This window comes from Cytobacillus sp. FSL K6-0129, from assembly GCF_038007625.1.
GTDB classification, from domain to species: domain Bacteria; phylum Bacillota; class Bacilli; order Bacillales; family Cytobacillaceae; genus Cytobacillus; species Cytobacillus kochii.
Genome location: NZ_JBBOXM010000001.1, coordinates 3747186 through 3862528 on the forward strand (window position 1 = coordinate 3747186; position 115343 = coordinate 3862528).

The 115343-nt window shown below is 36.6% G+C and carries 126 protein-coding genes and 2 pseudogenes (2 of these 128 cut by a window edge); 88 read left to right on the forward strand and 40 right to left on the reverse strand.

What is annotated here, in order from left to right:
- Both MHI57_RS19015 and MHI57_RS19020 read right to left on the reverse strand, forming a co-directional pair.
- Window positions 1-396, reverse strand: the 5' end (the start) of a protein-coding gene (locus MHI57_RS19015; RefSeq protein WP_340977780.1) for an MFS transporter. It extends 816 nt beyond the left edge of the window; 396 of the gene's 1212 nt are visible here — the first part of the coding sequence; it begins with the start codon at window positions 394-396; the stop codon falls past the left edge of the window.
- A 295-nt stretch (window positions 397-691) separates the two neighbouring features.
- A complete protein-coding gene (locus MHI57_RS19020) occupies window positions 692-1924 on the reverse strand; it encodes a helix-turn-helix domain-containing protein (protein ID WP_340977782.1) in 1233 nt (410 codons plus the stop codon).
- Between the two features lie 209 nt (window positions 1925-2133).
- On the opposite strand from MHI57_RS19020, the gene MHI57_RS19025 reads away from it, so the two are divergent.
- Complete coding sequence (locus tag MHI57_RS19025) at window positions 2134-4152, forward strand: HelD family protein (protein WP_340978662.1); 2019 nt, start codon at window positions 2134-2136, stop codon at window positions 4150-4152.
- Here the strand turns inward: MHI57_RS19025 and MHI57_RS19030 are convergent.
- Together MHI57_RS19030 and MHI57_RS19035 are read right to left on the reverse strand one after the other, a co-directional pair.
- Window positions 4144-4866 carry a MerR family transcriptional regulator gene (locus tag MHI57_RS19030; protein ID WP_340977784.1) on the reverse strand — a complete coding sequence of 241 codons (723 nt, stop codon included), beginning with the start codon at window positions 4864-4866 and terminating at the stop codon, window positions 4144-4146. The two genes, MHI57_RS19025 and MHI57_RS19030, sit on opposite strands and share 9 nt — an antisense overlap.
- A 543-nt stretch (window positions 4867-5409) precedes the next feature.
- Entirely contained in the window at window positions 5410-7134 is a 1725-nt protein-coding gene (locus MHI57_RS19035) for a M4 family metallopeptidase (RefSeq protein WP_340977785.1), read from the reverse strand.
- A 254-nt stretch (window positions 7135-7388) separates the two neighbouring features.
- Here MHI57_RS19035 and sipW point away from each other — a divergent pair, with 254 nt between their 5' ends.
- Window positions 7389-7928 carry a signal peptidase I SipW gene (gene sipW / locus MHI57_RS19040; RefSeq protein ID WP_340977787.1) on the forward strand — a complete coding sequence of 180 codons (540 nt, stop codon included), beginning with the start codon at window positions 7389-7391 and terminating at the stop codon, window positions 7926-7928.
- A gap of 51 nt (window positions 7929-7979) precedes the next feature.
- On the forward strand, window positions 7980-8582 hold the full coding sequence (locus MHI57_RS19045) for a TasA family protein (RefSeq protein ID WP_340977788.1): 603 nt from the start codon (window positions 7980-7982) through the stop codon (window positions 8580-8582).
- A gap of 280 nt (window positions 8583-8862) precedes the next feature.
- On the opposite strand, the gene MHI57_RS19050 is transcribed toward MHI57_RS19045, so the two are convergent.
- The gene (locus tag MHI57_RS19050) at window positions 8863-9111 is read right to left on the reverse strand and encodes a hypothetical protein (protein ID WP_095370629.1); all 249 of its coding nucleotides are present in this window, start codon (window positions 9109-9111) and stop codon (window positions 8863-8865) included.
- 165 nt (window positions 9112-9276) lie between these two features.
- Between MHI57_RS19050 and MHI57_RS19055 the strand changes: the two genes are divergently transcribed.
- Genes MHI57_RS19055 through MHI57_RS19075 form a run of 5 tightly spaced genes read left to right on the forward strand, consistent with a single transcriptional unit; the run spans window position 9277 to window position 13602 of the window.
- Window positions 9277-9936, forward strand: coding sequence for a Yip1 family protein (locus MHI57_RS19055; RefSeq protein ID WP_307315176.1), 660 nt, complete (start codon window positions 9277-9279; stop codon window positions 9934-9936).
- A gap of 7 nt (window positions 9937-9943) precedes the next feature.
- Window positions 9944-11065 carry an efflux RND transporter periplasmic adaptor subunit gene (locus MHI57_RS19060; RefSeq protein WP_307315174.1) on the forward strand — a complete coding sequence of 374 codons (1122 nt, stop codon included), beginning with the start codon at window positions 9944-9946 and terminating at the stop codon, window positions 11063-11065.
- The gene (locus MHI57_RS19065) at window positions 11062-11748 is read left to right on the forward strand and encodes an ABC transporter ATP-binding protein (protein WP_095370626.1); all 687 of its coding nucleotides are present in this window, start codon (window positions 11062-11064) and stop codon (window positions 11746-11748) included. The genes MHI57_RS19060 and MHI57_RS19065 overlap by 4 nt, the downstream gene beginning before the upstream one ends.
- A 2-nt stretch (window positions 11749-11750) precedes the next feature.
- A complete protein-coding gene (locus MHI57_RS19070) occupies window positions 11751-12944 on the forward strand; it encodes an ABC transporter permease (RefSeq protein WP_095370625.1) in 1194 nt (397 codons plus the stop codon).
- Between the two features lie 55 nt (window positions 12945-12999).
- Complete coding sequence (locus MHI57_RS19075; RefSeq protein WP_095370624.1) at window positions 13000-13602, forward strand: YIP1 family protein; 603 nt, start codon at window positions 13000-13002, stop codon at window positions 13600-13602.
- Window positions 13603-13755: 153 nt separating this feature from the next.
- On the opposite strand, the gene MHI57_RS19080 is transcribed toward MHI57_RS19075, so the two are convergent.
- Window positions 13756-14706: a lytic polysaccharide monooxygenase gene (locus tag MHI57_RS19080; RefSeq protein WP_340977789.1), complete on the reverse strand. Its 951-nt coding sequence runs from the start codon at window positions 14704-14706 to the stop codon at window positions 13756-13758.
- Between the two features lie 294 nt (window positions 14707-15000).
- Here MHI57_RS19080 and MHI57_RS19085 point away from each other — a divergent pair, with 294 nt between their 5' ends.
- The 7 genes and pseudogenes from MHI57_RS19085 to MHI57_RS25090 all read left to right on the forward strand — a co-directional run.
- On the forward strand, window positions 15001-15327 hold the full coding sequence (locus tag MHI57_RS19085) for a PadR family transcriptional regulator (RefSeq protein WP_095370623.1): 327 nt from the start codon (window positions 15001-15003) through the stop codon (window positions 15325-15327).
- Between the two features lie 14 nt (window positions 15328-15341).
- The gene (locus MHI57_RS19090) at window positions 15342-16106 is read left to right on the forward strand and encodes an HAAS domain-containing protein (RefSeq protein WP_322910169.1); all 765 of its coding nucleotides are present in this window, start codon (window positions 15342-15344) and stop codon (window positions 16104-16106) included.
- A 227-nt stretch (window positions 16107-16333) separates the two neighbouring features.
- The gene (locus MHI57_RS19095) at window positions 16334-16603 is read left to right on the forward strand and encodes a CPCC family cysteine-rich protein (protein WP_340977792.1); all 270 of its coding nucleotides are present in this window, start codon (window positions 16334-16336) and stop codon (window positions 16601-16603) included.
- 99 nt (window positions 16604-16702) lie between these two features.
- Complete coding sequence (locus tag MHI57_RS19100) at window positions 16703-17581, forward strand: alpha/beta fold hydrolase (RefSeq protein WP_340977793.1); 879 nt, start codon at window positions 16703-16705, stop codon at window positions 17579-17581.
- A 133-nt stretch (window positions 17582-17714) separates the two neighbouring features.
- The gene (locus tag MHI57_RS19105; protein WP_281202745.1) at window positions 17715-18206 is read left to right on the forward strand and encodes a hypothetical protein; all 492 of its coding nucleotides are present in this window, start codon (window positions 17715-17717) and stop codon (window positions 18204-18206) included.
- Between the two features lie 175 nt (window positions 18207-18381).
- Window positions 18382-19038: a Type 1 glutamine amidotransferase-like domain-containing protein gene (locus MHI57_RS19110; RefSeq protein WP_340977795.1), complete on the forward strand. Its 657-nt coding sequence runs from the start codon at window positions 18382-18384 to the stop codon at window positions 19036-19038.
- Between the two features lie 361 nt (window positions 19039-19399).
- Window positions 19400-19567 (forward strand): annotated as a pseudogene (locus MHI57_RS25090) (HIT family protein); the annotation flags it as partial.
- A 450-nt stretch (window positions 19568-20017) separates the two neighbouring features.
- Here the strand turns inward: MHI57_RS25090 and MHI57_RS19120 are convergent.
- From MHI57_RS19120 to MHI57_RS19130, 3 genes are all read right to left on the reverse strand, one after another.
- On the reverse strand, window positions 20018-20296 hold the full coding sequence (locus tag MHI57_RS19120) for a hypothetical protein (protein ID WP_340977797.1): 279 nt from the start codon (window positions 20294-20296) through the stop codon (window positions 20018-20020).
- Window positions 20293-20961: a hypothetical protein gene (locus MHI57_RS19125; protein WP_340977798.1), complete on the reverse strand. Its 669-nt coding sequence runs from the start codon at window positions 20959-20961 to the stop codon at window positions 20293-20295. The genes MHI57_RS19120 and MHI57_RS19125 overlap by 4 nt, the downstream gene beginning before the upstream one ends.
- Before the next feature lie 157 nt (window positions 20962-21118).
- A complete protein-coding gene (locus MHI57_RS19130; RefSeq protein WP_340977800.1) occupies window positions 21119-21532 on the reverse strand; it encodes a MarR family winged helix-turn-helix transcriptional regulator in 414 nt (137 codons plus the stop codon).
- 407 nt (window positions 21533-21939) lie between these two features.
- Here MHI57_RS19130 and MHI57_RS19135 point away from each other — a divergent pair, with 407 nt between their 5' ends.
- Both MHI57_RS19135 and MHI57_RS19140 read left to right on the forward strand, forming a co-directional pair.
- Window positions 21940-22257, forward strand: a complete 318-nt coding sequence (locus MHI57_RS19135; RefSeq protein ID WP_340977802.1) for a hypothetical protein — start codon at window positions 21940-21942, stop codon at window positions 22255-22257.
- A gap of 137 nt (window positions 22258-22394) precedes the next feature.
- Entirely contained in the window at window positions 22395-23402 is a 1008-nt protein-coding gene (locus tag MHI57_RS19140; protein ID WP_322909862.1) for an IS1595 family transposase, read from the forward strand.
- Here MHI57_RS19140 and MHI57_RS19145 read toward each other — a convergent pair whose 3' ends face one another.
- A complete protein-coding gene (locus MHI57_RS19145) occupies window positions 23403-23972 on the reverse strand; it encodes a DUF6434 domain-containing protein (protein WP_224939361.1) in 570 nt (189 codons plus the stop codon). It abuts the gene before it with no gap.
- A 268-nt stretch (window positions 23973-24240) separates the two neighbouring features.
- Window positions 24241-24822 (reverse strand): LOG family protein, encoded by a 582-nt coding sequence (locus tag MHI57_RS19150; protein WP_307315137.1) that lies wholly within the window; start codon window positions 24820-24822, stop codon window positions 24241-24243.
- Window positions 24823-24912: 90 nt separating this feature from the next.
- Between MHI57_RS19150 and MHI57_RS19155 the strand changes: the two genes are divergently transcribed.
- The 8 genes from MHI57_RS19155 (at window position 24913) to MHI57_RS19190 (ending at window position 30880) form a co-directional block, all read left to right on the forward strand.
- Window positions 24913-25233 (forward strand): MazG-like family protein, encoded by a 321-nt coding sequence (locus MHI57_RS19155; protein WP_340977806.1) that lies wholly within the window; start codon window positions 24913-24915, stop codon window positions 25231-25233.
- 237 nt (window positions 25234-25470) lie between these two features.
- On the forward strand, window positions 25471-25950 hold the full coding sequence (locus MHI57_RS19160; protein ID WP_340977808.1) for a GNAT family N-acetyltransferase: 480 nt from the start codon (window positions 25471-25473) through the stop codon (window positions 25948-25950).
- A gap of 246 nt (window positions 25951-26196) precedes the next feature.
- Window positions 26197-26973 (forward strand): class I SAM-dependent methyltransferase, encoded by a 777-nt coding sequence (locus MHI57_RS19165; RefSeq protein ID WP_340977809.1) that lies wholly within the window; start codon window positions 26197-26199, stop codon window positions 26971-26973.
- A 123-nt stretch (window positions 26974-27096) separates the two neighbouring features.
- Entirely contained in the window at window positions 27097-27588 is a 492-nt protein-coding gene (locus MHI57_RS19170; RefSeq protein ID WP_095370607.1) for a DUF3291 domain-containing protein, read from the forward strand.
- Between the two features lie 158 nt (window positions 27589-27746).
- On the forward strand, window positions 27747-28235 hold the full coding sequence (locus MHI57_RS19175; protein WP_340977812.1) for a GNAT family N-acetyltransferase: 489 nt from the start codon (window positions 27747-27749) through the stop codon (window positions 28233-28235).
- Window positions 28236-28653: 418 nt separating this feature from the next.
- Window positions 28654-29199, forward strand: coding sequence for a sigma-70 family RNA polymerase sigma factor (locus tag MHI57_RS19180; protein WP_340977815.1), 546 nt, complete (start codon window positions 28654-28656; stop codon window positions 29197-29199).
- Between the two features lie 2 nt (window positions 29200-29201).
- Entirely contained in the window at window positions 29202-29633 is a 432-nt protein-coding gene (locus MHI57_RS19185) for a PadR family transcriptional regulator (protein ID WP_340977817.1), read from the forward strand.
- The gene (locus MHI57_RS19190) at window positions 29630-30880 is read left to right on the forward strand and encodes an FtsW/RodA/SpoVE family cell cycle protein (RefSeq protein ID WP_340977818.1); all 1251 of its coding nucleotides are present in this window, start codon (window positions 29630-29632) and stop codon (window positions 30878-30880) included. The genes MHI57_RS19185 and MHI57_RS19190 overlap by 4 nt, the downstream gene beginning before the upstream one ends.
- 280 nt (window positions 30881-31160) lie before the next feature.
- On the opposite strand, the gene MHI57_RS19195 is transcribed toward MHI57_RS19190, so the two are convergent.
- The 3 genes from MHI57_RS19195 to MHI57_RS19205 all read right to left on the reverse strand — a co-directional run bounded on the left by MHI57_RS19195 (window position 31161) and on the right by MHI57_RS19205 (window position 35299).
- Window positions 31161-32402, reverse strand: a complete 1242-nt coding sequence (locus MHI57_RS19195; RefSeq protein ID WP_095370602.1) for an amidohydrolase — start codon at window positions 32400-32402, stop codon at window positions 31161-31163.
- A gap of 17 nt (window positions 32403-32419) precedes the next feature.
- Window positions 32420-33652, reverse strand: a complete 1233-nt coding sequence (locus tag MHI57_RS19200; protein WP_095370601.1) for an amidohydrolase family protein — start codon at window positions 33650-33652, stop codon at window positions 32420-32422.
- Between the two features lie 75 nt (window positions 33653-33727).
- Window positions 33728-35299: a glutathione ABC transporter substrate-binding protein gene (locus tag MHI57_RS19205; protein ID WP_095370600.1), complete on the reverse strand. Its 1572-nt coding sequence runs from the start codon at window positions 35297-35299 to the stop codon at window positions 33728-33730.
- 257 nt (window positions 35300-35556) lie between these two features.
- On the opposite strand from MHI57_RS19205, the gene MHI57_RS19210 reads away from it, so the two are divergent.
- From MHI57_RS19210 to MHI57_RS19245, 8 genes and pseudogenes are all read left to right on the forward strand, one after another.
- Entirely contained in the window at window positions 35557-36459 is a 903-nt protein-coding gene (locus MHI57_RS19210; protein ID WP_224939257.1) for an ABC transporter permease, read from the forward strand.
- An 18-nt stretch (window positions 36460-36477) separates the two neighbouring features.
- On the forward strand, window positions 36478-37398 hold the full coding sequence (nikB, locus tag MHI57_RS19215) for a nickel ABC transporter permease (RefSeq protein ID WP_095370599.1): 921 nt from the start codon (window positions 36478-36480) through the stop codon (window positions 37396-37398).
- A gap of 17 nt (window positions 37399-37415) precedes the next feature.
- Window positions 37416-38450, forward strand: coding sequence for an ABC transporter ATP-binding protein (locus MHI57_RS19220; RefSeq protein ID WP_340977826.1), 1035 nt, complete (start codon window positions 37416-37418; stop codon window positions 38448-38450).
- Window positions 38434-39423, forward strand: a complete 990-nt coding sequence (locus MHI57_RS19225; protein WP_340977828.1) for an ABC transporter ATP-binding protein — start codon at window positions 38434-38436, stop codon at window positions 39421-39423. The genes MHI57_RS19220 and MHI57_RS19225 overlap by 17 nt, the downstream gene beginning before the upstream one ends.
- Before the next feature lie 284 nt (window positions 39424-39707).
- Window positions 39708-40451: a sensor histidine kinase gene (locus tag MHI57_RS19230; protein ID WP_095370596.1), complete on the forward strand. Its 744-nt coding sequence runs from the start codon at window positions 39708-39710 to the stop codon at window positions 40449-40451.
- Between the two features lie 24 nt (window positions 40452-40475).
- A complete protein-coding gene (locus MHI57_RS19235) occupies window positions 40476-41168 on the forward strand; it encodes a response regulator transcription factor (RefSeq protein WP_340977829.1) in 693 nt (230 codons plus the stop codon).
- Complete coding sequence (locus MHI57_RS19240; protein WP_340977831.1) at window positions 41165-42472, forward strand: hypothetical protein; 1308 nt, start codon at window positions 41165-41167, stop codon at window positions 42470-42472. Before MHI57_RS19235 ends, MHI57_RS19240 begins: the two co-directional genes overlap by 4 nt.
- A gap of 125 nt (window positions 42473-42597) precedes the next feature.
- Window positions 42598-43949, forward strand: a pseudogene (locus tag MHI57_RS19245) (cytosine permease).
- Between the two features lie 271 nt (window positions 43950-44220).
- On the opposite strand, the gene MHI57_RS19250 reads toward MHI57_RS19245, so the two are convergent.
- Window positions 44221-45468, reverse strand: coding sequence for an amidohydrolase (locus MHI57_RS19250; RefSeq protein WP_340977833.1), 1248 nt, complete (start codon window positions 45466-45468; stop codon window positions 44221-44223).
- An 18-nt stretch (window positions 45469-45486) separates the two neighbouring features.
- Window positions 45487-47097 carry a glutathione ABC transporter substrate-binding protein gene (locus tag MHI57_RS19255; RefSeq protein WP_445293132.1) on the reverse strand — a complete coding sequence of 537 codons (1611 nt, stop codon included), beginning with the start codon at window positions 47095-47097 and terminating at the stop codon, window positions 45487-45489.
- A 614-nt stretch (window positions 47098-47711) separates the two neighbouring features.
- Between MHI57_RS19255 and MHI57_RS19260 the strand changes: the two genes are divergently transcribed.
- The 4 genes from MHI57_RS19260 (at window position 47712) to MHI57_RS19275 (ending at window position 48843) form a co-directional block, all read left to right on the forward strand.
- Window positions 47712-47855, forward strand: a complete 144-nt coding sequence (locus MHI57_RS19260) for a hypothetical protein (protein WP_157733799.1) — start codon at window positions 47712-47714, stop codon at window positions 47853-47855.
- A 78-nt stretch (window positions 47856-47933) separates the two neighbouring features.
- Window positions 47934-48059 carry a hypothetical protein gene (locus MHI57_RS19265; RefSeq protein ID WP_267892258.1) on the forward strand — a complete coding sequence of 42 codons (126 nt, stop codon included), beginning with the start codon at window positions 47934-47936 and terminating at the stop codon, window positions 48057-48059.
- 24 nt (window positions 48060-48083) lie between these two features.
- The gene (locus tag MHI57_RS19270) at window positions 48084-48545 is read left to right on the forward strand and encodes an ASCH domain-containing protein (RefSeq protein WP_340977839.1); all 462 of its coding nucleotides are present in this window, start codon (window positions 48084-48086) and stop codon (window positions 48543-48545) included.
- Between the two features lie 7 nt (window positions 48546-48552).
- Window positions 48553-48843 carry a hypothetical protein gene (locus MHI57_RS19275; protein WP_307315112.1) on the forward strand — a complete coding sequence of 97 codons (291 nt, stop codon included), beginning with the start codon at window positions 48553-48555 and terminating at the stop codon, window positions 48841-48843.
- A 79-nt stretch (window positions 48844-48922) separates the two neighbouring features.
- On the opposite strand, the gene MHI57_RS19280 is transcribed toward MHI57_RS19275, so the two are convergent.
- Together MHI57_RS19280 and MHI57_RS19285 are read right to left on the reverse strand one after the other, a co-directional pair.
- Window positions 48923-49180, reverse strand: coding sequence for a DUF3006 domain-containing protein (locus MHI57_RS19280; protein ID WP_307315110.1), 258 nt, complete (start codon window positions 49178-49180; stop codon window positions 48923-48925).
- Between the two features lie 15 nt (window positions 49181-49195).
- Window positions 49196-50296 (reverse strand): MBL fold metallo-hydrolase, encoded by a 1101-nt coding sequence (locus MHI57_RS19285; protein WP_340977844.1) that lies wholly within the window; start codon window positions 50294-50296, stop codon window positions 49196-49198.
- A gap of 290 nt (window positions 50297-50586) precedes the next feature.
- Between MHI57_RS19285 and MHI57_RS19290 the strand changes: the two genes are divergently transcribed.
- The 3 genes from MHI57_RS19290 (at window position 50587) to rlmD (ending at window position 53783) form a co-directional block, all read left to right on the forward strand.
- Window positions 50587-51510, forward strand: coding sequence for a diacylglycerol kinase (locus MHI57_RS19290; RefSeq protein ID WP_095370585.1), 924 nt, complete (start codon window positions 50587-50589; stop codon window positions 51508-51510).
- Between the two features lie 73 nt (window positions 51511-51583).
- Window positions 51584-52294 carry an alpha/beta hydrolase gene (locus tag MHI57_RS19295; protein WP_307315105.1) on the forward strand — a complete coding sequence of 237 codons (711 nt, stop codon included), beginning with the start codon at window positions 51584-51586 and terminating at the stop codon, window positions 52292-52294.
- A gap of 115 nt (window positions 52295-52409) precedes the next feature.
- Window positions 52410-53783 carry a 23S rRNA (uracil(1939)-C(5))-methyltransferase RlmD gene (rlmD, locus tag MHI57_RS19300; protein WP_340977849.1) on the forward strand — a complete coding sequence of 458 codons (1374 nt, stop codon included), beginning with the start codon at window positions 52410-52412 and terminating at the stop codon, window positions 53781-53783.
- A gap of 343 nt (window positions 53784-54126) precedes the next feature.
- On the opposite strand, the gene MHI57_RS19305 is transcribed toward rlmD, so the two are convergent.
- The 3 genes from MHI57_RS19305 to MHI57_RS19315 form a co-directional block, all read right to left on the reverse strand.
- On the reverse strand, window positions 54127-54387 hold the full coding sequence (locus MHI57_RS19305) for a hypothetical protein (protein ID WP_281203141.1): 261 nt from the start codon (window positions 54385-54387) through the stop codon (window positions 54127-54129).
- A 155-nt stretch (window positions 54388-54542) separates the two neighbouring features.
- Window positions 54543-54680 (reverse strand): DUF3885 domain-containing protein, encoded by a 138-nt coding sequence (locus MHI57_RS19310; RefSeq protein WP_307315100.1) that lies wholly within the window; start codon window positions 54678-54680, stop codon window positions 54543-54545.
- A 53-nt stretch (window positions 54681-54733) separates the two neighbouring features.
- Window positions 54734-54973: a DUF3885 domain-containing protein gene (locus MHI57_RS19315; protein ID WP_340977853.1), complete on the reverse strand. Its 240-nt coding sequence runs from the start codon at window positions 54971-54973 to the stop codon at window positions 54734-54736.
- 69 nt (window positions 54974-55042) lie between these two features.
- Between MHI57_RS19315 and MHI57_RS19320 the strand changes: the two genes are divergently transcribed.
- The 4 genes from MHI57_RS19320 to MHI57_RS19335 all read left to right on the forward strand — a co-directional run bounded on the left by MHI57_RS19320 (window position 55043) and on the right by MHI57_RS19335 (window position 57290).
- Complete coding sequence (locus MHI57_RS19320; RefSeq protein ID WP_340977855.1) at window positions 55043-55261, forward strand: hypothetical protein; 219 nt, start codon at window positions 55043-55045, stop codon at window positions 55259-55261.
- Window positions 55262-55398: 137 nt separating this feature from the next.
- Window positions 55399-56223: an SMI1/KNR4 family protein gene (locus MHI57_RS19325; RefSeq protein ID WP_340977856.1), complete on the forward strand. Its 825-nt coding sequence runs from the start codon at window positions 55399-55401 to the stop codon at window positions 56221-56223.
- Window positions 56224-56300: 77 nt separating this feature from the next.
- Window positions 56301-56741, forward strand: a complete 441-nt coding sequence (locus MHI57_RS19330) for a DUF4275 family protein (protein ID WP_281203155.1) — start codon at window positions 56301-56303, stop codon at window positions 56739-56741.
- 354 nt (window positions 56742-57095) lie between these two features.
- The gene (locus MHI57_RS19335; protein WP_281203135.1) at window positions 57096-57290 is read left to right on the forward strand and encodes a hypothetical protein; all 195 of its coding nucleotides are present in this window, start codon (window positions 57096-57098) and stop codon (window positions 57288-57290) included.
- A 51-nt stretch (window positions 57291-57341) separates the two neighbouring features.
- Here the strand turns inward: MHI57_RS19335 and MHI57_RS19340 are convergent, their stop codons facing one another.
- A complete protein-coding gene (locus MHI57_RS19340) occupies window positions 57342-57797 on the reverse strand; it encodes a hypothetical protein (RefSeq protein WP_340977857.1) in 456 nt (151 codons plus the stop codon).
- A gap of 5 nt (window positions 57798-57802) precedes the next feature.
- Complete coding sequence (locus MHI57_RS19345; protein ID WP_340977859.1) at window positions 57803-58825, reverse strand: DUF3231 family protein; 1023 nt, start codon at window positions 58823-58825, stop codon at window positions 57803-57805.
- Window positions 58826-59777: 952 nt separating this feature from the next.
- Here MHI57_RS19345 and MHI57_RS19350 point away from each other — a divergent pair.
- The 3 genes from MHI57_RS19350 to MHI57_RS19360 all read left to right on the forward strand — a co-directional run bounded on the left by MHI57_RS19350 (window position 59778) and on the right by MHI57_RS19360 (window position 61707).
- Window positions 59778-60155 carry an iron chaperone gene (locus tag MHI57_RS19350; RefSeq protein ID WP_307315090.1) on the forward strand — a complete coding sequence of 126 codons (378 nt, stop codon included), beginning with the start codon at window positions 59778-59780 and terminating at the stop codon, window positions 60153-60155.
- Window positions 60156-60291: 136 nt separating this feature from the next.
- Window positions 60292-60999 carry a DNA alkylation repair protein gene (locus MHI57_RS19355; RefSeq protein WP_340977863.1) on the forward strand — a complete coding sequence of 236 codons (708 nt, stop codon included), beginning with the start codon at window positions 60292-60294 and terminating at the stop codon, window positions 60997-60999.
- 255 nt (window positions 61000-61254) lie between these two features.
- Complete coding sequence (locus MHI57_RS19360) at window positions 61255-61707, forward strand: SgcJ/EcaC family oxidoreductase (protein ID WP_340977865.1); 453 nt, start codon at window positions 61255-61257, stop codon at window positions 61705-61707.
- Window positions 61708-62165: 458 nt separating this feature from the next.
- Here MHI57_RS19360 and MHI57_RS19365 read toward each other — a convergent pair whose 3' ends face one another.
- The gene (locus MHI57_RS19365; RefSeq protein WP_307315068.1) at window positions 62166-62543 is read right to left on the reverse strand and encodes a VOC family protein; all 378 of its coding nucleotides are present in this window, start codon (window positions 62541-62543) and stop codon (window positions 62166-62168) included.
- 230 nt (window positions 62544-62773) lie between these two features.
- Between MHI57_RS19365 and MHI57_RS19370 the strand changes: the two genes are divergently transcribed.
- Window positions 62774-63145, forward strand: a complete 372-nt coding sequence (locus MHI57_RS19370) for a VOC family protein (RefSeq protein ID WP_224934413.1) — start codon at window positions 62774-62776, stop codon at window positions 63143-63145.
- Window positions 63146-63229: 84 nt separating this feature from the next.
- On the opposite strand, the gene MHI57_RS19375 is transcribed toward MHI57_RS19370, so the two are convergent.
- Window positions 63230-63625 (reverse strand): VOC family protein, encoded by a 396-nt coding sequence (locus MHI57_RS19375; protein WP_340977869.1) that lies wholly within the window; start codon window positions 63623-63625, stop codon window positions 63230-63232.
- An 882-nt stretch (window positions 63626-64507) separates the two neighbouring features.
- Window positions 64508-64828, reverse strand: a complete 321-nt coding sequence (locus MHI57_RS19380) for a hypothetical protein (protein ID WP_340977870.1) — start codon at window positions 64826-64828, stop codon at window positions 64508-64510.
- A gap of 130 nt (window positions 64829-64958) precedes the next feature.
- Between MHI57_RS19380 and MHI57_RS19385 the strand changes: the two genes are divergently transcribed.
- Window positions 64959-65288, forward strand: coding sequence for a hypothetical protein (locus tag MHI57_RS19385; protein WP_340977872.1), 330 nt, complete (start codon window positions 64959-64961; stop codon window positions 65286-65288).
- A gap of 270 nt (window positions 65289-65558) precedes the next feature.
- On the opposite strand, the gene MHI57_RS19390 is transcribed toward MHI57_RS19385, so the two are convergent.
- Window positions 65559-66089, reverse strand: a complete 531-nt coding sequence (locus tag MHI57_RS19390; RefSeq protein WP_340977874.1) for a hypothetical protein — start codon at window positions 66087-66089, stop codon at window positions 65559-65561.
- Between the two features lie 113 nt (window positions 66090-66202).
- On the opposite strand from MHI57_RS19390, the gene MHI57_RS19395 reads away from it, so the two are divergent.
- The 8 genes from MHI57_RS19395 to ahpF all read left to right on the forward strand — a co-directional run bounded on the left by MHI57_RS19395 (window position 66203) and on the right by ahpF (window position 72608).
- Window positions 66203-66757, forward strand: a complete 555-nt coding sequence (locus tag MHI57_RS19395; protein ID WP_340977875.1) for a GNAT family N-acetyltransferase — start codon at window positions 66203-66205, stop codon at window positions 66755-66757.
- Between the two features lie 168 nt (window positions 66758-66925).
- Window positions 66926-67390 carry an NUDIX domain-containing protein gene (locus tag MHI57_RS19400; protein WP_340977876.1) on the forward strand — a complete coding sequence of 155 codons (465 nt, stop codon included), beginning with the start codon at window positions 66926-66928 and terminating at the stop codon, window positions 67388-67390.
- 81 nt (window positions 67391-67471) lie between these two features.
- Complete coding sequence (locus tag MHI57_RS19405) at window positions 67472-67951, forward strand: hypothetical protein (RefSeq protein WP_340977878.1); 480 nt, start codon at window positions 67472-67474, stop codon at window positions 67949-67951.
- Window positions 67952-67978: 27 nt separating this feature from the next.
- Entirely contained in the window at window positions 67979-68464 is a 486-nt protein-coding gene (locus tag MHI57_RS19410) for a GNAT family N-acetyltransferase (RefSeq protein WP_340977880.1), read from the forward strand.
- 251 nt (window positions 68465-68715) lie between these two features.
- A complete protein-coding gene (locus tag MHI57_RS19415; protein WP_340977882.1) occupies window positions 68716-69054 on the forward strand; it encodes an ArsR/SmtB family transcription factor in 339 nt (112 codons plus the stop codon).
- Between the two features lie 22 nt (window positions 69055-69076).
- Window positions 69077-70075, forward strand: a complete 999-nt coding sequence (locus MHI57_RS19420; protein WP_340977884.1) for an NADP-dependent oxidoreductase — start codon at window positions 69077-69079, stop codon at window positions 70073-70075.
- Between the two features lie 426 nt (window positions 70076-70501).
- Complete coding sequence (gene ahpC / locus MHI57_RS19425) at window positions 70502-71065, forward strand: alkyl hydroperoxide reductase subunit C (protein WP_095370569.1); 564 nt, start codon at window positions 70502-70504, stop codon at window positions 71063-71065.
- Between the two features lie 13 nt (window positions 71066-71078).
- Window positions 71079-72608, forward strand: coding sequence for an alkyl hydroperoxide reductase subunit F (gene ahpF / locus MHI57_RS19430; protein ID WP_307315039.1), 1530 nt, complete (start codon window positions 71079-71081; stop codon window positions 72606-72608).
- Window positions 72609-73240: 632 nt separating this feature from the next.
- Here the strand turns inward: ahpF and qacH are convergent.
- Together qacH and MHI57_RS19440 are read right to left on the reverse strand one after the other, a co-directional pair.
- On the reverse strand, window positions 73241-73618 hold the full coding sequence (qacH, locus tag MHI57_RS19435) for a quaternary ammonium compound efflux SMR transporter QacH (RefSeq protein WP_340977887.1): 378 nt from the start codon (window positions 73616-73618) through the stop codon (window positions 73241-73243).
- Complete coding sequence (locus tag MHI57_RS19440) at window positions 73618-74169, reverse strand: TetR/AcrR family transcriptional regulator (RefSeq protein WP_340977889.1); 552 nt, start codon at window positions 74167-74169, stop codon at window positions 73618-73620. The genes qacH and MHI57_RS19440 overlap by 1 nt, the downstream gene beginning before the upstream one ends.
- 276 nt (window positions 74170-74445) lie before the next feature.
- Between MHI57_RS19440 and MHI57_RS19445 the strand changes: the two genes are divergently transcribed.
- From MHI57_RS19445 to MHI57_RS19480, 8 genes are all read left to right on the forward strand, one after another.
- A complete protein-coding gene (locus tag MHI57_RS19445; RefSeq protein WP_340977890.1) occupies window positions 74446-74679 on the forward strand; it encodes a hypothetical protein in 234 nt (77 codons plus the stop codon).
- Between the two features lie 293 nt (window positions 74680-74972).
- A complete protein-coding gene (locus tag MHI57_RS19450; RefSeq protein WP_340977892.1) occupies window positions 74973-75653 on the forward strand; it encodes an SMI1/KNR4 family protein in 681 nt (226 codons plus the stop codon).
- 222 nt (window positions 75654-75875) lie between these two features.
- Window positions 75876-76064: a hypothetical protein gene (locus MHI57_RS19455; protein WP_095370561.1), complete on the forward strand. Its 189-nt coding sequence runs from the start codon at window positions 75876-75878 to the stop codon at window positions 76062-76064.
- 155 nt (window positions 76065-76219) lie between these two features.
- Window positions 76220-76717: a YehS family protein gene (locus MHI57_RS19460; protein WP_322910148.1), complete on the forward strand. Its 498-nt coding sequence runs from the start codon at window positions 76220-76222 to the stop codon at window positions 76715-76717.
- A 152-nt stretch (window positions 76718-76869) separates the two neighbouring features.
- The gene (locus MHI57_RS19465) at window positions 76870-77235 is read left to right on the forward strand and encodes a DUF2089 domain-containing protein (RefSeq protein ID WP_322910147.1); all 366 of its coding nucleotides are present in this window, start codon (window positions 76870-76872) and stop codon (window positions 77233-77235) included.
- A 14-nt stretch (window positions 77236-77249) separates the two neighbouring features.
- Window positions 77250-77639, forward strand: a complete 390-nt coding sequence (locus tag MHI57_RS19470; protein WP_322910146.1) for an SHOCT-like domain-containing protein — start codon at window positions 77250-77252, stop codon at window positions 77637-77639.
- A gap of 9 nt (window positions 77640-77648) precedes the next feature.
- Entirely contained in the window at window positions 77649-77930 is a 282-nt protein-coding gene (locus tag MHI57_RS19475; protein ID WP_322910145.1) for a hypothetical protein, read from the forward strand.
- A 232-nt stretch (window positions 77931-78162) separates the two neighbouring features.
- Window positions 78163-78300 carry a hypothetical protein gene (locus MHI57_RS19480; RefSeq protein WP_340977896.1) on the forward strand — a complete coding sequence of 46 codons (138 nt, stop codon included), beginning with the start codon at window positions 78163-78165 and terminating at the stop codon, window positions 78298-78300.
- Window positions 78301-78328: 28 nt separating this feature from the next.
- On the opposite strand, the gene MHI57_RS19485 is transcribed toward MHI57_RS19480, so the two are convergent.
- Window positions 78329-78964: a DUF998 domain-containing protein gene (locus tag MHI57_RS19485; protein ID WP_322910143.1), complete on the reverse strand. Its 636-nt coding sequence runs from the start codon at window positions 78962-78964 to the stop codon at window positions 78329-78331.
- A 117-nt stretch (window positions 78965-79081) separates the two neighbouring features.
- Complete coding sequence (locus MHI57_RS19490; RefSeq protein WP_322910142.1) at window positions 79082-79303, reverse strand: cyclase; 222 nt, start codon at window positions 79301-79303, stop codon at window positions 79082-79084.
- Between the two features lie 209 nt (window positions 79304-79512).
- Here MHI57_RS19490 and MHI57_RS19495 point away from each other — a divergent pair, with 209 nt between their 5' ends.
- The 13 genes from MHI57_RS19495 (at window position 79513) to MHI57_RS19555 (ending at window position 94993) form a co-directional block, all read left to right on the forward strand.
- Window positions 79513-80481 (forward strand): tRNA dihydrouridine synthase, encoded by a 969-nt coding sequence (locus MHI57_RS19495; protein ID WP_322910221.1) that lies wholly within the window; start codon window positions 79513-79515, stop codon window positions 80479-80481.
- 385 nt (window positions 80482-80866) lie between these two features.
- Window positions 80867-82762, forward strand: a complete 1896-nt coding sequence (locus MHI57_RS19500) for an endonuclease MutS2 (RefSeq protein ID WP_340977899.1) — start codon at window positions 80867-80869, stop codon at window positions 82760-82762.
- A gap of 397 nt (window positions 82763-83159) precedes the next feature.
- Window positions 83160-83738, forward strand: coding sequence for a hypothetical protein (locus tag MHI57_RS19505; RefSeq protein ID WP_340977900.1), 579 nt, complete (start codon window positions 83160-83162; stop codon window positions 83736-83738).
- Between the two features lie 125 nt (window positions 83739-83863).
- Window positions 83864-84514 (forward strand): GntR family transcriptional regulator, encoded by a 651-nt coding sequence (locus tag MHI57_RS19510; RefSeq protein WP_340977902.1) that lies wholly within the window; start codon window positions 83864-83866, stop codon window positions 84512-84514.
- A 27-nt stretch (window positions 84515-84541) separates the two neighbouring features.
- Entirely contained in the window at window positions 84542-85717 is a 1176-nt protein-coding gene (locus MHI57_RS19515) for an amidase (protein WP_340977904.1), read from the forward strand.
- Complete coding sequence (gene ggt / locus MHI57_RS19520) at window positions 85714-87366, forward strand: gamma-glutamyltransferase (protein WP_340977905.1); 1653 nt, start codon at window positions 85714-85716, stop codon at window positions 87364-87366. Before MHI57_RS19515 ends, ggt begins: the two co-directional genes overlap by 4 nt.
- 365 nt (window positions 87367-87731) lie before the next feature.
- A complete protein-coding gene (locus tag MHI57_RS19525; protein WP_340977908.1) occupies window positions 87732-88268 on the forward strand; it encodes a hypothetical protein in 537 nt (178 codons plus the stop codon).
- Window positions 88269-88343: 75 nt separating this feature from the next.
- Window positions 88344-88868, forward strand: a complete 525-nt coding sequence (locus MHI57_RS19530; protein ID WP_340977909.1) for a hypothetical protein — start codon at window positions 88344-88346, stop codon at window positions 88866-88868.
- 459 nt (window positions 88869-89327) lie between these two features.
- Window positions 89328-90107 carry an ABC transporter ATP-binding protein gene (locus tag MHI57_RS19535; protein WP_328199784.1) on the forward strand — a complete coding sequence of 260 codons (780 nt, stop codon included), beginning with the start codon at window positions 89328-89330 and terminating at the stop codon, window positions 90105-90107.
- Between the two features lie 3 nt (window positions 90108-90110).
- Window positions 90111-90962, forward strand: coding sequence for an ABC transporter permease (locus MHI57_RS19540; RefSeq protein ID WP_340977911.1), 852 nt, complete (start codon window positions 90111-90113; stop codon window positions 90960-90962).
- Window positions 90963-91008: 46 nt separating this feature from the next.
- Window positions 91009-92010 (forward strand): ABC transporter substrate-binding protein, encoded by a 1002-nt coding sequence (locus MHI57_RS19545; protein WP_340977913.1) that lies wholly within the window; start codon window positions 91009-91011, stop codon window positions 92008-92010.
- A gap of 282 nt (window positions 92011-92292) precedes the next feature.
- Window positions 92293-93684, forward strand: a complete 1392-nt coding sequence (locus MHI57_RS19550; protein WP_307315005.1) for a sodium/glutamate symporter — start codon at window positions 92293-92295, stop codon at window positions 93682-93684.
- Between the two features lie 166 nt (window positions 93685-93850).
- Complete coding sequence (locus MHI57_RS19555; protein WP_340977916.1) at window positions 93851-94993, forward strand: MFS transporter; 1143 nt, start codon at window positions 93851-93853, stop codon at window positions 94991-94993.
- A gap of 69 nt (window positions 94994-95062) precedes the next feature.
- Here the strand turns inward: MHI57_RS19555 and MHI57_RS19560 are convergent, their stop codons facing one another.
- Window positions 95063-96202, reverse strand: coding sequence for an endonuclease (locus MHI57_RS19560; protein WP_340977918.1), 1140 nt, complete (start codon window positions 96200-96202; stop codon window positions 95063-95065).
- 188 nt (window positions 96203-96390) lie between these two features.
- On the opposite strand from MHI57_RS19560, the gene MHI57_RS19565 reads away from it, so the two are divergent.
- Together MHI57_RS19565 and MHI57_RS19570 are read left to right on the forward strand one after the other, a co-directional pair.
- Window positions 96391-96744, forward strand: coding sequence for a DUF3221 domain-containing protein (locus MHI57_RS19565; protein WP_340977921.1), 354 nt, complete (start codon window positions 96391-96393; stop codon window positions 96742-96744).
- A gap of 15 nt (window positions 96745-96759) precedes the next feature.
- Window positions 96760-97119 (forward strand): n-acetylglutamate synthase, encoded by a 360-nt coding sequence (locus MHI57_RS19570; protein ID WP_180317008.1) that lies wholly within the window; start codon window positions 96760-96762, stop codon window positions 97117-97119.
- A gap of 62 nt (window positions 97120-97181) precedes the next feature.
- On the opposite strand, the gene MHI57_RS19575 is transcribed toward MHI57_RS19570, so the two are convergent.
- From MHI57_RS19575 to MHI57_RS19605, 7 genes are all read right to left on the reverse strand, one after another.
- Window positions 97182-97964, reverse strand: coding sequence for a cytochrome c oxidase assembly protein (locus MHI57_RS19575; RefSeq protein ID WP_307315001.1), 783 nt, complete (start codon window positions 97962-97964; stop codon window positions 97182-97184).
- Between the two features lie 19 nt (window positions 97965-97983).
- The gene (locus MHI57_RS19580) at window positions 97984-98460 is read right to left on the reverse strand and encodes a DUF2243 domain-containing protein (RefSeq protein ID WP_095370541.1); all 477 of its coding nucleotides are present in this window, start codon (window positions 98458-98460) and stop codon (window positions 97984-97986) included.
- A 223-nt stretch (window positions 98461-98683) separates the two neighbouring features.
- Entirely contained in the window at window positions 98684-99043 is a 360-nt protein-coding gene (uraH, locus tag MHI57_RS19585; RefSeq protein WP_095370540.1) for a hydroxyisourate hydrolase, read from the reverse strand.
- 48 nt (window positions 99044-99091) lie between these two features.
- The gene (locus MHI57_RS19590; protein WP_095370539.1) at window positions 99092-100552 is read right to left on the reverse strand and encodes an NAD(P)-binding domain-containing protein; all 1461 of its coding nucleotides are present in this window, start codon (window positions 100550-100552) and stop codon (window positions 99092-99094) included.
- A 15-nt stretch (window positions 100553-100567) separates the two neighbouring features.
- Window positions 100568-101083, reverse strand: a complete 516-nt coding sequence (uraD, locus tag MHI57_RS19595) for a 2-oxo-4-hydroxy-4-carboxy-5-ureidoimidazoline decarboxylase (protein WP_322910131.1) — start codon at window positions 101081-101083, stop codon at window positions 100568-100570.
- Window positions 101084-101099: 16 nt separating this feature from the next.
- Window positions 101100-102425: a nucleobase:cation symporter-2 family protein gene (locus MHI57_RS19600; RefSeq protein WP_340977928.1), complete on the reverse strand. Its 1326-nt coding sequence runs from the start codon at window positions 102423-102425 to the stop codon at window positions 101100-101102.
- 146 nt (window positions 102426-102571) lie between these two features.
- Window positions 102572-104176, reverse strand: coding sequence for a PucR family transcriptional regulator (locus MHI57_RS19605; protein WP_095370536.1), 1605 nt, complete (start codon window positions 104174-104176; stop codon window positions 102572-102574).
- A gap of 178 nt (window positions 104177-104354) precedes the next feature.
- Here MHI57_RS19605 and allC point away from each other — a divergent pair, with 178 nt between their 5' ends.
- From allC to MHI57_RS19645, 8 genes are all read left to right on the forward strand, one after another.
- Window positions 104355-105608: an allantoate deiminase gene (gene allC, locus MHI57_RS19610; RefSeq protein ID WP_340977931.1), complete on the forward strand. Its 1254-nt coding sequence runs from the start codon at window positions 104355-104357 to the stop codon at window positions 105606-105608.
- Between the two features lie 15 nt (window positions 105609-105623).
- Window positions 105624-106874: a pyridoxal-phosphate-dependent aminotransferase family protein gene (locus MHI57_RS19615; RefSeq protein WP_340977933.1), complete on the forward strand. Its 1251-nt coding sequence runs from the start codon at window positions 105624-105626 to the stop codon at window positions 106872-106874.
- Window positions 106875-106895: 21 nt separating this feature from the next.
- Window positions 106896-108275: an allantoinase AllB gene (allB, locus tag MHI57_RS19620; RefSeq protein WP_095370533.1), complete on the forward strand. Its 1380-nt coding sequence runs from the start codon at window positions 106896-106898 to the stop codon at window positions 108273-108275.
- 124 nt (window positions 108276-108399) lie between these two features.
- The gene (locus MHI57_RS19625) at window positions 108400-109437 is read left to right on the forward strand and encodes an XdhC family protein (protein ID WP_340977936.1); all 1038 of its coding nucleotides are present in this window, start codon (window positions 108400-108402) and stop codon (window positions 109435-109437) included.
- Between the two features lie 35 nt (window positions 109438-109472).
- Window positions 109473-110333 (forward strand): FAD binding domain-containing protein, encoded by an 861-nt coding sequence (locus MHI57_RS19630; RefSeq protein ID WP_340977938.1) that lies wholly within the window; start codon window positions 109473-109475, stop codon window positions 110331-110333.
- Window positions 110314-112554, forward strand: a complete 2241-nt coding sequence (gene pucD / locus MHI57_RS19635) for a xanthine dehydrogenase subunit D (RefSeq protein ID WP_340977940.1) — start codon at window positions 110314-110316, stop codon at window positions 112552-112554. The genes MHI57_RS19630 and pucD overlap by 20 nt, the downstream gene beginning before the upstream one ends.
- Window positions 112554-113039, forward strand: coding sequence for a (2Fe-2S)-binding protein (locus MHI57_RS19640; protein ID WP_095373530.1), 486 nt, complete (start codon window positions 112554-112556; stop codon window positions 113037-113039). Before pucD ends, MHI57_RS19640 begins: the two co-directional genes overlap by 1 nt.
- Window positions 113040-113769: 730 nt before the next feature.
- Window positions 113770-114234, forward strand: coding sequence for an SRPBCC family protein (locus MHI57_RS19645; protein ID WP_095370529.1), 465 nt, complete (start codon window positions 113770-113772; stop codon window positions 114232-114234).
- A 243-nt stretch (window positions 114235-114477) separates the two neighbouring features.
- Here MHI57_RS19645 and MHI57_RS19650 read toward each other — a convergent pair whose 3' ends face one another.
- A protein-coding gene (locus MHI57_RS19650; protein ID WP_340977944.1) for a serine hydrolase domain-containing protein crosses the window boundary here: on the reverse strand, window positions 114478-115343 show its 3' portion. 160 nt of this gene lie beyond the right edge of the window; only the last 866 of its 1026 coding nucleotides appear in the window; its start codon lies off the right edge, out of view — the gene reads right to left on this strand; its stop codon occupies window positions 114478-114480.

The following is a 115343-nucleotide window of genomic DNA, read 5'->3' on the forward strand; positions in this document are numbered from 1 at the left end:
TTGTTCACTATTAACATAATGAGGAATCAATGTTTGGCTGATCGGATTCGCACAGCCATCGAGCAACCCGATGCCAGCAATGAGTAAAAAGACAATGATAAAAGGTACAGCAACCATTTCAGTTACAAGTAGGGTGAGTAGGATAATAATGATCGTTTTCCCAACTTGTGAAAAGGTGAGTAGCCATTTTAAGTTCCAACGATTCATCGCAAGCGGTGAAAGTAAACTTGATAGAAACATAGCTGATGTTATCGTAAAAGGGACAAATGCTGTATAAAAGCTTGACCCTGTCCATTGATATATCATACTAATGATTGATGTAATATAAAGAATATCCCCCATATTCGCAAGAGACTGCCCGGATACTAATAAAGCAAAATTTTTGTTTCGAAACATGATTATTTCCCCCAAGTTTTGTTCGTCTATAGTTGGATTTTTAGGGGTAAATCAAATTGGATTATTCAAGAATGCTTCAAACTCCTTTCGAACAATAGAAAGATAATGGGGGTCTCACTTTCTACAAATTTATCTATATGGAATAGAAGTGTTGTATATTTTTATCTTTTTAGGTATTCGTTTAAAATACTTCATTTTCCTTTGTTTATTAAAACTTTCAATCTCTTGTTTGTCGCGCAGCTTGATAAGAATACCAGGGGATGAAACTTTTTACAGTTATAGTGCCAGTTGTAAATTATATAAGCTGAACAGCTTCTTCTAATAATTCACTTGTTAACTGAGGGGAAGAATTCATTTGATTCATCTCGACTAGTTCCTTCAAAGATGATTTCATTAAGGCAAAGTGTTGATGTTCTTTGAAATATGGGAATGCCTTTTCTGCTAAGTATAGTTGGTATTTGTCTTGTTCATCTTCTAATTTATACTCCAATAATTTAAAAAGGTGTATAAAGACTTCTTCTTCTAGTTCTAGTGCTATTCTTTGTCCTTCGATAATATTTTTTCTTAAGGTTTTTTTACTACTTAAATGGCCTTCAACTGCAACGAGAATATAATTGAAAAGTCGATGAATGTAGACTTTACCTTTTTTATTACATAGGCGTATAGACTCCTTCAGGTATTGATAAGCTTCATTATATTCTTTTCTTTTGAGAAGCGTGTTTCCAAGATTGTTCAGTAACATCCCTTTTTTGTCATTATCATTAATTAATTCGCACGCATAAATTAATCGGTTATACATAGGTTTCACATCGACATAAGGATCTTCAGATATGTGTAATAACAACAAGGACTCCGCCTTAATTGCATCAGCGTAATTATTGATTTCTTTAAAGTATTTTAATGCCTTTTCTGCATACATGTATGCCATTACTTGTCTGCCTACATATTGATAACCAAGTGCTAAATGATAATAGAATTCCTCATTTGGGTAATAGGCAATCTGGATTTTATTGAAAATAGCGATGGCTTCATAATGATCATCTTTTTTAGAAGAATAGCGGATGAGATGCCATCCTTTCATATGAAGTAAAAAGTTTTTTTCATAAGGATTCATCCATGCTTCTACCTTGTCTAAAGAACCTAAGAGGGCATCGATCTCCTTCTTCTCCTCCTTTACGAACCAATATCGTAGCATTACCAGTTGATAAAAATAGGCATACTTAGTAGATAGTAAGTACGGTATATTATTTAAAATTCTTCGGTAAGACTCTACCTGTTTAATCTTATTCAAAATCAAAGCTTCATTGAAAGAATGCAATGTTTTTTCGATTTCCTCGAACTTTTCACTTTCTTTTTGTAAATCAATTTGTAACTTTTGCGAAAACAATTGAATAATTTCTAATGAATAATCTGTTTTACCATTCTCAATTTTACTCACATGTGTTGCGGTACAAATACCGTCACCTAATTGTGATTGAGTCATACCTTCTTTTTCTCTATAAAATTTAATAATATGGCCTACTGACAATGGTACTTACCCCCTAGATCTATTTAATTATTAATGTATACAATTGTAATATAGATTTATTGAATTGGTATATTATTTTTAATACTCTGTAATTATTTCTCTCGCTATTCTTCTTAAGACCGAAATAAAAATACAACCCTCCACTTAAACACCAGCGAGAATCTATTTGTTATAGTTGGTGATACACTTGAAAAGGAGGGAATTTTGTGATGGAGACAAGCGAATTTATTTATCTTGAAAAAACTATAAATGAATTAACAAAGGCCTATAAAAAGCTTTCATCAAACATTATTGATCAAGACCACAATTTTAAGGAATTACAAAAATATATGGTTGAATATAAAAATGAACTCGATAAATTCCAGGTGTATGACTACCAGCAAACTTTAAGTATGATAGACAAACATGGTTTCGCACGAGTGGTGGAACGTGAGCAGGTAAGAAAGCTTATAGAATCCCCATACTTCGGACGATTTGATTTTTTATATCATGGTGACCATCCTAGTGAGGCAGAGACGTTTTATATTGGGCGCTTCGGTTTTGCCGATGAAGAAGGCACACAAATTATCTATGATTGGCGCGCCCCTATTTGTAATATGTACTATGAATTTGAAGTCGGTGAGGCCTATTATATTGCGATGGATCAGCAGTTTGACGGAGAACTTATTAAGAAACGTCAGATTAAAATAGAAAATTCTAAACTCCAATATGTGCTTGATAGCTCATTAACAATACAAGATCAAGTTCTACAGCAAACATTAAATCAGCATACAAATGATAAGATGAGAACAATCGTCACTTCGATTCAACGAGAACAAAATAAAATAGTAAGGAATGAATCAGCGTATAATGTCATCATTCAAGGAGTTGCTGGTTCTGGAAAAACAGCTGTTGCTTTGCACCGCATAGCTTATTATTTATATAAATTCCGTGATACGTTACGAGCAGAACGTATTTTTATTTTGTCGCCGAACAAAGTATTCGGTGACTATATCTCTACCGTCTTACCCGAGCTAGGTGAAGAGCCAATTCGCTCCTTTACATTGGACGAGCTTACGGAAAACTTATTACCAGCTGGTGTAACTTTTAGATCATTTGAGGGAGAAACAAAAGAGATTCTATCGAATCCAAATGGGGAGCTGGCTTTACGTGCAAAAATGAAAGGGAATTATTCATTTGTTCAAAAGCTTCAATCCTTTTTATTTAACTTAGACTCAAGGCTTCTTAAAAACGAAAATATCTCCATTGCTGGTGTAGTGCTACAAGCTGATTATTTACAAGGGCGCTTCCTTCAATATCGAAGTGAGCCGATTGTTACACGTTTAGAACTTATGGCAGATGATATCATTCAAGCGCTTAAATCTAAGTGGGATAGAGAAGGGAAAATACCGAATAAAAGTGAAATCATAAAGCGTCTGAAAAAACGACTCTTGTTTTCTTCACCGTTAGAGATTTATCGTTCTTTTATCGAAACACAGGGGCAAAACTCTTTTAAGTTTTCGAAAAAACATTTTGAATTTAATGATGTATACCCTTATCTATTTGTACAGTTTTATTTTAAAGGTATCAAGCAGTATGAGCTCGTACAGCATTTTGTACTAGATGAAATGCAAGATTATACACCAATCCAATATGCTGTACTTTCTAAAGTGTTTACGTGTAAGCGAACAATCATTGGTGATTTTAGTCAGGCTATCTTACCATATGAAACGATATCAAAAGAGGCATTTGAAGCCATGTTTAATAATCTAGAATATGTAGAATTAACAACCAGCTATCGGTCATCATATGAAATTGCATTGTATGCAAAAAAATTCATGCATAATGGGGAAATTCATCCAATTGCAAGACACGGGGAAGAACCAAAAGAATGTATGTATTTAACATTTGAACAGATGCTGAAACAGATTCATGAAATTGCGATGAATGATTATCGAACTACGGCCATTATCTGTAAGGGGGAGAAAGACTTACAGATCTTGCAGGAACGTTTAAACATACCATTTACAGTACTGGATGGCCAAACGGGAAAGTTTGAAACAGGTCTAGTTTTAACGACGATTCAGTATGCGAAAGGTCTTGAATTTGATGTTGTTATCGTACCTTTTGTGAATGAAACCAATTATAGAACCGAATTTGATCGTGGGCTAATGTATATAGCCTCAACAAGAGCAATGCATGAATTAACCGTATTGGTAGATAAAGAAGCACCATCACCATTATTGTAGTTCTGTTAAGATAGCGATGATTGTTTTCAGATCATCCATCGCTATCTTTAATTGATTCATTAAATCGTCTGTTACATGGAAAAAATCCGAAGAAAAGGTGGGCGTTTGTAAAATTTGCAGGATATCTGTGTTTTTTTTCGATTGTTCCATTTCTTGAAATAAATGTGCAATGCTAGTAATCGAGAAATGTGCGCTGCGTAACGCGCGTATTACGAGTAATTTTTGAATATCACGATCTGTATAAATTCTTCGATTTTGCGTATTTCTTTTAATAGTATACAAATGATTCCGTTCCCAATTCCGTAATGTTTCTTCCGTTAACTGAAGCATAGAAGCAACGGACTTGTGGGAGTAAGTTTCACCTGTAATCGATTTGTTTTGTAATAAATTTTTCACCGTCTCAATTGCTTTTAAAGCAAACTCATATTCTGTTTGCAAATAGGTTAAATAGGATTCTGCTGCTCGTAAGCTATCTTTGAACTGTTCGCGGCCACTAAGTCTAACAATTTCTGTTGCCTTTTTGCGAAGGTTATTCTGTATAAATTCTTGTCTAAAAGCAAGTCTAGAGATTTCCATTTGCTTAAGATGAAGTTCAGAATAAACTCTGTAACCATTTGGTTTTCTTGGTACAGGCGAAATAAACTGCCATTCTTCATAAAGTCGTACTGTATTTGGATGGACCTTAGATAATTTAGCAATTTCACTAGTGTTCATAAAAAAAGCCACCTTACTAACTGAAGATAGAATGTAATGAAAAAAAGCCCACGAATAATTAAGGTTTATCATATCAACATGGTTAAAGCAAATGATAAAAATAGCTAGATATCCGAAAAAGGTTTCTATCTCTAGCCTTTCAATGTCATACTCTAATTGGTACAACTTGATTTTCTCCTAATTATTCTATAATAAATGATGAGGATTCTTGTAGCGAACTGTTTGCAAGAGACGTATACGCAGAAAAGACAGAAAAAAGACTGGTCACTTAGAGGAAAAAACCGAAATGAAAGCCGAGCAAAAGCGTTTTGCACGTCATTTGAATTTCTGAATATGGAAATGAAATCCAGACAAAGAGGTTGTGTGAGCTGTTCGTAGGTTTAGTCCATAAATCAGAAAAACCCAAAAATATGAGTGGGAACCTAAAAAGGCCCTAAGGCATAACGGATTGAACGCTAGCCATTTTCATAAAAAAACGAACAAAGACTATTATTCATAGTGTTTGTTCGTTATGATTACCACTCAGCTTACAAGATTCAATAATTATTCTAGTACTCCAATTGAATCGTAAGCAGCCATTACAGCAGCTGTTTCAGCGGAAGGTTCTCCATTTCTATCAGGATATAAATCACGTGCAGATTGCACCATAGCTTCTCTCATCTCGGAAAAATTAGATGATGGCACTAAATAGACTGTTAATGCTTTATAAAGAATTTTGCCTAATTTATCTGATCCTATTCCATTAACTGTCGTACCGTAATGATCTCCACCCTCTGCAATAAGGTAGGCTGCTTTATTGTTAATGCTACTATTAATATGGACGCCACCTTTATCTAACTCTCCTAAATAGCGATCATCATAATGGTCAGGATATGCATTATCTTTCATCCCATAGTTCGGGTGAAGGGAATTGTCTTTCGGGTTCTCTAGGGAGCGAAGCCCTCCATCGCCTGGGATATTAGGAGTGTATACATCTTCACCTATTACCCAATTTTTATCTTCTTCGGCTTTGGAATGATTCTCAGCTAACACACCGAAAATATCAGCAATGGATTCATTTAGTGCGCCTGATTCACCTTCATACGTTAAATTAGCTGTATTTGTTATCACGCCATGTGTCATTTCATGTCCTGCAACATCAAGTGCCCCTGCTAGTGAACTGAAGTATGAACCATCACCGTCTCCATAAAGCATTTGTTTCCCGTTCCACGCTGCGTTATTCCACTTTTCACCAATGTGCACGGTGCTAATAATCTTCATACCATCGTTATCTAAGCTATTACGATCATGTACGTTTTGATAGTATTTGTTTACCTTTATCGAGTTTTGTTGGGCAGAAATAGCTGCTGGATCGTAGAAGAAGTTAGACGCTGTCTCTACTTCAAATCCTGTAAATCCTAGTAAGGCAGATAAAAGGATAAAAGGCGTTTCACCCATTCTTTGTGCATCATACGTATGAATAGGTACTGAACGATTTTTGACAGTTTCTAATGAATATAAATGGGTTTTACCCGTTTCAATATTCTTTGTCGCATTGAAATTTTGCATTTTTCCTAATAAGTCTAATCCACGAGCACTGAGAGTTTCTGTTTCCGGCTCCGCAGAATGAAGAGCATTAAAGTGATGTTGTACTTCACCCGTATGCGCATCAATAAAATAATGGAAGTAACCAGGCTCAGGAATAGAAGTAGAGGCTTTTACTAAATAGGTCAGATGGTATTCATCATTCTTTGGAAATACCATCAGATCTGTTTCAATGCCATCATAATCTTTTATCGCACCAATTTCATTTTCTATCGCAGCTTTCGCCTGAGACTCAGCCTCTTCTTCAGTAATAGTAGGTGTTGTATTTATATTTACCTTGACTAACTCGTTATTTACTTCTCCGATAGAAGCATAAACATTTAAGTCCTCATCTAGTGAAATTGTTTGGCCTGAGCCGTAAACTGGGACCCCGTTAATTTGTTCAACGGTTTTCATATGAGTCGTTCCTATTTGTTTATCAACCTGTTCATCAATGATTTTAAATTGATTCACATTCTTTTTACTTGAACGTGCTTTAGGTTGGGGCTGATCTTTTAATTGGTCCTGTAAATAAGCTTGTACAACCTCCTCTTTATTTAATCCTTTCGGTGCTTGCCAGATGACTTCATTGGTCTCTGTTTGAATCGCTGCATATGTGGACAATGGAGAAAACCCCGTGAATGTGACGGACAAGGCTAATGCAGTGGGTAAAATCACTTTCTTAGTAAAATTTTTCTTCTTCAAAACAATCACCTCATATTCATTTTCTGTAAACAATTACAATTATTCTGAAAACTTAATGCTGCGTCAATATGTAAGCGATTGGGTTAATAAAACGCGACTTTGGACTCTCAACTCTATCATTTTCTATAGGAATCGCACGCTTTGTTAGGTCTAATTACAGATAAAAATAACCCAATTTATTTTTCAGATATTTCAGTTATATTATTGGTAGCAGAGAAAAACGATGAAGTTTTATGAAAGGAGAGTCATTCATATTGTTAAGTCTAGCAAAATTGACACTGCGCTTAATTGGTAATCTACTATTTCTGCTTATCTGTGTTTTATTATTTATCATGCTTTTTGCTCGATTCACTGGTAATGAACCCAATCTCTTTGGATACCAGGTTAAAACAGTGCTTTCTGGATCAATGGAGCCATTATTTAAAACAGGTTCAGTGATAGCGATTAACAGAACAGAAGAAAATCAAACCTATCAAAAAGGAGATATTATTACTTTCAAACTTGATGAGATCCTTATCACACATAGAATAGTAGAAACATCTTTAAAAGGTGGGGCAATTACGTATAAGACTAAAGGAGATAATAATGACGCTGTTGATAGATGGGAAGTCCCAGCACATCATGTGGTTGGGAAATATGCAGGTGTGACTATCCCCTATCTGGGCTATGTTCTGCATACCGCACAAACAAAAGCAGGAGCCGCATTATTAATGATTATTCCAGGCATCATTTTACTCTTCTCTGCCTTTGTGCAACCAGGGGAGAGAAAACCAAAAGAGGTATATACGCAGTAATTCTCTTCTCTACCAAGGGGAAGTGAAACATATATTAGGAGGAATGTTTACATGGGATTAAATTTTAAGTTAACAAAAAAGAATCTGATGACAGCTGCACTTGGATTATCATTAATTACCGGAGGCACTTATGCTTATTTTAGTGATAGTTTTGCCACTGAAAATACTTTTGCAGCAGGAACACTAGATTTAGCTGTAAATCCGAATTTTGTTGTGAATATTGATAATATCAAGCCAGGTGATGAAATCTATCGAGAATTCACTTTAGAGAATAATGGTACATTAGATATTCATAAAGTTCTGCTACAAACAGATTACTCTGTAGTGGATGCAAATGGGGATAATGTAGAAGATTTCGCTGACCATATCAAAGTAACGATTATGTATAATACAAGCAGCGCAACAGTCCCTGTTGTCGAAACTACATTGGCAGAATTATCGAATACAGAGCCAGACTTAACGGCTATCGATACATTCGTTGGCGGTGGACAAATACCCGATGGTATCCTAGCAGGGGAGAAAGAAAAAATGTTTGTGTTATTCGAATTTGTTGATAATGGACAAGATCAAAATCAATTTCAAGGTGATCAACTTCGCGTAAATTGGACATTTAATGCTGAGCAAACTGCCGGGGAATACTATGATGAGCAATAATGAGGTTAAATGTCTTTATATAAAAATGTGAAACATTGCTCTTGAACGAGGGATCCGCTTTAAGAGTGTCGCATGGAAGTGAATTGCGGTCTCTCAAATCAGAATGGCACATTGAGGCCATCGTAAAACTAGATACGGCGGTCTCAAATTAGGCATGTAAAATAAGAGCGCCACAAAAAACTCATGTACTCGAATCAAGCTATTCTATATTAGTAAGCTTCACCTTTAAATAGAGTGCCTGATGAAACATGTCATCAGGCACCCTAAAAAGGGCGTTTCCCTACTGCTGTTTTGGATGCTCCTTACTCAACCTTTCATTTCCTCGTTTAAAGTTACCAGTGAGTTTTGCCAACAATAATTGAATGTTTCCCTCTTCGTTCTCGATCTTATTTATGAACTTCGCCGCTTCTTTTCCATTGATTGTTTTTATGACTTTATGGTTGTAGGAAATCACAACTGATTGATTTTTCATTATTTGAAAACTAAATGGCTCTTCTTTTAAGTGTTCTCTTTTATCTTCCACTCCCATTTCAATCTCCTTCTATTAAATTTTATTTCTTTGCTAATGATATGAGCGAAACATCGGATAGTATTCAGCGTCTTTAATAAAATTATTTACCAAAAAAATGAAACTTTACAATTACCACCACGTATACATTATTGTAGCAAGTTTATAAAAAGGGGAGATTTTTTTATGGAAGCTGAATTAAAGCATGAGGTGGAGGAGCCAAAGAAACCACGTTTGTTTGGGATGATTGCCAATCCATCAGAGCAATTTGAGCGGATTAAGCAACAACCGAAGATCTGGGTACCACTATTATTAGTGACATTATTATTCACAGTGGGTATGATTATTACCGCTTCATCGATGGACCCAGCTTATCTTGGAATTGATGAGTTATCTCAAGCTGAACAAGATATGGTATACATGATTTCACTAATTATGTTTGTGATTATTGGTATCATTTCACCCATTTTTACGGTATTAATTTCTTCAGCTATTTATCTATTAATTTGTAAAATTGCCAGTTCTGATGTGTCATTTAAGCAGCTTTTCTCAATGAATACATACATTCTGGTTATCAGTGTCATTGGACTAATCTTGAATGGTGTCATTCGTATGATAATTGGTGGCAACCCAGAGTTAAATGTGACGAGTTTAGCATCTGTATTAAATGCAGAAGCTACGAGTGTTTGGGCGAGTATTGAAGTTTTCTCCATCTGGCAAACAATCCTTGTCGGTTTAGGTTTGCATAAAGTGGCGGGATTAAGTAAAGGTGTTGCATACGGTGTGGCCATTGCCTTCTTTATTATTAGTATGATTTTCGCATTAGTTACTTCTACGGCGGTCTAAGATAAATATGAAGAAAAAAACTTGGATCATTGTTGGAGTGGTAAGTGTAGTTTTGGTGATGATAGGCGCTAGCGTCTATCATCAAGCTTTTGCGAAAGGACCTTCTGTAACGACTGCAAATGCTGAGAATGAAGTAATTACAGATACGTTAATTGTGCCAGGTACATTATCTTTGAAAAATGAACAGAAAGTGTATCCTGGTATAGATGGCGAAGAAATTGCTGAAATCCTTGTAAAGGAAGGCGATGCTGTTGAAAAAGGTACAGCTGTCGCCAAGTATGATGATACACGAGTGGCGATGGAGCTTGAAAGGTTGAGTTTACAGATTGAATCTGGTTATTTACGAATCAATCAAGTGGACAAACAATTAGATCGACTCTCAGACCAAGAAAATGAATTGCGTGATCAAGTCGGCAAAAAAGAAGCCGCTAAGCAAATAGCACCGGAAAGAGATCAGCTGCAATTAGATTTAAGAATGGCAAATTTAGATGTTCGTCAGTTACTTCTAGAAAAGAAAGAAATTGAAGCACAACAAAAAGATTTAGAGATAAAAAGTAAATTAGACGGAACAATTTTACAAGTGAATGAAGACCAACCAACGGATCCAATGGCTCAGCAGCCAGTCATCCATATTGGTAATACGGATGAAATGGTAGCCCGAGGTGTTTTATCAGAATTTGAGTCTTTAAAGGTCGAGAAAGAGATGAAAGCGACAATTCGCACAGATGTATTACCTGATAAAGAATGGAAGGGGAAGGTTAATTTCATCGGTTTAATGCCAGATGAAAACAGCCAGTCTGTCGCTGGTGAAGCGACCCCAGCGCAATATGGAATGACAGTTGAAATTGAAGATGATATAACTGAATTGCGCACAGGATTCCAATTAATTATTGAAGTGGAGACAAGTAGTAAGAAGGCACTTACTGTCCCATCTGAGTCTGTGTTATCTGCGGATGGTGAATCTTATGTATATCTTTTAAGAGATGGAAAAGCTCATCGTCAAGACGTGAGTGTAGGCGTTGCCACTGGTGAAAAGATAGAGATATTAGATGGTTTAACAGCTGAAGATGATGTGATTACTAATCCTTCTGATGAATTGAGTGATGGCTTGGAAGTGGAAGTCGAATGATTCATTTACGAGAAATCACAAAATCTTACCAGATAGGCGATGAAATGGTCGATATTTTACAAAGCATTGACTTAACGATTGAAAATGGAGAGTCACTCGCAATTATGGGACCGTCTGGTTCTGGAAAATCGACATTAATGAATATTATTGGTTGTCTAGACCGACCGACGAATGGAACCTATCAACTAGACGGTGAAGATATATCGCAATATTCTGAAGTGGAACTAGCGAAAATTAGAAATCGGTCCATTGGTTTTGTCTTTCAACAATTTCACTTACTACCAAGGCTGACGGCTTTAAAAAATGTTGAACTTCCGATGATCTATAGTGGTCTGAATAAGAAGGAAAGAATGGCTAAAGCTGAGCGGGCGCTCATTAAGGTGGGTTTAGAAGACCGGATGGAACAGCTTCCGAGTTTGTTATCAGGCGGACAGAAGCAACGGGTAGCCATCGCCCGTGCACTTGTGAACGAACCGAAGTTAATCTTGGCTGATGAACCGACTGGCGCGCTCGATACAAAAACGAGTGAAAATATTATGGAGCTTTTTACCCAACTAAATAAAGAAGGTACTACGATTGTAACGGTAACACATGAACCGGAAATCGCCGCTTATGCGAGTCGTAGAATTCTCGTCCGCGATGGTATCATTGTCGAAAATGAGCGCCAAGTAGGGAGGCGATGACTTTGAGCCTTCTTGAAAGTATAAAAATGGCACTTAGTTCGTTAATGGCACATAAGCTGCGTTCCATTCTTACAATGATAGGGATCATTATCGGTGTTGGCTCTGTTATTATTGTTGTTGCTATTGGCCAGGGCGGGGAAGCCATGTTGAAATCGCAACTCACAGGCCCGGGAAATACGGTTGATTTATTTTATCAACCGTCAGATGAAGAGATAATGGCCAATCCTAATGCATTGTATGCCTCGGCTTTTTCACAAGAGGATATTCGCGCTTTAGAGGAAATTGATGAAGTGAAAAGGGTCGTTGCGTCAAGCTTAGAATTCGGCCCTGTCCAGTTTCGAGATCAGCAGATAGAAGCAACTTTAATGGGGATTAACGAATCTTATTTTCAATTGAACCCGTTAAATCTATCAGATGGAAGAGGTTTTACAACAGCAGATTTCTTAAGTGGAAAACGGGCTGTTATTGTTAGTCAATCACTTCAGGAAGAGCTATTTGAAGGAGAAGCAGCAGTGGGTGAGGTGATTCGCCTTGGTGCTCAACCGGTTGAAATTATTGGTGTGCTAGAAAAACCAACAGGGATTTTCTCCTTCGGTAGTATGGAAGTATACTTGCCTAGTTCGACTTGGTTAACGATTTATGGCAGTAGTGATATATCGCAAGTGACATTACAGACTGATTCGGCAGATGATCTACAGCAGGCAGGAGAGAAAGCAGTCTCTCTAATGAACAGTCGCTATAACACGGAAGAAGCATACCAAGTGTTAAATATGGAAGAAATCGCTGAAGGACTCGGTCAGGTCACAACAATTATGACGATGATTATTGGTAGTATTGCCGGGATCTCATTATTTGTCGGTGGAATTGGCGTCATGAATATCATGCTTGTCTCTGTCACAGAGCGTACGCGTGAAATTGGCATAAGAAAAGCGTTAGGCGCAACGAGACAGCAAGTATTAACTCAATTCCTCATAGAGTCAATTACACTTACTTTCATTGGTGGTGTAGTCGGTATTCTGCTTGGTTGGGGTGTGACAACATTAATTAGTCTATTTGCGGGTTGGCCGTCTCTCATGAGTTGGCAAGTCATTGCTGGAGGCATGCTATTCTCTATGCTAATCGGTGTCATCTTTGGGATATTACCTGCAAGTAAAGCATCAAAGCTCGACCCTATTGAATCATTGCGTTATGAATAATTAGAAGAAGTGTAGTAGATAAGCTGCACTTCTTTTTGTTAGAGGAGGAACCGTGATGTGGAACGATTTAAAAGCACTAGTATCAGAGCCGTCTATGCTCTTTAAACAGTTAAAGCAAACACCAAAGGTGAAAAGTGCCTTATTTATCGTCTTTATTTTATCCTTTATCCATATGTTTTTCGGTGCATTTTACGTAGAATCCAGTATATTTTCTGAAGTCGGTTTGGGTGAAATGGGAGGTATGTGGCTAAGTATCGTACCAATCTCTATTGCCAGTTTATTTGGTCCCATATTTTTTATAACAGTTGTGAGCTTAATAATTTGGGTCGTAACAAAAGTGGTCAAAACAGGTGCAACCTTTACACAATTATTTTCCATGTATACATATATTGTCATTGTAACGACTTTTGGTAATGTCTTGAATGTCATTATTCAAGCCCTAGTTGGTAGTGATGGCTTAATTAAGATAACAAGTATTGGTTATTTGTTTAACAGTGACGTGTCAAGTCCGCTACATATACTCGAAGTATTCTTTATATGGGAACTTATACTCGTAGGTATAGGTCTTCAATATACAGCTGGAATTAGGAGAATGTGGGCGTGGATAATGGTTAGTCTTTATGTTCTTTTCATTTTCATTATAACGATCCTCCCATAATGAAGGAAGAGAGACGGTGGTAAGCTGATAGATAAGAGGAATGAGATGTCTACCTAGGCGGTTTCGCCAAATGAAAAAAGAAGTGTGGGCAAATGAGAAATGCCCACACAACTTCTCTTGTCTAATTAGGAGAGCAATAAGTTATTCACCTACTTAAATTTCTTCCCAGACACTAGATTCACCTGGCACGTCCCCTTTTGACCACCATTTAGCCTTATAAAGTTGCCCATTAAACAGTACTTGGTCACCACCATAGTAAATGACTTCGCTATTCCATTCACGGTTTTCCGCTTCGCTGATGAGTTGCCACACACTCGATATACCAGGTTGATCCCCTTTTGTCCACCACTGTGCCTCATATGTTAAACCGTTATAAATTACACGATCCCCTTCTACATAAATAGTGTCTGTCTGCCAAGTATCGCTTTCAATAGGCGTTTCGGGTTCTGGGTCTGTGCTTGGTTCTTCCGGTTCAGGTATTGGCTCAGGATCAGGTTCGGGTGTAGGTATATTACTTTCACCAGAGAATTCGGCATCAATCACATGATAAAAGGCATTGCTTGTATTCGCCACATCCCATACAGCTAAGATCACATGATAGCCTTCACGCGCAGGTACGGTTACTTCATGTGAAACGGTTGAGCCTGGGACTGCCCCATGATCATTTTCTTCAAAGAAAGGGGTTAATTCAAATTGATCTCGTGTTAAGGGTGCATTAGGGTCCCAATCTTCTTTTGTTATGTAATAATGCCATTTGGCTGTTGAGTGAGCAGCAGTCAAATGCCATGTAAATGTTTGCTCCCCTGCATCCATATCGACTTTTGCCCATCGCGTTTCGGATTGTTCGTCCAATTCAGGAAATATCCCATTGGCAGAAGCAAATTGGCCATCTTCTAAACCTGCTTCAGGAAAACCATTTGTTGTTTCGGTTGATTGTGGTTCATACTGAACTCCGCCACAATTTTCATTGACACCTTGTGCACATAAAAGGGCACGAGAAGGTTGTTGCTCGACATAACCATGTCCGAATGCTGCACCTGGAGCCATAAGCATGGCAGTCATAAGTATCGCCCCACTGAGGTACCGTTTTTTCTTTCCATTCATATCCTTCATCTCCTTTAATAATTGAACGTACTAAAAGTGTATCGTTCTATTGGTTATGAATAAATGTCAGAAGGACCTAATTTTTCATTTAGATACGATAGCCCAAGTTTTGTAATATAATATCCAATTGATATCTGTATAGATAGAGGGAACAAGGGTAATGGTTTAACAAACGTTTGAGTTAGAGACGCTTTTATTGAAAAATAAATACTATAACCCTTGTTTTACAAGATAGTATCTTTTATACTGTTCCTATACCTTGTAAAACAAGATAGTGAAATGGGTGGAAAAGAAATGTCGCAAACACAAATGATGAAGGGAATTATCGATGGCTGTCTGTTAGCGATTATTGATGGTAAAGAGTGCTATGGCTATGAAATGGCTGAACGGCTAGGTGATTATGGCTTTGATGCGGTGAGTGAAGGGACGATCTATCCGCTACTCATGCGCATGCAAAGAGAAGGATTAGTCACTTCTGTTCGCAGAGCATCGACAGCTGGACCGCAGCGAAAATATTATTCTCTTACAAAAGAAGGCAAGCAGGCATTAGCAGAATTTATCCTGAGGTGGCAACAGCTAGAGAAAAGCGTCAATGCCGTCCTAAAAAAAGAAATGGAATAGTGGAGGTGGAAAAAATGGCATTAACACAGAAGAGTAGAAAATTTCTTGAGGACTTGCATATCTATTTACTATCAAGTGGAAAAAACCTCAACGAAATTAAGGAGATTACTACAGAACTCGAAGATCATCTAATAGAAGCAGAAGCAAATGGTAAATCGATTGACCAAATTGTAGGAGACTCCCCAAGTGCCTATATGGAGAGTATTTCAGGTGAAATGAAATCAGATCTTGCATCATGGGCAAAGTACTTTCCACTTGTCTTGCTGGGACCGATTGCTTTTACCATATTCGGAGATTTACTTGATAATGGAGTACTCGCTTATAGTCTATTTAATATCATTGGAATCATTGTTTATACCATCCTATTTATTATGGGTGTTTCCATTGTATTCAAATATACATCAAGAAAACAGACATCCGTCACAAAGGAAATAATCATCTTATCGTTACCAATCATCGTTAGCATGCTGTTTTATCTATTAGTCCTATTTTTGGATACAATGATAGACACACCGATCGTCAACTTTGGAGAAATCGGCAGTATTGTGTTGGGGAGCGTTGTATTCATACTCATCATCGCCTTCTCCATATGGAGCAAAACGATCATTATTCCAGTTGTTTTACTCGCACTTTTCTTACCAGATATTTTACTTAAGCAAACGGCGCTATCTGAATCAAGTAAGCTAATTATTGGCATGTTCATTACTTATAGCCTCATTGGGCTGTACTTGTTTTATATTTTTGCAAAGGAAAAGAAGAAGCAGCAAGGAAGTGAATGAGGTGCTAATAATAATTTATTTTGTTAGGCATACTCACTCTTTCTATACGCAACAGGGCTTAGAAACAGGCAAGAAAGTTTAACATTAAGGCAACCCAGGAGTATAGCGAAAAGATTAGATTTACTCAATTTGGAGAATTAAAGTCTAGAGCAAAATTATAACAAAAGGGGCTTAGTGTTAAGTCTAAAAACATTGAAGCTATTATACTTAAGTATTGGGGTGATTGTATGAAATATACTTGTCCTTGTTGTGGTTATAAAACATTAGATGAAGAACCGCCTGGAACTTATGATATTTGTAGTATCTGTTTTTGGGAAGATGATGGAGTTCAGTATAGTGACTCCGATTATGAGGGCGGTGCAAATATCCCTTCTTTAAGGCAAGCACAAAAAAACTATGTTGTATTTGGGGGTTGTGAAGAAAGATATATTGAGATTGTAAGAAAGCCTAATGAGAAAGACGTAAAAGACCCTAATTGGAAACCATTAAAATTTTAAAGAAAGTTATTCAGCTAAGGGAGCTTTCCTTAAATAAAGGGAAGACTCTTTGTTATTCTAGGGGGAATAAATATTATTTCATTATTAAAAATAAAAGAAGTGAAGATGGAAATCCTTAGTAAAGGTAACAAAGGGCAAACTATCATTATACTAACTGGAATGGGCTGTTCTTTTGATGAATGGTACAACATTACAAAGGTTTTAAGCCAAACAAACAGAGTAGTAATGTTTCACAGACCTGGACTTGGAGAAAGTGAAATTCGGAATGGGAATGAAACTCGTAATACACAGGCTGTCGTTAATGAATTACTTGAATTACTGACTGTTCTTGAAATTACTGAACCAATCATATTGGTTGGTCATTCATATGGAGGATTGTGTGCACAACACTTTGTTAAAACTCATCCTCAAAAGGTTGCAGGAATAGTTTTGGTGGATTCAACTTCTGTGGATTTACAGGAATTGGACCAGTTACATTTACCTGTATTGGATGAAGATGAGACCGATGAAGATTGGTTAGAGAAATGTAATTCTTATTCCTCGATGGAAGAAGAACAATTAAAGAGAATTTTAAATCCTACTATTCCTGAAGAGCTAAAATCAATTCCTGAAGAGATTCAACAAAGGTTATTAGATTTTCAAATAAAACCTTCTTTATACAAAGCTATGCATTCTGAAATAAGCAATTGGAAACAAGATGCTAAAATTATTAAGTCCTTAGAAACTACTATTAATGTACCATTAATTGTTTTAGGGAGAGATAAAGAGTTTAACATTAAGCTAGGAAAACAGGATGGGCTACCAGAAGGAGAATTAATAATCTTTGAAGAAAAATGGCAAGAACTCATTAACAGACAGGTTAACCTTTCTAACGATAGCAAAATTGTATTTGTAAGAGATGCAAGCCATTCTATACATATTAATAGACCAGGCATTATCATTCAAATAATTTCTGAGATTGTGAATAAACATACTTAGAGTAACGGATGCAATACTTGATTAATGGTATTGTTCCTTTCTTATGTCACATAAGGGGCAGGTTAGTTTAAGAAGGAAAACGAATCATATTGAAGAATAAAGTATGTTGAGCATAAAATAAAGGGGGAAATCAATGCGTAATGTCATTGTTTATCTTTTGGGGTTTGGCATTTTTTTAATTGGTTGTTCAAATGAATCAAGTATTATTAAAGTTGAAGCTTATAAGGCTGAGGATATTCCTTTTGAAGAAGGGTCAGGTAGAGTTACTATTGCTGTTAATGAACCAATTTCCGATGAAGTTGCCATTTCTGACGGACTTATTGAAGTAATTGTATCGGCAAAAGGCCTGAAACATTCTGCCAATTATGAGATTTCACTTGAAGGAGAGAAAAACCAAGGAGTCGTTTTTGGACCTAAGGAAAATGTTAAAATAACTTTTGGAACAATGGTGGGAGATACTTTATTTAAGCCTAATGAGCAAGGAGAATTGTTTGTATCAATGCAAAACCCATTAAGAATTGTATTAAATGTAAAAGAAACAAGAGTAGTTGTCTCAGAGGATGGAAAAGAAATTTTAAGGACCGAACCCTTTATTGTGTCGGAAAAACTCCCTAATAAGAAATAAAGCGTTGATCCAAGAAAGGATAAACGCTTTTTTATTGAACTTCTTAGTAAGTAACGTTTTTTAATATTCCTAACGTATATTTTAAGGTTAATATTTTTTAAATTGAGAGTGACAAGAAAACAGAATGAGTGACGCAAAGAATAAATGTTATTTACACTTTGCTGAGGGGATAATTATGAAAACTCACTATTATTTAGGTTGGTTTAACGATTTTTTTCCAGAGAATCTGGGTATGGCGTTACAGGAGGATATAACTGTTAGAAAATCGCTTGCTATGATTAGCTCGAATCCATCTGTTTTTGAAAATGATGGTGCTACTGAACGGTCGTGGCTTGAACAGGCTGGCATTATGTTTGATGAATATCATTTAATTAATTATCGCTTACAGAAGGAAGATGCCCAAACGATAATTCAAAATGCTTCCGTAATTTTCTTGTTGGGTGGCAATATTCTTAATCAAAATGGTTTTTTGATGGAGTATGAATTATCGGATTCGATTAAAAAAAGCAACGCCGTTGTAATGGGAGCAAGCGCTGGGGCAATCAACATGTCCGCTAAATGGTTATGCTCGAAAAACTTTGGAGATGAAGTTGAAATGAGCTCAGTTTACGACAGAATCGGTCTTGACAATTTTTCCGTCCTGTCTCATTTTGATCTTGAAAATAACATGGCACTGGTTCAAAGCGAACTATCTCCCCTATCGGAAGAAATAAATATTTATGCGTCGAACAAAGATTGCGCTGTACGTGTAAAAGGAGATAAAATCGACGTTTTTGGCAATGTATATTTAATTTCCGACTCAAAGATACAGAAGTTGGATGAGACGCTCTAGTTCTAGCGAATCACTATGGCTTAATTGAATTAATTTCTTTATGCACCGTCTCTATTTTAAATATATTGAAGGAGAACTAGCACGAGTGTTGAATTGCTTCTATTTTTCTACTTCACCCCTTCTACAAAATATTTAGTTAAAGTAATTAAATTCTTATTGATCTAAAGGGTGCGTTTCTGCAATTAGACAGAGACGCTTTTTCTATGCCGACAAAAAGGAAATTAATGTTAAACTACAGTTGCAGGAATGTGGAATAACAATAATTAAAGATTAACAAACATAAGGGGGATTTGAGTGAGGAAAATTACATTATCTATTATCTAATGGAAAAACTGGAGAAGTTGAGTGTTTAAGCTGTGCTTTGACAAGCGGACTTATTAAACCTGAAGGTGGCGTAGTGGTGGAAACTGAATATTTTCATGCACATCAAGATGTTGCATATCCAATAAGGGGCTTAATCATATTAGCTTCAAAACGTCATATTAAATGTTTTGATGAACTTACCGAAGAAGAAAGAATTGGCTACATGGGGGGAAGGTCATTGATAAAAGGACTGTATGAAGCATATTTACCAGTTAAAGATTTAGTACGTTCTATCGAGTTTTATGGAAAATTAGGTTTAAAACTATATAAAAGATATGAGAATGTAGTTTTTTTGGGTTGAGTGAATGGGAAAAATTGTACTCGTAACTTTAAATAGGTATGTTAAGTTTTTTTTATTCAATAAAATATTGCAAAACAATGTACGTAAATTATTTGGAGCATTAATTTAGGAGAATTAATGCTCCTGTTTTTCGAAATCTTTTGGAACTAGAAGGGGTAGCATTCCTGTAATAAAGAAAAGAGCTGCTACATAGATACACTAAGAAAGATTACACTCCCTCCATAGAGTCGTATAAAGTCATTGTTTACGAACTCAAAGGAGGAAGTGTAGCCCATACTAAATAACATTAACTCTAATCTAAGCGTTAGTATTTTATTAATTAAGATGCGACTTGAGATAGGTAATGGAGCGTTTCACGTAGATGCAAACAATAAATAATATGATAGACAGTATAAGTGAGAAGGGAATACTTAAAATTACTGGTAGATCAATGTCTTTCCAAATAGTCATAGGGATTTGTTCAAAGCCAAAAGTTCGTAAGATACCTGCAGCTAAGGAAAAAACGGCACTAAATATCAACCCTATATATAATATAAAAAGAACTGGTATTGCAAGTAGATAAAGAAAAGAACGTATCATTTTAAAAATAATCAAGTTTCCTCCCTCCTTATGATCTGATGAACAGTAGCAAGAGGTGATATTGTATAATGCTCTTTGTAATAAAGTTTCTGTATCTCACAGTTCTTATTAATAGTCACTACATTGCCTTCCACGGTTTTAGCAATTGTGTGAGATAGTTGGATAGTATCTCCTTTAATTTGCTGGCAAATTAGTTTCTTATTCCATGATGTTAAATTCATTTTTGTTTTTTCAACACATATATCATTCGCTATAAGTAGATCAATTTTATTTGGACCAGCTAATTTAAGGTGAAAGCTATCAGAATGTATTTCTTTCCCCTGAACTACGCCTATAGCATTCATTTGTGTTACATGAATAATATCTTTTATAGTAAGGCTTCCTGAACTAGTAAGTTGCTTTATCTCTCCTTTGTTTATTTTTAATATTCCACTATTAGTGAGTTTTTCCACTTTATTGTCTCCATTTAGGATACACTTTCCAGTGTTTTTTAATATTTCTGAAATAACTTGAAATTGAAACAAACTGTAACCATGAGTAGAGATTTCTTTCACTTGAACATCGTGCAGTACTTTAACTGAACCGCGGATTTTTAATTTTTCATAATCCTTGTCTATAGTATCTATAGTACCATTTGTGAGGGTTAAACTAAGAAGTTTTCCGTTTTGCTCATTTGCCATCATTTCACCACCATATAAATACTTTAATGAGTATATATTTTAATTATTAAAATATACACTCATTAAAGTATATTATTTCATGTTTGTCAATGATACTAATTAATTTATGGAAATTTAAATATTCTCAATAAAAAAAGGATTTCTGTGAAGAAAATCCTTAGAATATAGTACTCATTAACGTATTTACTTCTTTTAAAACTTTTGCTATGGAAGTGAGTTTCTCACGAGGAACTTTAAGGAATACTTCTTGAACTTTAACTTCTCCCTCAGGTGTTAACATGATATTTACTACGCGGCGATCTTCTAGTTCACGTACACGTTGTATAAGGCTTAGTTTCTCTAATTTATCAACCATAGATGTGATAGCTCCTGGGGTTACACTAAATATTTCTGCAATTTCGGTTATTTTCATCATCCCATTAATTTTTAATTGCAAAAGAAGCACCAGCTGGTTTTGGTGGAGTAACTCATTCTCCGTTAATAGGTTGGTAAAAGCTTTAGATTTTTGTTGAATTTCTAGCATTTCTTTTATGATAACTTCTATTTCTTGTGTTTGACTTGGTTTTGACATGTGATCACAGCCTATTTATATTTTTAAACCAATTTCCAATACAATGGTTTACTTAACAATTCAAATTATACAGCATAGGTTTGTCTTGGAAAATATTCAATTTAATTAAAATAGCTTCAAAGAAATAAATTGTAGTATGGGTTAATGTTCTTTTTTAAACAAATCAGCAGTTTTCATAATAAGAAACATTGTTATCGGTTGTGGAGCATTACACTTAAACTAACAGGTGCAAGAGTTAAAGATGAGGATCGCTGGAGCGTTCTTTTTTTTCTTGTTTAACAAAAGTGGCAGGTTAGTGGAATAAGAAATAAGCATAATTCTGTTATCAAAGTATTGTCTCAGGTAATATATGTATAGTTAAAAATTTTTAGTTATAAATATTCATTAGAAGAGTAAGGAGAATTTATGTGATAACACGTACTTGGCACGGAATAGTACCACTAGAGAAAAAGGCAGATTTTGAAGACCATTTAAACAAAACAGGGGTTGAAGAATCTATTTCACTAGATGGAAATTTAGGTGCATATGTAAAAATTGTAGAGCAAGATAAATATGCCCATTTCTTTCTTTGTACAGTTTGGTCATCGTGGGATGTCATTCATCTTTTTGCAGGTAGTGAACCAACTATTGCTGTTACTTACCCTGAAGATGAGAAATATGGTCTAATTTCCGACCCAATTGTAATACACCAAGAAGTTAGTACTATTGAAAATCCATTTATTTAATGTCCATCTGAAAAAATTGTGAATAAATACACTTAAATTAACGGGTACTTTAATTTAGGCTGTTTTCGTATAGATTGTTGCTTTCTTGACCATACTTATAAAGGGTTGATAAATGGGGTTTAAGGAGGCGTTCAAGTATGTGGAAAGATGTATATGAAGAGTTCAGCGAACTAACCAAATCAGAGCAAATGGCTTTATTTAATGCTATGAAACAGGATTTATTTCCAGACGAACCAGATAAGATTAATAAACTACTCAAAAGCATTCGTGAAGCCCGATTTGCTTCTGGTTTAGGGTGCGTTCATTGTGGAAGTACATCTGTAAAAAGAAACGGTAAATATCGTTCAAGACAACGCTATCTGTGTAATGATTGCGGAAAGTCCTTCAACGATATGACGAATACACCATTTTCAGGCTCTCGCTACCCTGAAAAGTGGATAAAATACATTGAACTAATGGTCGAAGGTTACACCCTACCGAAAATCGCTGAACGCTTAAAAATTCATATATCAACTGCATTCTATTGGAGACATAAAATCCTGAACGCATTAGGAAGTCTTGGTTTTAATCAACTGCAAGGTATCGTTGAAAGTGACGAGACCTTCTTTCGAGAGTCTATGAAGGGTCGTGAAATTACCCATAGAAAAGCCAAGAAACGTGGAGAAAAGGACAAGAAAAGAGGGATTTCTAATCTTAAAATAGCAGTTGTCGTGGCACAAGACCGAAATGGTAATATGATTGCTCGGAAAGCAGGAACAGGTCGTGTAAAGGCAGAAGAAATTGATACTGTGATAGGTGAGTATATTCACCCGTCTGCTTTGTTATGTACAGATACAGCAACTAACTACAAGAAATTCGCCAAACTAAAAGGATTACAACACGAAACAGTTAATGAAAGCCAAAAACAACGGGTGAAAAAAGGCATATACCATATTCAACACGTCAATAACTCTCATAATCGTTTGAAAGGTTGGATGGAACGTTTTCAAGGGGTGGCAACCAAATACTTAGATAATTACCTCAACTGGTTTCGTTGGCTTGAAATAGGCAAACAAATAGCATTTGATGAACGAGTCAAACAAATGCTTGTTTCTGCCTGTCGAAAATCAAGTCACACCACAATAGAAATGTTGAGATGTGCTTAACTAATTATTAGACGTATATTTATTGCTTCCAGGGAGTTTTTTGATGTTGTTCCACGCTTCAATCGCTTCCTCACGACTTTTTCCTTGATTATTAGAGTCGGCAAAAAAATCACGAATAAATTGATTGTATTCAAATTGAGGAGCGATTTTTTTCTTGTACAATGGGTTTTTCTTTCGTTCTTCTTCTTTATACCAAGCATCTACAACATCTCGATACGTTTTTCCAATGTTAGTTTTAAAATAGTTTTGGATATAGGTAGAAAAATGAAAATTAGGGATAACTGTCTTGAAAAAGGCTCTTACATTTTGACTACAACGATGGTTTTTCGAAATGACTGTATCAAGACTTAAATCGACCTGTGGTTCTGACTTACTATTCACCTTTGATTTTCTAATTGGCTTTTTTATCTCTCCTGTTCGAAGAAATGTTTCAATTCTATCGGAAATCTCTATTTTTGAACCAGAAGCACTTATTCCATTTTCTCTGCAAAAAGATTGTAATTCTTCCTTCAACCAATAGAAATCTTTAAAACTATCTACACTAATATCTTTTGTTAGATTTGGTCTCATATTCTACACCTCAATATTCACTTATTTCTATTATAGAACAATTGTTCCTGTTAATCAAAAATAATCATAAGCAAAAACAACAAAGTTTACGAAAACAGCCTTAATTTAAGAGCCCCTCTCATTTGAGAAGGGCTTTTTTAACTACTGGGGTAGGTTAGTTAAAGAAGGAATACTGCGGGCTTTGTACTCTTTTAAGCAATTCAACTTTTGCAATGCACTTTGAATAGGAAAACAGACCAAAGGCAGTGACTTGGTCTGTTTTTTATTATTAGGTTTGTTTTTCAGTAATGTAAGTTTTTACAGTTGGTGGTTCATATGAATTGAATTTATCTAGTATCCCTTTCGGTTCATTATCAACTAATGCCATATTACGGTACTTTTCGTGTAAAAACTGCTCTTCTGACATATGATTAAATAACGCGATAAGAGGGTCATAATAATGATTTATATTTAGAAGACCACATGGTTTATTATGAAGTCCTAATTGAGCCCACGTAAAAATCTCAAAGAACTCTTCTAATGTCCCTGGCCCACCAGGTAAAACGATAAATCCATCTGCTAGATCTGCCATTTTAGCTTTTCTTTCATGCATCGAATCTACGATGATTAGCTCTGACAAGTTCTTATGGGATATCTCTCTATTCTCTAGAAACCTTGGCATAACACCAATTACATATCCTCCTTCTTTTAAAACTGAATCTGCAACAGCACCCATAACACCAACACTCGCTCCACCATAAACAAGTGCAATATTTCGTTTAGCTAGTTCTTTACCAAGTTTTTTTGCACCTTCTATATAAACTCCAGATGCTCCATTACTTGATCCACAAAATACAGCTAACCTTTTCATTATATCGCCTCCTAAATAAACGCCATTAAAGATTATACAAAATTTTTGTTTTTTTGTTAAACTTAAAATATGGAATGGAGGTTAGATATAATGAATGTCACAGAATTTCAACAATGGGTAAAGGATTATTATGAAAGTAGAGGCTGGTCTGAGTTAGACATTTTTATTCGAATTGGTTTTTTAGCTGAAGAAACTGGCGAAGTTGCACGAGCGATAAGAGCTCTTGAAATAGGTAGGGATAGGCCTGATGAAGTTAAGGGCTCTTTTGAGGAAAATAAACAAGAGTTAACTGAAGAATTAGGAGATGTATTAGGTAATTTAATATTGATTGCTAACAAGTATAATATTCCCCTAGAAGAAGTGTTTCAGTCACATAAAAAAAAGCTGTCACAACGTTATTCTAATCAATAGGATAAACAACTAACGTTCACTTTTCAGAGGTAACGAAAAAATCCCATTTCCCAATTTTTATTGGAGACATAAACTACTGGTTGCAATACTTATTTAGGGGTATTGCATTTTTTTTTGTACTATCGGGGCAGTTTAGTTGGAAAAGGATTTTTTATTTTAAAGAAGAATTCAATTCATTGTGCAATTTATAGAAAATAAGGTTAATCTTAAATTTTTGAAGTGAGTGGTGAATTGCTGTTGAGTGTAAATATTAGATTAGCAAAAATAGAAGATATTACTGCAATTCAACAAATTGCTAAAAAATCTTGGGCAAAAACATATGAAAATCTCCTTCCTGTTTCTGTTCAAGAAGCGTATTTAAATGAATATTATTCAACGGAACAGCTATATCATAAATTAAAAATTACGTTTTTCTTTGTTTTAGAAACTGACAATGAGCTTGTTGGATTTGCTAATCTTTATAGAAGTGAGAGAGAGAATGATCTTTCTGCAATTTATCTTTTACCTGATTTTCAGCAAAAAGGAATGGGCAAAGCTTTATTAAAAAAAGTAATAAACCAGTTACAAGAAGGTGATGAATTAGTCGTATATGTTGAAAAAGGTAATGAGCAGGCAGAAATGTTTTATAAGAATAATGGGTTTACCTTTCTTGAAGAATTTCAAGAAACTTTTTTCAATCATATATTTAATACCGTTAAAATGTCTTTAAAAATATAAATGATAAAAATGATTGCTTTTTAGTAGTAGCTAACGGGTGCAAGAGTTAAGGATGAGGATCGCTGGAGCGTGCCTTTTTTCTTGTTTAACAAACGTGGCATGTTTGTTGTACAGTACAGATTTTTCAAAAGTAGTTTAACTATAATAAAAACTTATAGAAATAGATAAAAAATTCTAAATTTTCCTGTAATTACCGATAGTGTAGAATTAAAAATTGAGAACAGTTCAAAAAAGGGGATGCTAAGTATGGGGATTGATTTTCATAAGGATGAAAATCGTATGACTTATACGACTCGAAAAGCAGATAAGTCGTGGATGGATGCTATAAATGAGCTTGTACCAATACATCATATTTCTAATGCATTGGATATAGGGTGTGGTGGAGGAATTTATTCTAAGGCATTATCTGATATGGGCGTAAAATCTATTACTGGTGTCGACTTTTCTAATGCAATACTTGAAGGTGCTAAAGAAAACTGTAAAGATTATAGGAACATAACTTTTAAACAAGGGAATGCTTTACATACGGAATTGGAAAGTGACTGTTATGATTTTTTGCTTGAAAGAGCATTGATCCATCATATAGGCGATTTACAGAATTGTTTTGTGGAGGCATATAGATTATTACAAGATAATGGATACTTCATTATTCAAGACCGTACGCCCGAAGACTGTTTATTAAAAGGGAGTGACAGTCATATTAGAGGGTATTTCTTTGATTTATTTCCAAAGTTAATAAATAAAGAAACTAAAAGGAGATATAGTAGCCAATATGTTGAGGAAGCACTTCAGCAAGTAGGATTCAGAGAAATTCAAGAAGTTAAATTATGGGAAATTCGAAGGGTGTATGATTCCAAAGAACAATTACTTCAAGATTTAAGCAAAAGAGTAGGAAGAAGTATTCTACATGATTTAGAAGCTAGAGAATTGAAAGTATTAATTAAATATATAGATGAACTAATTTCAACTGAGCAGAACATAGTTGAAAAAGACAGATGGACGATTTGGAAAGCAGTTAAATAGTTGTATCATTTGTTATTTTGTGAACAAATACACTTAAACTACGGGGCAGGTTAGTGGAAGAAGGTATTTCTATATTTTCACTTGAATATATCTATAAAAAGACTATAAGATGGAGGGCTGTTTATGGCATTAGTGTCAATCTATACTGTTGGTAGGCTAAACCATCATTATGACCACCCTACCTCTCGTGAATTTTATCAAGTTGGAAATGGAGTATATCGTCAGGCAACGAAATCAGGACTTATAGAGGCATTTTCACCTGAAGGAGTCCCTTTCCCTGAAGAAACTGTAAAGGGAAAGGGCTCTCCTATTCTTACTCTTACGGTATGGAGAAATCTTCAATCCTTATATCGCTTTACCTATTCGGGACAGCATATACAAGCATTACGGGATAGAAGCAAATGGATGGAGCAATATCCAGAGAAACACCTTTCTTATGTAGTTTGGTGGACAGAAAACTTGAAGGATGTCTCATGGGAGGAAGCATTTAAGAGATATAACTATTATATTCAGCATGGCCCAACTCCTTTTGCATTTGATTTTAAGCATGCATTTGATGAAAAAGGGGAGAGGATCATGATTAGTAACGAGGGCTCACTTAGGAGAGAATTGTGAAGTGTTCCACTTAAACAAACAGGTGCTTTAGTTTAACAAAATTAAGTCTTATGAACAATGAAGATTTTAGTTATTCAATTAAAGGGTGCGTTTATTGTGCAACGTGTCTTTTTTTAGGACTAATTATTGTAATATTAAAAGATTGGATTGAAAAGTAGATGGAAATAAGATTAGCTAAGTTAAAGGAATTAGAGCAGGTGGTATTTATATTGAATGAGGCTACATTGGAATTACAACAAAAAGGGATTCATCAATGGGAATATCCTTGGGATAAGAATAAAATACAGAACCAAATAAAAAATAACTACTCTTATGTATTATTAAAACATAATAAAATAATAGGAACCTTTTGTATTAATGATATAGACTATATCAATGATTTAACAGTTGATGAAGAAAGTAAATACTTATCTCAAATTGCTATTTTACCCAAATTCCAAGGAAGAAATGTTGGTTCCGCAATAACCGACTTTACTTGTTCTCTTGTAAAAGGATTAAACCAAACTCTATATTTAGATTGTTGGGCTGGTAATGAGAAGTTAAAAGAATTTTATTTGAGGAATGGATTAGAATATATAGGCGATTTTCCAGAAGAAGACTATTTCATTAGTGTTTTTAAATATAGTTGTATTTCCTCATCAAAATAGAGCAGCTACCATACGAAGTCGTAGGAGTTGGTTGGTTCTTCAAGTCTCTATTTTTAATCGCCAACATAGAATGATTCCTGTATCTACGAAACCAAATGAGAAGCATCTAAGATAGTAGTTTCTAATATAGGTTCTTTCTCGTTTTCTGCAACTTCAAGTGCTATTACTTCATCTTATCCCCGTTGATTTTTCGTAATTCAATCATGTGTTTATCTCCCCTCTAATTCAAGCCACTTTCAATCACACATAACTGCACGTGTTGCTTTGAAATGAATTTTGATGAAAACATCGTTAGTTCATACTCTTTAAAATTTCAATTCCAATATAAACTTAAATATTTCCTTTACTTTCCTTTAAATTTTTCCAAACCAAAATGATACTTGCTTCGTCTAAAATGGGTGATAGGGGTGAAGCTTAGATGGCTGATGAAAAAATAGCAATAAATGTTGATGACATAGAAAATACTGAACAAATTATCGGCCAATTAATGGATAATTACAGCGATGATGTACTGCATCTTGTTTTTTCATATGTGAAGAATCGAACGACAGCTGAGGATTTAACGCAAGAGATATTTATTAAGTGCTATGAAAAACTAGGTCAGTTTAATCATAAGTCATCAATAAAAACGTGGCTATATCGAATTGCCATTAATCATTGTAAGGATTACTTGCGTAGTTGGCATTATCGCAAAATAAAATTCAGCGATAAAATTTGGGACCATATCCCATCCAAGTCAAAACATGTGGAAGAGGAAATAATCTCAAGAAATGTAGCGGACAGTTTAACAAGTGCTGTGATGGATTTACCAGTAAAATACAGGGAAGTTGCCTTTTTACATTACTACGAGGAGCTTTCATTAGCAAATATCAGCAAGATTACGGGTGTCAATAGTAATACATTAAAAACTAGATTAAAGCATGCCAGAGAATTATTAAAGAACAAGATGAAAAAGGAGGTTTAATCATGGGCGATCCATTCTATAAATTAAAGAATTCTATAAAAAAAGATTTTGCAGGTCTTTCTTTTTCCGAGGAGAGAAAAAATGCGGTGAAAGAAACGATCCGTAGGAAACAATCTCACCTAGAACTACATTATTGGAAAGTAGAAACCCTAAAAAATATATTAGAGTCACTGCAAGATGGAACAAAGCATGGGTACGATATTTCCACCCAACTATTTCGAAAGAATGAGGTTAGCTTCAAAAGCAATGAAGGCCAGCTTTATATCCTTTTACATCTACTTGAAAATAAGAAAATCATTACTTCAAAATGGATTGAAGAAAGGAAATACTATTCCCTAACTACGAAAGGAAAAAAATATGTATCTTCTTGGGAGCATAGAGGTTCTAAACAATGCGCATCACTGAACTATTTAATTGAGGAGGCTTCTTTATGAGTTCTTCCAAATTTGAGGAATATTTAAGTAAAGTCATCTCTCAAGTGAAATCCAAGGAAGCTCACAGTATGATCAAAAAGGAGCTTAGTGATCATATGGAAGAGCTCAGCAAATCCTTTCAAGAGAGAGGAGTATCTATAAAGGATGCGGATAAAAAGGCAATGGAGGAAATGGGAGATCCCTCTACCGTTGGTAAAAACATGAATCATCTTCATAAACCGAGAATGGATTGGCTCCTTATTGTTTTATTTGTTATTCTTGCAGGGGTTAGTTTTCTTCCACTGATTGGTGGTTTTTCAGAACCAAGCATTTCTTTAATGAAAAAACAAGTAGTCTGGCTCGTGCTTGCAATTCTTGCTCTCGTAGGATTTCTATTCTTTGATTACAGGAAACTGAAAAATTTGTGGATGTATTTTTATGGAGGTGGCTTAATCCTTTTTCTTACAACTTTTTTAGTTGGTATGGAGGTTAACGGAGCCAAAAGATGGATTTCTTTCGGGGGTATGACGATTGATGGTCCAGCTATAACCTTATTTTTATTTTTCTTAGCGTGGGCCGGCATTTTTGCCAAAATCAATGAGTTTAAGGGTTGGAAAAAACAAGGAATGCTATTATTCCTATTTTGGACTCCAGTCCTTCTCTACATCATGGTCCCACAATTTATGTATAGTATAATATACTTTTTTTGCGTATTAGCGATGTATGTTTTTTCTTATGTTCATAAAAAATTTGCCATTAAAGTAGCCGTGGGTAATTTGCTTATAGGTATCATTTTCATTAGTACAATGATCCTTTATTTCCCTAATAGCTTTCTCTCTGATACACTCATACCACTGAAAGATATCCTTTCAGAGGCTGGTTGGTTCGGCAAGGGACTTTACAATGATCTAAAGCTCCCTGAAGCACATACAGATTTGGTATTTCCATTTCTCGTCTATTCTCTAGGCTGGGCGTTCGGAATGCTCCTATGTCTACTTCTCTTTGTACTTATTTTGCGGATTTCATTAAATGCTTTTAAAACAAAGGATTTATTCGACAGATTATTAGTAATCGGTGGGGCTGCATTATTTATTGTTCCAGCCTGTTGGAACATTCTAATGGGTCTTGGAATCGTCCCAATTATGGTAGTACCCCTGCCGTTTATTAGTTATGGAGGAAGCATGTTGCTAGTTTACTCTGCACTACTAGGCCTTATTCTGAACGTTTATCGAAGAAAAGATATTGTCGAACCTACAATGGTAAATTAATTTAGTATATAACCGTTACCAAAAACTTTATTAAAACACATATCGAAATAGAAAGCCTGTATCTAGATTAAAATATATCTGGTGGTTTAGATTAAAGTTTGATCAAGAAATATCTCGAAAACCATATTTTGCGTTAACTTAAAAAGCCTATTTTGAAATAAAGATTGATCAAAATGGGCTTTTTCTTTGTGGTTGATGGACCTTGTCACTCATATTCATCAAACTAAAATAAGCTAAAAGCTAAGTAGAGATACCATCTCTTCTAGCTTTTAGCTAATATTTAAGTAGTAATGAAAGATTTATGCTGTTGGATTTGGGTGAAATTACCCTTATTGAGTACCGCTTTCCTCTCACTTGTTCTCGCTACTGCCTCAGCAGTACAGGATGCGTTGACTAAAACTAGGCTGGCCTCATCACCTACATTTGGCCATTGATGTTCCCCAGCTTTATTTAATGGTGTGATCCCACCAGTTGCATATTTTAAAGATTGGCTGAGTGAGATTTCATCACTCTTTCTATAAGTCTCGCAATACCTCGTTACCTTTTCCAGAACATCTCCGTTACCAAACGGACCCCATGAATCATAAAATCCATCACAACCAAGATGAACATTCACGCCTTTTTTATCCAGTAATGCAATAGGTGGTAGTGATTTTGTGATAGGAATGGTGGACATAATTGAGATCCCCAAATCGCTTAATTGATCACTCATATGCTCAGCTTGTTGTAAAGGAACTTCGCCTAGACAGAAAGCATGGCTAATTGCTACACGATTATGCCATTTTGCTTCTTCGACCATCTCAGCTAACTTGTCAATCGTATAATAGCCTACATGCCCACCATCATGGAGATGGATATCGATATCAACATCAAATTCGGTCGCTAAATTCATTACCTCGAATAATGATTGCTCAATGTTTTTATCTATTCCAGCTGGATCTAACCCCCCAATAAGTGTAGCACCAGAATTTAAGGCTTCTTTCATTAAAGGAATGACGTCCCCTTTTAATAATCCATGTTGCGGAAAAGCGACAATATCATAGGTTAGTTGATCAGAATAGCTATCAAGCGCTTCGTATACGCCTTCTAAATTCTTTAAACCAATGTACGGGTCAATATTTACATGAGTGCGAATATGGGTGGAACCTTTAGAAAGTATAAGTTCAATCATTTTAGAAGCTCGTTGTTTAACTGTAGTTGAGAGTTCCTCTAATTCCATTGCTTCAAGGCGCAACCGTTCTTCTAAGTTTTTGGCAGGTGTACAAGCCTTCCAATCTAGCGATAGGTATGTTTTATCTAAATGATTATGCATTTCTTTTAAGCTAGGTATGGCCAGAAGACCCTTACAATCAATTTGATTCTCTTCAGGAGAAATTTTATCCTTTTTTTCTTTTTTCTCAACAATTTTTCCATCAACAATTTTTAAATGGTATAAGTCTGTTTTGGTGGTATATGTGTTATTTTCATCTCCAACATATCCTACTTCTAGCAATACATTTGTTAGCCAAAATTTATTTTTCACGATATAACCCCTTTCGATTATATAGTTTGCTCTGACCCTAGCTTGCTTTCTACCTTTTTTCCTTTAAAGAAAAGTGATTTGATGGAACCTCTTCTAGCTATGGCTTCAGCGGAACATGATGAATCCACTAACATCATCGTTGCCTCATCGCCTACTTTAGGCCACACTCTTTCACCGTCTGCATTTAACGGTTTAATCCCACCTGTACCATATTTTAAAGCTGTTGATAATGAATGTTCGTCACTCATTTTAAATCGCTCTGCTAAAATAGAAAGTTTTTGAATAGTATCACCTGTTCCAAAAGGTGACCAATGATCAGTAATACTATCATGTCCTACTGAAACAGTAATGCCTATCTTATCTAATAGTGGGACGGGAATAGTTGGTCTATTAATTGGAATTGTTGTAGTAATATCAATTTCCTGTTCCTTTAATTGTTCGCCTATGTCGGTTAGTTTACTTTCATCTAAGTCCCCTAGCGCAATGCCATGACTTATCGTAGCTTTTCCTTTCAACCCTGTTTGTTCAGTATAATATGCCATTCTTTCAAAGGTAAAAGCACCTAATGAGTTCGGATCATGGAGGTGAATGTCTACACCTTTATTATTTTCATTTGCAATATCAAATATAGTATATAATGACTTTTCAATATTACGGTCGACAGTTGCAGGGTCAACGCCACCAACCAATGTAGCGCCATTTCTCATGGCATCTTTAACTAGTTGCACAGAATCACTTCTTAGCAATCCATGTTGAGGGAAAGCGACAATATCATAAGAAAGTACATCTTCATATTTTTTTAAAGCACTTACCGTTGCCTCCAAGTTTTGTAAACCAATGACAGGATCAATATTACAATGTGTGCGTATATGTGTATGCCCATTTGCTATATATAGTTCAATCATTTTTTCAGCACGTTCTTGTGCTGTTGGTAGCAACTTTGGTAATAACTTTTTTTCTTCATCCAATCTTGTAAAGATGCCATTAGTTATAGGTGTACATGCTTTCCATGGACCCCCATAGTATGTTTTGTCAATATGAATATGCATATCTTTTAATGAAGGTAATAACAAATACCCCTGTCCATCTATGCTCAATTCATGAGTATCGGGTAACTGATTGGTTATATCAGTAATCTTGCCATCCTCTATTTTTAGATGACATAATTCTGTTTTTGTCCCTCGGATTTCACCATCTTCTATGTCAAAAGACTTCTCTAGTTTTACATTTAATAACCATTGAATTGTCATTTGTGTACCTCCTAAAGAGTTTTTAAAGGGGAAATAGAGTTTTTTAGCTAGTTAACCCCGTTATAATATAAGATTTTATTTTAGCTTCACTTCATTAATCATTAAATAGTTGGCCGCATTTAACCACATACCACTAACAGTTTTACTGTGAACTGCTAGATGCTCGTAATTACGGATAGGTACATATACAGCCTCATCTAGTTCTATTTCCATAGCTTCTTCATACAACGCTAATCGTTTATCATTATTTGTTTCTTGCCGTGCTGCTTCAATCAATTGATCTACATCCGGGTTACTGTAATAGAAGTGGTTACCTGGTGAACCTTGAGAATCCGAGTGGAATAAGTTGTATTGATTATAATCACCATCACCGGTAGCATTACCCCATCCACCGATAAATAAATCATGGTCAGATTTATCAATTGTATCAATATACGAACCGTATTCCATTACTTGAATTTCTATATTTACACCTATTCCCTTTAATTGTGATTGGATCACTTCAGCCATGTTGATTCTTTCTTTTCTGTCATTCGTAAGTAGTGTTAAGTTAAGGTTATCTTCAAAACCAGCTTCTTTTAATAATTTTTTTGCTTCATTAAGGTCGTAATCAAATGGAGCAACATTTTCGCTATATCCAAATACTTTAGGGCTCATTGCCGAGTTGGCGAGTGTCCCGACATCATTATAAACACCTTTTATGATTGAGTCCCTTTCAATTGCATGGCTAATGGCTTTTCTTACCCTAATATCGTCTAATGGTTTTTTAGAAGTATTAAAGCCTATATATTCTACAGCAAGGCCCTCCGTCCGATATAGCCCCATGCTATCTGATGCCACAATACGGTCAAGTTCAGTTACGGGTACTTGATCATTTATGTGTGCCTCTCCTGTTTCAATCATGGCTAATCTAGTAGCATCCTCTGGCACAACTTTAAAGACGACACGATCCAGACTAGGTTTTTCTCCCCAGTAATCTTTATTTTTGTTTAATGAGATTTCTTGCCCTGACTTCCAATGTTCAAATAGAAAAGGTCCAGTACCTACTGGATGGTCCATTAATTGATCTGGATTTTCTTTTAATACTTTTGGACTTATTATACTTCCCTCTTGGCTAGCTAAAATAGAGAGTAAGGGTGCGTATGGATAGTCTAATAACAATTGCACAGTGTAATCATCTACGATTTTTACTTCATTTATCATACTTAGCTTTTCCCTTTGCGGGGATTCTGTTTTAGGATCTAGCAACCTATCAAATGTTGTTTTCACAGCTTCCGCATTAAATGGCGTTCCATCGTGAAACTTTACTCCCTCCCGAAGCTTAAATTCCCAAGTTGTCTCATTTATTACTTCCCACTCTGTTGCTAAAAGAGGCTGTATTTTAAAATCCTTATCAGGGACTACGAGTGTTTCATACACCTTTTGGTAAGTAATATTAGCAGAAGGTATATCCGTAATGAAATGAGGGTCAAGCTTTGTTGCATCTGATAAGCGGACTACTGAAAGTGTACCTCCTTCTTTTGCTGTATCTTCGTTTTCCGCATTTGCACTCTCACTATTAGATTGTGTTGAACATGCTGTGAAAAGAGTTAATACTAATACGATGAATCCTATTAAGATGTTTTTCTTTTGCAACCTTTCAACCATACTTTCCCTTCTTTCTTTTCTTAAGTGAATGTTTACATTAAATTTAATGCTTATCTGCATTATAGAGGATGATTTTTTAAAATATTTATATTATATTTACTTCTTTTTTCATTTTCTTCATCAATATTCTGAAAATTATTTACTTTCTATTTAAATTTGATAATTTTATTCACATGATTATTCTTCAATTCTAAGGGGGACTTACTGTTGGAAACGACCATACTATCCATTCATAAATATTACAGGAGGAAGATGCAATGTCTATTGAAGTAAAATCCGAGCTTAATCATTCAGTGTCTCAAGTTTTAAACAAACCAAAGGAATCACAGATAAAAAATGCATTAGCAATACTTCTTAGCAATAAAGCAGCAATGATAGGTGCAATGATTATTATTTTCTATCTTTTGATTGCGTTATTTGCTCCTTTACTCGCACCTTATGATCCATATGCAATTAACTTGGATAACAAATTTATTCCTCCTTCTGCTGATCATTGGATGGGGACTGATGATAAAGGTAGAGATATTTTAAGCCGCCTTTTATATGGTAGTCGTTTATCAATGGGCGTAGGGTTTGCAGCAGTAGCTTTTGGCGCATTATTTGGCATAATGTGCGGATTAATCGCTGGCTATTATGGAAAATGGGTGGATTCTATCATAATGAGAGTGATGGATATTCTACTCGCTTTTCCAGGGATTTTACTTGCTTTAGCGATTATAGCTGCATTGGGGCCAAGCTTAATTAATGTAACCATTGCAGTAGGGGCATTTTCAGTCCCATTATTTGCTCGAATTGTACGTGGATCCACTCTAGAGGTGAAAAAACTGGAATACATCGATGCCGTTCGTTCACTAGGTGCAAATGATTTCGTCATTATTTTTAAACATATTTTGCCTAATATTCTATCTCCTATTATTATCCAAGGGACTTTAAGATTAGCCACAGCAATTCTCTCAGCAGCAGGGTTGTCCTTCCTTGGATTAGGTGCACAGCCTCCATCTCCTGAATGGGGCACAATGTTAAGTAGTGGGCGTGATTTTTTATTCTCAGCTCCATATATTGCCCTTTTTCCTGGCCTGGCCATCTCAATTTTGGTTCTAGGATTTAATATTTTTGGTGATGGTTTACGAGATGCGTTAGATCCTAGAATGAAAAACTAATAATAGGAGGTTTTGAAAATGGCAATGTTTATTTTTAGGCGATTGTTCCAAACAATCCCGGTCATTATTGGTGTCACTTTTGTTGTATTCTTTATCATGCAGCTAGTACCTGGAGACCCAGCTGTTATTCTAGCTGGAGAAGGAGCGTCTAAGGAGACGATTGAGGCGTTAAGAGAGCAGCTAGGACTGAATCAACCCCTCATTATTCAATACTTTGACTATATAACAAGTCTGTTAAAGGGAGACTTCGGTACTTCATTAAAAAGTAGTCAGCCTGTATTAGACGAGATATTAGTAAGGCTTCCAATAACAATGGAATTAGCTTTTGTTAGTATTCTTATAACCATTTTCCTCGGTATGGCTGCTGGGATCATTGCAGCTATAAAACCATACTCTTTACAAGACATAGGGGTCATGTTAATTGCTTTATTAGGCATATCGTTACCGAGTTTTTGGTTGGGGTTAATGTTAATGTATTTCTTTTCCGTAAAGCTACAAATTCTCCCTGTAGCAGGTTGGGATAGCCCTCTTCATATCATCCTGCCGGCCATTACCCTAGGAGTAGGGGGCGCAGCCATTGTAGCACGAATGACAAGGTCTAGTATGTTAGAAGTTATAGGCCAAGATTATATACGTACTGCACGAGCGAAAGGAATGAAAGAAACAATCATCATATTCAAACATGCTTTAAGGAATGCCCTTATACCGGTAATCACAGTCGTAGGTTTACAGTTTGGTGCTTTACTAGGCGGCACGGTGTTAGTTGAGTCCATCTTTGCTATTAATGGACTAGGGAGAATGATTGTGGATGCGATACGAATGAGAGATTTACCAATGGTTCAAGGCGGGGTTCTAGTCGCGTCACTTATTTTTGTGATTGTGAATCTATTGGTTGATATTTTCTATAGATTATTTAATAAACGTATAGATTTAAATTAAAAATGGGGTGCGCAAATATGGCGGAAAAAGAGATACCTATACTCGAAGTGAAGGGATTAAAGACCTATTTTACTACGAAAAAAGGAACTAGCAAACCGGTTGATGGCATTGATTTCGTTCTGAATAAAGGAGAAACACTTGGAATAGTAGGAGAGTCTGGGTGTGGAAAAAGCATGACTTCTCTTTCGATTCTTCGTCTCATTCCCTCCCCATCAGGAAAAATTACTGGAGGATCTATCTTATTTAAAGGAAAAGATTTAGTTAAGTTACCAGAAAGTGAAATGAGGAAGGTAAGAGGCAATGATATTTCAATGATATTCCAAGAGCCGATGACATCCTTAAATCCGGTTATACCTGTTGGCGAGCAAATTGCTGAGGCTATTCGATTACATCAAAATTTAGGGAAAAAAGCAGCTTGGGAAAAATCGGTCGAGATGCTTCGTTTAGTAGGCATTCCCTCACCGGAAAAAAGAGCCAAGCAAGAACCTTTTCAACTAAGTGGTGGGATGCGCCAACGTGTAATGATTGCGATGGCTCTTGCCTGTTCCCCTGAAATACTGATAGCTGATGAGCCAACAACTGCCTTAGATGTAACCATACAGGCACAAATTCTTGAAATAATAAAAAACTTACAAAAACAGCTTGGGATGGGTGTGATTATGATTACTCACGATCTTGGTGTCGTGGCAGAAACCTGTGATCAAGTGGTCGTCATGTATGCGGGGAATATTGTAGAACATACCTCTTCTAAGGAGTTATTTGCCAATCCTAAACATCCGTATACACAAGGATTATTAGCATCTTTGCCAAATATAACTGAGGATGTAGAGGAGTTAAGAACAATTGAAGGTACAATTCCTAGCCCATATAATCTGCCAAAGGGCTGTCGTTTTTCATCAAGATGTCCTCATAGTAAAGATATTTGTTCTGAAAGAAACCCTGAATTATTCGAAGTCAGCGATGAAACAAAAGTGAGATGTTGGATATACTCAGATAATTGGAATAATCAGAGTAAGAGGGAGGAGGGGTGTCTAAATGAAAAGCATAGCTGAGCGAAAAGTACTCCTTCAGGTAAATAATTTAAAACAACATTTTACAGTGAAAAATGATGCTTTGTTTAAGACGAAAACGGTGGTAAAAGCAGTTGATGGCATTTCATTTGAACTGTATGAGGGAGAAACATTAAGTATTGTAGGTGAATCGGGTTGTGGAAAGTCAACGACTGGCCGAGCTATTCTACGACTAGATGAACCATCAGCTGGAGAGATTTATTTTGGAGGAGAAAATCTCCTTACTGTTAAGAAGAAGGACATGAGAAAGTTACGTGGGGATTTACAAGTTATCTTTCAAGATCCCTTCGCATCACTTAACCCTAGACAAAAAGTAAAACAAATCTTAAATGAAGCGATGGCTACACAGAAGTCAGTTGAAAAAGAGAAAAGGCCGGAAAGAATGAAAGAACTATTAGAATACGTTGGTCTACCGTTAGAATCATTGGAACGATACCCACACGAATTTAGCGGTGGCCAAAGGCAGCGTATTGGCATTGCTAGAGCGCTCGCAGTTCATCCTAAATTAATTATCTGTGATGAAGCAGTTTCCGCATTGGATGTCTCTATACAAGCGCAGATATTAAATTTATTAAAACAATTACAAAGACAGTTTAATTTAACTTTTCTATTCATCTCACATGATTTAAGCGTTGTTAGACATGTATCTGACCGGGTAATGGTTATGTACCTTGGAAAAATCGTTGAAATCGCAGATAAAAAAAGTCTGTTTGATAAACCGATGCATCCATATACACGTGCATTATTATCATCAATCCCTGTACCCGATCCTACTATAAAGCATGAACGCATCATTTTAAAAGGGGATGTACCTTCTCCTATTAATCCGCCAAAAGGATGTCGTTTTCATACAAGATGCCCATTTGCTACGGATCTTTGTCAAGAAACTGAGCCAGAGTTAAGGGAGTTGGAGAAAGGCCATTTTGTGAGCTGTCATATGGTGGAAAAAATATAGTGGGATAATAATTTCTCTATACAAAATATTTACAAGAATATAAAATATCAATAAAGGGAGTCTACCCTTTGATCTAAACGGTAAACAAACGCATCATTAATTGAAAGAGTAGGTTATCGCATTTTCGGAGGCTAACCTCATGTTTTTAGCGGTTCAAGGATCGAGCTTCTCAAAAAGGGAACTGAAGTATACTGCTCAATTCCAACTGAAATTTCGATATTTCTATGTCTACGCGCTGAAGGGAGTGCATGACTCCCCCTTCTCTTACATAAAGGAGTGGGAAAGTGATATCCCTAGAAAGTTTCTCTATTTATATTATTCTCTGTGTATTAGCACCATTAATTGGCGCTTTCACCTTACTTTTTTTGTTTATCTTTGAGAAAAGAATCGATTTAATAGAGAAAGAGAAGAAAGAAATCGCGATTGAAAGAGAATTACAAATGGCCTTATATAACCAGCTTAACCAAGAAATTCAACCCCATTTCTTATTTAATACGCTTAACTCGATATTAAGTTTAGCAAGGTTAGATAGAAAAAAAGAATTAGTCTATTCAATTGAAACGTTTTCTAAACTATTGAAATTTAAATATCAAACCAACACCAACAATATTACGGTTAATGATGAACTTACTTATATTAAATATTATCTCGAAATTCAAAAGACAAGGTTTAGGGATCGCCTTTTTTATGAGATTGAAGCGGATGAAGATGTTCATCAAGCATTAATTATCCCTTTTTTAATTCAAACCCTTGTTGAAAATGCTTTTAAGCACTCTTTTGAAAAACATATAGGTGAAGCCTTCTTAAAGGTTACAGTTAAAAAGTGTTCACAATCCATACAAGTTACTGTCTGGAACAGCGCGAATAATCAAGCAATCGATGATTATAATGAAGTGGGTATAGGCCTTGAAAATATAAAGGCAAGATTGCATCTATTTTATTCGAAAGAGACGACGAGTATAAATTTACTAATCTCAGAAACTGGGACAACCGTTGTAGCTGTTTTCCCTTATATAACAAAGGAATGAATGATTATAGGAGGGTAAACAAGTATGAATATTTTATTAGTCGATGACGAAATGCTAGAACTTGAACAACTCGAATATTTGATAAAAAACCAATTTCCTAAATGGACGATCTACAAAGCAAATGATGCGTCTCAGGCTGTTCAAATCAACAAGCAACACAATATTTCTCTTGCCTTTTTAGATATTCAACTACCGGGTAAATCTGGTCTAGAGTTAGCCAGTGAATTAGCGAAAAATTATACAATGGATATTATTATGGTTACCGCTTTTCAAAGTTTTGAATATGCTCAAAAATCTATTCGCCTTGGTGTAGTTGATTATATAACCAAACCTGTCATAGAGGATGAACTAATAGGTGTTTTAAATAAATATGAGCAATTAGGTCAGTATTCAGAATCAATTATTCAAACGATTCAAATCATACAACAAGAATATAGTGAGAAAATAACACTTAATTACTTGGCTTCAAAGAGTCATATGAATCCAGCTTATTTAAGTAGGAAGTTTCATGAAGAAGTGGGTTTGGGTTTTTCTGAATATTTAAATGATTACCGTCTAAACATAGCCAAGAAGATGTTAATTGAACAACCGACTTTGAGCATCCATACAGTGTCTGAAAAATGCGGTTTTAATAGTCAACATTACTTTAGTCAAATGTTTCGTAAATTAACTGGAATGACGCCAAGAGAATTTCGCCTAGAGGTGCCCTATCGTTGAATAAACAGGACTATCAATTTTATATAAGTGGAGCAATTAAATTAGGGGTTAGTTTTGGAATCGTGAGCCTATTAGCGAGATGGGTAACGGGGAATACCATCCTTTCCTCACCTGAAACTTTATTAAAGTATGGAATGGTAGGAGGAATAGGCTATTCTCTTATGGGGGCATTAAGCCTGATCCTTTTTGGAATGGTAGCAAAGAGGATACGTCAATCTTTCCCCCACCATTTAACCATTGGTGATGTATTACGTGAGAAACTCAATCCTAGCGGCTACTGGTACATGATTTGTATCCTCTTAATCACGAGTTTGGACTCTATATTCGTGCAAGCGATGGGGGCGGCTATTCTCCTTCATATTGTTTTTCCTATTCCTATTTATTTGGGGATGCTATTATTTTTATTTGTTTGTTTTCTCATTGGTGGAATGGGTGGGATGCAGAGAATTCATCAGCTAGCTAGTGTAAATGTGACATTAATATTTGCTGCTGTCATCATAATTCCTGTTTATTTTTACATTCAAAATGGTGTGCACCCAGTATTTGAAGGAATCAAATTATACCATCCTTACCTGTTATATTTTCAAAACACAGATGCTATGTTGTTTATTATGACTGCTATATTAATTGGATTTGGTCAAGTGATCATTGATCGTTCGACTTGGCAAAGAGTCTTCTTATTAAAACCTGCTAAGGTCCAGTTAACCTTTACTTTAGCAGGTTTTATATGGATGACTATTCCATTGGCTTTGTCATCTTTATTGATGATTATTATCTATAGTGGAAGCTACGATAATATTACTTCTTTATTATTCGAACTAATTAATAGAATTCAAACCACCCTGTTTGTTTTTTTGTTTATTCTATTTTGTTTCAGCGCAATTTCAGCAGCAATTAGTTCAGAATTACAAGCCACCACTGTATTAATCGTGCGAAATATATTACAGGTTTTCTTATCGCTCACCAACAGGGATAAATGGAATCTTACTTATCTAACTTCAGGCTTTATTTGTGTACTTTTATTAGTAGTCGTAAGTATTTTTTCTCCTTCTCTTTTAGAACTATTATTTTTCTTTGGGCATATGTACGCTTCATTAATTATTCCTATGCTCTATATTATCTTAAGTAAAGGACCAATACATTCGATTATTCCCTTTTCCTCATTAATCGGAATGATAGGTGGTTATGCTTTTATATCTGTTGTAGGAAATTTCACTGCTATTTGGATTAGCTTTTTCATTTCCGGTACCCTATGTAGTATTGTTTGGATTTATACCATTTTCAACAACCATTTTAATATATAATAGGGGGATTATACTTGAATCCAGGTAAATCTATTATGGTAGATAGAGTGGAAGAGGATTTCGCTCTGCAACCTACTAAACCCACCATAAGAAATTTGAACTTCAGTCATTTTTTCTCTTTATGGATGGGATCTATTCATAATATCCCCTCCTATGTAACGGTAGGGGGTTTTTTTGCATTAGGACTTTCTATAACCGAAGTCATGGTTGTTATTCTCGCCTCAGCGTTTCTACTTACTATTCTGATACAGCTCAATGGACATGCAGGAAATAAATATGGCATTCCCTTTGTGATGTTTCTTAAAACATCATTTGGCGGTGCAGGTGCGTTATTACCAGGTGTATTGAGAGGAATCATTGCAGGAATTATGTGGTTTGGGCTTCAAACTTATGCTGGGAGCCTTGCAATCACCATTTTAATTGGCCAATTCTGGCCTGCTTATATAAATTTGGGGGGGAATGGACATTATTTGGTCTTAGCCTTACTCATCTTATTTCATTTCTTGTATTTTGGTTCATCAACTTATGCTTTTCTTTTGGAGGAATGAAAGCACTTGGAAAATTATCCAATGTGATTACTCCATTGGTTTTCCTTATATTCGGAGGCATGAGTATTTGGATTATTGATCAAGCAGGGGGAGTAGAACCAATCCTTTTGCATGGCGCTACAAATATCTCTGCTACAAATATATTTACTATGATTACTTGCATGTCAGCTTTATTAGCTACTTGGGTGGCGCCTATATTGAGTGTTTCTGATTACACTAGGTATGCTAGAACAACCATTCAACAATCGCTCGGTCAATTTTTGGGGATAATGGTTTCTTATGGCTTATTTGCTGCAGCTAGTATTTCAATTATTAAAGGTACAGAAATGCTTTATGGCAAACCTATTTGGAATATACTTGATGTGATTGGTGAGTTCGATAGTAAGCTAGTGGTTTGTTTATCACTGATTACGGTTTGTTTATCTACGCTTTCTGTTAATATTACCGGAAATATAATTCCTGCTATTAATCAGCTAATTTCTCTTTTTCCAAAGTTAATCAATTCCAAAAGTGCAGCTATTATCATTTCCATAGCAGGGATGGTTATTATGCCTTGGAAGTTGATGGAGAATTCAACTAGTATATTCACATTCTTAAACATGGTAGGTGGATTATTGAGTCCTGTCATTGGAATCATGATTACACAATATTTTCTTATCGATAAAAAGAAAATTGATATAAAGGAGCTCTATCATAATAAAGGAGATCATTATTACTCTAGTGGTGTAAACAAATCAGCAATTTTAGCTATGTGTATGGCAGGGGGATTAAGTCTCTCAGGACATTTTATTTCATCTTTAGAGCCATTATACAATCTATCATTTTTTGTTGGAATCATTTCATCTATACTTTTATACCTTTTGTTTATATTTATGAATACAGTCTTTTTTGGCAAATTTGGAAGTAGGCAGAATAAGGCAAGTAGCTAACTAAATGACTTAGCCAGAAATAATGAACAATTGCGAATGATGATTTATAACATAGTTTAGTTGCTAAACAAATTCGTTCCAGCGCACTACAGATACTCGTTTTCTGAGGGGAGGGAGCTGGTCCTAATCCTGTAGGTGTCGAGTGTTTTCCTGTCGATTCCACTATTCTCAATGATATAAAACAATCCGAATAATTAGAAGGTAGATTCTCCTCCTAATCATTCGGATACATCTTTTGCTGAAATACTATTTAGTTTCTGCCTATATCTCATTAATCATTAACAGGCTCTTCTTTGCATAGTTCACCATAAACTAAGTTTCCTTTATACATAACGCCATTTGGTTTTATACGTCTAGCAATGACTTCGGCACTACAAGATGCATCCATAAATAAGAAATTGGCAGAGTCACCGGTTTTTGGCCATTGCTGATGACCATTTCTATCCAAAGTTGTAATGCCGCCTGTAATATATTTTAATATTTGTGATAGAGATATTTCGTTTGTCCATCTATATCGCTCTATTAATCTTGTTGCTCTTTCCAAGATATCCCCATTCCCCGTTGGCCACCAGGAATCAAAAATATTATCGTTTCCAATCGCTACTTGTATACCATATTCGTCTAAGAAATCTACAGGTGGTATATCTCTCCCGGTCGGTAAGCTAGTGACTATAGATATTTCTGCTGCTTTAAGAAGTTCAGCTGTTTTTTTTACTTCATCCAACGATACTCCGCCTAATCCAAATGCATGACTAATGAAAACTCTACCTTGCCACCCAGCTTCTAATGTGAGATGGGCAAGTCTTTTCATTGTAAATGTCCCGAGATGTCCAGGATCATGTAAATGTAAATCGATGTCAGCATTTCCTTCTACAGCAATATCCATTAATTGTACTAATGAAGCTTCGATATTATTATCAACAGTAGCTGGGTCTACCGAGCCTACAATACCTGCCCCATGCTTAACTGCTTGCCTCATATAACTAATCGTGTCTTTATTTAATAAACCATGTTGTGCAAATGCGACGCTTTCAACGCTCATCTGATCGGAGAAATTTTGTATGGCCCTTTGGACTTCTTCTAAGTTTTTAAGCCCAACCTCAGGATAGATATCTACATGTGTCCTGACATGTGTCGATCCAAATGATAGTAATTGTTTCAGGAGCTTTCCTGCTCTAACATGTGTTTGTGAAGGAAGGGATTTTAAAATATTCTTTTCGATATTACAACGCTCTATTACACTTGATGCGGGAAGACAAGACTGCCATTTATCTCCCATATAGGTTTTATCTAAATGGACATGCTTTTCAACAAAGGATGGCATTAACAATAAGCCTTTTACGTCTTTTAGAGGGTAATCATTTGTTATATCTGCTAAGGCATTCGTAATCTTTTCAATCTTCCCATGACTAATGAATAAGTGAACCGTTTCTGTCTCTGTTCTAACTGCTTGGCCATTCTCCCATTTAAATCCACTCTCTATCTTTACATTTTTAAGCCAATAGGTTTGATAATTCAATGTATATTTTCCTCCCTATTAATCTTTGTTTATTAAAATATCATTGATTTCTAAGTAACCAGCAGCGCTTATAGAAAAATGATCAACATTCTTCGCAACGGCCGCTAAGTTTTCTATCACTCTTACAGGCACATAAGCAGCGTCTTCCATTTCTATTTCTTGTGCTTTTGCATAAAGTTCCAGGCGCTTCTCTTGATCGGTCTCAGCTCTCGCTAATTCAATTAATTCATCGACTTCATTATTGCTATAAAAGAGCGTATTGCCTGTGGCACCGTGTGAGCTTGAATGAAAAAGATTATATTGATTATAATCAGCATCACCTGTTGCATTCCTCCAACTAATGAGAAATAATTGCGAATCTCCTTTATTCACTTGCTCCACAAATGAACCATACTCAAGAACCTGAATGTTAAGTTTGATTCCAATTCCCATTAGTTGCGATTGTAATATTTCTGCAAGATTTATTCTTTCTTTGTTATCCATTGTGAGTAATGTAGCTTCAAAGCCATTTGCATAACCAGCAGCGCTCAGTAATCTCTTCGCTTCGTTTAGATTATATTCATAAGCTTTTAAGTCCTCATGATATCCGAACACTTTTGACCCCATTAATGAATTGGCTCTATGTCCAATTTTATTAAAAGCTCCATCAATGATTGCATCCATCTCAATGGCATGTGATATAGCTTTTCTCACTTGAACATCATTAAAAGGTAGTGCCTGCATATTAAAACCAAGATATTCTGTACCAAAGCCCTCGCTACGGTACACATTCCCTTTCTTTGATGTTTCAACCGTTTCAATCATATGGATAGAAAGAGGTTCTGCAATATGTGCTTCACCCGTTTCAATCATAGAAACTCTTGTTGTTTCTTCAGGCACTACTTTAAATTCGACTCGGTCGATATGTGGGGGATTTCCCCAATAGTTTTGATTCTTATTCAATATAATTGCTTGACCGGGTGTCCATGACTCAAATGTAAATGGCCCAGTCCCATTAGGTTCTTTTATGACCTCTCCTTTATATTTTTCGATCGTTTTTGGATTAATAATTCCTCCTTCATGGCTTGCTAAAATCGATAGTAAAGGAGAGAATGGTTCGGAAAGTATGAATTGTACAGTATAATCATCTAAAACTTTTATCTCTTCGACCATTTCAAAGGCAGAAGCTTTTGGGGCACCTAGGTCAGGGTCTAACACCCTTTCAAATGTCTCTTTAACGGCATCAGCATTAAAGGGTGTCCCATCATGAAAGGTTACTCCATGTTGCAAATGAAACTCCCATGTCGTATCATTTACCTGTTCCCAACTTTCAGCTAATAGAGGAACAATATTTTCATTTTTATCTCTAGCAACTAATCCTTCATAAACCTTTCCATGAGTCACACTGGCTGCATTAATAGTCGACATAAAGTGGTGATCTAAGTTATCCACGTCTGATTGCCTGGCAATAATAAGTGTTCCTTCATTACCGTTCCCGTTTTTAGAATCATTGCTTTCTAAAGTAACATTGTTACTTGTTGAACATCCTGAAATGACTACTAAAATGAATAATAATAAACCGAGCTCTTTTATTTTTCTCCTCAATCCTATCCCCCCTAAAGTATGGTACAAATAAATTGTTTCAATCATCTAATTATATTAATATTCTGATAATATTCTTTGTAAATTCTTTACTTGTTTTTACGCTTTTTTTACTTTCTTATCTTTTTGGAAGAATATAAAGTTGAAGCCATTTCGTAAAGTCAGTATTTTGTTGTTTTAATAAAAGAAAAAGGTGAAAGCCGCATCTGATTAGAACTTAACTATAATGATTTTTATCAATAATTACTGATTTTCTTGGTGAAAAAAAGTTGTCCAACTAACTTTTTTCGTGTGATTTTATCCATATAATTGGTCCTTTATTACTGAAATTTGGTCGGTAATTCAACTTGGTTAGTGATAATAAAAGAATTTTCTTGGCATATGTTTAAAAAAGTGAAAAAAATTGGTATTTTTAAAGTAGTATTAAATGATTGCTAACCCAGTAAAGGAAAGTCTATATATAAAAGGAGTGACTCTATGAAACCGCTAACTATAGCTACCTTGACTAGTTCTTTTGCTTTTATGCCCCTTTTCATTTTTAATGGAGTCTATTCGGCAATGGGTGGGGGACTGCTGATGGGTTATTTCGCTTTTGAAATCACTTATTTTTATAAGATAGAAAATAATCGACATAAGAATATAGGAGAGATGAATCAGAAAAGGTGGAATCTCAGACGTTTATAAAAGAGAAAGACAGCTTCATTATTGCAATTGCAGCAGTTTCTGGTGGAGGGAAAACAGAGATAACGAAGGCATTGTTTAATCGCTGTACCTCTTTTACAATCGGAGTGTTGTCCTATACGTGAGGTCGCGCCATTTTCAATCCACTGGATGATACTACTCGGTCCTGCTAGCTGAAATTCATCGAAATGGAGCGTCACAGTATGCGGCAGCTGATTATATGGAGAAGAGGAGAGGCGCATATCCATATGCTTGAGACAGTCAGGATGGATGCAGATAAAATCATCGATGGCACTTTAAGCAAAGAGGAAACCACGCAACAAAAATAGAAGAAGTGAATAGGAGAATAAAAGATGAGTCAGACAGCAATAGATAAAATATGGCAGCAATATCGACAGCAACACTCAGAAGCACCAGATACTTATGCAGCATGGGCGTTCGGTGATAGTGAAGAAATGGCGGATGCCTTGGTGGAACTAGTTGCAGAAGGGAAGAAAACAGCAACAGCATCCAATTACCTTTTATACGAGATAGAAAATGAAGACTTACCCCAAGTCGGACAGTTGAATATCATTCTTGATGGCAAAGGGTTGCCGAAAGTGATTGTTAAAACGACAAATGTGACGGTCGTGCCTTTTGACGAAGTAACAGAGAATCATGCATTTAATGAAGGGGAGGGTGATTGTTCGCTAGCTTATTGGAGAGAGGTACATGAAGCCTTTTTTAAACGAGAGCTAGCACCTTTAGGGAAAGACTTTCACGAAAAAATTCTCGTCGTATGTGAAGACTTTGAAGTTGGTTATAAAAAGGAGTGACTAAACAATGACGTTTGTCTTTGAACTTGTAAGAATTATTGCTATCTTCTTAGTAGTAGGTTGGTTAGGAAGTGCGGCGTTAGCGGGTGTCTATACAATAGGAGGAGAAACGGTTACGCAACCTTGGATGGGCTTTCTTGGTATTTTACTTCTATTATTTGTGCTCTATCGGAATAAATGGCAATTTTCTGGTTGGTATAAAGGGGATGGAAGAGAGAAGCTATCAAAGCCTCTGTCGAAAACAATCACGATGATAGCCATCTTGCTCATCATTGTCCCATTTATTTATCACCCGTGAGGATGACTAGAGGCGTATACGACAATAAAAAAGCACATCAATCTATTAAAATGTTGATGTGCTTTTTTCGCGGTGTTGATTAGTCTTTTTTAAAGCGGCTGCCTCTATTTAATAATTTCGCTTGTTTTTGCTTGATTCTTTCTTTGGCAGCTTTTGTTGAATCGTGATCGATGATGATTTCAGTTATTTCTTCTTCCTTCATTGTAATAAGGAGCCATGTACCTTCGACTGAGTCAGGAGGTAGGAGATGAGCCGCAATTATTTTTTCCACTTGCTCATCACCGACTAGGAGCACAGCTTTGCCTTCTTCCATTCTATCTATAACAGCTTTATTCACTCGACCCCACTCCTCTTAGAAACAAATTATAGATTGATCTTCAATTTCTTTTGCTTTGGCAGGACCAATACCAGCAATACGTTGCAGGTCATCATAGGAAGTGAAAGGTCTTTTCTCGATGATTTCCTCGGCACGATCTGGGCCAATTTCATGGATTTGTTGCAATGTTTCAGCATTCGCTTCATTAATCATAATATGATCTGCAGGACAGCTTTCAATGACAACTTCCTCGTTCGTTTTGTTGTCTTCTTTTTCTTTTACCCCATTTATGGAGAGGTAGTCATGGCCATCTGATTGAATGATAACCGTCCCATTTTCGATCGTGCCGTACACGTCTATATTCATTTGCTGAAGGCGGTTCAATACTTCTTGATTTGGGTGACCGTAAGAGTTATCTGCACCAGCAGAGTAAATAGCGATTTCAGGATGGATTGCTTCTATAAATGCCTCGCTATTAGAAGTATCTGAACCATGATGAGCGATCTTAAAAATATCTGCTTCTATGTTGCCTGAAGCGAGCATCTCATTTTCGGCTGATGTTTCCGCATCGCCTGTGAAGAGAAACGATTGTTCTTTATAAGTAATCTTCATCCCAATAGAGCTATTATTCAAATCTTCATCAACAGATGATGGATGAAGAATATCAATTTGTGCTGAACCAATTGTAAATGATTCGCCTGCTCTTGGTATATGGTAAGCTGCTTCACTTTCAATAATGGCATCTAATGCGTCTTCATATACTCTCGACGTTGATTCTGCTCCGCTCATCCACACTTCTTTGACAGGAAAAGAGTTAATTACTTCAGGCATTTGCCCAATATGATCAGCATGGGGATGAGAGCCAACGAGTAAGTCAATTTCTTTTACCCCAACTGATTGTAAATAGGGTACGACTTCATTGCCATCATGTCTCCCGCTATCTATTAAAATTGTAAAATCTTCACCTTGTAATAATGTCGCCTCTCCCTGATCTACATCTATAAAGTGGGCTGTTAAGGTTGGTGAAAATGTTGTCTGTTCTTCAGTTGTTGTTTCAGTGGCACATGCAGTTAGTGTAACGGTGAATAGTATAATAACAATTAATAGTAATGATTTACGCCAGTTATGTATGGTCACGATGGTGTCACTCCTCTTTCGCACATTCGCTTCTGTGTTGATTATAATATAAAAGAAAAGGGAAATGTGGGAATCTGAATATTCCTTAAATAATGAAATAGATAGGTATGAAACTTGTCTAAACGGTCGAGATTAATTAGAATAGGATTGGGCTAGAGGAAATGGTTAAATATTGCTATCTGATTGTGGACAATGTATGATGTAAAATGATGGAACGAATGGCTCATTACAGTATAAAGAACAGTAAAAACATATATAAGCACTTATTTTATTTTATAGGATGATGGGTAATGAAAAGAGCGAGAATTATATATAATCCAACTTCTGGTCGTGAAATTTTTAAAAGGCATCTTGCAGAAGTATTAGAGAAATTCGAACGCGCAGGATATGAAACCTCTTGTCACGCGACAACTTGTGAAGGTGATGCGACAAAGGCTGCAAGACTTGCTGTAGAGAGAAAGTATGACCTTGTCGTAGCTGCCGGTGGAGATGGCACGATTAATGAAGTCGTCAATGGACTCGCAGAGCAGGAATTCCGACCGCAACTGGGTATTATTCCGACAGGGACAACGAATGATTTTGCTCGTGCACTGCACATTCCACGTGATGTAGAAGCAGCAGCGGATATTATTGTCAAAGGCGAGAAAATCCCTGTTGATATTGGCCGTATGGATAAAAAGTATTTTATTAATATTGCTGGTGGCGGTCGTATTACAGAGCTCACATATGAAGTACCAAGCAAGCTAAAAACGATGATTGGTCAACTTGCCTACTATTTAAAAGGAATAGAAATGCTACCAAGTATTAAACCGGCGGATGTCACGATTGAATTCGATGGCAAAATTTTTGAAGGAGAAGCGATGTTATTCCTTGTCGCTTTAACAAACTCTGTCGGCGGTTTTGAAAAATTAGCTCCAGATGCCTCCATTAATGATGGAATGTTCACATTGTTGATTTTGAAGAAAACCAATTTAGCTGAGTTTATTCGCATTGCCTCACTTGCCTTACGTGGTGAGCATGTCAATGATCCACATGTCATCTATGCAAAAGCAAACAGAATAAAAGTTTATTCAAAAGATCCGGTTATGTTGAACCTTGACGGTGAATACGGCGGGGACACCCCAGCTGAATTTGTGAACTTGTATCGTCATTTGGATGTATTTGTACCACTCAATCAAATACGTAAACAAGATCGCCCTGATTATCAAGATTAAGAATGAATAAAAGCTACTGTCGTGATTGATGCCTTCAGTAGCTTTTTTTAAAAACAAGGAAGGTGGGGGAACCATGAAAAAATGGCAATGGAAAGAATATAATTTGTCGATTCTTTTACCAGAAAATGAAATACCGCAACTGACGATTATTGTTCAAGATGGCTCTTATTTGTTTGAGTACTTCGAGCAACACCCGCTGAAGCATATTGCCTTTGTAGGTGTTGACCCGATAGATCGTAATAGGGAATACACTCCTTGGTATGCAAAAGTAGATGACTATGCCTATGAAGGTGAGGCAGATACATATTTAACGATGGTTAAAGATGAGCTGTTGCCTTTTTTACATAAAGAATTTCATCTATCAATAGAACCGAAGCATGTAGGCATCGCAGGAGCATCGTTCGGGGCGCTCGTCTCCCTTTACTCTTTATTAACAAGACGTGAGGATTTCGACTATTATTTCTTACTATCGGCTTCTCTATGGTACCCTGACTTTCTATCATTCTTGCAAAAACAACCAGCCATTACGGATGAGAAACATATCTTCTGGTACGTAGGTGAAAAAGAAGGAGACGAATATCCAAATATCCTTAGAGAAATGGTACCTAATACAATAGAAGCAACGAAAGCACTTGAGGAGAAGCTCGTTCATCCACATGCGACCTTCCAGTTTATCACTGACGCGGAAGGGATTCATCGCCACCCTTATTTTGAGAAGTATTTTCGCGGGTTTATTCTTGAGGTGGAGGATCGGTTTGAAGCAAACATCACTAGTCATGCGTAATGCATGGCTTTTTTATTTAAAATTGAGGAAGAAACCTCCTTTCGTATTGCGCTTGTTTTTATGTTACAATCTGACTAGCGATTTGCACGGATTTTAAGAGAAGAGGAAGAATGAAATGAAGCAAACATTACCTGTTAAGAAAAACGATTATATAGATGTTACTTTTGAAGATTTAACCCATGAAGGAGCGGGCGTGGCAAAGGTCGACGGTTATCCACTATTTGTCCCCAATGCCCTTCCAGGTGAAAAAGCACAAATTAAGGTGCTTAAAACAAGCAAAGGCTATGGCTTCGGCAAACTAATCGAAACATACGAAGAAAGCCCTTTTCGTGTAACTGCACCATGCCCCATTTATAAGGAATGTGGCGGCTGCCAGCTCCAGCATTTAAGCTACGAGGGCCAGCTACTAGCCAAGCAAAAACAAGTCCGTGATGTGCTCACAAGGATAGGCAAGCTTGAAAACGTGACTGTTCATCCCACCCTTGGCATGAGCGATCCGTGGCGTTACCGCAATAAATCCCAAGTACCAATAGGTGAACATGAAGGCGGGTTAATCGGTGGATTCTATCAACAACGCTCCCACCAAATCATTGATATGAAATCTTGCCTTATTCAGCAAGAAAAAAATGATGAGGTTATTCAAAAAGTGAAAGACATCTGCAATAAAAATGGCGTTCGTGCATACGATGAGCAGCGCCATAAAGGCGATCTTCGGCATATCATGGCCCGCTACGGTTTAGTTACGGGGGATGTCATGATTGTCCTTGTCACAAAAGCGAAGGATCTACCGAATAGAAAGAAAATCATCGCGGACATCACAGAGAATATTGCAGGCGTCAAATCTATCGTTCAAAACGTTAACCCTAAGAAAACAAATGTCATCATGGGTGACGAAACCCGTGTACTCTGGGGACAAGAAGTCATCTATGACTATATTGGTGATGTGCGCTTTGCCATCTCAGCAAGATCCTTCTATCAAGTTAACCCAGAACAAACAAAAGTCCTTTACGACAAAGCTCTAGAATACGCAGCACTCACAGGAAAAGAAGAAGTCATCGACGCCTACTGTGGCATCGGTACCATCTCACTCTTCCTTGCCCGAAAAGCCAAATCCGTCTTCGGCGTCGAAATCGTTCCCGAAGCCATTGAAGACGCCAAACGCAACGCCGAACTCAACAACATAACCAACGCAAACTTCGCCGTCGGAAAAGCAGAAGAAGTCATCCCAGCCTGGTACGAAAAAGGACACAAAGCAGACGTCCTCGTCGTCGACCCGCCAAGAAAAGGCTGTGACGAAGCACTCTTGCAAACCATCATTGACATGAAGCCGAAGAAGGTTGTTTATGTGTCATGTAATCCTGGCACATTGGCGCGTGATTTAAGGGTGCTTGAGGATGGTGGGTATCGGACTGTTGAGGTGCAGCCGGTGGATATGTTTCCGCAGACTACACATGTTGAGGTAGTATCGCAGATGATTTTAAAAGTGTAACCCAATAATAAACTCCTGTGCCACATAATAAACCCCTATCATAATATAACCTTATTCTGGGAAAGATGGTATAATGGAGGCTACAAGAATAGAATATCCAAGCGGTTCACCGAGAAGGCCACCTTACTGGACAAGGGTGGTCTTTCAGAATATCTGCTAAGAAATAAGAATGACTTTGAACGAGTGAATCAATTAAAGAATTTGAATTGAAAAGAATTTTTGCATTTGCTACCTGGTCTGATGGAATGGGTTCAGGACATGCTTATGTTTATAGCTGATGGAGACGTAAGACTACAAAATAATGAAAGAGCAGGGAAGAACTATCACCCTGCTCATTAAACGATTAAAATTCCCCTTCGCTAAAGTAATCATATAATTGACTGTTTAAGCGTTTCAATTGAATGTTTTGCGAATGAGGAAATCCATCTTTTTTTGTCTTTTGGGAACACATCCAGCACGAACAATGAACTTTCCCTTTTGCGAAATATCCAGTAAAACGAGATTGCCATCCAGTTTGTTCTGCAATCTTTGTTTTACGATGAATCACTCTTTTTCGATGATGTCGATAATAAGCACGACTTCGATTTTTGATATGTGGCTTCACTTGTCATCAACTCCTTGGGATAAGGCTCAGCCTGTAAAAGTCCCCAAAGAATAATTAGACCATTACAGGCTGAGTATGATGACAATACGTGTGGTAAGAAAATTCAAGTTCTTCACCTCTTGTAAATGGTTTTCTATAATTATACAACAAATAGATTATTTGAATATCTTATCAATCTGTTCCCGGTCGTAGTCTAAAATCCAATTATTTAGTTCTTCATAAAGTAAATCTAAATCTTCTTGGTTTGAGGCGATAACGTCCCAGCCTCGGTCATCATATAGGTGGTAAATCATTTTCTTTGTAACATTTACAAAATAAATATCAATACCAGGGCAGTATAACCCTTTTAGAATTTGGGGTGATGTGGAAAATCCTCAAAACTAATAGCAGTTAAGAGCGGTTTATAACGAATATCGCTCTTTTTACAAGGTAGAACAAATCGATGTGTGACCATGTCCTCATAATCATCTTCATCTTGATCTTCACCCTCTAAGAAAACACTTGGTAACATCTTATGTTTCAGTTTTTGCCTTAACTTCTTGTCATTTATATATTTTTGGTAGACTTCTGTGGGTCTTTTTTGCAAGAAAGTATCATTTCTCTCACAATGAATGTCAGTGACAGTAACATTTCATCGGTATTATGAAAAACTTTATTGAATATGCAAGTTGCATTGAAGCATAAAGAAATAAGGTTAGGGTCATCCCCTTCAGATGGTGATGGATACGATTTATTTATCAAATGTGTTGAGGATAATTTTGAGTGGCAAGAGTTAGAAATGCCATATCACGATAGAGATTGTTATGTAACTGATGAAACGTTAGGGCTACCACCATACAAGGCCTTTAAGCAGTATAAACGTCATTTGCGTTAAATACTTAATCTGAATAATGGGAGAGATTAGATTGAAACGTGAAAAGTGTCCTTGTTGTGGCTTTCTAACAATAGAAGGTTAGCCAAAGTAGTATGAGGGGCATAACATTAAATGTCTTATGATAAAGGGGGAATAACATGAATGTAGAGATATTATGGGCAGAAGAATTAGATGAATATTATAAAGGTGAAGTCGATTCTGAGTTAGTAGAAAACATTCAGAAGGAACTAAATATGGACTTGCCAGATTCCTATATTCAATTAATGAAGAAAAGAAATGGGTTCTATTTAAAAAATAAATACTTTTCTACGGAAACCCCGAATAGTTGGGCTAATAACTCTGTCCATGTTGATTTTTTATATGGAATAGGGCAAGAGCCAGGATTATTAGATAGTCTTTATTTGCGAAAAGAATGGGGAATACGCAGTAAAAAATTGCTGATTATATCAGCAGACCCACCGATGTTTATTTGTTTGGATTATAGAAAGAGGAAAAATCCTTCTGTCGTTTTTATCGATGTAGAGCAGAATCAAGAGATAAAGTTGGCAAAGGATTTTGAAGAATTTATCAATGGTCTTGTAGATTACATAGAGGATGTAGAATTGGACTCGTATGATTCAGAGCTTTCCGAACAGGAAATAAAAGATTACTATATGAAGATTGACGAAGTAATACAAAAGGGAAAGCCAGGAGAGATTGACCGTTTTTTTACAAAAATTCTCTCAACAAATAACGAATTGATTCGATATATAGTTGAAAAAATGAGACAACACGAAAAACCAAAAGTGCATTTTAATTTACTGCTTTTTTTGTCATGCTGTGCTGAAGGTGATAATAAGGGAATTATAGAAGATGATTATTTATTGGAAATATTAAATGAACTATCCCAGAGCAAAAATAGGGATGTTAGGGACTTCAGTTTGCATAGCTTGAAAGCATTAAATAATAGACTTAACGTGTAAGATGTTCATTTGTTTTTAACAGAGATGCCAATGAGATATGATGAATATATAAAGTAGGTGTCATTTTGGAAAGTGTGATTGATTTAGTAACCTTGCTTAAAAAGAAAAAGGTAAAGGTAATTGAAATACCTAAGTGGGGGACATATCTACGAAAGCAATGGGAAGATATCTTTGTCAATCATCTTAGTGATAAAGAAAAGAAATCTATTTATCTTTATGATGAAGATGGTTGTTGTGGATACCTATGGCATGTATTTAGTTATGAAAAAAGGAAATATTTAAAAGAAGAACAAGCTGATACAGCATTTAAGAAAGAATCAAAACAGTCATGTTATGTTTTTTATCAGCATTTGGATGATGCTTATATACTTGAAAAGGCTTCTTCTTTAACAGCCGAGGACTTTGTAAATGAAGAAGATGTTTACGTAGTAGATAAAGAGTTTAATTGGACTTACGTAAGAACGCATGAAACAGGCTGGTGCGGTCCGTATTTCAGTCGAAAAGACAAAACAAACTAAAGCTATATGGATTGGTTAGCAGTCAATCGTGATGACATTGATAGTTAAAATTGACGGATATTATCACCAGGTTCTAATTAAAGGAAAAAGTTGTTCAAAAAAGGAACTTATGAAAAGGTATATAAATGCCAAAGCTCTTATTTCAAATATTTTAGACCTTCCAGCTATATTTTGCCGAATTAACTGCTTTGACCAACTTGTCTATAATGAAGACATAGAGGTTGATTATGTAATTGATACCGACACCGATAGAATATATAAACCGTCTTATTAAGTGGGCAACTCTGCTCACTTTGATGATAGAGGTGAGGAAATAGCTGGAAGGTTATATTTTCGATATTAACAATTTTATGTATGGCTATCGCTTTAATAGGTTGCCAATTACAACAAGGAGAAACAATGGTTCTTTTAGATGAAAAAATATCAGAAATTAAAATTTCAGAGTCGAATGGAACAGGAGAAATGAATGAGGAGATTAATCTATCAATTAAAGAAGAGGAATTATTGGATTTACCATTTTGTTACATAAGAAAAGGACAATACCACTGATTGTCCTACATTGAGTATTAAAAATCTAATTACCTACATATGGATGGATACTTAACCATTTTCCTTGCTTATGATTATCCATTGTAATAACAACCCAACAAGTATCCCAGGTATAACACTTATCATTGGTAGCCATATAGGTGCTATATGTAAATCAAACAAAGTTATCTTCGTAGAAAAAATGGTTCCTACGGTCATAAAATACCCTGAAAACAAAAACAGGAAAGATGAATACGGCTTTTCACCACCGCCTGCATCTTTATAGGCATCCCATATTGCAAAGAAATATAAACAAGGAAAAAATAAAATCCACTTGTGGTTAGTTAGTTGAATTGCCCTTTCAACATTACCTTGTAAGCTAGATAGTATAATTAGATTTAGGTTCCCTTTTATAATAATTAAAACGATTAAAGGTATGAGTACAATGCCTTTAAGGTATTTACCATTTAATATTTGCCCAAAACCAGGAAATATAATGCTCCAAAGTAATACTTCGATTGTTTTCACGCCATTTATTTGTTTCCACTTTTCTTTATTATATTTGTCCGATTTATTGCCGTTGGTACTTCTTCCATCCATCCATTTTTTATCATGATATTTGCGCCATCATTAGCATATTTTACAATTTCAGCTGAGAGCCGATTGTAATTCAACACTAGATCGCTTCTTTGACTAACTGATGCGGCAACTCCATAATTACCTATACCACCTGCTACCAGCATATTAAAATGAAACATCATTAGCTTATCTGAAAAAACTGGAACTGTAGATTCTAACGTAGCAGCATCCCATGTCATTGGTACTTGAAGATCACTTTCAATTAAACAATCACCAAAAACTTTTATGTGTTTTTTAGCTATTACTTTTCCTCTATTCATATAGTCTCTTACCTTTTGTGATTCTGCTGTTTGCCCGAAACCTATAGAAAGCATTACACCAATAACATTCGTTTGAATATTCGAGAATAATTGGGAAATTTCTATTACGTTCAGTGGTCTTTTCTTCCCAATAAACGAAATACCGTCAAAATAGTTTTTATCTTCAACAAAATTGACTTTATTAGGAATAGGTATATGTGGTGGCCGAATTAATAATCCTTTATTGAGTAAGCTATCAATGACTTGATCATAAAGGTTGGAGGTCTCCTCATGACAAGAACTAAAGAAAGTACGTATATCTTTTCTAGTTGACATAGCTTTCATCAAACTGTACTGCGCCATCCCTGCTTTACCAAGGTTTTGTAAATAACTTAGAAAGAAGATATCATCAAATAAACGAGGTGCTTGTAGGTTAACATCTTGTTCTGTAAACCCAACGGGGATTGGGATTTCTTCTTCGGTGAATATACCTTTTATATTGTCCAAACTTTGAAGAGATATATCATAGGCTATTTGAATATACGGTTCTATATCTGGATCTTGAACTTGCACTAGAAAGTAATTTAAAACATGTTCTGCCATACTATTTTGTAAGTAAGTTGCCCAGAGAGAACCAATTTCTGATGAGGTTAAGGGTATATAATTTGTTTTACTCAATATGATATCCTCCCAAAAGTAACAAATTTAAAAATAGTATTTGATCGATAAAAAAAACTATTAATGGTAAATAATGAGATAAATAACACCACTAACTGAAAAGTTTCCCATCAATGTTTATAATGCCGTACTAGGAAATAGATGAGTTTTTTATACAAAAGTGGGAAGACAAGAAAGACAGAGAGAACCTACTCGAGAAATATAAAGCCAAGCAGTTCATCGAGATTATAAGAGATGCTACACCAATTACAAAGTTTAATTTATTCTTTAAACTAGTCGAGAAGATGACGGTTTATAAAGTGAAGAAAAAAGTAATAGTGACCTTGTTAGAAGGAATAGAGTAGAGTGTCAAGAAATATAAGAATATGTTTGCCGGTTGGGGTTAATTATCTTGACCGGCTTTTTAATTTTTATTTCGAAAACAATTCATAAGTATCCTTTAATACGGAGTAGAAGTATATTGCGTAGCAGTATCACCTGACTTGGTGACTATGTAAAAGCATGTAGTGAAAGTCGATGGTTATAGAATATCTGTGATCCCTCGGCGGCTTATTCAGCAGTTACGCCTTAACCAACAATTGGTTGGTTATCATCGCTTAGCTATATGAAGGCAAAGCATATGATATCATAGACCTATACTTAAATTTAGATTTAGGTTGTTCTAACTTAAAAGGTGAGTGCGGAAAACCTAAGACTCTTAAAATTGCATTTAAAATAGTTAAGCCGTTGTCTATTCAATTCAAATGATTCGATTTAGAAGAGGCATTTAAGTTTAGACGTGGAATTATTTATGATATAGATTAAGGATTGATTAATGAAGCAAGTGCCATCACCTGTTTTAATTATCATACATACAAATACTTTGTACCAACGATCAATTTGATAGATTGAAGAGTTAAGTAAATTGAATTCTATAACTATAAATTAAAAAATAGAGGAGTGAGACAACAATATGCAATATGATGCAAAGAATTCGGAAGAATATCTAGAATTGCTTGAAGACGATTGGAGAAAAGAGAAATTGCTTGCGGTTAGACAAATGATTTTTGCTTATGCACCTGAATTTGATGAGGTGATTCGCTATAAGATGTTGAATTATGGTAAAGATGATACCTATGTGTTTGCATTAAATGCGCAAAAACATTATGTCAGTCTCTATGTGGGTACAATAGATAAGGTAGAAAATGCAGAGACCCTATTAACTGGTTATAATTATGGAAAAGGCTGCATTCGTATCAAAAAAACGATAAAGATGGAAGAAACGGGATTGGAACAATTTATTCATAAAACCGTTGATATGTGGCGCGCCGGTGAAAATACGGATTGTTAAGCTTGAGAGATAAGAAGGTCACAATCCCATTGTGATCATATATGTAGGTGTCTGACCGTGTTAAACATAAATGCCAAAAAAACGCTTCAGAATGCCTCTGAAGTGAACTTAATGTAATCATATGTGGAGGAAAACGATGACTTATGAAGAAATTATGCAAAAGCTTGAAGAATTAGGCAGTGACCAAACAAAGAGAATCTTCTTGAACCACGGAGTAAAGGAACCTTATTTTGGTGTGAAGATTGGAGATTTAAAAAAGCTTGTTAAGTATGTAAAGAAGGATCAGAAGTTAGCATTACAACTATATCATTCTGGAAATCATGATGCGATGTATTTGGCAGGTCTATCTGTTAATCCAAAATTAATGGCAAAAGAGGACTTACAAGACTGGGCTAAGAAAGCTTATTGGTATATGGTCGCTGAATATACCGTTGCGCAGGTAGCAGCTGAAAGTGAGTATGCCCTTGAATTGGCTAATGAATGGATGAGCTCAGAGCAAGAGATGATCACAGTTGTTGGATGGAGTACATATGCGAATTATTTATCAATTACTCCTGATGAGGAGCTAGACATAGGTGAAATTAGGACATTGTTGTACAGAGTGAAAGATTCTGTACATGAGGAACGCAATCGAGTTCGTTATGTTATGAATTCCTTTGTTATTTCCGTCGGCTCCTATGTACCTGAATTAACGGAAGAAGCGAAACAGGTAGCTGATTTTATTGGAAAAGTACATGTGGATGTAGGAAATACTGCTTGTAAGGTACCGCTCGCAAAAGACTATATAAAAAAAGTAGAGGATAAAGATCGAATCGGAATCAAGCGTAAGACATGTATTTGTTAATATAATATATAGTCCTGCTCATTACCCATGTGTGTTTGAGGTCAAGAAATAAGTGGGAAATTATCATTGAAAAGTTTGACATTCCTCCACAACCGAGTGCTTTTTCTTGCAGCAAGAATTTCACTCTTTTTATAAATGGAAGTATATATAAGTAGTTTTTATGAAAGTCCCAAAAGAAACTGTTTGGAAATGAATGTGATAAATTTTATGATTACAATCAAAAAGGGTATTAATATAATGAAGGAGGAATAGGTCATGAATGTTTCATTCCATATTGAAATTCAAAATCTTTATCAAAAACTAATAGATGCTTGGAACAATCGTGATGCCCAGGGAATGGCTGTACTCTTTGAAGAACAGGGAGTCCAAATTGGTTTTGATGGAAGTAAGGTAATAGGACAAGAAGAGATTTTATCGCACCTAACACCCATTTTTGAAGGTCATCCTACTGCTCCTTTTGTTACTAAAGTTAAAGAGACACGGCTTTTAGGTACTGATGTAGCAATTTTACACGCTATTGCAGGTATGATTTCACCTGAAACATCAGATATTAACCCATCAGTAAATGCTCATCAAACGCTAGTTGCAGTGAAGAAAAATCATGAATGGCAAATTGAACTTTTTCAAAATACCCCGGCTCAGTTTCATGGCAGACCAGAGTTAGTGGAGGAAATGACAGAAGAGTTAAGGCAATTACTTCATAACTGAAGTCGTAGCCTTGTTCAGCAAAAGGGCGCTTTCTGCAACAATGGAGGCGCCTATTTTCATTTAAGTGAGAAATAACAACTACATTACATTAGGTGATTAGGATAAAAATATGGTGGTAAACCGCATAATAAAATGCGCATTAAACAAGAAGCGATGGCAGTGGTAATTCTAGGTTAAAAAGGTCAATTGTTAGAAGTAGTGGATAATCAATTAAATCAGAAGAGAATATTTCATCACCAGTTATTCAAGAACAGAAAATCGGTAGAAATGATTCTTGTCCATATGGTAGTGGGGGAAAATATATATAGTTTTTGCAGAAGAACAGCATCGATGTAATGTTTCTGTTATTAGGTTTATAAACGGTAGATTTGAATGGACTTGTAAAGGTTAAAAAAGCATGGATTTTCCGTTCAAACTGTCCATGCTTTTGCAATCTATCTTATTTAAGTTAATTAATGCTACTTGTCTTCACGTAGTAAGTAGTTGTTCCCGTCTTGGTCTTTAAAAGAGAACATTGTACCAAAAGGAAGTCTTTGCATTTCATCTACTTCTACTCCATTTTGGTTCATTTTTTCGTAAGCGGATTCTATATCAGTTGTGCTGAAAAGGATAGAAGGGTGAGAAACAGCTGAAGGGTTTTGTTGTTCCATAGCTGACTTGGAGTAAAGAACAAGTGTTGTAAATTCGTCTTCACTTGGACCGACTTCTATCCAAGACATGTTTGGTCCCATAGCTTGTTCAAATTTTAAGACAAAACCAACTTTGTTTATCCAGAAGTCTTTCGCTAGTTCTTGGTCTTTTACATAAACAGTTACCTTACCAATTTTGTTAATCATAGAAAACTCCTTTTTTATTTATTACTTTAATCCTAGTAATTTTATCATTTAATTTTAGCAATACCAATTTTTTTCATTTCCTTTTATGCTGTTCCAATTCATTTGATAGGAAAAAGGATGTTGTATTAGGATTTAAATATCACATATTGTCTCCATGATTGTCTTTAGCTAGAAGGTATTACTGATGGAAAATAGAAATATTATGTAATCTATTAAAAGGGGGAGACACGATGAAACTAGGAGCATTTTCTATTAGTTTAAATGTAAAAGATATTCATCGATCAAAAGCATTTTACGAGGATTTAGGATTCAAAACGCTAGGAGGGGACATTAATCAGAATTGGCTTATATTGAAGAATGAACAAACGGTCATAGGTCTCTTTCAAGGAATGTTTGAAAAAAATGCCCTTACATTTAATCCAGGGTGGGATAATAACGCTGAAAATCTAGAAGATTTTACAGATGTGCGAGAACTCCAAAAAGAATTGAAAGAAAAAGGAGTAAAATTAATACAAGAAGCCGATGAATCAACAGAAGGACCGGCATTTATTACTCTGGAAGATCCAGACGGCAATCCAATCTTAATTGATCAACATCGATAAGGAACTCATCTGAAAAAAATCACACCGAAAAATAGAAAGAAAAGGTGCGATGAAAAAATACCTTTTCTTTCTGGTGAGATTAGTCTATTTCGCATTTGCATCTGGTTGATGAATGCCGAAAATATTTCCTTCTGTATCCTTATAGTACCCCTGCCAAGCCATGCCAGGGAGAGCATATTTGGGCAATGCTACTACACCACCATTATTAAGTATTTTTTCTTCAATCGCATGGTAATTTTCTACTCCTATTGTACAGGCATAACCATTTAATGGCTGATTTGATTCAGGAGGAGGACTTTGACGTTGCATTAAAGCACCGTTAATTCCAGGCTCATCCTTACCGCCAGTTACTGCCCCAAAATAAGGCATACCTGCAAATTCGCTCCAATCTTCAAATGCCCAGCCAAATACCTCGCCATAAAACTTTCTAGCGCGGTCCATATCATCTACATGAATTTCGAAATGTACTAATCTACCCATGATTACCTCTTGATTTTTCTTAAAAAAATGAATCCCTGATGTATGTAATTTCTACTAATCTGTAGGGCGCTCCTTCTCAATATGGAATTTAATTTATCTTTTATACATTAATGCCAAGCACTAGGAAGGTACCTTTTATAAAAGAGAGTCACTTGCTACACAGCAGAAGATTATTGTGCAGCAAAAAACTTCAATGCTAGGTGAAAGAATATAAAGGAGGGAAAACAATGAATCATTCGTCTTTTGTTATAAGAAAAGCGGTTCTTGAGGATGCCATGGGCTTATGAAATTGTTATCTCAAATCTGGATTCGGAAGAAGTTACATTTGTTGAAGAATTAATATGAAAGAGTGGTTTATTGACCATGCTTCAAATTATAAACATTCGTTTGCTAAATCCAAGGATACAAGAAGCAGTGAACGATGCTCTTACATCCAGGTTACTATACCAATGTTAAGGCGATAAATCGGTATGAATAATCCTTTTGCAGCCTTTTTACAATTGTTTCTCCGTGTATTTCTTGTATATCCTTCTGATATAGGTGTTTCTTCTTTCTGAAAAACAAACGATGCTATTATATGGTATCGAGTAGAGGGTGGTTTTTAAGTTGTTAGGTTCATATCCTTTAATAAAATGAAAAAGCAGTAAATAAGAATCGCCATATTAGATAGCGCAAGAGTGTAAACATCTAAATTAAAAATCAGTTCTCCGAGGTGTATTATTCATCTCCGCCTTATAATTCTCAATTGATATGGCAGTACAAAACCATAAACAATAAAATAAAACAAAATAGAGAAAAAATTAAACCATCCTTTTTCTATCATGTAACCAAAGTATTCTATTCCAATTTCGATACCAAATGAAATGAGGGTGAAGAATATGACTAATATCCATTTGTTTTTTTATTTGAGAAATTTAAGAAGATACAAGCTAATGATGAAGGGATGAAGGTAAAAGAGAGAATATCTCCGAGCCCTAGCTTTTTAGGGGAACCTAAATCAACTAAGTCGAAAACGCGTAAAATAAATGCATCCATGATCCATGTTGCAAACCCAACAATACAAAAAATGATATATAATTCTGTTCGATTTATTCTCTTTTTGGGCATGAGGTTAAGGATAAATAATAGCGCGACAACAACGATGATTGGAAACCATAATCCTTTTGCTCCAAGGTCTAAGTTACTAAGTGCAGTAGAAAGCATGGTATCTCCTCCGAAATTACTAAAACTTAGTATGCGTATTAAAGGATGGAAAATACATACATTCTAGATACAGTATGTTGGAAATAAAGGAAACCGATGCTGACAATATGTGTGAATGGAGAGCAGAGAAATGGAACTCATGTTAGGATCAGGAATTCTTCTTAGCTACATGTATGCAGTATATTTTCTATTTAATCAGTTACCAAAGGTCATTGCCAGAAGAAATACTGATTTTGTGAGGCAAATTCTGTCTTCTTGGATCATTGTCGTTATTTCTTCCTTCATACTTGCTCAAATGACCAAGGGGCGTCTAGCAGTGTCCATCCTATTCGATGGTATTTTTTACTTTTCTATAGTCATTACTTTAGGCTTGTTTTATTTGTTTGTTATCATAAGGAACGTTAACCTCTTACTCTATAAGAAAATAATCAATAAAATCCAAGTAAATATGAAACAATAGTTCCATTTAGAGTAAGCGGAACTTAAAAGAAGCGAACTTTTTTGCAATTAGTAACGGATTACGACTGCCGTCCAATATATAAAGCTCATAAAGACAAAAACACTTATAAAGGTGAAAACGGCAGAAGGTAATTTTTTATACGTAAATATAAGGAACCAGCCAACGATTATATGGATTAGTAAAAAGATGAGTATCATGGCATTCGACTTCCTTTCGATAAAAATATTCGTGCAAGCTCATAGCACTTCTGATCATCGTCCCTAGCCTTTTTTATAGTCCAGCGCTCTCTAATTCACTAATGGTGGTAAATATACGAGAATATATGTCTTTTACATGTTCCACTTTTAATTCATCGTTATATAATCCATACCCTACACTATTCACTGCATCTTCTTCTTTTGAGGGGAGAATGCCGACCGCATAGTTTACGCCAGGCGACCATTGCCAGTCTTTGTTGAATGTATTTTCTTCTATATAAAAAGGAGCAACACTATTGGCTGAGATAAAAAAGAATGGAATGGTTGAATGTAAGTAAACATTGGCATATTGTTTTTTAGACGCTTCTGTTAGGTTTTCTTCAGTAACGATCACGGCATCAAGAGAACGTTTGGTTGTTTCTAGTTCATTAAAGGACATTTCAATGAATTTGATGGTGTCTTCTTTTATTTCAGGTGTTTCCCCAATTACGGCAATCTTTAAGGTGCTTCCTTTATAAACATCAAAGCTAGGTGTATCGCTACAGGCGCTAAGTAATACTATAAAGCTGAAGATGAAAATAGTTAAAGAACTTCTTCTTTTCATACATACTCCTCCTCTTATAATTGAATATTAGCATAATATTCCATTTTTGTTAAAGGGATATTTAAAATATAAAACGAATTACTTAATGAACATACATAGAGGAGGAGAAAACCTTGAACCATTCTTCATTTATCATTAGAAAAGCGGTTATAGAGGATGCAATGGGCATCGCAAGAGTACACGTCGATAGTTGGCGCAGCACCTATGCAGCCATTTTCCCACAAGAATATCTAAATGGACTTACGTATGAAAAGAGGGAAAAATTGTGGTTAAACAATATACCTCTTGGTGGCGTGTATGTGGCTGAAAATGAGGTTGGTGAAATCATTGGGTTTTCTTCAGGTGGGGAAGAGAGAAGTGGGAAGTACAACGGTTTTGATGGCGAACTGTATGCAATTTATTTATTAGAAGAGTATCAAAGAAAAGGAGTGGGATCGGCTCTGTTTGCAGCCGTTACTACTGAACTGAAACAAAAGGGATATCAAGGGATGCTTGTCCTAGTTGTGGAGGATAATCACTCTTATCGATTTTATGAAGCCCTTGGTGGTGAAAAGATTGATTCTATTGAAATGAGTATGGCTGGTGAGAAATATGGGGAGATTGTGTATGGATGGAGAGATATTACTCCTTTGACATTAGAAATCAATAAACGTTTTACATATCGTTAAAGTGAGATTCATACTCAATTGTTATCTTATTGATAGCGGGGATAGCATCAGTGGCTATCAGTACATTTGGCGAAGGAGGAGCCAAATGTTTTTTTTGATTATTTCTAAAGAGAAAAATTACCATATTTACTGTATAATAGGCTTATATAAATAGAAGGTGGGATAGTGATGTCTTATCCAGTGAGAGTGAGGGCATGTGCGCTAATCATCGAAAATGATTCAATTCTTTTGATTGAATATGAAGATGAGAGAGGCATTCATTATAATTTGCCTGCAGGGGGCGTAGAACCGAATGAATCAGTCATTGAAGCTGTAAAGCGAGAAGCGAAAGAAGAAGCATCAATTGACGTGAAAGTAGGTCCTTTAGCATTTATATATGAGTATGCTCCGCACTTGAATGCGAATAAATACGGTGATATTCATTCGTTGCAGTTAATTTTTGAATGTACCCTTACCGATGAATCTATTCCTAAACAACCAAAGTATCCTGATCCTAATCAAACTGATGTAAAATGGATTGAATTATCCGAATTAAATAACATCTTACTTTTCCCCCATTTAGGAGAACATATTCTTACCTATCATCAACAGAAAAGAAATATCGGATTAATAGAAGAACAAACGCTAAGTTGATAGGAGGAGAATCTTGAAAAGAAAGATATTCGCAAAATTTGTTACTAGAATCATTATGAAAGTAAGAGGTTCAATATTTAAATGAAGTACCAAAAAACGACTGTCATAGTTAGTGTCATTTTGGTTAGTGTCGTTTGTGTGATGTTATTTAACTTTCTAAAGAAAGATGTCTGGGATGTGAATGCTGAGTTATTGAAAGAAGAGGTATTGTCCATTGAGTCATCTGTAGAAGAAGTAAATTTATTGGATATCACACCATTTGAGTGGGATAAGGTTTATTTCTTTGAGCCTTATACTCAGAAAGAGTGGATATATGAAACGGTAGGATATAAATGGGATACTATTAGTGAAACAGTAAACGAAGGAATGAACCAAATAGTATTTATAAAGAATAATCAAGTGGTTTGTTATGTATATGGATACCCAGAAAATAACGGATACGGCATTTCTATGAGTGAAAAAACGACTCAAGTCCCTGGTGGCTTTCTCCTTAAAGCGGATGAACAGCGCCCATTTGAAGTGGTAAGGCATGGTGGTGTGGTCTATTTAAAAAGCAACTAGCAGATTTAATGTAGATAAAAGGAGAAAATGAAATTGATTACATCTGGAGAAGTTCAATTAGGGTTATATCGTGAGGAGCACTTAGAAATATTAAATAGATTTGAATTACCGGAAAATCAAGCGAAGTTTACAGCATTACCAAAGGAAAAAGTAGCTGTTTCTGATGGGCAATATCGAGTAGTTATCCTTTCAAAAGACGTACCAGTAGGCTTTTTCCTGCTACACAGTACAAAAAGGGTAAGTGAATATACTACTAATTATCATGCAATGTTATTGACAGCCCTTTCTATAGATTACAAACATCAGGGCAAAGGGTATGCTAAGCAAGCGATGCTCGCGTTAAAAGCATTTATCACTACTCATTTCCCCGATTGCAATGAAGTGGTTTTGGCGGTCAATCATAAAAACATTCCCGCACAGCAATTGTACTTAAAAGTTGGTTTTGTTGATACTGGTGAGCGGAAAATAGGAAAAATTGGCGAACAGTTTATATTGAAATTAAAGATAAAGTAATAGACCATTTTCATCTCAAACCACCTTCTTATTTTGAAGGAATACTAGCGTTTCTGTTTATGCAGAAACGCTTTTCTTTATGTAAAGAAACCTGGGTGAATGATGGGGTCTATAAGATTAAAACGTTAATGTGTTCGTCTCGATTTTCTTTCTCAATATTGCACTAGAAAAACCAATAGTATATTGTTCTCTTAAGTTATTTGGTTTATCAACTTAATCGATTCAACAAACAATTGGAGGAATTTAGCTGAATGAATAAACAGGTCCAACTGAATAAGATTAAAGAGGATTTTATTCTAAGTCAAAAGGTGCTATCAGCCATTGGTGATGAAACGCGTCAATCAATATTATTAGTGCTTATGGGGACGGATTGTGAAACGGGAATGCGCGTGGGTGAGATTACTAACCAAACGCATCTTTCAAGACCTGCCGTTTCTCATCATCTAAAGATCTTGCGTGAAGCTGGAATCATATTAATGCGTAAAGAAGGCACAAAGAATTTTTATTATATAAATGTACGATCAGAATTAGGGTTATTAAAAATGCTTGTAGGGGATATTGAAAAATTTATGGATGATTTTTATAGATAATGAAGGAAAAGGTGGATGAAATATGAGAGCAATGGTTATTAATCAATATGGAAAAGTGCCTATGCAATTGGCAGAGATGCCTATACCAGAAATGAGTGATCATGAGGTACTTGTAACCATTTATGCCGCTAGTTTTAATCCCATTGATTTTAAGATCCGGGATGGGAAAGTGAAACTATTAGTTAAATATAGTATGCCACTTATATTAGGTAATGATTTTTCTGGTGTTGTTACAAAAGTCGGTAAAAAAGTGACGCGTTTTAAAGTAGGTGATGAAATATATGGCCGCCCCCGCAAGAGTAAAATTGGCACTTTTGCGGAATACCTTGCCATTCATGAAGATGACATTGCATTAAAGCCAAGAAATTTGACCTTTGAAGAAGCAGCATCAATTCCGTTGGTAGGGCTAACTTCTTATCAAGCGTTAATAGATATTTTACAATTGCAAAAGGGTCAAAAGGTGTTTATTCAAGCTGGAGCAGGTGGAGTCGGCACCTTTGCTATTCAGTTGGCAAAAGAAATGGGTGCTACCGTGGCAACGACTGCGAGTCAAGCTGGTGAAGATTTAGTAAAATCTCTTGGAGCCGATATCATTATCAATTACAAGACGGAACAATTTGAAGAGATACTGAATGACTACGATGCAGTCTTTGATACGCTTGGCGGAGAAATATTAGAAAAATCTTTTGAAGTGGTAAGGCCTGGAGGAAAGATTGCTTCCGTTTCGGGACTACCCAATGCTCGCTTCGGTAAAGATTATGGCTCAGGTTTTTTTAAGACGTTATTGTTTTCCGTGGCAAGCCATAAACTTACGAGTCTTGAAAAAAAATATCAGGTTCATTATACTTTTTTATTTATGAAACCAAGTGGCAAACAATTAAAAGCCATCGCAGACTTGATTGAGGCTAGTAAAATAAAGCCGATCATAGATAAAGTATTTTCATTTGACGATGCACAAAAAGCGATGGAATATGCAGAATCAGGGAGGGCAAAAGGGAAAATCATATTAAAAATTAAATAGGTGCTAAATATTCTTTTAGTGACTGTAAAATACTAGTCCCTCACATATGGAACTAGTTTTTCCCTTTCTTAAATCGTATTTATTTGTCCGTTCTCTCTTAGAATGGAGAGGGAAGAATTTTCATTTGAAGCTATCCATTCTCAATTGAAGACTCTTTTTTTCTATTTTATAGTTTATTTCACAATAATGTAATATTTAGTTGAAAACGTATACATTTCTTATATAGCCTATATTTAGCGTTGATTCCTCATAATATTTAACCGATTAGGAATGATTGATATAAATTAATTCATGCGCTTTAATTGACAAATATAATATTAGTAATATAATAATAATCAATGCTAATTAATAATAATTATAGATTATGAATGTGATCATTCTGTTAATCTATGATTAAATTTAAACAACTTTTAGGAGGACTACAACATGTCATTAATAGGAAAAGAAGTATTACCATTTAACGCACATGCATATAGAAATGGAGATTTTATTGAAGTATCTGAAGCAGATCTTAAAGGTCATTGGAGTGTCGTTTGTTTCTACCCAGCTGACTTTACATTTGTTTGCCCAACAGAGCTTGAAGATCTTCAAGATCAATACCCAGCTCTACAAGAACTAGGTGTAGAAGTATTCTCTGTTTCAAGAGACTCTCACTTTACTCATAAAGCATGGCATGATACATCAGAAGCAATTGGTAAAATCACATATACAATGATTGGTGATCCATCACATACAATTTCTCGTAACTTCGATGTTCTTATTGAAGAATTAGGTCAAGCAGATCGTGGTACATTCATTATCGATCCAGATGGTATCATTCAAGCAGTTGAAATCAATGCAGATGGTATTGGTCGTGACGCAAGCATTCTTATCGATAAAATTAAAGCAGCTCAATATGTTCGTTCTAATCCAGGCGAAGTTTGCCCGGCAAAATGGAAAGAAGGATCTTCTACACTTAAGCCAAGCCTTGATTTAGTCGGCAAAATTTAAGGAGTGGAACCCCATGATATTAGAAGCAGAAATTAAAGAGCAACTCCATCAGTATCTTCAACTGATGGAGGGCGATGTATTACTGAAAGTAAGTACCGGAGACGATGACGTATCAAAAGATATGCTTTCTCTCGTTGATGAACTTGCAACAATGTCATCTAAAATTAAGGTAGAAACAGCTACATTAAAAAGAACACCAAGCTTCAGCGTGAATCGCATGGGTGAAGATACAGGTGTAGCTTTTGCTGGTATTCCTCTTGGTCATGAATTTACTTCCTTAGTATTAGCCTTATTACAAGCAAGTGGCCGCGCGCCAAAAGTAGATGATAAGGTGATGGAACAGGTAAAGAATATTCAAGGAGAGTTTCATTTCGAAACTTACGTTAGTCTGACATGCCATAATTGTCCTGATGTGGTACAGGCCTTGAATATCATGAGTGTGTTAAACCCAGGCATTACACACACAATGATCGATGGCGCGGCTTTTAAAGAAGAAGTCGATAGCAAAAACATCATGGCCGTACCAACTGTTTTCCTTAATGGAGAAGTGTTTGGCAGTGGACGTATGACTTTAGATGAAATTTTAGCGAAGATGGGTAGCACAGAAGATCCAGCCGAATTTTCTAATAAAGATCCATTTGATGTACTAGTTGTTGGTGGTGGCCCAGCAGGTGCGAGTGCAGCGATTTATGCTGCTCGTAAAGGTATCCGTACTGGAGTTGTTGCTGAGCGATTCGGTGGTCAAATCATGGATACGTTAGGTATCGAGAACTTTATCGGTACGAAGTATACAGAAGGTCCTAAGCTTGCAGCTAGTCTTGAAGAACATGTGAAAGAATACGATGTCGACGTGATGAATCTACAACGCGCGAAAAGCTTACAAAGAAAAGAACTCATTGAAGTGGAATTAGAAAACGGTGCAGTTCTTAAGAGTAAGTCAGTCATTCTTTCCACAGGTGCAAGATGGAGAAACGTTGGCGTACCTGGTGAAGCAGAATTCAAAAATAAAGGTGTCGCTTACTGTCCACATTGTGACGGCCCATTATTCGAAGGAAAAGACGTTGCGGTCATCGGTGGCGGTAATTCAGGTATCGAGGCAGCAATCGACCTAGCGGGTATCGTTAAACATGTAACAGTTATTGAGTTCGGTGCAGAACTAAGAGCCGATTCGGTCCTACAAGAACGTCTGTATAGCTTACCGAATGTAAAAGTGATTAAGAACGCACAAACAACAGAAATCACGGGTACAGATAAAGTGAATGGTATCACTTATCTAGACCGTGAAACAGAAGAAGTACACCATATTGAACTTCAAGGAATCTTTGTTCAAATTGGTCTTGTTCCAAACACGGATTGGTTAGGCGATACGATTGAGCGCACAAGAACAGGCGAAATCGTCGTCGATAACCATGGTGCAACAAACGTCCCAGGCGTATTTGCAGCAGGTGACTGTACGAACAACCCGTACAAACAAATTATAATTTCTATGGGATCAGGTGCCAACGCATCATTAGGTGCATTTGATTATCTGATTAGGAATTAATATATATTTGCGGAGAAAGGTCAAGTGAGTTGAAACTCATCTTGGCCTTTCTCTTTTTTTATGGAGTGGATGTATTAATATTGTTTGGGCTGGTTCAATCATGCAATCGAAGAAAAAGAGTTTTGCTCGTACATCTAGAGTAAAATCTTCAAAGATAGCCGAACAAAAAGTTTTCATTCTCTCCTATTTAGTCCTTATTTGTTGACTAAGCGTTTATCAACTAGGTTATATTTACAATTTTTACATATATTTTGATACAATTATAGTGAGATCAAAGTATTTCTAGAGGGTGTATGACTATAAATATGTGGAGACCTTTTTACGCTAGTGGTGTAGATTTAAAATAAAATCGCGACGTTTGTAAAAAAGATGCGATGTTTAAAACAAAGGTACGATATTTATAAAAAAGATGCGAAGATTTACCCCTTTGAATATGCATTGTCCGAAGAGGGATTTTATGGTGAAAATAACATGACGATCTTCAACAATCGGGCCAGATTGTGAAACAAAAACTTAAAGATTGTGAAGAAATGTACTTAAACTATCGGGGCAGGTTTGTTGAATAAGAATTTCGAGAAATCCCTTTATTAAGCTAAAAAGTCCTTCTTAATAAGAGAAGGACTTTTTAATGATTATTCGATTGTTTCTCTAATGGTTATAGTTTCTTCTGCTTTATGACCAGATTCTCCATGTCCTGGTCCAAACAAATTCAATATTACAACTCCTACAATAATCAATGATATTCCTGTAATGCTAGCTATGTTAAGTTTTTCCTTCCAAACTAAAACTGAGATTGCTGTAGTCAATACAATTCCTAGACCTGCCCATAATGCATATGCAGTGTTTAACGGGATTGTTTTTAGTGACAAGGATAAAAAGAAAAAACAACCAACGAAAGCTATTAATACCCCTATTGTAGGATACAGTTTTGAAAAGCCTTCAGATGCTTTTAATAGAGAAGAGCCAATAATCTCTCCCACTATAGCTAGAGCTAGATATAGATATGACATTATTTGTCCTCCTGAATCATGTTAATTAGTTCATCAAAAACTTGTGTTTTTAGTTCTTCATTTAATTGTGTCATACCAAATATTTCTGAGAACCAAAGACCATCTATGGATAATCTTGCAATTGTTATTTTGACAGGATCAATTCCATCAGTTATTAATTTTGTATGCAAAGTATTGTATTTTTGCCGAAATTCATTTAATAAATCTGGATTAATAAACATAGCAGCTAGTAGTGCGGAATTTAGATTATTATTTTCTAAATCGGAAAATGTAGATTTCAAATAAGCCCTATTCCATTTTCCTATTGCGTTTTTATTGTCGTTATTAACTAAGGTATTAATGCTTTCGAAATAATTATTTGTCCAATCTTCCACCATTCCTTTAATTAATGCTTCCTTGCTAGGGTAATGGTACAGTAATCCACCTTTACTCACGCCAGCTCTTTGGGCGACTGCCTCCAAGGTAAGTTTAACAACTCCTTCTTCTTTTACAATTTCAGATGCAGCAAGCAATATATTTTTTTTCTTATTAGCATGCTTTGAAATAGACATAGTACCCTCCATACGTAAGATATATATATAGTATACCGTCTGGACGGTTTTATCAATAGGATTAATATTCTTATTTAGTATTATTCTTTCTCAGAAAAATAATCCAAATAAATGAATCCAATATTTTTTAAAGATGTACTTAAAGGAAAGGGTAGCTTGCTATAGAGGCAGCATTCCTATAATAAGTGAAATCTTATGGTAGAAACGGGGCAGGATTGTTGAAGAGGAATTAAAAAAACATATGGAGTATATTGTAAGTAAAAAGGGGTGATTTATATGAAAGTTTGGATTTCATTATTAGGAGGATTAGTAATCGGTATCATACTATCATACTTTTTCCTTGATTATAACGGATGGACCATACATCATATGGGGGAAAACGGTGAAGTAGTTAAAACTATAAATGAATTAGATTTTAACTTGATTACAAATGGATTCTTGATAGTGGTTGGTGTGTCTTTTTTGATATATGTAGTTTGGACATTAATTGAAAGAAAAAAGATTGAATAAAAGTTTCTTCAACTAAAGGGTGCTTTACTTCAATATTAGGATGTTCAACAATCGGGCGCGATTGTTGAGCATCACAGGTAGAAAATGATCAAACTTTTTTATAAAAACCAAACTTAAATCTGCTAAAGATGAATCCTTTTTGATCAATCTTTTGTTCAGATGGATTCTTCTTATTTATCGTAAAATAAGGCTTTGCGAGGTATTTTTGCTAAAACTTTATTTCAAAGCTACAAGTGGTATCGTGTTAGAGAAATTAACACAAGAAGATGTATTGAAAGCTGAGGAGCATTTTGTTGCCAAGGGAATATGTGGATTTACTTCATATACAAAATGGCGGCTACCTTTTGAAAGATAGTATCAACATAGACATAGAGATAGATAATGAGCATACGCTTCCAATTGATTATCTCCTCGGTATTAAAGAAAACAAAGGTATCATGGAGAAGAAGTGTCTATTTAATGAATGGGAAATTGATCATAATCAACTTATCGTTATTTCTGGCGATGGCCATTATTTTATTGTATTAGATTATAGTAAGAATCAACATAACCCAAATGTTGCTTATTTAAATACTGATTCAGGTGAGCTAATCGAGTTATTCCCAACATTTTATGAATTTATGAACGAGCTCTTACCAGAAGGTGACGAAATTTCATATGACCATGAAGAAGAAGAGATCAATCAATTCATGCGTAATCCTAATTTAGTAGATGCTAGAAAGCTGGTAAACTCGGATAATGAAGATTTAATTTATCAAGGAATAGAATATTGGGGTCAAACAGGCAAAGATAAAAGTGAATTCAATCGTCTATTGCTTCACATTGTTCAGCACACTAAATTTTTGTCAGTTCAAGCATTAGTAGCGGAGATATTATGGAGAAAAGTAGCATCGGAAGAGATAAAAGAAAAGTCTGCCATTCAGGCGGTTATTGATAGTATTCCAGATTCACCGTTAGATTTAGTGAAAGAATAAAAACAAAAAATAGTTGAAGAATTGAATGGATGATTGTTTCCTCGTTCTTATTGTATAAGTGATTAGTTGGTGTATATACGAGGGTCCCACTCCACAAGTGTCACCGAATTTATGGAGGGAAATGGAATGTGCGACGTTGTATAGCCACTTGGAATTGTATGTTAAGCTTAATTGTACATACAAGTAAGAAACGTTACTATCAATATAAAAGGAGCAATTAAAATGGAAGCAGCAAAACAATGGCTTGCTATCCCTAAACATACTAGAGAAATGCTCGTAAGAAATGTATTTTGTAGCAATTGTGGGGAAACGGAGATTGTGAAATACACGATTGAATCGGGTGATTATGGACCTATATTAAAAGGAAAATGTAAAACTTGTGGCACTGAAATTGCTCGTGTAATTGAGTAGTGCTAAGCATGGAGGGGTGGTCTTAGGTAGACTGTCCTTTTTCTTTGATATACGTTGATTTCAACATAAGTGGATTGCATAGCAATGACAATGTTAAAATAAAACAATGGCTTTAATACTACATAGCAAAGTCTGTTGAGATAGGAGCGATAATTATGGTTGATAATAATGATCTTTTAATCCGGTTGCGATATGCGTTGGATATTAAAAATAGTGAAATGGCAGAGATTTTTAAGCTAGGTGAGGAAGAGGTTACAGTGCCAGAGGTGGTGAAGATTCTTAAAAAGTTTGATGAAGATGAGGTGGAAAACCGAATTGAATTAACTGATGCGATGTTGAATTCGTTCTTAAATGGCCTCATTATTTATAAAAGAGGAAAACAAGAGCCGAAACCTGGGCAAGCGAATACACCGGACCCGTCGATTACGAGCCATCGACATATCAATAACATCCTCTTAAAGAAAGTCAAAATTGCCTTGGCATTAACAACAGATGACATGATTGATATCTTTAGAAAAGCGGGACTCAACGTTTCAAAAGGAGAAATAGGCGCTTTTCTTAGAAAAGAAGGACATAAAAATTATAAAGTGTGCTTAGATCACTTTGCTAGGAACTTCTTAAAAGGTCTGACTGTTAAATATAGGGAAGCATGATATAAAAAAAGCAGTGGGAGTAATCCTGCTGTTTTTATTTTGTTCAAAAATAAAATAAATTAAATAAATATAGCTAAAAAATTAACTATATTAATTTACATATTAATATAATTAATATATAATCAAATAAAATTAAATGAAGGGAGTGCGTTATGGCTTATAAAGTGATTACGAGTTGCCCTGTATGTAGTGAAACATTGAAAATTACTAAATTGCAGTGTGCACATTGCCAAACGACGATTGAAAATGAGTTCGAATTATCTAAGTTAGCGTCTTTGTCTAACGATCAGTTGCATTTTGTGGAAGTGTTCTTAACTTGTCGAGGTAATATAAAAGAGGTTGAAAAGGAATTGGGGGTTTCTTATCCGACAGTTCGCAGCAAGCTTTCAGATATCATTTCATCACTTGGTTATAAACAGTCTAAGAAGACTGAAGTGGATGAGAAAAAGGTCATCTCGATGTTGGAAAACGGTGAAATAAATTCAGACGAAGCAATTAAGCTCCTAAGAGGAGAATAAGGAGGCGTATTGGTATGAAAGAGGAAATCACAAAAGTGTTAACGATGGTGCAAGAAGGAAAAATAGATGCCGATAAAGGGGCAGAGCTGATCCAGGTGTTAAAAGAGAAGGAAGAGAAAGAAAGTAAGCAGCCCGAATCATCAAGTAAGTATATGGAAAAAGTACTCAAAATCCGTGTAAAATCAGCTGAAAATGATAATGTCACAGTTAATCTACCAATCAAACTTGTCAAAGTGGTGTTGTTAGCAGGGCATAATATTGCAGCGAGTATACCTGAGTCTGCGAAATACGTGAAAGATATTGATATTAACTTAATTATCGAAGCGATAGAAAATGAATTGGACGGCCAAATTGTTGATGTGAAGTCAGCAGACGGAGATACCGTTTCAATCTTTATTGAGTAGTGACATCCTATGCTGAAAATTACGGTGAGAACAGAAGGTATGCGATTAACGATTCCAGTTCCTCATGCTGCATTGAATATTGGGTGCTCTATTCTTTTATCCAAAGTGTTTCAACGGCATGTATATGCGGGAATCAATCAACAACTGCAAAAGAAAGAAGTTGATTTTATCATCCCACAAATGGATAAAAAATGGCTGAAACCTATTCTGAAAGAAATGAAGAGTCATAAGGGCTTGGTATTAGTAGATGTAGTAGCGAATGATGGAACTGAAGTGAAGGTGAGACTGTAACTTTAAGGGAAGTGGTTATATTAATTCCAGTTCCTTTTTTTTATGTGTTAGCAGGGTAAAGAAGAATTTATGAAAATTGGTAACTAAAAAAAGAAATAATTAATAAAAAAGGTTATACCCATAACTTCCTCCTAAATAAATCTAATCGCCATACTAATCATATAGATGATATGTAAAACGACTCTTAATCTAACAGAGGAGAAGAAGTAAAAATAAAGGACGGTGTATTGGTGTGGAATGGAGTAAAGAGACGGAAATGTTTATTATCTTTATGTATTACGTCCTACTCGCAGTAGTGATTGGCTTGATTATTATTGGGTTTGTGATACTATTCCGTAATTTAATGAAGTATAAAAGCAATAAAAAATAGAGAAGATGTTTGAAGAAAAACCTGCATCTTAGTTTGACGCAGGCAAAGATTTAGAACGCTTTATTAAAAGATAAGTGGATACTGTTCCCCAAATAAACAATATGAAATAAAAGAGCCTTTGAAGTAATCCTGAAGGGAGAGGAAAGAGTGGAACAAGGGAAATCAGAATAGTAATAGATATTAAGCTTCCTGTGCAAAAATATGTCCATTTTCTAATGGCTGGCAGTTTCTTAGCGAAAATGAGTAGGCCTGGAAATACGGTTATCATAGCGATCCATACGAGAATAGAGTGCCCTAATAAATTGACATCAGCAGGGATTATGCCTGAGATAAAGGTAGAAATGCCTATTAAAAGGATAAACGATGTTGACATTCGATTAATCAATGATTTGCACAAATATTGGGAGAGATATAGTACTCCGATACAAAAGGTTAATCCGTTAAACAAAAAGAGTCCATTCATTCCCACATGATGAGGGGAGCATATTTCATAAGGTGCGAATGCATAAGTGAATTCACCGCAGGTAGTTACACCAAGGTCACTCATAGCATGATGTAAATAGCTATAAGACGCTGTTGAGGTAAAAATGAAGAAAGGTTCAATAAGAAAGTATAGGCAAGTCATCCCCCAACTTAAGAAGCCTATTCTTTTTGATATATACATGAGATTCCTCCTGAGAGAAAGTTTATGTATATTTTATATCCATTATTTCCTAAATGGTATGGGCTATTTGTGTATATTGGTTTAAGGCTTGAGGCTGAAAAGCGTTAAGTGGCCACACTATTCCTCGCTTTTCATACGTTTATGTTTTTCGTGAATGATTTTTTTATTTAGTATTTTCACTGTTTCCACCATTAACAATCTCATATCTTCTACAATGTAGTCCGCCAGATCTTCATCTGAAATCGTATCTTCGTCAATATCCAAGCGAAAATCTTGTCCTTGTAAGCCTCCCCCATTGGTAAATTCTATTTCGAAGTCGAATTGTACGCGTTTATCCATTATATTGCCCCCTCCCTTATTATTGTTTTATTCATATTCGTTTAGGGGGCATAAAGTGACCTTCTTATACAAACCATCTTATTCCCCGATATGATAAACTATAAATGTCAAAATTAACTGTTGTTTGAAAAGCAGTGTGTAAACATGCTATAAGTGAAGAAGGTATATTTGATAAATAGATATCTCACCGTGAGAGGATTGAATACATGATGAAAGAAAATTTTTGGCGTGAGTTGCCACGCCCATTCTTTGTGCTTGCACCGATGGAGGATGTGACGGATGTTGTTTTTCGTCATGTCGTTAGTGAGGCAGCACGGCCAGATGTGTTTTTTACTGAATTCACAAATTCGGAAAGTTATTGTCATCCTGATGGACAAAAAAGTGTTCGTGGTCGCTTGACTTTTACAGAGGATGAGCAGCCGATGGTGGCGCATATATGGGGAGATAGACCTGAGAATTTTCGTGAAATGAGTATTGGTATGGCGGAACTAGGATTTAAAGGCATTGACCTTAATATGGGCTGTCCTGTGCCGAATGTTGCTGGAAACGGTAAAGGTAGCGGATTGATTTGTCGTCCGGATGTTGCTGCTGAGCTGATTGCTGCGGCAAAAGCAGGGGGACTGCCTGTTAGTGTAAAAACAAGGCTCGGTTATAGTGAAATCGACGAATGGCGTGATTGGCTCACGCATATTTTAAAACAAGATATTGCCAACCTCTCGATTCATCTTCGGACGAGAGAAGAAATGAGTAAGGTAGACGCACACTGGGAATTGATTCCAGAAATTAAAAAGCTCCGTGATGAGGTAGCTCCTGATACGCTGTTAACAATTAATGGTGATATTCCTGACCGCCAAGTGGGATTAGAGCTGGCAGAAAAATACGGAATTGACGGTGTAATGATTGGCCGAGGTATTTTTAAAAACCCATTTGCTTTTGAAAAGGAAGCGAAAGAGCATAGTAGTAAAGAATTATTGGACCTATTAAGATTGCATCTCGATCTTCATGATCAATATGCAGGGTTGGAGCTGCGCCCGTATACCGGCCTTCATCGTTTTTTCAAAATTTATGTTCGAAGCTTTAAAGGAGCGGGAGAATTAAGAAATCAGTTAATGAATACAAAGTCAACTGATGAAGCACGTGCGTTACTTGATGATTTTGACAGAATAAATCATTCATAAGACAAAAGATGAATGTTTACTTCTTTTTATCGATATGATATGATACTGGTAATTAGATTCCATATGAATTTGGAGAGGTGCATTTATGAGTGCAGTAGGTTCTAAATAGGCAATTAAAATTTGAAATGAATGTAATAACAAAAGGGGAAAAAATTCTTAATGATTCCCTGCTATTTGTTATGGATTGATTTCAACCTATGAAGATACCTACTATACTTTATAAAGCATGTGATGAACAGGGATAGCTATGCTATGGTTCATGACGTCTTCTTGCCTTATAAATGTAAAAGCTGCGGGGTATCCCTGCGGCTTTTTCTGTTTGAAATCTTTGGAATCTAATAAGTAGGTGTCTTCACAATTAAAAAATGAGTGAGGAGCATCGGAATTGAATAATATGACATTTGAAAAACTACAATATAATGAACTAAAACAAATTGTGCAATCTTATTGTGTGAGCGGTTTAGGTAAAAGGTTAATCGACAAACAAGAACCGAGTACAAATATAAAAGTGGTGAACAACCGCTTACAGGAAACTACTGAGGCCAGAGCAATCATAGATGCCGAGGGTCATATTCCTTTTGTAGGTATTACAAACATTGAAAGCATTATCGATTCACTTGATAAGGACATTATTTTGCAACCGAGTGATTTAGTTAGTTTATCTGACTTTTTACGAGGCTGTCGCAAAATCAAACAATTCATGCAAAGCAAAGAGTTTTTCGCACCAACGCTTGCTTCTTATGCTCAGTCGATGTCTGAAATGAAGACAATAGAGGAAGAGATCAATTTTACGATTAAAGGCAGTCGAATTGATTCGTCAGCTAGTAGAGAGTTAAAAAAGATCCGCTTTAAAAAAGAAGCGACAGAAGAAAAAATTAACGAGCGTTTAAATAAATTTTTAAACAATGGGACGAATAAGAAGTATATCCAAGAGTTCTTTATTAGTAAAAAAGATGACAGATATACAATTCCAATTAAAGCCTCTTATAAAGGTCAAGTACCAGGTGCCATTATTGAAGTGTCTTCGAAAGGTTCTACTGTATTTATCGAACCACAGACCGTTTCGAAGTTGAGCGCAGAATTAGCAAGCCTTAAAGTAGAAGAAGAGATGGAGGAATATCGAATATTAGCGACACTATCTGGGATGATAGTAGAAGAGTTACAAAAGATAAAAGTAAATATGGAGTTAATTAGCCAGTATGACATGGTATTTGCGAAGGCGAAATATAGTAAGCATATTACTGGCATACAGCCAAAGGTCAATGATCATGGCTATATTAAAATAGTGAATGGTAAGCATCCCTTGTTGCCGAAAGATGCCGTACCCCTTCAGTTTGAGATTGGTAAAGATTATAGAAGCTTAATCATTACCGGACCTAATGCCGGTGGAAAAACAATTGTATTAAAAACAATTGGGTTATTAACTTTAGCGACGATGTTAGGAATTCATATTGCGGCAAAAGAGGGAACGGAGATCGCCATTTTTGAACATATTTTCGTTGATATTGGCGACAATCAAAGTATAGAAAATGCATTAAGTACGTTTTCATCACATATGAAAAACTTGTCGGAAATCATGAACGCCTCCAATCATCGTACTCTTTTATTATTTGATGAAATTGGCAGTGGTACTGAACCGAATGAAGGAGCAGCACTTGCAATTGCGATACTAGAGGAATTCTATCATATGGGCTGTCTAACCATTGCAACAACCCATTATGGGGAAATCAAACGTTATTCAGAATTGCATAGTGATTTTATGAACGCAGCGATGCAATTCGATCAGGAAACTTTATCACCGTTGTATCAGTTAGTTATCGGGAAATCAGGAGATAGCAACGCATTATGGATTTCTCGCAAAATGAATATGAAAGAATCCGTATTAAAGCGAGCAGAAGCTTATATGGAGAATAAAGATTATCAACTAAAGCAAGTGAATCCAGATAAAGTACGTCAGCCTAAACACAAGGTCGAAGCAATTACAGCAAAATATGATTATAAAAAAGGTGACAGAGTAAAACTATTGGATCATAATGACTTTGCGATTATCTACAAAGAAATGGATCAATTCTATAATGTTGTGGTCTACTATAAAGGAGAAATGGTTGAAGTAAATGTAAAACGAATTACCTTAAATCTCCCAGCACAGGAACTATATCCAGAAGGTTACGATTTAGAAACCTTATTCACTGATTTCGCTACAAGGAAATTGGAACACGATATTAACCGCGGTTCGAAGAAAGCCTTACGGAAAATTCAGAAGGAAATGCGGAAAAAATAAAACAATATTGATGTACCCGAGTCCATATATAAGGATTCGGGTTTTCATATTTAGTAACAACTTAAAATGGTGAGGAGTTTAAGGAAGTGAGCTGAGCCAAAGGAATTAGCGCGTTCATCCAGAGAGAAATCGCACATGTTCAAAAAATGGTATATAGGCGAAATCTGATGCTATTTGATCTTCATTACCGCACCCTCACTCCATGCATTCCTAAGAAGCATCCAATAACTGAAAAGGTATCGTTTGATGAATTACGACCAAAGACCTAGCGGAACTTTAGACTCTAGCTAGTTAATCAGTCACGATTCCATTTGTATGATTAGCTTAAGCAATCGGAAAAAATGGTGGCTATCGGGATTTGTTTATATTTCCTTCGTTGGCTAGAGGAGAGACGGTTATGGGTTTAAGTAACAAAAAGGTTTATATTTTACTAACAGATACAGGTACGTACTTTACGAAATTGATAAAAATCTATACAAAGAGAAGTTATAATCATGCATCTATCGCCTTTGATCATGAATTAGCAAAAGTATATAGTTTTGGCAGGAAAAAGCCACGGAATCCTTTTATCGGTGGGTTTGTAGTAGAGAATATTAACAAAGGGTTGTTGAAACATGCGGATTGCATCATTTATTCTTTCACAGTAAATAATGAAGAACTGAGGAAAATGGAACAATATATTGCTACAATCGAATCCGAAAAGGAGGATTATCGTTATAATCTCTTTGGTCTATTTGGTGTGCTGTTTAATAAACCTTTGAAAAGGAGAAAAGCTTTCTTCTGTTCTCAGTTTGTAGCTTCAGTCATCCACGCTACTGAAAGCATCGAATTTGAAAAACCGGTATCATTAATCACTCCGTATGATCTCCGCAATATCCCCTTTATACAGGTTGAATATGAAGGGAAGCTGAAAGAGTATTTGTATAAGGAAATAGAACAACCTGAAGGAGAAGATTCTTTTTTTGTCTCAATATAGTGAATGGGTTTTAAATTTTCCTTGTCATATTTTCTAACAGATTCATTGCGTCTCTCTATGTGATAGGTATCATAGAAGCTATAACTGTGATCACATATCACATAAAGGAGGTGACGATCCCATAAATGCGTAAAAGCGAAGTAATTACTGTCCCCACATTATCTCAAGAAGTGTATAAGCGTCTCCGAAAAGACATCATGAATGGTATATTCCCGCCAGGTAAAAGAATTTCTATTAGAAAATTAGCCTACCAATTGAATGTCAGTACAATGCCGGTTAGAGAAGCATTAAATAAATTACAATCAGAAGGATTTGTCCATTTTGAACGGAGGAGTATTTTTGTTAGGCAGCTTTCATCGCAAGAATTAATTGAATTATTCGAAATTAGATTAACATTAGAGAAAATGGCCTTGGAATGGTCGTATAAACATATTGATAGTGTAGCGTTAGCTAGGTTAAGCGAAATAGTATTGGAGATGGAAAGGAAACTGACATCACCGGCGGAATGGAATGAGTTAAATAGACAGTTTCACACGTTGATATATACGTATGCCCAGTCGAAACCGATGCTTGAGATGTTGAGTATTGTCTGGGGAAGGGTGGAGCCATATATGAATATATACTCTACCAAACTAGACTATTTAATTATCTCTCAAAAAGAACATGAGCAATTGCTAGAAGCACTCATTAAAAAGGATATTGCAACATTACACCATGTATTAACGCTTCATGTTCACCAAACAAAAGAAGCAATCTTAGAAAAACTAGAAAAATAGCAAATTACATAGAGTAGGTGAAAAAGAATGAAAGAAAATGCAAGTGCCTTTGTGAAAGATAATCTTATACTGGAACCAACAGGTAGTGGTCCGCTTAATGGGTTGACGTTTGCTATAAAGGATGTTTTTGAAATCGAGAATTACAAAAATACTGCAGGAAATCCTCATTGGTATCATACCCACGAACCCGGACAACAACATGCAACAGTTATAGAATCCTTATTAAAAAATGGCGCACGCCTGCAAGGTACAACACATACGGATGAACTAATGTACAGTTTAAACGGGGAAAATTATCATTACGGTACACCGGTTAATCCTCGTTCGCCTAACCGTATTCCTGGAGGTTCATCGAGCGGTTCAGCTGTTGCAGCTGCATCAGGACTTGTAGATTTTGCAATAGGTACTGATACAGGTGGATCTGTCCGTATTCCTTCTTCTTACTGTGGAATTTTTGGATTCCGTCCGACGCATGGGGAAGTAAATATGAATGGTGTAATTCCGCTTGCTAAAAGCTTGGACACAATCGGCTGGATGTCGCAAAACTTAGATACCTTATTAAAGGTAGGAGAAGTGCTGATAAGTAATGAGGAAGTAAAAGATAACCCTTTTTCGCATGTCTATTTTGCAGAAGAGGCTTGGCAGCTAATTGATGAAGAAAACAAAGAAATATTGCTAGACAGTTTAAAAGGTGTCTCTAAACAAGTTGTAAACATTGCCGCTGATGGATTAGCAAAATGGTCAGAGTTGTTTAGACTCATTCAAGGAACGGAAATCTGGCAAGCGCATGGTGAATGGATTAACGAGGAGCGCCCAACTTTCGGACCTGGTATCGCCGAAAGGTTTCAATGGACATCCACTTTAAATCCAAGTGAACTTCCAGCACTACTGGGAAAACAAAATGTAATTAGAGGTCAGCTTTCATCGCTACTTAAAGAGGATGGTATCTTAGTCATTCCTACGGCACCAGGCGTTGCCCCGTTGAAAAATTTACCAAGTGAAGAGTTAGAACAATATCGAAACCAGTTAATGCAACTCACTTGTATCGCGGGAATAACAGGCCTTCCGCAGGTCACAATTCCGTTTGAAAATAAAGACGGCCTGCCAATAGGCCTCTCTTTTATCGCCAATCACCACCAAGATATTGCTCTCATTAAATGGGTTAGGGAAATGATGTTTGCTAAAAGGAAGGTGAAAAGATGAGTAGTTCCAAACAATCGTACCGTCCAACAACGATGGCGACAAATGGAATGATCACAACGCCACATTATTTAGCTTCTCAAGCGGGATTGAAGGTATTGCAAGCTGGCGGTAACGCGGTGGAAGCGGCAATTGCTGCATTATCCACCATTGGTGTTGTTTACCCTCATATGAATGGGGTTGGTGGCGATAATTTCTGGCTTGTGTATGATGCGAAGCAAAAAAAATTAAAGGCATTAAATAGTAGCGGTCGTTCGGGCGAAGGGGCAACAATCCCGTTTTATCAACAACAAGGTTATAGCAAGATTCCTTCAAGAGGGGCTTTGGCTGCCAATACCGTTCCTGGTGCAGTCGCTGGTTGGGAAAAGGCCTATCAATATTCACAGAATCATATGAATGGCACGGTTGAATGGTCTGAGTTATTGCAGACATCTATTCATTATGCCAAAGATGGATTTCCTGTCACTCCTAGTCAAGTGTATTGGACTAATCTCAATTTAGATGACAAGGATAATGAGTTCCGTCATCTCCAACGTTTTACTGAATTTCAAAAGGTTTTTTTACAAGCAAATGGTCTTTCTTATCGGGCCGGTGACATTATGAAACAGCCTGATTTAGCAAGAACATTAGAAGGGTTAGCTGCGGAAGGTGGTTCGTTTTTATATAAAGGTGAATTAGCGAAGTTGATGACCACTGACCTGCAACTTCACGGGGGAGTGTTAACCATTGACGATTTGAGGCATCATCAGTCCAATTGGGTAGAACCAATCTCTGTACGTTATCGCAATCATCAAGTATTCAATGTCCCACCTAATTCTCAGGGCTTTGCATCATTATCCATCTTAAATATTTTGAATCAATTTCCACTATCAGACGTAGAAGAAGGCTCTGCTGACTATTATCATTTATTAGCGGAGGCAACAAAGCGGGCTTTCGTTGATCGTGATCAATACTTGACTGACCCGGATTTTGCTACGATCCCTTTAGATGAAATATTGTCTCTGAGAAGAGGAATCCAACTTGCCGAATCAATTGATTTTACTAGCGTAAGGGCATTTGAAAAACAACTTGATCCTAAGGGGGATACGATTTGGCTAGGTGTTGTTGATAAAGAAGGCAACGCAGTTTCGGTTATTCAAAGTATTTATCATGAGTTCGGATCAGGCTTTATTCCGAAAAATACAGGTATCGTACTGCAAAATCGAGGCAGTTATTTTTCTTTGGACGAAAGTCATATCAATTGCCTGCAAGCAAGAAAGCGAACATATCATACATTAAATCCTGCGATGTTATTTAAAAATGAACAACCTTATTTAATTTATGGAACGATGGGAGGGGAAGGGCAACCACAAACACAAGCGGCTCTTGTTACGAGAATAATAGATTACAATTTTTCGATTCAATCAGCCATTGAGGCACCGAGGTGGTTATATGGCCGAACATGGGGCGCAACATCTAACAGCTTGAAAGTAGAAGGAAGAATAAGTGCATCCATTTGCTTAGAGCTCGAGAAAAGAGGACATGAAGTAGAAGTATTAGAAGACTTCACAGATGTAATGGGGCATGCAGGTGCTATTCAAATTAATCAACAGACTGGTGTAAAATATGGCGGAGCCGATCCTCGCGGTGATGGAGTTGCCAGTGGATATTAGTAGATAAGAGCAAGAACTGGCGAATAAAGAGGTCGCTGAAAAAAGGTCTTTATCATCTTTATTGATGGTAAAGACCTTTTTAGTTGCAGTGAAAATGAGAATTTGCTCAAAATTTGCTGTGTGAATGATATTTGCGCATAAGTCTCAAGTTACAATAGATTATTGCGTGCAAATTGAATTTACGCGCAACAGGGATGGGAAAAGAAGAAGAATTGCGCGTAAGTCGGAAATACGCGCAAAGGCCAGGAGGAAAAGGAGAAGAACTGCGCGTAAATTGAAAATACACGCAAAGGCCAGGAGTAAAAGCAGAAGAACTGCGCGTAAATCGAAAATACGTGCAAAAGCCAGGAGGGAGAGCAGAAGAAGTGCGCGCAAATCGAATATACACGCAAAAGCCAAGAGGAAGAGCAGAAGAACTGCGCACAAATCGAAAATACGCGCAAAAGCCAAGAGGAAGAGCAGAAGAACTGCGCACAAATCGAAAATACGCGCAAAAGCCAAGAGGAAGAGGAGAAGAACTGCGCGCAAGCCGAAAATACGCGCAAAGGCCAAGAGGAAGAGCAGAAGAATTGCGCGCAAACCGAATATACACGCAAAGGCCAGGAGTCAAAGGAGAAGAACTGCGCGCAAATCGAAAATACGCGCAAAGACCAAGAGGAAGAGCAGAAGAACTGCGCGCAAATCGGAAATACGCGCAAAGACCAAGAGGAAGAGCAGAAGAACTGCGCACAAATCGAAAATACGCGCAAAGGCCAAGAGGAAAAGCAGAAGAACTGCGCGCAAATCGAAAATACGCGCAAAGGCCAAGAGGAAAAGCAGAAGAACTGCGCGTAAATCGAAAATACGCGCAAAAGCCAAGAGGAAGTGCAGAAGAACTGCGCGCAAATCGAAAATACGCGTAAAAGCCAAGAGGAAAAGCAGAAGAACTGCGCGCAAATCGAAAATACGCGCAAAGGCCAAGAGGAAGAGCAGAAGAATTGCGCGCAAACCGAATATACACGCAAAGGCCAGGGGTAAGAGCAGAAGAATTGCGCGCAAATCGAAAATACGCGCAAAAGCCAGGAGGGAGAGCAGAAGAATTGCGCGCAAATCGAAAATACGCGCAAAAGCCAAGAGGAAGAGGAGAAGAACTGCGCGCAAATCGAAAATACGCGCAAAGGCCAAGAGGAAGAGCAGAAGAACTGCGCGTAAATCGAAAATACGCGCAAAAGCCAAGAGGAAGAGCAGAGGAATTGCGCGCAAATCGAATATACACGCAAAAGCCAAGAGTAAAAGCAGAAGAACTGCGCACAAATCGAAAATACGCGCAAAGGCAAAGAGGGAAAGCAGAAGAACTGCGCGCAAGCCGAAAATACGCGCAAAAGCCAAGAGGAAGAGCAGAGGAATTGCGCGCAAGCCGAAAATACGCGCAAAGGCCAGGAGTAAAAGCAGAAGAACTGCGCGCAAATCGAAAATACGCGCAAAAGCCAAGAGGAAGAGGAGAAGAACTGCGCGCAAGCTGAATATACACGCAAAAACCAAAAAAGAGCAGAAGAACTGCATACAGCACCAATATACCTACATATTCCAATATGTACTTCGTAAGTTAGACATTAAAAGCGAGATTTTAAAGCCTTTTTACTTCTTTTTATCAGATTTTATATTGGCGCGAGTTCAGGCTAAGTTAAAGCTCAAGATATTGCCACATTCGCCTGTAACAGACTTCAAGAGCCAAAAGGATGAGTAATAAACGATGAACCTTTTGGGCCGCCTATAACATTAGTTTCTTTTTTTTTTTTTTGTTAGATAATCTTACAATAAAAAACTTAATTTAGTCATGATAGACAAAAATAATATTTAAGTTTGTACTGTCTGTCTAATGTGTATAAGAAAGGTACCATATATAATGAGAGTATAAAATTCACGTTAGTTTTTGTGACATCAAATGTGATTTATTTCCTATTGAAAAGGAGAGGTGTGACATGGAAGTAGTTAAGGAAGAAGTTGTCTCTTTCCAACATGTTGATAAAGTGTATCAGTCAGGAACAGTGGCTTTGAGTCAGTTTGATTTATCAATAGCAGATGGAGAGTTTATTAGTTTTCTAGGTCCTTCTGGTTGTGGAAAATCGACTGCCTTACGAATGGTTGCTGGTTTAGGGGAGGCGACAAATGGTCGAGTGAAAGTTTTTAACCAAAGTCCTAAGGATGTAATCAAGCATTCGAATGACATTGCTTATGTCTTTCAAGAAGCTAACTTACTTCCATGGCGTACTGTGCTTGATAATGTTCTTCTTCCCCTTGAGATACGGGGGATTAATAAAGAGAAAAGAAAAGAGTGCGCAGTCGAGGTGTTAGAGATGGTTGGCTTAAAGGATTATTTGCACGCTTATCCTCGCCAACTTTCTGGGGGCATGAAAATGAGGGTTTCCATTGCTCGAGCCCTTGCTGCTAAGCCTAAATTATTGTTAATGGATGAACCGTTTGCTGCGTTAGATGAAATGACTAGACAAACATTGCAAATGGATCTTTTGCAAATATGGCAAAAAGAGAAAGCAACCATCTTATTTGTTACACACAATGTCTATGAAGCTGTATATCTTTCATCAAAAATTGCCGTTATGTCCGCACGTCCGGGAAGGTTAGCTACCATGATTGATGTGAATTTACCGTATCCACGAAACCGAGTAAACAACCAATTTAATGCATATGTAGACAAAGCAGCTAAAAGTTTAGAGCATAGCATGGGTAGAAAGGAGGCTTGATGAATGGCGATTCAAACTGCTTCATCAAAAACAATCACAAGTCCTCTAGAGCAAACAAATAAAAAGAGAAATAACTATCTAAAAGGCTCAATTGTTGGACCAGTAATCGCGTTTCTTGTCTTTATGGGGTTATGGCAACTCATACCTACGATTCTGCAAATTCAACCTTTTCTATTACCGAAACCAACCGATGTCCTCACTGTTGCCATTACAGATTGGCATCTCTTATGGCCAGCGATTAGAATAACTATTTTTGAGTCAGTAATTGGTTTTCTCTTAAGTGCGGTCATTGGTATTGCTGTTTCCGTGCTATTGGCCAGTTCAAGAATACTAGAAATTAGCCTCTATCCATATGCAGTTATATTACAAACGATTCCAGTTGTGGCGATTGCTCCAATTGTTGTCATTTGGTTTGGATCAGGTTTTAACTCCATCGTAATGATTGCTTTTTTAATTGGCTTTTTTCCTGTCGTATCCAACACTTTGATGGGCCTGCATTCGGTTGATAAAAATATGAGTGATTTATTCACATTATATAATGCTTCTAAATGGCAAACGATGTGGAAGCTTCGTATTCCAGCTGCTCTTCCATACATTGTTTCTGGTTTGAAAGTTTCTTGTACATTAGCAATTGTTGGAGCGATTACAGGAGAGTATATTGCTGGAATCGGTGGAGGAAAAGGGGGATTAGGTTATGCGATAACTGTTGCTGCTGTTCAGTTAAAAACACCTTATCTATTTGCTTGTGCCATATCAGGTGCTATTTTTGGTATCGGATTTTATCTATTAGTAAGCTGGGTATCCCGTTTATTGCTACGGTCTTGGCATGAATCAGCGATAAAATCGGAAAGGTAAATGCATGTTAAAATAACTGAATATTTTGATAAAAAGGGGAAGAGATATGAAATCAAATCGACTTGTTCAATGGGTAATTTTAAGTGTTTTAGTATTGATTGTACTCGCTGCTTGTGGAGGAGAAGAATCGAATAGTGCTGTAGAAGAAGGAGTGCGAGAGGTAAAGGATGTTAAATTAGTCTTAAACTGGTTTGCCAAAGCACAGCATGGGGGTGTTTATGCCGCAGAGGAAAATGGTCTTTTTGAAGAAAATGGCTTAAATGTAATGATTGAACCTGGGGGACCACAAGTATCCTCAATTAATATGGTCGCATCTGGAAAGGTTGATTTTGGTTTAGCACATGGCGATCAAATTGTGATGGCTAGAAACGAAGGCATTGAATTAGTCGCTGTAGCTACCGTCATGCAAGGGAGTCCGCAAGCATTTATGTTTCATAAAGGCAAGGGTATTGCTGACTTTGCTGAGTTAAATGGAAGAAAAGTTTATGTGCAGCCGGGCATTGTATACTGGGAGTATTTAAAAACACAATATGATCTCAGTGGTGTCGAAGAATTGGCATATTCCGGACAACATGTGAACTTTGTTGATGAGAAGGATTCTGTTACACAAGCATTCCTAACATCAGAACCTTACTTTATGCAATTAGAGGGGATTGATGTAGAAACGAAATTAGTTTCGGACGCAGGTTATGATCCTTATAATGTTGTCTTATACGTGACAAAAGATTACTTGGAAAACAATAAAGAAACGGTTGAAGCTTTTACGACTGCTTTTATAGAGGGATGGAATTTATACGAAGGTTCATATGAAGAAATCAATGAGTTGATTCAAAAAGATAATCCAGACATAGAACTTGCCTCTCTAAAATTTGAAGCAGAATCACAAGCAGAGTTTGTTTACGGAATGGACGCAGCTGAAAATGGAATCGGCACGATGTCAGAAGAGCGTTGGGGGACGCTGATTGACCAGCTATATGATTTAGGATTGGTGGATGAGAAGTTCGCTGCAGAAGAAATCTTTACAACAGCGTTTTTACCCGACAAGTAAATGGCGGCCGAAAGAAGAGTGAGTGATATCGAATCACTTACTCTTCTTTGCTGTTTCTCCTCAAACGGTTTGTATGGAAAAAGCCCACAATAGCCCTTCTTTTATTTAGCTCTCTTTTGGAAACGGTAGTACTTCGGTTGTCTCTGAATAGATGGAATTTTTTTATTTATCCTCTCGTGTGACAAGTTTATTCGGCATGTAGTATAATTCACGGGTCACTCTCTATAGGTTTCCTTAGAAGAAAAATGGGGAAATTAAATGAAATACAAAGGGGATGAATAAATGGACTTAACGATTGCAGCTTTTTCAGTTCTTATCCTGGCGATTATTTTAGTGCTTGGTAAATGGGTAAGAATTAAAGTGAAATTACTTCAAAGGTTGTTTTTACCAACATCATTAATTGCGGGTTTTATTGCACTTATATTAGGACCAGAAATACTAGGAAGGCTATTTGGACTTGAAGGTGGAATTTTTACATCTGAGATGGTCGAAGTTTGGGCTAGTCTGCCGGGTCTTTTAATTAATATTGTTTTTGCGTGTCTTTTTATAGGGTTTAAATTACCTAATCCCCAAAAAATGTGGCGGATTGGTGGGCCGCATATTGCTTTAGGTTATACACTCTCTTTTGCCCAATATGTAGTGGGTATTTTACTTGCTATCACCATCATTACACCTCTTTTTGGACTTAGTCCTGCTGCAGGCGCCTTAATTGAGATTGCCTTTGTTGGTGGGCATGGAACAGCCGCGGGTTTACAAGGGACATTTACTTCTTTAGGTTTTGAAGAAGGTTATGATTTGGCAATTGGTTTGTCGACAGTCGGTATTCTTGCAGGTATCATCGTAGGGATGATTTTAATCAATTGGGGAGCACGTAATGGCAAATCTAAAACATTGAGTCACCCTGATGAGATTTCTGTAGAGGAGCAGTCAGGTATTATTAAAGTCGATAATCGTTCATCAGCGGGTTTGCAAACAACTTCGCCGATGTCTATTGAGCCGTTAACGCTTCATATTGGATTTGTTGGGTTATCTATTTTTATTGGGTTTTTATTATTGGAAGCGTTTCAATGGCTTGAGGCTGTTACTTATGGGCAAGCTATAGGTGTTTATTTATTTGAATATGTTCCATTATTTCCGTTCGCCATGATAGGAGGAATATTGTTACAATTATTCTTATCCAAATTTGATCGTTATCAATTGGTTGATCGCGAATTAATTAATCGTATTCAAGGTGTAGCTCTTGATTTCCTAATCATTAGTGCGATGGCTTCACTTAGTCTACAGGTTATTGGTGAGAATTTCATTCCGTTCATTATTTTAGCGATTGCTGGAATTGTCTTGAATGTAGGGTTATTCTTATATCTAGGTCCTCGTATGATACCTGAGTATTGGTTTGAACGAGGATTGGGAGATTTCGGACAGTCTACAGGTGTGGCGGCAACAGGAATTATGTTAATGAAAACAGTCGATCCAGAGAACAAATCGCCAGCACTCAATGCCTTTGGCTATAAACAAATTGTATTTGAACCGATGGTAGGTGGCGGGCTTATTACAGCTGCAGCCGTTCCATTTATTATTCAGTTTGGAGCAATTCCTGTATTAATTGTCAGTACAATTTTAATGATTATTTTTTGGATAATGGGTGTAAAAGTGTTTGGTAAGAAGAAAAAGTGAGTGATTGACAATCCATGTACAAAATGATAAATTATTTTTGTTTATAAATGAATAATGGCGACATGGCTATGGGCGTCATGTTAGCGAATTCGCATAGAATATGTTTGAATGCAGCGCCTCCCGCTTTTATAGGGAGCGCTGCCTTTTTGCGTGGAGGGAAGGTCAGATGGATAAAAGAGTGTATTTACTAACCATAATTACTTTTATTGTCGGTTTGGTTGAGTTAATTATTGCGGGCATCTTGCCACTTATTGCAACTGATTTAGGTGTGTCGCTTGGTGAAGTGGGAATGTTAATCTCCTTGTTTTCTTTAAGCTTTGCCATATCTGGTCCTGTACTATTATCTTTAACAGCGAAGATAGAGAGAAAGCGGTTATTTCTATTCGTTCTCTTTGTTTTCTTCTTATCTAATTTAATGATCGTCGTTATGGATGGTTATGTATCTTTGTTGGTTGGAAGAGTATTATCGGCTATGTGTGCGGCTCTTCTTATTTCATTATGTCTCACGATTGCTTCACAAATTAGTGGTGAGAAATATCGAGCGAGAGCGATTGGTATTGTACTGATGGGGGTCAGTGCGTCCCTTGTTTTTGGGATTCCATTCGGTTTGTGGTTAGGTAATGAATTTAGCTGGAGAGCGCCGTTCTTGTTTATTTCGATTCTGACATTAATCATCATGATTGTTGTTTATTTTGCATTAGGTCCAATAGAGGCGAAAAGAGGTTTACCTTTAAAGGAACAGTTGAAAGCATTAAAAAATAGAAAGATTGTACTCGTTCAACTGACATCGATTCTCTTTTTTGCCGGTCATATGAGTCTATATGCGTATTTAACACCCTTTCTTAGTGAGACGATGAGTATTACTGGTAATTCGCTTAGTTTGATTTACCTTATTATTGGTATCGTTGCTGTGTGTGGGAGTTTTTTAGGTGGGCAGATTACGGATCGCTTAGGTGCGAAACGATCTATTATCATCGTACTTTCTGCTTTTATTGTTACGATTATCCTTATCCCGTATTTGCAGTTTTCTCTTGCTTTGTTTATTTGTGCACTATTGTTATGGAATTTATTAAGTTGGTCTTTGCAGCCCGCTATCCAGAGCTATCTTGTATCTGCTGCGCCAGAAACATCTGATATTCAACAAAGTTTAAATAATTCAGGGGTTCATGTTGGTATGGCTATTGGTTCAACTGTTGGTGGAATCATCATCGATCAATATCATGTGGAGATCAACCCTCTTATGGCTGGAGGTTTTACATGCATCGCCTTGCTCATTATCTTGGCCGCATTTAAGCAAAAGGGTAAATGAAAATAAAAAAGCAGCCTTCAAATTGAGACTCTTAGAGTCACAATTGAAGACTGCTTTTCTTTTCCTTAATTAATTCCAAATTTCTTCAACCCATTCAGGGTGATCGATAAATGGATTACGATTATGTTGATAGTCATTATAGATAATATCATTTCTTTGTCGTTCTAAGTCATCTACAGGGTCTAAGTTATGCCACTCAATTAAGGTTGAGAGTTTGCCGTGATATGGAGCTGAACCGTTGCTTACGCGGTCATTCACCTCTAAATCCAGTTCCCCACTGTCGCCTTCATAACGGACATCCATATAGAAAATCATTCTTGCGACATCCCCTTTTACTTCATCACGTGGTTCCCAAGAATCATTATCCGTATAGGTATCAGGTGCTTCACCTTGTGGAGAGCCGCCATTATCAAAATCTTTGTTACCGCGAGAGCCATTCACTGATACATCTGTTGGGCGTAGATGATGTAGGTCTGTTCCAGGGCCCATAGATGTTCCGAAATCACCATGCGATTTAGCCCACACATGTTCTCTGTTCCATTCATCTGGATTTCCACCGTTCGTTGATTTACTTTGTGATCTGCCAGTGTATAAAAGGATGACGTTATTCGTATTATTTGGATCTTCATCCGTTGCCTTTAATGCTTCCCAAACGGCACTATACGAAATTTCGGTATGGTCATCAATGATATTGTGTAACGCGGTTTTTAATGCTTCGCCTGTTTTTCCAGTAGCAGAATCATAATAAGAACCAGGGGCATTATTTTCCTCATCAGGTCCTTCAGGTTCCTCTTCTTCGGATTGTTTGATCATTTCAGTTGTGTTTTTCAATCCAGGATGTGAATAGTACGCTGTGAGATTGCCGGTTACTGTTATCTTCTCACCAAGTAATTCGGGGTTGCTCTTAAGGCCGAACTGTGTGCGGAATTGTGAGGGAATCTGAATATAAAGCATATTAGCAGTATTTGTTTCTGTGCGAGAATCAGCAATAGCTAAGGAGTAATCATCTGGATAGTTGCCAGTAATTACTGTATTGGCTGAGGTAGGCTTACCTACTATATAGCCTTCCACCGATTGTATAGTGTTATTTTGCCTGTCGATGGCTTGTGATACTGGTAAGGTAGCAGCAGATGTTTGCGAAGAATCGAATGATAGAGTAGAAAAGGAAACGAGAAAAGCGACAATTGATAACTTAAAGAATCTACCCATATTATCCTCCTTTAATTTTTTTATTGTATTCTGCTTCATCTTACCATTTTTCTGTTAAAATATTTTTAATAATAAGTAAATTTAGGAGGCATTGATAAAAATAAGAAAATCTACTCGACTTGTTTGCAGGAGAATAGAACTTGTTTAGAGGGAATTTATGGTGAAAGTAGGTTGTAAGGAGGTAGAGGGTGAAAATCTTACGAGAGTATCTCATCTGTACTTTAGCTCTTTTCCTCATTATTAGTATTGGAGGATTTCTTTTCTTTACTTATACGCCGACCTACAAGGGTGTCATTATAGAAAGTGGCCAATCTATTTGGGTTGTGGCGGATGCTGAAAATATTAAATACAAATCAAAACAAGAGTTAAGAGAAACATACATGTATCAAGGGGTTGAATTTACATTACCAACTTATATGCCAGAAAAAAAGGTAGGTCAATTGTCATTCGGTGATGAGGTAATCATCTACTTTAGCGGGGAGATAAGAGCTTCTGCACCTGGGGGCGGAGACGCCTATTGGGTCTCTTTAATAAAAAAGTGAGAGCGAGGAATCAACTTGATTAATTATAACGGAAAGAAATTTGTATCAATAGAGAATACAAATAATGGCGAAGTCTCTGATCAAACTTATTTTGATTATAGCCAAGAAGGAAATATCATTTCTGCTAGTTATTATGGCGGACAAATTAGAAAAGGAACGTTAATCGGTATTGTAAAGGAGGATGGTTCTTTATTGTTTAACTATAATCATGTAAATATCAAAGATGAAGTAAGAGGTGGTACTTGTTCTTCAACGCCTGAATACCTACCAGATGGACGAATGAGATTACATGAACAATGGCGATGGAATGATGCAGATCAAACCGAAGGGCAATCGGTTATTGAGGAAATGAAAAAAGAATCGAAAGTATATTGATAGGAAGGCTAGTGGATTTCACTTTTAGTGCAAAAAGAGTCCACTAGCTATTCAAATTCTGATTATACAGAATGAGGTTGATACCTTTTAGGTTTTGTCACTTTAAACCATTGATAACAGAAAATAATAATAATCACTAGGTCAACAATATCGCCTCCATAATACATAATCATGCTTCCTTTTTCAGCTTCCGTTCTTCCTACACTTGAAGGAGGGTAACCATAGAAAGATTTGGCTAAAATCTGATGCCCAGCGAGAGCTAAAATAAGTATAATGGCTCGAAATTGAAAACTATAACCTTGTTGAAATTTATCAATATAGATGATTGATGCTGTAAAAAAATAACCAGCTAGGAAGATATGTGCATGAATGACGATGTACAACAGCATTGAATGGTGCATCATTGTGAATAATTCCGTTCGATATAATACCCATAGTCCACCAATATTTAAAACCGTAGTAAATAGGGGATTTAATAAAAGGTGAAATGGTCTCGTTTTTAAGGTAGTAGTCACTTTTCTAGCCGTTTTTACAGGTAATGAACGCAGTAGGAGCGTTACTGGTTTTGCTAGCACCATAAAAAGTGGGCCAATCATGCCTAAAAGTAAATGGGCAACCATATGGACACTGAAAAATTGGTGTGAAGTCTCTGCTAAAGGGCCAGCAACTGCTACTATACAAAGTACATTTCCACCAATCCAACATGCTGTGTGATACCATGACCACTGACGGTAAGATTGATTAGATTTGATGACAGCGATTCCATAGAGAATGATTAAAAGAAAAAAAGGAGTCGCTAAAATATATGAGAGAATGGTTATGTCAAAGTGTTGTTGATCAGGCATAGTGTCCCCCTTTTTAGCTTTACTTACTTTGTGACTGATTAGTTTTACGGATGATAATGATTCCGATAATCGTAATCACTGCAGCAGTGATATTCCATACCAAATCATAAGGTAGCACATCAACTCCGTAGCGAATTTGATGTAATTTGAACACTTTATGTTGGATTAAACCATCGTATAAATTAAATAAACCAATACCTAATAAAGCCCCGCCAATCCATCTTTTTTTCCACCAAGATTCTCTTCTGCGTAAGTCAGCTACCATAAATAGACTTGCTACTGTAGCGAACCAGCTAAACGCATGGAATAACCCATCAGAAAGTAATCCGATCTTTGTTGTGGATTGATCGTAAAAATGATGCCAACTTAATAGTTGGTGAAATACCATCTCATCAATAAATGCAACCAAACCAAGTCCGAAGAGAATACCAGAGATGAGATTGTATGTTGAGTGCTTAGTTATGTTCTGTTGGAAATTCCTATGTTCGCCATTGATTGGATTATCGATAGTATCAACTCATTTCTGTAAGGTATTTCCTCTATTTTTCCCGAGTGTTTAAACTCTAAACATATATAGAAGTGTAAGTTTATAATGAATTAGAAATTGATTCGATATTCATAGGAAGTATCTATTGTAATTGGTTGTTATTGTGAAATAAAAAGAACCTAACTACGCTAAGGTAGTTAGGTATTGTGGAGTAGCTATGAAACTTTCATTACTAGCTTCCACGATATACTTGGTATCCCCAAGGTGAAATGAGAAGGGGGACGTGATAATCCTTATCTATATTTGACACTCCGAAACGAACAGGGACTGCCTCTAAGAATGGTGGGTCGGGGAGGGCGATCTCTTTTTCACGGAAATACACCCCGACATGGAAGATCAGTTCATAGCTTCCTATTTTCATTTCTTCTCTAGTAAGTAGTGGAGCATCTAAGCGACCGTCTGAATTGGTCTTTACTACTTTTATCTTTTTCCAACTATTGCGATTTGCTTCTTGGAAGAAAAGCTCCACAATTACATTGGAAGCCGGTGTACCGTGGGTTAAATCCAATATATGTGTTGTTAGTCCTGTCATTTTAAACTCCTTAATTATAGTAGAATGTTGCTCTCGAGAAATATCTTTTTAATTTTCAATAGCTGATATCGTGTTACTTTGTCTGGTTTGAGGGTTGATTGGCCACGTTCCTGTAAATTCAGTCACTTGATAATCAAAGTAATCCTGCAAAATTTGCTCTTTATGATCTTGGAAAAGTTCATCAGCAATCGCCTTAGCTAGTCGCGGTAAGCCGAATTTCATACCAGAAAGAGCAGCGGCAGTAATACCACAGCTGATTAAAGCAGAATAATTAAATGTATAAAGTCCATGAAGATATTTTTCTCCTTCCTTATCGCGACTCGTAAAGGAGTAACCTGTGCTTAAATAAGGATGTGCATCTAGAACTGGGCTTGCACTATTCTTTGGAGGGTGGTATTTATCCTCCCAACGAGCAATATATTTTTCGACTAATTTTAGCTCTGGTCTTAAGGCAGGATCAGTGAACAGTCCTGTACTAATAATGAGATAATCAAATGAAAAGGACCCATGAGGGGTTGTGACTACCACCTGATTATTTGCTTGACTTACTTCTTGCCAAGGTGAATCCAAATGAAGGTTAAAACCTGGCCAAGCAGAAGCGCGATTATATGTATCATTCGTCGGTGGTTGATTATTTTGAAAGAAATGAGTCATGACCGTATATTTATCCACATCTGATAACGAGTGATATCTTTCTATCATACCTGAGGCTTCCATTTGCCGTATCGGATTGATTCTAGGCATTTCTTTACGACGAACAAAAACATGCGCTTCTGCTACTCCTGAACTAAGGGCGTAATTGGCATTATCGAATGCGGAGGCGCCACCACCTAGAATAGCGATTTTTTTATTTTTTAATGAGTTAAAATCGATATTTTCGGAAGTGTGGGCATAGAAATTTTTCGGTAGATTTTCAGAGACAAGTGATGGTATATGCCATTCTCCTCCACCTTGAATACCTGTCGCTAAAATAACTTTGCGCGCAAGAAGGGGAGTGGCAGGTTCTTCTGTTTGGTTGATATGGAGTCGGTGTAAACCACCTTCAAGAGGTTCTACGAGTTGCAATTTGACATCGTTTATGACGGGTAAACGCAGGACTTTTCTATACCATCTGAGGTAATTCATCCAATCCTGACGTGGTATTTTATCCACTTGATCCCAGTCATTCTTGCCTGTTTGGGCTTCCCACCAAGCACGAAAGGTGAGGGAAGGAAGGCCTAAATCAATTGAGGTGATATGTTTCGGTGTTCTTAAAGTAACCATTCTTGCATAAGTCTCCCATGGCCCTTCATAGCCTTCGTGATTCTCATCGATAATGAGAAAGTTTGTGATTTTTTCTCGTAAAAGAGCAAATCCAGCACCTAAACCGCTTTGCCCGCCTCCGACAATGACGACATCATATACATGATTCTTAATATGTTTAGTTTGCGGTACCCATGTATCCGTATAGTTTATGTTCAAATAAGAAAGGTCCATTTGTACTCTCTCATGTAAGCTTTCTAAGCTCATTGTTTTTCATCCTTTCTAGTTTGTTGTGAATGAATCTTTAATAATGACCTCTTCAAGTCGTAATAAGGCGATTTTATAGATTTCCGCCAGTGCTTGATGAAACTCTTCTTCTTTTTCGTTTTTGACTCTCTTTACCATTGATTGATAAATTTCATCCTTGTTTTTCCCGCGAACAGCTAATATAAATGGGAATCCAAATTTGTCCATATAAGATTGATTCATATAAATAAATTGTTTATACTCCTTCTCTGTGAGTTGATTTAAACCAGCGTTTTCTTGTTCGTTAACGGAATTTTCACTCATTTGAACGCGATCGCCTAAGTTGGGATGTTCTTTAATAAGTGCAAGCTTTTTTTGATTTGATGTTTCCTCCACTGTGTGAACCATCGTTTGATAGAGGTGATCAAATGATAAAAATGGTTTCGCCATGAGCGTTTTTTCTGCGACCCATGGGGAATGCTCGAAAACACCTCCAAATATTTGGATAAATGATGCATCACTGATTCTATTGATTTCTTGAATTGTATACATGATTGAAAACTCCTTTCTATGAACTTTTTAATTGGGGTTCCATACTCGTCTCTTTTAACGGCTGTGTTTCCTTTGTTTTTCTTTTGGTTAAAAGAAGGTTTAAGATAATGGCTGCTAGGCTACCGGTAATAATTCCATCGCCGACGATAATTCGAAGGGTTTCAGGTAAATGGGCGAATAATTCCGGAACAACGGATGCGCCTAGTCCTAGTGAAATCGAGCAAGCAATAATGAGTTGATTGTTATTGTTCGTAAAATCGACTCTTTGAAGCATGCGTATACCAGAGGTGACGACCATTCCAAACATGACTACAGTGGCACCGCCGAAAACCGAAGGAGGAATGAGTGTAGCCAAAGTAGAGATTTTAGGAACTAAGCCTAGTACAATTAAAATAAAACCAGCAGCAATTGTGACTTTATTTGACCTTACTCCAGATAATTGGACAAGTCCGACATTTTGAGCAAATGTACTATAAGGGAAAGCGTTGAAAATTCCACCTAAAGTAAAGGCCATTCCTTCAGCTCGATATCCACGAGCGAGATCCTTTTCTTTTAACTCTTTATGATCCATTTTCCCTAGTGCAAGAAAAGCACCAGTGGATTCGACAAGAATGACTGTACCTACTAAGATCATTGTTAAAATAGGAACAATTTCAAATGTAGGGTATCCGAAATGAAAAGGGGCCGGAAGGTGTAACCAAGAAGCTTCTTGAACGGATTGAAAATCTACCCTCCCCATTAGTGCCGCCATGAATGTCCAAATGATTATCCCAATTAAAACAGAGATAGCACGTAAGAACCCTTTAAAGAAGCGGTTCATTAGTAAAATAAGTGCGAGAACACCAAAGGAGAGCAATAAGTTTTCAGCTGAACCAAAATCAGGATTATTCGTGCCTCCTCCCATATTTTTAATTCCTGTAGGGATGAGTGAGAGGCCAATAATGATGACGACGGTACCAGTTACGATTGGAGGGAATAATTTTACAAGCTTGCCGTATATATTGGAAAAGAAAATAATGAACAATCCTGTTATAATAATCGCCCCGTATATGGCTGATATCCCGTAATTACTACCGATTGTAATCATGGGAGATACGGCTACGAATGAAGTACCCATGACAATAGGGAGCCCTGTTCCAAAGTATTTATTTTTGACAGATTGAAACAGTGTAGCAACCCCGCAAGTTAACAAATCAATAGAAATGAGGAAGGCTTGTTGTTCAGGGGAGAAACCTAAAGCGCCGCCAACTAAGATTGGTACTAAAATGGCACCAGCGTACATAGCAAGGACATGCTGTAACCCTAATGAAAATGTTTTTGATGGATGAATATTTTCTCCCAAAGTGAACCCTCCTGTTTATAATGTTAAGAAATATAACATTTAATGTTGTTATATTTAACATAATAAACAATATTCTGATTATTGTCATTGTTCAATATGCCTAAAAATGACTAACTTATTTGTGTAAGGTGCATGGTTGGGCTGTTTTAAGCTTCTAATAGTTTTTTCATCCGTAATGCTGTACGTAATTGTAAGGTTGTTTCTGGATCCTTTAAATCTTTACCGAGAATTTCTTCGCATTTATCTATTCTATAGACAACTGTATTCCTGTGGACAAATAACCTTTTTGCTGTTTCGGAGATTTGACAATGTGTTTCTAGATAGACAGAAAGTGTTTGTAGTAATGATTCTCTTTCATCAGGTTTAATCGATAAGAATCCCTTAAATGCATGGGTGTAAAAATGACTCAACTCTTTTTCGGGAATAAGGCGGAGCAATTCTAATATATCCCTTGTTTGAAATGATTGAATAAAGTTGGTTCTTTTTGAGATTGCTCCTTGAGAAAGAGATTCACTTGCTTCGTGATAGGCTGTTCTCACTTGGACAAAGGAATGGATCACATTACTTACACCGAAAGAAATGGTTTGATTAAAGCGGTTTGTCATTCGTAATTGGATGTCTTTTAATATATTCATATAAGGTGATAACCCTTGATGGGCTTCAAAGAGCAAGATACATTCATCACTTTTGGTAAAGAAATGAACGTTGACAGTGGTTTGGTGTATCACTTCTTCCAAGTATTCAAATATATTATCAGATTTTTGTTGGCGTTGTGTGAAAGAATCGTGTGGATTTGCTTGATCGACCTTTCCGACAACACAAATATAGTCACAATCATTTTGAAGAGAGAACTCTTTGGCGCGATTAATAATTTCATCTTGTAACTTGAAGGTCCCATCTAAGAAGTGGAGAAAAAAATCGTTGCGTATATTTTTTGCGTGTGTATTTAGTGCATGCTCTTTCATAAGGGCGAAGGAGAGTACATTCGTCGCTTGTTCAATCGTTAAGATATTGAGGTGATTCTCCTGAGGGATTTCTCCTTCTATAATTAAGAAACCTCGCTTCTTTTCGCTAATGTTTATAGGAAATAGATGATAAGTTTTTTTGGATACAAGTAGTGAAAAGGAAATAGAGATAGGGCTGGATGATGAAATCCGTTTAATTTCTCTCTCGATATCTTCTCTCATTACGAATATTTCTAGTTGGTGTTGTTGGTCAGAGAGAGAATGAAGATGCTGATCGACTAAATGAACAGAACAATCAATTATCTTGCTTAATTCTTTCATCAATGTTTCTATACCTTTTCCTTGAAGAATGATGTTCGTAAAATGTTTATGTGTTTCTAAAGCAGCAGTTAATTCATTCGCGCGGCTATCTAAAATCAGTCTTAAAGTATGGTTGATTACATCTCCAAGTGATAAGGCGAGTGGCAGTTCGATGATGGGGAAATTTAATTCATTTGCCAGCTTCAATGCAGATGGAGGAACAGAGTCTAAGAACCTTTTTGTTTTTATACCAAGTGCTGCACATCCTTGATTAGCCATCGCTTGTATTAATTCATTTAGTAAATGTGGCTGGTCTTTTAAATGATAGGCTGTTGTCACTAAAAATTCATGGCGATTCAAAAAGGGAATAATATCAGGTGCATCCATCATATTAACCGTATGTACCTCACGTTTGATCCCGCTTTCTCCAGCTACAACTCTCATCCCTTCTAATGAAGGGGAAGAGAGTAATTTAGAAACTTTCATGTGGCTGACTCCTTTCGTTTGCATCTTCTTTTTTATATGGATTAGTTAATGTGCACAAAATTATATGAAAATTTGTACATTTTTGCTGATGATGTTTCGATGCATAAAAAGTAAAATTGTTTTATATAACATAATTATGTAAGAAAATATTCCATAAGTAAAGAGGGGAGTGAAAGGATTGGCCATTCATGTAAGAGAATTTCATGATACAAATAAGGAAAAGATAGCAGAAATGATTGAATGGCTTTCGTCATTTGGTAAAACAACCAATGAAGGCGTTACGAGATTACTATATTCTAAAGCTTGGTGTGAAGCGCAATCAGCTTTGAAAAATAAAATGAAGGCAATCGGGTTAGATGCTTATTTTGATTGTGTTGGTAATTTATTTGGCCGGCTGCAGGGAACAGATGAAGATAATGCAGTCATATTGACAGGTTCCCATATTGATACGGTTATTGACGGCGGAAAGTATGACGGTGCTTATGGGATTGTTGCTAGCCTGCTTGCGGTGTCGAGGCTCTATGCCTCTTATGGCAAGCCCAAAAAAACGATTGAAGTCGTTTCTTTCTGTGAAGAAGAAGGGAGTCGGTTCCCTTTAACCTTTTGGGGATCAAGAAATATAACCGGCATGTACGATATTGGTCATACTAGAGGATTAGTCGATGCAAACGGTGTTCCTTTTATGGATGCGATGAAAGAGGCGGGCTTTGAAACAGAAAAATATATTCAACCAATTAGAAGTGATATTGCAAGATTTATAGAGGTACATATCGAACAAGGGATGGTACTAGAGAGAAATCAAAATGCGGTTGGTATTGTCACACATATCGTTGGACAGCGACGTTACAATATACGGATAAAAGGAGAAAGCAATCATGCAGGCACAACACCAATGAACCTTCGCAGGGATGCGGTTGTGACAGCCTCAAAACTTATTTCTTTCTTAACGAAAAAAGCAGAAAGTATCGACTCCCAGTTAGTAGCTACGGTGGGAAGAATTGAAGCGCAACCAAATGTACCCAATGTTGTGGCAGGGGAAGTCGAATTTAGTTTAGATATTCGCCACCATAAACAACATGTATTGGATGAATATTGTATGTCCGTGTTTTCTTATTTTGAAGAGGTAGCTAAGTCTAATGATCTGATCATTGACTGGAAACAATGGATGAATGTAGAACCTGTCGCAATGGATGCCATGATGCATAGTAAAATCAAGACGTTAGCGGAACAGAAGCAAATTTCTTTCCAAGATATCGTTAGTGGCGCCGGTCATGATGCACAAGTTTTTGCAAGTACACTTCCTACTAATCTTATTTTTGTCCCAAGCAAAGGCGGCATTAGTCATAACCCGCAAGAGTTTACGAGCTCAGAAGATTTGGAAGTAGGAGTAAAACTGTTAACAGATATTTTATATCAATTAGCTTATGAATAGAAGGAGTGGATATATATGGGGTTTAATAGCTTGAATACACCTAGTCGTACGATTATGACACCAGGTCCAGTTGAGGTAGATCCTCGTGTGTTGAGAGCGATGAGTACACCTATATTAGGTCAGTTCGATCCAGCTTTTACAAAATTGATGAATGAAGTCATGGAAATGATTCGTCAAGTCTTTCAAACAAAGAACCGTTGGGCCTTTCCGATAGATGGTACTTCAAGAGCAGGAAACGAAGCGCTCTTAGCAAGTATTATTGAACCTGGTGATAAAGTGTTTGTTCCAATTTATGGGCGTTTCGGGCATTTACTTGTGGAGATTTGTGAAAGGTACGGTGCTGATGTCTATTCGATACAATGTCCTTGGGGAGAGGTATTTGACCCAGATGTAGTCATCGCAGAAATGGCAAAAATCTCACCTAAAGTGGTCGCTATTGTCCATGGTGAAACATCTACAGGGAGAATGCAACCTCTAGAAAAAATCGGAAAGGCTTGTAGAGAACAGGATGCGATTCTCGTCGTAGATGCAGTCGCATCTATTGGTGGCGTAGAGGTAAAGACAGATGACTGGTTTATAGATGGGCTAATAGGGGGAACGCAAAAATGTTTATCCGTTCCTGCTGGGATGGCACCCATTACATTTAACGAGCGGATTGAGAAGCTTATATTAGAGCGGAAAAAGGTAGAGGCAGGTATTGCAACTGCAGAAGATGAGCAGTATCAACGTAGTCGAATGGCAATTGCAAGTAATTATTTTGATCTCGCCATGCTTATGGATTATTGGAGCCCAAGGAGATTGAATCATCATACAGAAGCAACATCGATGGTTTATGCGCTCTATGAAGGTTTACGACTTGTGCTAGAAGAGGGGTTAAAGCCTCGTTTTATCCGCCATCTCCTTCATGAAAAAGCTTTGGTGACAGGTATTCAAGCAATGGGGTTAAAGCTATATGGTGATTCTGAACATAAGCTTCCATGTGTGACATGTATAGAAATCCCTGCTGGTGTTGATGGTGAATCCGTACGGAAAATGTTGCTTAAGGAATTTAGTATAGAAATTGCTTCATCTTTTGGGCCATTACAAGGGAAGATTTGGCGTATTGGTACGATGGGATATAGCTGTCGAAAAGAAAATGTGCTTGCTGTTCTCGGCGGATTAGAAGCAGTCCTTATCCGTCACGAAGTCCAAGTAAATCGCGGCGAGGCGCTTCAGGCAGCAATGGATATATATGCAGCTGAGGAATCAGCTATGACGATACTTTAAATAAACAGGGAGGTGTTGGTTTTGGCTACATATGATCTCATTATTCGCAACGGCAATGTTGTTTTACCTCATAAAGTGAAGAAAACCGATATAGCCATTAAAAATGGTATCATTGTCGCCATTGAGGAAGGTATTACAGCCACAAGTAAAGACGAGAAAAATGCGGCAGGTTATTATATTTTTCCAGGTATGATAGATATTCATGTTCACTTTAATGACCCAGGCAGAGACAAATGGGAAGGTTTTGAATCGGGTTCTCAGATGATTGCTGCAGGAGGAGGAACAACTTTTTTTGACATGCCCTTAAATGGGATTCCTTCTACTACTGATTCGCAGGCATTGTTAAATAAAGCGGAGATGGGAGAAAGTAAGTCAGTTGTGGATTTTGCTTTATGGGGTGGCCTTGTTCCAGGAAATATCCTGGAGCTGAAGGGATTAGCAGATAATGGGGCAATAGGTTTTAAAGCGTTTTTATCTGAAAGTGGAAATGAAGAATTCGAACGTGTTGATGATTTAACATTAATTGCTGGCATGAAAGAGATTGCTTCATTGAAAAAAATACTTGCACTCCATGCGGAAAGTGCCGCAATGACAGATTTCTTAACGAAGGAGAAAGTGACGAATGGTCAATTAACTGCGGATGATTATTTAGCATCTAGACCGATCGCCGCAGAAGTGGAAGCGGTGGAACGTGCCATCGCATATGCAAGAATAACGGGCTGTCCTCTTCATTTTGTCCATATTAGCTCTGAGGAGGCTATTTTAAAAATTACAGATGCCAAGGCAATGGGACTAGACATTACAGTTGAAACATGTGCTCATTACTTATTGTTTAATCATAATGATTTGCAAGACAAAGGAGCGGTAGCCAAATGCGCCCCGCCATTACGAAAAGTGGAGGAGCAAGAGAAATTGATTCGTTTATTAATAGAAGGCGCAATTGATATGGTCTCCTCCGATCACTCACCATCACCTTATCTGTTGAAAGATCCAACCGTCCATCATTTATTCTCCGCTTGGGGTGGAATTAGTGGCGGACAATTTACCCTTTTAGCATTAATTGAACTTGCAATAACCTATGACATTCCTTTTTATAAAGTGGCGGCACTCATAGCAGGTAATCCAGCTGACAGATTCAATTTAAATACAAAAGGGCATATCGAAGTGGGCAAAGATGCTGATTTAACATGGATCTCACTTGAAGCATCCTTCACTGTTGCAGAAAAGAATTTCTTCGCTAAGCATAAGCACAGTTTGTATATGGAGAGAACTTTCCCATGTGCAGTCAAACTTACGATGAACAACGGAGTAGTAGTTTTTGAAGACGGACAATTAGTAAACATGAGAAATAGAGGTCATTGGCTAAAGCCAGAGCAAACGAAAATGGGGACTCGTAGTTAACTACATCGCTGTAAGAAATTCATTTCTATTGTCAGAAAATCTAACACACTAGTAGCGGAAAAGGAGGAAATGGAAGATAATACATTTTAAACCTTTAGCAGCTGAGTGAAAGAGGTGTGTGAAGATGGATAATATTCATCAAATATTCAAGGCATCGCCTACAGAAGGTGATGTGTTAGCGACAGTGATTCAAGTGAATGGGTCTGCTTATCGAAAAGAAGGCACAACCATGTTAATCAAGCAATCTGGTTCAACTATTGGTGTCCTTAGTGGAGGATGCTTGGAAGAAGATATTAAGTATAGGGCAGAAACGCTAATCGATGGTCAATCAAAATCTTTTTTATACAATTTAAAAAGTGAAGATGATCTTGGGTGGGGACAAGGTTCGGGATGTAATGGTGAAATTCGTGTCCTGTTAGAGAAGATTGATGCAAGTTATCAAGCTCATCTAGAAAAGGTTAATGAACAGCTTTTACAAGGACGATCTATTTTAACAGTAAAGAAGCTTTCCGAGGATTATGAGGTTATAGGTTACACAGTTATCGTTGATGATAATAACTATTGGACCAAAGCATTAAACAAAGATGCCAATATGGAATTAAAAGAGATGAAGAGTGGTATCCACTACTCAAAAGAGCTATCTATTTATCGTTATTTTCAGTGGTTTCATCCAAAGCCTCGTCTTTTTATCCTTGGTGCAGGGGAAGATGGCGTCCCTCTTTGTGATTTTGCTCATAAAACAGGCTTCCATGTAACAGTAGCTGACTGGCGCGAAGCTTTATGTAGTAAAGAAAGATTTCCTCAAGCAGATCGTTTATTAATAGGTTTTCCACATGAAGTGTTACCAAAAGCGCTTCATCCCCAAGACCATATTGTGATTATGACCCATCATTTTGAACGAGATAAAGAAATTTTACAATATGTGCTCAATCGACCATTTAAATATATAGGTATCATTGGTTCTAATAGACGGACGATGAGGTTATTAGAAGGGGAATCTGTACCATCGAATGTCTACACGCCTGTTGGTTTATCGATTGGCGCAGAGGGACCTGAGGAAATTGCGATTAGCGTTATGGCACAATTAATTGCGGTTAAACAAAAGGTGGTTACGGAAAATGGAAAACAAGCCAATTGTAGGACACTTGTTTATAACAAATAAAGGGAGCTAGGAAATGTAAAAGGAGAGTAGTTATCATGAGGATATTAGAAACAACCGTTGCTTCGCCTACTACCATTGAGGAAGCATGGACAATGTGGAAATCATATGATGAGGCGATCACATTTATCGCTGGAGGCACATTTTTACAAACCAAATGGGAAAAAGGGGCCGCCGTTCCTTCAAAAATGCTTCATCTAGGTGGCATTTCGGAATATAAACAAATCTACATGGACACGGAAAGTCGGATTCACATCGGTTCTTTTGTTAAGCTAGCGGAATGCAAGAATCATCCTCTGATTATTAAAAAACTACCCCAATTATCACAAACGATTGAGAAAATCGCTGCGCCTGCTGTTCGAAACTTAGGTACGATAGGAGGCAATATTGCCAATCAGGTGGGTGATACAATCCCCCTTTTACTAGCCCTCGATGCAGAAATACTATATTTAAATAAAGATGGAAAACAGAGAATAGACTTGCAGGATTGGTCAAAAATGACTGAAGATTCTATTATATTAGAGGTTATTATTCCATTTGATAATAGAGAAAGCTATTTATTTACTAAAAAAATCGGTCGCAGGGAGGGATTCTCAACATCTGTTGTTACATTGGCTGGCAAGTTAACAATAAAAGAGAATCAGCTATGTAATGTTCGAATAGCAGCGGGTGGCGGGGAGACACAACCTATGAGGTTAAGAAATGTAGAATCTATTTTAAAACATGCACCAATTGTGGATTCAAATATTTTAAAAAAGGTGTATCAAACGGTAATGACAGAGTATCAGCCAGTTGAAGATGCTTTTTATTCGAGTAATTATCGTTTGAAAGTAGCGAGTAATCTCTTAATCTCAGAATTAGAAAAATGGAGTGGAGAATATGGCGGATTATACAAGTAATTTAGCGTCTTGCCGTCCAAGGCCGGATGGAATGGGAAAAGTAACAGGTGGATTAAATTATTTAACAGACTTGCAAGTTCCAAATATGCTTTATGGAAAAGTGCTGCGTAGTGAGTACCCTCATGCGAAAATTCAGCAAATAAATATTGAAAAGGCAGAACAATTATCTGGCGTCCTAGCCGTAATAACAAGTAAGGATGTACCTGGATTAAATGGATTTGGTCTGATTACGCAAGATCAGCCTGTCTTTTGTGATCAAGTTGTTCGCTATGTAGGTGATGCGGTGGCAGCAGTAGCGGCAATCACTCCTGAAATTGCTGCAAAAGCACTTAAACGAATAGAAGTAATCTATGAACCATTACCGATTATTGATGACCCCGATGACGCAATGAACCCTGATAGTATCCCATTACATTCTGGTGGCAATATCCTTCATGAAGCATCTTATGAAAATGGTGATGTTGATGAAGGCTTCCAATTATGTGAGGTCATTATAGAAGAAACCTATCTACTGCCCCGGCAAATGCATGCTTATATGGAAACTGAAGGTGGGGTTTTTGTCCCAGAAAAAGATGGCAGGTTGTCTGTATATGCGGGCACGCAGCATGGCTACAAGGATAGACTACAATTAGCGAGAATATTAAATTTACCAGAAGAGCGTATTCGTGTAATTTCAAGTCCGATGGGAGGGTCATTTGGCGGTAAAGATGAGTTGAATATTCAGCCTTACGGAGCCATATTAGCATTGAAAACAGGAAGACCGGTGAAAATTCATCAATCACGTAGAGAATCAATGATCTCTGGTATTAAAAAGCACCCAATGAAAATTACGATGAAAACAGGAGCTAAGAATACGGGGGAGATTGTTGCTCATGAAGTAAGAATTATTGCAGATACAGGAGCCTATGCCACACTTGGTCCAGCTGTATTAGATTTTGCAGTGGAACACGCTATTGGCCCTTATGCTATATCAAATGTAAAAACAAAAGGCTACTCTGTTTTTACAAATAATGGTGTGGCAGGTGAATTCAGAGGGTTCGGTGGTAATCAGATTACATTTGCTCTAGAAGGGCAAATTGATCGGTTGGCAGATGGCTTACATATGTCACCACTTGTATTAAGAAAGAAAAACTTGCGACAAGGAACAGATCCTGGTCCAGTTGGACAAATTATTGCACCGACTAATGGAGATGCGCTTGTTTTAGATGAGATCGCGCAGTCACCGCTATTAGCGATAGATAAAAGTGAGAACGACAATCCATGGAAGAAAACGGGAGTAGGGTTAGCGCTAACCATGCATGGAGGAGGGTTAGGTTTTGGTAGATTGGATCCTTCTGGTGGAAAAATTAGTCTGAACCATGAAGGGAAAATAGAGATAGCCTTTGGATTTGAAGAGGTAGGTCAAGGTTTGTTAGCGGTTATTGAAAATGTAACAACAGAGGCTATCGGGTGTTCTTCAGAGGATTTACACATTGTAATAGGGGATACAGACAAGGTGCCACACTCAGGTTCTTCCACAGCATCAAGAGGCACGAGCATGATTTGGCACAGTTTACAAAGGCTAAAGGGGCCCTTTATAGAAAAACTATTAGATACAGCAGCCAAAATATCAGGTTATCAAAAAGAACAATTATATGTTGGAGGGAAGGGTATTTGGCTAAATGGCCAAAGGATACTTACTTTTGAACAGCTTTTTCTTGAGAATGAACCCATTAGTATAGACACAAAATTCGACTTTCCAACCACGCCAAATAGTATTCCGGGTGGTCATTTCTTGTACTCATTTGCAGCGGTGGCAGTGAAAGTAGAAGTCGACCTTATAACGGGAGCGATCAAGGTTACAGATATCGATCAAGCTGTTTCTGCCGGACCTGTTGTGAATCCTACTGGTTATATTGGGCAAATCGAGGGCGGTACGATTATGGCGCTAGGCTACACATTGTTAGAAGAAGCAGCCATGAAGCAAAGTCGCTATACTGCAGAAAACTTTGACACCTATATTCTGCCCACGATCCAAGACATTCCACCAAAAATGAATGTGAGAGCAATCGAGGACTTATGGAAAGGAGATATATATGGCCCAAGAGGCGTTGGGGAGATCGGAACAGTAGCATTAGCTCCTGCAATCGTAAGAGCCATCTATGATGCGACGGGGCATTGGGTGACGAAATTACCTGTCAGTCGAGAAGAAATATTACATGCGGGGGAGAGGGTTTTTTGATAGAAAAGGTAAAGGTGAATTCGCAAAAAATCAATATTTCTTTCACTGTTAATGGTGAACAGCAGAAACTACAAGTTGAAGCAACAAAAAGATTAGTTGATATATTACGTGAAGACCTCTCATTAACAGGCGCCAAAATCTCTTGCGAAATTGGTCGATGCGGTGCCTGCTCTGTAGAAGTAGACGGTGAACTCGTCAACTCTTGTCTCATGAGAGCTTATCAACTGAACGGAAAGAGTATTCATACGGTTGAAAGCTTAAGTGAAAATGGCCTGCATGAAATTCAAAAGGCATTTCTAGAAGAAGGTGGATTTCAATGTGGCTATTGCACACCGGGGATGATTATGGCTGTGAAAGCATTATTAGAGAAAAACAAGAAACCAACAGATGAAGAAATATTAGAAGCACTCTCAGGAAATATATGTCGGTGCACAGGTTACGCAGGCATTATCCGAAGTGTGAAAAAGGTGATTCAAGCGATATAAGTATGTCTTAAAGGAGGAATTGAGGGCTCTATCTAGGCTAACGGTGAAATCCTTGCAGTCAATAAGCCAAAAAAACAAAGAGGTCTGCCTCGAAATGTGAATCGAGACAGACTCACCCCAAAAATAAGAAATCTGCTTAAAATCGACCTGAATCGAGTCAGGCCCACCAAAACGAAATAAAGTATCTCGAATTGCATCTATCAGATCAAACAAATTGCAAAGCCAATACTCTCCATTTTTCACAGTCCACCGTCCTCTCTTGAGCATAATCAAAAATAAGATGTGTATTCCTCAAATCATTGTTCTCATTAAAGGTTGTCCATAATGGTTTCAAATAGTGTTTCTCCTGGCTACACAGTAAGAATGAACTCACCCTCGGTATGGTTGTTTCCCTTCTAAAGCAAAGAAGGCGCCAGTTCCGGAAACCTCGTAACTTATTAGGAGCGTAGGTTGATTGGTTGGATAACTGTTTGCAGGTATAAATAATCATCCTTCTAGGTCATTATCGCCAGTCCCTAAGTTTTCATCAAGATTACGTGTGGAGAAGTATATTTCGTAACGAGCTTCCGAGGGATTCGTAATGTCATAGATAAATAGTCTCTATTCTTGCAAAGAGTTTATGAATCAGGATCAGTTGAATAGTAAAAATGAATGATTTAGTTAACAATTTTTCCCTCAATAGGTTATAATTATATTTGAATGTTAATTAAAATGTTTAGGAGAAAGACAAATGAAAGAAATACAATGTTATAGATTCGAATCAGAGATTGAGGCAGATATAGATTTAGTTTTTGAATGTCTTAATAAAGATCAACATGTATTAAAATGGAATACACAAATCATTGAAAATCATTATGATGGAGCTGAAAGTGATTTAAAAGAAGGATCGATGTTCACTACAAGGCAGAAAATTGGAAAAAAGGTGTATGAGTTACAAGCTGTTTATTCTAAGTATGATCCACCTTTTTATGCTGTAGTAGAGACGAAGACGAAAGAAGGAATAAGTAGGACAGAATACATTCTCGAAATCCTCCCAGAAGGAACAAAGTTTATAGCGAATGTTACATTGATTCCATCAAACTGGATATATAAATTAGTTACAAATATGATGAAATGGTCATTTAAATATGTTTATGATGAGCAGTTTAATCAATATATAGAATATATCTATCAAGTTGAATATGAGAGAAGATGAATAAACTGAGAGTAGCCCTTTTTCTGGCTACTTTTTTTATGATAAAAAAAAGTAACAGCTTGATTGTACGCTAAAGCCAGTTCATATAGAGGATGACCCTTTTACATGTTACTTCGTATAGGTCTATAGGGAGGAGGATTGTGAAAACTAGTGAGCATAGGAGAGGGAATTTATCTTGTATTTGAAAAAAATTAAAAAAAGAAAGATAAGAGCTAATAGTGAAAAAATAGCTCTTATTCACATTTACTGAGTAAATATTATATTTTCTATTTCTTTAAGAATTTCAAAAGCCCCTTCTGATTTATTTGAGCAGACAACTATGGTAAGAGCTTGTTTTGGATAATGTACTGAACGATAATTTACTCCTGGATCATATCCCATCTGAATATATTTCACGATACCCAGTTCATTTGCTTCCATATAACCACCGTAACCGTAAAAGATATCTTCTGACACGTTTACTTGAGGAATCAATAAGTTTCGAGTCATATCTTTTGTTAAGAGTTTGCCATTCATTAACGATTCCCAGAATATCCCCATATCAATTGCAGTAACATAGGCACCGCCATCAGGTCCACCTTTTACAGGTAGAGAAAAAATATTCGATCTCAACGTTCCATCTGGTTTTTCCAAATATCCCAATGAAACGCTTTCGGGTAGTTCATCCATTGAAAAATATCCTGAGTCAGTCATGCCAGCTATTTCAAAAATATTTTTATTGATATAGTCAACAAAATTCATGCCACTGATATGTTCAATAATAAGGCCTAAAATAATATAGCCAGTATTATTGTATTTAAAAGGGCTATCCACTTTGGTTTTCATTTTTTTATATTGAAACATTGGCAAAAAGTCTTTTACAGAACGAATCTGATACATTGGCCTATCTTTCCAAAGGTCTTCATAATCATCCATTTCATCTTCGTCAAAATAATCCGGAATGCCAGATGTATGAGTTAGTAAATGATGAATGGTAATTTCTTTATCAAAATATGGAAATTCAATATCTAAACAATCGATGATTTTCGTGTCAAATGTGATACTACCTTCTTCTACCAACTTACAAATTGTAACAGATGTAAAGATCTTACTACCAGATGCAATTGAAA

What these genes read in the sequence shown, in the direction of transcription:
- MHI57_RS19505 (WP_340977900.1), top strand. Translation starts at nt 83,160, where the DNA reads ATGGGTTTAAGTAACAAAAAGGTTTATATTTTACTAACAGATACAGGT.
- MHI57_RS19030 (WP_340977784.1), bottom strand. Translation starts at nt 4,866, where the DNA reads ATGAACACTAGTGAAATTGCTAAATTATCTAAGGTCCATCCAAATACA.
- MHI57_RS19630 (WP_340977938.1), top strand. Translation starts at nt 109,473, where the DNA reads ATGAGGATATTAGAAACAACCGTTGCTTCGCCTACTACCATTGAGGAA.
- uraD (WP_322910131.1), bottom strand. Translation starts at nt 101,083, where the DNA reads ATGTATACAATTCAAGAAATCAATAGAATCAGTGATGCATCATTTATC.
- MHI57_RS19045 (WP_340977788.1), top strand. Translation starts at nt 7,980, where the DNA reads ATGGGATTAAATTTTAAGTTAACAAAAAAGAATCTGATGACAGCTGCA.
- MHI57_RS19145 (WP_224939361.1), bottom strand. Translation starts at nt 23,972, where the DNA reads ATGAGACCAAATCTAACAAAAGATATTAGTGTAGATAGTTTTAAAGAT.
- MHI57_RS19420 (WP_340977884.1), top strand. Translation starts at nt 69,077, where the DNA reads ATGAGAGCAATGGTTATTAATCAATATGGAAAAGTGCCTATGCAATTG.
- ggt (WP_340977905.1), top strand. Translation starts at nt 85,714, where the DNA reads ATGAGTAGTTCCAAACAATCGTACCGTCCAACAACGATGGCGACAAAT.
- MHI57_RS19210 (WP_224939257.1), top strand. Translation starts at nt 35,557, where the DNA reads ATGTCTATTGAAGTAAAATCCGAGCTTAATCATTCAGTGTCTCAAGTT.
- MHI57_RS19335 (WP_281203135.1), top strand. Translation starts at nt 57,096, where the DNA reads ATGGCTATCGCTTTAATAGGTTGCCAATTACAACAAGGAGAAACAATG.
- MHI57_RS19415 (WP_340977882.1), top strand. Translation starts at nt 68,716, where the DNA reads ATGAATAAACAGGTCCAACTGAATAAGATTAAAGAGGATTTTATTCTA.
- MHI57_RS19060 (WP_307315174.1), top strand. Translation starts at nt 9,944, where the DNA reads ATGAAGAAAAAAACTTGGATCATTGTTGGAGTGGTAAGTGTAGTTTTG.
- MHI57_RS19405 (WP_340977878.1), top strand. Translation starts at nt 67,472, where the DNA reads ATGAAGTACCAAAAAACGACTGTCATAGTTAGTGTCATTTTGGTTAGT.
- MHI57_RS19150 (WP_307315137.1), bottom strand. Translation starts at nt 24,822, where the DNA reads ATGAAAAGGTTAGCTGTATTTTGTGGATCAAGTAATGGAGCATCTGGA.
- ahpC (WP_095370569.1), top strand. Translation starts at nt 70,502, where the DNA reads ATGTCATTAATAGGAAAAGAAGTATTACCATTTAACGCACATGCATAT.
- MHI57_RS19355 (WP_340977863.1), top strand. Translation starts at nt 60,292, where the DNA reads ATGACTTATGAAGAAATTATGCAAAAGCTTGAAGAATTAGGCAGTGAC.
- MHI57_RS19445 (WP_340977890.1), top strand. Translation starts at nt 74,446, where the DNA reads ATGAAAGTTTGGATTTCATTATTAGGAGGATTAGTAATCGGTATCATA.
- MHI57_RS19535 (WP_328199784.1), top strand. Translation starts at nt 89,328, where the DNA reads ATGGAAGTAGTTAAGGAAGAAGTTGTCTCTTTCCAACATGTTGATAAA.
- MHI57_RS19410 (WP_340977880.1), top strand. Translation starts at nt 67,979, where the DNA reads ATGAAATTGATTACATCTGGAGAAGTTCAATTAGGGTTATATCGTGAG.
- MHI57_RS19310 (WP_307315100.1), bottom strand. Translation starts at nt 54,680, where the DNA reads ATGATTTACCACCTATATGATGACCGAGGCTGGGACGTTATCGCCTCA.
- MHI57_RS19190 (WP_340977818.1), top strand. Translation starts at nt 29,630, where the DNA reads ATGAGTTCTTCCAAATTTGAGGAATATTTAAGTAAAGTCATCTCTCAA.
- MHI57_RS19470 (WP_322910146.1), top strand. Translation starts at nt 77,250, where the DNA reads ATGAAAGAGGAAATCACAAAAGTGTTAACGATGGTGCAAGAAGGAAAA.
- MHI57_RS19290 (WP_095370585.1), top strand. Translation starts at nt 50,587, where the DNA reads ATGAAAAGAGCGAGAATTATATATAATCCAACTTCTGGTCGTGAAATT.
- MHI57_RS19075 (WP_095370624.1), top strand. Translation starts at nt 13,000, where the DNA reads ATGTGGAACGATTTAAAAGCACTAGTATCAGAGCCGTCTATGCTCTTT.
- MHI57_RS19325 (WP_340977856.1), top strand. Translation starts at nt 55,399, where the DNA reads ATGAATGTAGAGATATTATGGGCAGAAGAATTAGATGAATATTATAAA.
- MHI57_RS19460 (WP_322910148.1), top strand. Translation starts at nt 76,220, where the DNA reads ATGGTTGATAATAATGATCTTTTAATCCGGTTGCGATATGCGTTGGAT.
- MHI57_RS19025 (WP_340978662.1), top strand. Translation starts at nt 2,134, where the DNA reads ATGGAGACAAGCGAATTTATTTATCTTGAAAAAACTATAAATGAATTA.
- MHI57_RS19490 (WP_322910142.1), bottom strand. Translation starts at nt 79,303, where the DNA reads ATGGATAAACGCGTACAATTCGACTTCGAAATAGAATTTACCAATGGG.
- MHI57_RS19265 (WP_267892258.1), top strand. Translation starts at nt 47,934, where the DNA reads ATGCGGCAGCTGATTATATGGAGAAGAGGAGAGGCGCATATCCATATG.
- MHI57_RS19200 (WP_095370601.1), bottom strand. Translation starts at nt 33,652, where the DNA reads ATGACAATTCAATGGTTATTAAATGTAAAACTAGAGAAGTCTTTTGAC.
- MHI57_RS19555 (WP_340977916.1), top strand. Translation starts at nt 93,851, where the DNA reads ATGGATAAAAGAGTGTATTTACTAACCATAATTACTTTTATTGTCGGT.
- MHI57_RS19275 (WP_307315112.1), top strand. Translation starts at nt 48,553, where the DNA reads ATGACGTTTGTCTTTGAACTTGTAAGAATTATTGCTATCTTCTTAGTA.
- MHI57_RS19180 (WP_340977815.1), top strand. Translation starts at nt 28,654, where the DNA reads ATGGCTGATGAAAAAATAGCAATAAATGTTGATGACATAGAAAATACT.
- MHI57_RS19550 (WP_307315005.1), top strand. Translation starts at nt 92,293, where the DNA reads ATGGACTTAACGATTGCAGCTTTTTCAGTTCTTATCCTGGCGATTATT.
- MHI57_RS19205 (WP_095370600.1), bottom strand. Translation starts at nt 35,299, where the DNA reads ATGGTTGAAAGGTTGCAAAAGAAAAACATCTTAATAGGATTCATCGTA.
- qacH (WP_340977887.1), bottom strand. Translation starts at nt 73,618, where the DNA reads ATGTCATATCTATATCTAGCTCTAGCTATAGTGGGAGAGATTATTGGC.
- MHI57_RS19080 (WP_340977789.1), bottom strand. Translation starts at nt 14,706, where the DNA reads ATGAATGGAAAGAAAAAACGGTACCTCAGTGGGGCGATACTTATGACT.
- MHI57_RS19375 (WP_340977869.1), bottom strand. Translation starts at nt 63,625, where the DNA reads ATGGGTAGATTAGTACATTTCGAAATTCATGTAGATGATATGGACCGC.
- rlmD (WP_340977849.1), top strand. Translation starts at nt 52,410, where the DNA reads ATGAAGCAAACATTACCTGTTAAGAAAAACGATTATATAGATGTTACT.
- MHI57_RS19090 (WP_322910169.1), top strand. Translation starts at nt 15,342, where the DNA reads ATGGCATTAACACAGAAGAGTAGAAAATTTCTTGAGGACTTGCATATC.
- MHI57_RS19105 (WP_281202745.1), top strand. Translation starts at nt 17,715, where the DNA reads ATGCGTAATGTCATTGTTTATCTTTTGGGGTTTGGCATTTTTTTAATT.
- MHI57_RS19350 (WP_307315090.1), top strand. Translation starts at nt 59,778, where the DNA reads ATGCAATATGATGCAAAGAATTCGGAAGAATATCTAGAATTGCTTGAA.
- MHI57_RS19545 (WP_340977913.1), top strand. Translation starts at nt 91,009, where the DNA reads ATGAAATCAAATCGACTTGTTCAATGGGTAATTTTAAGTGTTTTAGTA.
- MHI57_RS19465 (WP_322910147.1), top strand. Translation starts at nt 76,870, where the DNA reads ATGGCTTATAAAGTGATTACGAGTTGCCCTGTATGTAGTGAAACATTG.
- MHI57_RS19170 (WP_095370607.1), top strand. Translation starts at nt 27,097, where the DNA reads ATGGCATTAGTGTCAATCTATACTGTTGGTAGGCTAAACCATCATTAT.
- MHI57_RS19455 (WP_095370561.1), top strand. Translation starts at nt 75,876, where the DNA reads ATGGAAGCAGCAAAACAATGGCTTGCTATCCCTAAACATACTAGAGAA.
- MHI57_RS19370 (WP_224934413.1), top strand. Translation starts at nt 62,774, where the DNA reads ATGAAACTAGGAGCATTTTCTATTAGTTTAAATGTAAAAGATATTCAT.
- MHI57_RS19085 (WP_095370623.1), top strand. Translation starts at nt 15,001, where the DNA reads ATGTCGCAAACACAAATGATGAAGGGAATTATCGATGGCTGTCTGTTA.
- MHI57_RS19485 (WP_322910143.1), bottom strand. Translation starts at nt 78,964, where the DNA reads ATGTATATATCAAAAAGAATAGGCTTCTTAAGTTGGGGGATGACTTGC.
- MHI57_RS19495 (WP_322910221.1), top strand. Translation starts at nt 79,513, where the DNA reads ATGAAAGAAAATTTTTGGCGTGAGTTGCCACGCCCATTCTTTGTGCTT.
- MHI57_RS19625 (WP_340977936.1), top strand. Translation starts at nt 108,400, where the DNA reads ATGGATAATATTCATCAAATATTCAAGGCATCGCCTACAGAAGGTGAT.
- MHI57_RS19220 (WP_340977826.1), top strand. Translation starts at nt 37,416, where the DNA reads ATGGCGGAAAAAGAGATACCTATACTCGAAGTGAAGGGATTAAAGACC.
- MHI57_RS19540 (WP_340977911.1), top strand. Translation starts at nt 90,111, where the DNA reads ATGGCGATTCAAACTGCTTCATCAAAAACAATCACAAGTCCTCTAGAG.
- MHI57_RS19055 (WP_307315176.1), top strand. Translation starts at nt 9,277, where the DNA reads ATGGAAGCTGAATTAAAGCATGAGGTGGAGGAGCCAAAGAAACCACGT.
- ahpF (WP_307315039.1), top strand. Translation starts at nt 71,079, where the DNA reads ATGATATTAGAAGCAGAAATTAAAGAGCAACTCCATCAGTATCTTCAA.
- MHI57_RS19385 (WP_340977872.1), top strand. Translation starts at nt 64,959, where the DNA reads ATGGAACTCATGTTAGGATCAGGAATTCTTCTTAGCTACATGTATGCA.
- MHI57_RS19130 (WP_340977800.1), bottom strand. Translation starts at nt 21,532, where the DNA reads ATGTCAAAACCAAGTCAAACACAAGAAATAGAAGTTATCATAAAAGAA.
- MHI57_RS19235 (WP_340977829.1), top strand. Translation starts at nt 40,476, where the DNA reads ATGAATATTTTATTAGTCGATGACGAAATGCTAGAACTTGAACAACTC.
- nikB (WP_095370599.1), top strand. Translation starts at nt 36,478, where the DNA reads ATGGCAATGTTTATTTTTAGGCGATTGTTCCAAACAATCCCGGTCATT.
- MHI57_RS19400 (WP_340977876.1), top strand. Translation starts at nt 66,926, where the DNA reads ATGTCTTATCCAGTGAGAGTGAGGGCATGTGCGCTAATCATCGAAAAT.
- MHI57_RS19590 (WP_095370539.1), bottom strand. Translation starts at nt 100,552, where the DNA reads ATGAGCTTAGAAAGCTTACATGAGAGAGTACAAATGGACCTTTCTTAT.
- MHI57_RS19155 (WP_340977806.1), top strand. Translation starts at nt 24,913, where the DNA reads ATGAATGTCACAGAATTTCAACAATGGGTAAAGGATTATTATGAAAGT.
- MHI57_RS19095 (WP_340977792.1), top strand. Translation starts at nt 16,334, where the DNA reads ATGAAATATACTTGTCCTTGTTGTGGTTATAAAACATTAGATGAAGAA.
- MHI57_RS19110 (WP_340977795.1), top strand. Translation starts at nt 18,382, where the DNA reads ATGAAAACTCACTATTATTTAGGTTGGTTTAACGATTTTTTTCCAGAG.
- MHI57_RS19380 (WP_340977870.1), bottom strand. Translation starts at nt 64,828, where the DNA reads ATGCTTTCTACTGCACTTAGTAACTTAGACCTTGGAGCAAAAGGATTA.
- MHI57_RS19365 (WP_307315068.1), bottom strand. Translation starts at nt 62,543, where the DNA reads ATGATTAACAAAATTGGTAAGGTAACTGTTTATGTAAAAGACCAAGAA.
- MHI57_RS19615 (WP_340977933.1), top strand. Translation starts at nt 105,624, where the DNA reads ATGGGGTTTAATAGCTTGAATACACCTAGTCGTACGATTATGACACCA.
- MHI57_RS19510 (WP_340977902.1), top strand. Translation starts at nt 83,864, where the DNA reads ATGCGTAAAAGCGAAGTAATTACTGTCCCCACATTATCTCAAGAAGTG.
- MHI57_RS19065 (WP_095370626.1), top strand. Translation starts at nt 11,062, where the DNA reads ATGATTCATTTACGAGAAATCACAAAATCTTACCAGATAGGCGATGAA.
- MHI57_RS19515 (WP_340977904.1), top strand. Translation starts at nt 84,542, where the DNA reads ATGAAAGAAAATGCAAGTGCCTTTGTGAAAGATAATCTTATACTGGAA.
- pucD (WP_340977940.1), top strand. Translation starts at nt 110,314, where the DNA reads ATGGCGGATTATACAAGTAATTTAGCGTCTTGCCGTCCAAGGCCGGAT.
- MHI57_RS19255 (WP_445293132.1), bottom strand. Translation starts at nt 47,097, where the DNA reads ATGATTGAAACAATTTATTTGTACCATACTTTAGGGGGGATAGGATTG.
- MHI57_RS19175 (WP_340977812.1), top strand. Translation starts at nt 27,747, where the DNA reads ATGGAAATAAGATTAGCTAAGTTAAAGGAATTAGAGCAGGTGGTATTT.
- MHI57_RS19165 (WP_340977809.1), top strand. Translation starts at nt 26,197, where the DNA reads ATGGGGATTGATTTTCATAAGGATGAAAATCGTATGACTTATACGACT.
- MHI57_RS19225 (WP_340977828.1), top strand. Translation starts at nt 38,434, where the DNA reads ATGAAAAGCATAGCTGAGCGAAAAGTACTCCTTCAGGTAAATAATTTA.
- MHI57_RS19185 (WP_340977817.1), top strand. Translation starts at nt 29,202, where the DNA reads ATGGGCGATCCATTCTATAAATTAAAGAATTCTATAAAAAAAGATTTT.
- MHI57_RS19270 (WP_340977839.1), top strand. Translation starts at nt 48,084, where the DNA reads ATGAGTCAGACAGCAATAGATAAAATATGGCAGCAATATCGACAGCAA.
- MHI57_RS19440 (WP_340977889.1), bottom strand. Translation starts at nt 74,169, where the DNA reads ATGTCTATTTCAAAGCATGCTAATAAGAAAAAAAATATATTGCTTGCT.
- MHI57_RS19575 (WP_307315001.1), bottom strand. Translation starts at nt 97,964, where the DNA reads ATGCCTGATCAACAACACTTTGACATAACCATTCTCTCATATATTTTA.
- MHI57_RS19125 (WP_340977798.1), bottom strand. Translation starts at nt 20,961, where the DNA reads ATGGCAAATGAGCAAAACGGAAAACTTCTTAGTTTAACCCTCACAAAT.
- uraH (WP_095370540.1), bottom strand. Translation starts at nt 99,043, where the DNA reads ATGACAGGACTAACAACACATATATTGGATTTAACCCACGGTACACCG.
- MHI57_RS19605 (WP_095370536.1), bottom strand. Translation starts at nt 104,176, where the DNA reads ATGAAAGTTTCTAAATTACTCTCTTCCCCTTCATTAGAAGGGATGAGA.
- MHI57_RS19645 (WP_095370529.1), top strand. Translation starts at nt 113,770, where the DNA reads ATGAAAGAAATACAATGTTATAGATTCGAATCAGAGATTGAGGCAGAT.
- MHI57_RS19390 (WP_340977874.1), bottom strand. Translation starts at nt 66,089, where the DNA reads ATGAAAAGAAGAAGTTCTTTAACTATTTTCATCTTCAGCTTTATAGTA.
- MHI57_RS19360 (WP_340977865.1), top strand. Translation starts at nt 61,255, where the DNA reads ATGAATGTTTCATTCCATATTGAAATTCAAAATCTTTATCAAAAACTA.
- MHI57_RS19295 (WP_307315105.1), top strand. Translation starts at nt 51,584, where the DNA reads ATGAAAAAATGGCAATGGAAAGAATATAATTTGTCGATTCTTTTACCA.
- MHI57_RS19475 (WP_322910145.1), top strand. Translation starts at nt 77,649, where the DNA reads ATGCTGAAAATTACGGTGAGAACAGAAGGTATGCGATTAACGATTCCA.
- MHI57_RS19140 (WP_322909862.1), top strand. Translation starts at nt 22,395, where the DNA reads ATGTGGAAAGATGTATATGAAGAGTTCAGCGAACTAACCAAATCAGAG.
- MHI57_RS19050 (WP_095370629.1), bottom strand. Translation starts at nt 9,111, where the DNA reads ATGGGAGTGGAAGATAAAAGAGAACACTTAAAAGAAGAGCCATTTAGT.
- MHI57_RS19560 (WP_340977918.1), bottom strand. Translation starts at nt 96,202, where the DNA reads ATGGGTAGATTCTTTAAGTTATCAATTGTCGCTTTTCTCGTTTCCTTT.